85 protein-coding genes and 1 tRNA gene (1 of these 86 cut by a window edge) are annotated in these 90,214 nt (G+C 65.7%); 12 read left to right on the top strand and 74 right to left on the bottom strand.

What is annotated here, in order from left to right; genetic code table 11:
• The 3 genes from J2W23_RS22620 to J2W23_RS22610 all read right to left on the bottom strand — a co-directional run.
• On the bottom strand, positions 1-482 hold a 482-nt coding region (locus J2W23_RS22620), incomplete at its 3' end, for an ABC transporter permease (RefSeq protein WP_307650336.1).
• Between the two features lie 5 nt (positions 483-487).
• Positions 488-1,744 carry a lactonase family protein gene (locus J2W23_RS22615; RefSeq protein ID WP_307650326.1) on the bottom strand — a complete coding sequence of 419 codons (1,257 nt, stop codon included), beginning with the start codon at positions 1,742-1,744 and terminating at the stop codon, positions 488-490.
• A 15-nt stretch (positions 1,745-1,759) separates the two neighbouring features.
• Complete coding sequence (locus J2W23_RS22610) at positions 1,760-3,343, bottom strand: ABC transporter substrate-binding protein (protein WP_307650325.1); 1,584 nt, start codon at positions 3,341-3,343, stop codon at positions 1,760-1,762.
• A 192-nt stretch (positions 3,344-3,535) separates the two neighbouring features.
• On the opposite strand from J2W23_RS22610, the gene J2W23_RS22605 reads away from it, so the two are divergent.
• Positions 3,536-3,922 carry a RidA family protein gene (locus tag J2W23_RS22605; RefSeq protein ID WP_013539755.1) on the top strand — a complete coding sequence of 129 codons (387 nt, stop codon included), beginning with the start codon at positions 3,536-3,538 and terminating at the stop codon, positions 3,920-3,922.
• Positions 3,923-3,934: 12 nt separating this feature from the next.
• On the opposite strand, the gene J2W23_RS22600 is transcribed toward J2W23_RS22605, so the two are convergent.
• The gene (locus J2W23_RS22600) at positions 3,935-4,528 is read right to left on the bottom strand and encodes an ATP-dependent Clp protease proteolytic subunit (protein WP_307650335.1); all 594 of its coding nucleotides are present in this window, start codon (positions 4,526-4,528) and stop codon (positions 3,935-3,937) included.
• A gap of 87 nt (positions 4,529-4,615) precedes the next feature.
• Here J2W23_RS22600 and J2W23_RS22595 point away from each other — a divergent pair, with 87 nt between their 5' ends.
• Positions 4,616-5,380, top strand: coding sequence for a sigma-70 family RNA polymerase sigma factor (locus J2W23_RS22595; RefSeq protein ID WP_307650324.1), 765 nt, complete (start codon positions 4,616-4,618; stop codon positions 5,378-5,380).
• A gap of 39 nt (positions 5,381-5,419) precedes the next feature.
• Here the strand turns inward: J2W23_RS22595 and lolD are convergent, their stop codons facing one another.
• Positions 5,420-6,097 carry a lipoprotein-releasing ABC transporter ATP-binding protein LolD gene (lolD, locus tag J2W23_RS22590; protein WP_176660428.1) on the bottom strand — a complete coding sequence of 226 codons (678 nt, stop codon included), beginning with the start codon at positions 6,095-6,097 and terminating at the stop codon, positions 5,420-5,422.
• Positions 6,090-7,346: a lipoprotein-releasing ABC transporter permease subunit gene (locus J2W23_RS22585; RefSeq protein WP_176660427.1), complete on the bottom strand. Its 1,257-nt coding sequence runs from the start codon at positions 7,344-7,346 to the stop codon at positions 6,090-6,092. The genes lolD and J2W23_RS22585 overlap by 8 nt, the downstream gene beginning before the upstream one ends.
• A 169-nt stretch (positions 7,347-7,515) precedes the next feature.
• Between J2W23_RS22585 and J2W23_RS22580 the strand changes: the two genes are divergently transcribed.
• Positions 7,516-8,457, top strand: a complete 942-nt coding sequence (locus J2W23_RS22580) for a hypothetical protein (RefSeq protein WP_373423974.1) — start codon at positions 7,516-7,518, stop codon at positions 8,455-8,457.
• Positions 8,454-10,175 (top strand): single-stranded-DNA-specific exonuclease RecJ, encoded by a 1,722-nt coding sequence (gene recJ, locus J2W23_RS22575; protein WP_307650322.1) that lies wholly within the window; start codon positions 8,454-8,456, stop codon positions 10,173-10,175. Before J2W23_RS22580 ends, recJ begins: the two co-directional genes overlap by 4 nt.
• Before the next feature lie 880 nt (positions 10,176-11,055).
• On the opposite strand, the gene J2W23_RS22570 is transcribed toward recJ, so the two are convergent.
• The 8 genes from J2W23_RS22570 to J2W23_RS22535 form a co-directional block, all read right to left on the bottom strand.
• Entirely contained in the window at positions 11,056-12,513 is a 1,458-nt protein-coding gene (locus J2W23_RS22570) for a sensor histidine kinase (RefSeq protein WP_176660424.1), read from the bottom strand.
• Positions 12,500-13,144, bottom strand: coding sequence for a response regulator transcription factor (locus J2W23_RS22565; protein WP_176660423.1), 645 nt, complete (start codon positions 13,142-13,144; stop codon positions 12,500-12,502). The genes J2W23_RS22570 and J2W23_RS22565 overlap by 14 nt, the downstream gene beginning before the upstream one ends.
• A gap of 24 nt (positions 13,145-13,168) precedes the next feature.
• Complete coding sequence (locus J2W23_RS22560; protein WP_307650321.1) at positions 13,169-13,345, bottom strand: hypothetical protein; 177 nt, start codon at positions 13,343-13,345, stop codon at positions 13,169-13,171.
• Positions 13,346-13,750: 405 nt separating this feature from the next.
• Entirely contained in the window at positions 13,751-13,966 is a 216-nt protein-coding gene (locus J2W23_RS22555; RefSeq protein WP_307650320.1) for a hypothetical protein, read from the bottom strand.
• 92 nt (positions 13,967-14,058) lie between these two features.
• Entirely contained in the window at positions 14,059-15,363 is a 1,305-nt protein-coding gene (locus tag J2W23_RS22550; protein WP_307650319.1) for a radical SAM protein, read from the bottom strand.
• 20 nt (positions 15,364-15,383) lie between these two features.
• Positions 15,384-15,593 carry a hypothetical protein gene (locus tag J2W23_RS22545; protein ID WP_307599043.1) on the bottom strand — a complete coding sequence of 70 codons (210 nt, stop codon included), beginning with the start codon at positions 15,591-15,593 and terminating at the stop codon, positions 15,384-15,386.
• Between the two features lie 76 nt (positions 15,594-15,669).
• The gene (locus J2W23_RS22540; protein ID WP_307650318.1) at positions 15,670-17,916 is read right to left on the bottom strand and encodes a YcaO-like family protein; all 2,247 of its coding nucleotides are present in this window, start codon (positions 17,914-17,916) and stop codon (positions 15,670-15,672) included.
• 16 nt (positions 17,917-17,932) lie between these two features.
• On the bottom strand, positions 17,933-18,970 hold the full coding sequence (locus J2W23_RS22535; RefSeq protein ID WP_307650317.1) for a hypothetical protein: 1,038 nt from the start codon (positions 18,968-18,970) through the stop codon (positions 17,933-17,935).
• A gap of 287 nt (positions 18,971-19,257) precedes the next feature.
• Between J2W23_RS22535 and J2W23_RS22530 the strand changes: the two genes are divergently transcribed.
• Positions 19,258-34,536, top strand: coding sequence for a LysM peptidoglycan-binding domain-containing protein (locus tag J2W23_RS22530; protein ID WP_307650316.1), 15,279 nt, complete (start codon positions 19,258-19,260; stop codon positions 34,534-34,536).
• Positions 34,533-35,048 carry a hypothetical protein gene (locus J2W23_RS22525; protein ID WP_307650315.1) on the top strand — a complete coding sequence of 172 codons (516 nt, stop codon included), beginning with the start codon at positions 34,533-34,535 and terminating at the stop codon, positions 35,046-35,048. Before J2W23_RS22530 ends, J2W23_RS22525 begins: the two co-directional genes overlap by 4 nt.
• Positions 35,049-35,051: 3 nt before the next feature.
• Here J2W23_RS22525 and J2W23_RS22520 read toward each other — a convergent pair whose 3' ends face one another.
• A complete protein-coding gene (locus tag J2W23_RS22520; protein ID WP_307650314.1) occupies positions 35,052-36,170 on the bottom strand; it encodes a tetratricopeptide repeat protein in 1,119 nt (372 codons plus the stop codon).
• Here J2W23_RS22520 and J2W23_RS22515 point away from each other — a divergent pair.
• Together J2W23_RS22515 and J2W23_RS22510 are read left to right on the top strand one after the other, a co-directional pair.
• Positions 36,154-36,936, top strand: a complete 783-nt coding sequence (locus J2W23_RS22515; protein WP_307650313.1) for a hypothetical protein — start codon at positions 36,154-36,156, stop codon at positions 36,934-36,936. The genes J2W23_RS22520 and J2W23_RS22515 overlap by 17 nt on opposite strands.
• Positions 36,937-36,990: 54 nt before the next feature.
• A complete protein-coding gene (locus J2W23_RS22510) occupies positions 36,991-37,452 on the top strand; it encodes a hypothetical protein (RefSeq protein WP_307650312.1) in 462 nt (153 codons plus the stop codon).
• A 16-nt stretch (positions 37,453-37,468) separates the two neighbouring features.
• On the opposite strand, the gene J2W23_RS22505 is transcribed toward J2W23_RS22510, so the two are convergent.
• From J2W23_RS22505 to J2W23_RS22345, 33 genes are all read right to left on the bottom strand, one after another.
• Positions 37,469-38,710, bottom strand: coding sequence for a hypothetical protein (locus J2W23_RS22505; RefSeq protein ID WP_307650311.1), 1,242 nt, complete (start codon positions 38,708-38,710; stop codon positions 37,469-37,471).
• 43 nt (positions 38,711-38,753) lie between these two features.
• Positions 38,754-39,617: a sigma-70 family RNA polymerase sigma factor gene (locus J2W23_RS22500; protein WP_307650310.1), complete on the bottom strand. Its 864-nt coding sequence runs from the start codon at positions 39,615-39,617 to the stop codon at positions 38,754-38,756.
• Between the two features lie 34 nt (positions 39,618-39,651).
• Positions 39,652-40,629: a flagellar type III secretion system pore protein FliP gene (fliP, locus tag J2W23_RS22495; protein WP_307650309.1), complete on the bottom strand. Its 978-nt coding sequence runs from the start codon at positions 40,627-40,629 to the stop codon at positions 39,652-39,654.
• Positions 40,626-41,099, bottom strand: coding sequence for a flagellar biosynthetic protein FliO (locus J2W23_RS22490; protein WP_307650308.1), 474 nt, complete (start codon positions 41,097-41,099; stop codon positions 40,626-40,628). Before J2W23_RS22490 ends, fliP begins: the two co-directional genes overlap by 4 nt.
• A gap of 69 nt (positions 41,100-41,168) precedes the next feature.
• Positions 41,169-41,621, bottom strand: a complete 453-nt coding sequence (locus J2W23_RS22485; RefSeq protein WP_307650307.1) for a FliM/FliN family flagellar motor switch protein — start codon at positions 41,619-41,621, stop codon at positions 41,169-41,171.
• On the bottom strand, positions 41,618-42,577 hold the full coding sequence (locus J2W23_RS22480) for a FliM/FliN family flagellar motor C-terminal domain-containing protein (protein WP_307650306.1): 960 nt from the start codon (positions 42,575-42,577) through the stop codon (positions 41,618-41,620). Before J2W23_RS22480 ends, J2W23_RS22485 begins: the two co-directional genes overlap by 4 nt.
• Entirely contained in the window at positions 42,574-43,767 is a 1,194-nt protein-coding gene (locus J2W23_RS22475; RefSeq protein ID WP_307650305.1) for a flagellar hook protein FlgE, read from the bottom strand. The genes J2W23_RS22480 and J2W23_RS22475 overlap by 4 nt, the downstream gene beginning before the upstream one ends.
• A 42-nt stretch (positions 43,768-43,809) precedes the next feature.
• A complete protein-coding gene (locus J2W23_RS22470) occupies positions 43,810-44,211 on the bottom strand; it encodes a flagellar hook capping FlgD N-terminal domain-containing protein (protein ID WP_307650303.1) in 402 nt (133 codons plus the stop codon).
• Positions 44,211-45,074 (bottom strand): hypothetical protein, encoded by an 864-nt coding sequence (locus J2W23_RS22465; protein ID WP_307650302.1) that lies wholly within the window; start codon positions 45,072-45,074, stop codon positions 44,211-44,213. The genes J2W23_RS22470 and J2W23_RS22465 overlap by 1 nt, the downstream gene beginning before the upstream one ends.
• A complete protein-coding gene (locus J2W23_RS22460; RefSeq protein ID WP_307650301.1) occupies positions 45,071-45,586 on the bottom strand; it encodes a hypothetical protein in 516 nt (171 codons plus the stop codon). The genes J2W23_RS22465 and J2W23_RS22460 overlap by 4 nt, the downstream gene beginning before the upstream one ends.
• Positions 45,583-47,007 carry a FliI/YscN family ATPase gene (locus J2W23_RS22455; protein WP_307650300.1) on the bottom strand — a complete coding sequence of 475 codons (1,425 nt, stop codon included), beginning with the start codon at positions 47,005-47,007 and terminating at the stop codon, positions 45,583-45,585. Before J2W23_RS22455 ends, J2W23_RS22460 begins: the two co-directional genes overlap by 4 nt.
• Before the next feature lies 1 nt (position 47,008).
• Positions 47,009-47,920, bottom strand: coding sequence for a FliH/SctL family protein (locus J2W23_RS22450; RefSeq protein WP_307650299.1), 912 nt, complete (start codon positions 47,918-47,920; stop codon positions 47,009-47,011).
• On the bottom strand, positions 47,917-48,576 hold the full coding sequence (locus J2W23_RS22445; RefSeq protein WP_307650298.1) for a hypothetical protein: 660 nt from the start codon (positions 48,574-48,576) through the stop codon (positions 47,917-47,919). The genes J2W23_RS22450 and J2W23_RS22445 overlap by 4 nt, the downstream gene beginning before the upstream one ends.
• Positions 48,573-50,054 (bottom strand): flagellar basal-body MS-ring/collar protein FliF, encoded by a 1,482-nt coding sequence (gene fliF / locus J2W23_RS22440; RefSeq protein ID WP_307650297.1) that lies wholly within the window; start codon positions 50,052-50,054, stop codon positions 48,573-48,575. Before fliF ends, J2W23_RS22445 begins: the two co-directional genes overlap by 4 nt.
• The gene (gene fliE, locus J2W23_RS22435; protein WP_307650296.1) at positions 50,051-50,407 is read right to left on the bottom strand and encodes a flagellar hook-basal body complex protein FliE; all 357 of its coding nucleotides are present in this window, start codon (positions 50,405-50,407) and stop codon (positions 50,051-50,053) included. The genes fliF and fliE overlap by 4 nt, the downstream gene beginning before the upstream one ends.
• Complete coding sequence (flgC, locus tag J2W23_RS22430) at positions 50,404-50,880, bottom strand: flagellar basal body rod protein FlgC (protein ID WP_307650295.1); 477 nt, start codon at positions 50,878-50,880, stop codon at positions 50,404-50,406. The genes fliE and flgC overlap by 4 nt, the downstream gene beginning before the upstream one ends.
• A gap of 3 nt (positions 50,881-50,883) precedes the next feature.
• Positions 50,884-51,267 carry a flagellar basal body rod protein FlgB gene (locus J2W23_RS22425; RefSeq protein WP_307650294.1) on the bottom strand — a complete coding sequence of 128 codons (384 nt, stop codon included), beginning with the start codon at positions 51,265-51,267 and terminating at the stop codon, positions 50,884-50,886.
• 67 nt (positions 51,268-51,334) lie between these two features.
• Positions 51,335-52,471, bottom strand: coding sequence for a flagellar basal body P-ring protein FlgI (locus tag J2W23_RS22420; protein ID WP_307650293.1), 1,137 nt, complete (start codon positions 52,469-52,471; stop codon positions 51,335-51,337).
• Positions 52,471-53,076 (bottom strand): flagellar basal body L-ring protein FlgH, encoded by a 606-nt coding sequence (locus J2W23_RS22415; RefSeq protein WP_307650292.1) that lies wholly within the window; start codon positions 53,074-53,076, stop codon positions 52,471-52,473. Before J2W23_RS22415 ends, J2W23_RS22420 begins: the two co-directional genes overlap by 1 nt.
• Complete coding sequence (gene flgA, locus J2W23_RS22410; RefSeq protein ID WP_307650291.1) at positions 53,073-54,146, bottom strand: flagellar basal body P-ring formation chaperone FlgA; 1,074 nt, start codon at positions 54,144-54,146, stop codon at positions 53,073-53,075. The genes J2W23_RS22415 and flgA overlap by 4 nt, the downstream gene beginning before the upstream one ends.
• Positions 54,130-54,918, bottom strand: a complete 789-nt coding sequence (gene flgG, locus J2W23_RS22405; protein WP_307650290.1) for a flagellar basal-body rod protein FlgG — start codon at positions 54,916-54,918, stop codon at positions 54,130-54,132. Before flgG ends, flgA begins: the two co-directional genes overlap by 17 nt.
• Positions 54,919-54,968: 50 nt before the next feature.
• Positions 54,969-55,745: a flagellar hook-basal body protein gene (locus J2W23_RS22400; protein ID WP_307650289.1), complete on the bottom strand. Its 777-nt coding sequence runs from the start codon at positions 55,743-55,745 to the stop codon at positions 54,969-54,971.
• 16 nt (positions 55,746-55,761) lie between these two features.
• Positions 55,762-57,858 carry a flagellar biosynthesis protein FlhA gene (gene flhA / locus J2W23_RS22395; protein WP_307650288.1) on the bottom strand — a complete coding sequence of 699 codons (2,097 nt, stop codon included), beginning with the start codon at positions 57,856-57,858 and terminating at the stop codon, positions 55,762-55,764.
• Positions 57,855-58,955, bottom strand: coding sequence for an EscU/YscU/HrcU family type III secretion system export apparatus switch protein (locus J2W23_RS22390; RefSeq protein WP_307650287.1), 1,101 nt, complete (start codon positions 58,953-58,955; stop codon positions 57,855-57,857). Before J2W23_RS22390 ends, flhA begins: the two co-directional genes overlap by 4 nt.
• Positions 58,955-59,752, bottom strand: coding sequence for a flagellar biosynthetic protein FliR (locus J2W23_RS22385; RefSeq protein ID WP_307650286.1), 798 nt, complete (start codon positions 59,750-59,752; stop codon positions 58,955-58,957). The genes J2W23_RS22390 and J2W23_RS22385 overlap by 1 nt, the downstream gene beginning before the upstream one ends.
• 13 nt (positions 59,753-59,765) lie before the next feature.
• Positions 59,766-60,032, bottom strand: coding sequence for a flagellar biosynthetic protein FliQ (locus tag J2W23_RS22380; protein ID WP_307599007.1), 267 nt, complete (start codon positions 60,030-60,032; stop codon positions 59,766-59,768).
• 237 nt (positions 60,033-60,269) lie between these two features.
• Positions 60,270-60,345: transfer RNA gene (locus tag J2W23_RS22375), tRNA-Thr, on the bottom strand.
• Positions 60,346-60,390: 45 nt separating this feature from the next.
• The gene (locus J2W23_RS22370) at positions 60,391-60,957 is read right to left on the bottom strand and encodes a ClpXP protease specificity-enhancing factor (protein ID WP_307650285.1); all 567 of its coding nucleotides are present in this window, start codon (positions 60,955-60,957) and stop codon (positions 60,391-60,393) included.
• 141 nt (positions 60,958-61,098) lie between these two features.
• Positions 61,099-61,710, bottom strand: a complete 612-nt coding sequence (locus tag J2W23_RS22365; RefSeq protein ID WP_013539743.1) for a glutathione S-transferase N-terminal domain-containing protein — start codon at positions 61,708-61,710, stop codon at positions 61,099-61,101.
• 97 nt (positions 61,711-61,807) lie between these two features.
• Positions 61,808-62,593 (bottom strand): cytochrome c1, encoded by a 786-nt coding sequence (locus J2W23_RS22360; protein ID WP_307650284.1) that lies wholly within the window; start codon positions 62,591-62,593, stop codon positions 61,808-61,810.
• Between the two features lie 39 nt (positions 62,594-62,632).
• The gene (locus J2W23_RS22355; protein ID WP_176660418.1) at positions 62,633-64,069 is read right to left on the bottom strand and encodes a cytochrome b; all 1,437 of its coding nucleotides are present in this window, start codon (positions 64,067-64,069) and stop codon (positions 62,633-62,635) included.
• 14 nt (positions 64,070-64,083) lie between these two features.
• Positions 64,084-64,701 (bottom strand): ubiquinol-cytochrome c reductase iron-sulfur subunit, encoded by a 618-nt coding sequence (gene petA / locus J2W23_RS22350; protein WP_042579116.1) that lies wholly within the window; start codon positions 64,699-64,701, stop codon positions 64,084-64,086.
• A gap of 180 nt (positions 64,702-64,881) precedes the next feature.
• Complete coding sequence (locus tag J2W23_RS22345; RefSeq protein WP_307650283.1) at positions 64,882-65,598, bottom strand: response regulator transcription factor; 717 nt, start codon at positions 65,596-65,598, stop codon at positions 64,882-64,884.
• A 599-nt stretch (positions 65,599-66,197) separates the two neighbouring features.
• Here J2W23_RS22345 and mscL point away from each other — a divergent pair.
• On the top strand, positions 66,198-66,629 hold the full coding sequence (mscL, locus tag J2W23_RS22340; RefSeq protein WP_176660417.1) for a large conductance mechanosensitive channel protein MscL: 432 nt from the start codon (positions 66,198-66,200) through the stop codon (positions 66,627-66,629).
• Here the strand turns inward: mscL and pdxA are convergent.
• The 3 genes from pdxA to J2W23_RS22325 form a co-directional block, all read right to left on the bottom strand.
• The gene (gene pdxA, locus J2W23_RS22335) at positions 66,626-67,666 is read right to left on the bottom strand and encodes a 4-hydroxythreonine-4-phosphate dehydrogenase PdxA (protein ID WP_307650282.1); all 1,041 of its coding nucleotides are present in this window, start codon (positions 67,664-67,666) and stop codon (positions 66,626-66,628) included. The genes mscL and pdxA overlap by 4 nt on opposite strands.
• Positions 67,667-67,727: 61 nt before the next feature.
• Positions 67,728-68,501 (bottom strand): Nif3-like dinuclear metal center hexameric protein, encoded by a 774-nt coding sequence (locus tag J2W23_RS22330; RefSeq protein WP_307650281.1) that lies wholly within the window; start codon positions 68,499-68,501, stop codon positions 67,728-67,730.
• Positions 68,498-69,850, bottom strand: coding sequence for an MFS transporter (locus J2W23_RS22325; protein ID WP_307650280.1), 1,353 nt, complete (start codon positions 69,848-69,850; stop codon positions 68,498-68,500). Before J2W23_RS22325 ends, J2W23_RS22330 begins: the two co-directional genes overlap by 4 nt.
• 294 nt (positions 69,851-70,144) lie before the next feature.
• Here J2W23_RS22325 and J2W23_RS22320 point away from each other — a divergent pair, with 294 nt between their 5' ends.
• The gene (locus J2W23_RS22320; RefSeq protein WP_176660413.1) at positions 70,145-71,305 is read left to right on the top strand and encodes a S1C family serine protease; all 1,161 of its coding nucleotides are present in this window, start codon (positions 70,145-70,147) and stop codon (positions 71,303-71,305) included.
• 139 nt (positions 71,306-71,444) lie between these two features.
• Here the strand turns inward: J2W23_RS22320 and tatC are convergent, their stop codons facing one another.
• The 9 genes from tatC to J2W23_RS22275 form a co-directional block, all read right to left on the bottom strand.
• Positions 71,445-72,257: a twin-arginine translocase subunit TatC gene (gene tatC, locus J2W23_RS22315; protein ID WP_176660412.1), complete on the bottom strand. Its 813-nt coding sequence runs from the start codon at positions 72,255-72,257 to the stop codon at positions 71,445-71,447.
• 75 nt (positions 72,258-72,332) lie between these two features.
• Positions 72,333-72,791: a Sec-independent protein translocase protein TatB gene (tatB, locus tag J2W23_RS22310; protein WP_176660411.1), complete on the bottom strand. Its 459-nt coding sequence runs from the start codon at positions 72,789-72,791 to the stop codon at positions 72,333-72,335.
• 13 nt (positions 72,792-72,804) lie between these two features.
• Positions 72,805-73,059 carry a Sec-independent protein translocase subunit TatA gene (gene tatA / locus J2W23_RS22305; RefSeq protein WP_176660410.1) on the bottom strand — a complete coding sequence of 85 codons (255 nt, stop codon included), beginning with the start codon at positions 73,057-73,059 and terminating at the stop codon, positions 72,805-72,807.
• A gap of 65 nt (positions 73,060-73,124) precedes the next feature.
• On the bottom strand, positions 73,125-73,484 hold the full coding sequence (locus J2W23_RS22300) for a histidine triad nucleotide-binding protein (protein WP_176660409.1): 360 nt from the start codon (positions 73,482-73,484) through the stop codon (positions 73,125-73,127).
• Positions 73,474-73,863, bottom strand: a complete 390-nt coding sequence (locus J2W23_RS22295) for a DUF4870 family protein (protein WP_176660408.1) — start codon at positions 73,861-73,863, stop codon at positions 73,474-73,476. Before J2W23_RS22295 ends, J2W23_RS22300 begins: the two co-directional genes overlap by 11 nt.
• An 11-nt stretch (positions 73,864-73,874) precedes the next feature.
• The gene (locus tag J2W23_RS22290) at positions 73,875-74,255 is read right to left on the bottom strand and encodes a phosphoribosyl-ATP diphosphatase (protein WP_176660566.1); all 381 of its coding nucleotides are present in this window, start codon (positions 74,253-74,255) and stop codon (positions 73,875-73,877) included.
• An 8-nt stretch (positions 74,256-74,263) separates the two neighbouring features.
• Positions 74,264-74,662, bottom strand: a complete 399-nt coding sequence (hisI, locus tag J2W23_RS22285; RefSeq protein ID WP_176660567.1) for a phosphoribosyl-AMP cyclohydrolase — start codon at positions 74,660-74,662, stop codon at positions 74,264-74,266.
• 36 nt (positions 74,663-74,698) lie between these two features.
• Positions 74,699-75,484, bottom strand: coding sequence for an imidazole glycerol phosphate synthase subunit HisF (gene hisF / locus J2W23_RS22280; RefSeq protein ID WP_176660407.1), 786 nt, complete (start codon positions 75,482-75,484; stop codon positions 74,699-74,701).
• A 22-nt stretch (positions 75,485-75,506) separates the two neighbouring features.
• Positions 75,507-76,343: a D-hexose-6-phosphate mutarotase gene (locus J2W23_RS22275; RefSeq protein WP_307650279.1), complete on the bottom strand. Its 837-nt coding sequence runs from the start codon at positions 76,341-76,343 to the stop codon at positions 75,507-75,509.
• Positions 76,344-76,512: 169 nt separating this feature from the next.
• Here J2W23_RS22275 and J2W23_RS22270 point away from each other — a divergent pair, with 169 nt between their 5' ends.
• The gene (locus J2W23_RS22270) at positions 76,513-77,820 is read left to right on the top strand and encodes a dicarboxylate/amino acid:cation symporter (RefSeq protein ID WP_307650278.1); all 1,308 of its coding nucleotides are present in this window, start codon (positions 76,513-76,515) and stop codon (positions 77,818-77,820) included.
• Positions 77,821-77,828: 8 nt separating this feature from the next.
• A complete protein-coding gene (locus J2W23_RS22265) occupies positions 77,829-78,734 on the top strand; it encodes an amino acid ABC transporter substrate-binding protein (RefSeq protein ID WP_176660404.1) in 906 nt (301 codons plus the stop codon).
• 15 nt (positions 78,735-78,749) lie between these two features.
• On the opposite strand, the gene J2W23_RS22260 is transcribed toward J2W23_RS22265, so the two are convergent.
• The 14 genes from J2W23_RS22260 to J2W23_RS22195 all read right to left on the bottom strand — a co-directional run.
• A complete protein-coding gene (locus J2W23_RS22260) occupies positions 78,750-79,922 on the bottom strand; it encodes an AAA family ATPase (protein ID WP_307650277.1) in 1,173 nt (390 codons plus the stop codon).
• A 28-nt stretch (positions 79,923-79,950) separates the two neighbouring features.
• Positions 79,951-80,694 carry a 1-(5-phosphoribosyl)-5-[(5-phosphoribosylamino)methylideneamino]imidazole-4-carboxamide isomerase gene (gene hisA, locus J2W23_RS22255; RefSeq protein ID WP_125947523.1) on the bottom strand — a complete coding sequence of 248 codons (744 nt, stop codon included), beginning with the start codon at positions 80,692-80,694 and terminating at the stop codon, positions 79,951-79,953.
• 63 nt (positions 80,695-80,757) lie between these two features.
• Complete coding sequence (gene hisH / locus J2W23_RS22250; protein WP_307650276.1) at positions 80,758-81,417, bottom strand: imidazole glycerol phosphate synthase subunit HisH; 660 nt, start codon at positions 81,415-81,417, stop codon at positions 80,758-80,760.
• A gap of 19 nt (positions 81,418-81,436) precedes the next feature.
• Positions 81,437-82,045 (bottom strand): imidazoleglycerol-phosphate dehydratase HisB, encoded by a 609-nt coding sequence (hisB, locus tag J2W23_RS22245; RefSeq protein WP_176660401.1) that lies wholly within the window; start codon positions 82,043-82,045, stop codon positions 81,437-81,439.
• Entirely contained in the window at positions 82,042-83,124 is a 1,083-nt protein-coding gene (gene hisC, locus J2W23_RS22240; RefSeq protein WP_307650275.1) for a histidinol-phosphate transaminase, read from the bottom strand. The genes hisB and hisC overlap by 4 nt, the downstream gene beginning before the upstream one ends.
• On the bottom strand, positions 83,117-83,788 hold the full coding sequence (locus tag J2W23_RS22235; protein ID WP_176660399.1) for a suppressor of fused domain protein: 672 nt from the start codon (positions 83,786-83,788) through the stop codon (positions 83,117-83,119). The genes hisC and J2W23_RS22235 overlap by 8 nt, the downstream gene beginning before the upstream one ends.
• A 7-nt stretch (positions 83,789-83,795) precedes the next feature.
• Positions 83,796-84,155, bottom strand: coding sequence for a Rap1a/Tai family immunity protein (locus J2W23_RS22230; RefSeq protein WP_176660398.1), 360 nt, complete (start codon positions 84,153-84,155; stop codon positions 83,796-83,798).
• Positions 84,156-84,164: 9 nt separating this feature from the next.
• Positions 84,165-84,995, bottom strand: a complete 831-nt coding sequence (locus J2W23_RS22225) for a hypothetical protein (RefSeq protein ID WP_307650274.1) — start codon at positions 84,993-84,995, stop codon at positions 84,165-84,167.
• Positions 84,996-85,032: 37 nt separating this feature from the next.
• The gene (hisD, locus tag J2W23_RS22220) at positions 85,033-86,403 is read right to left on the bottom strand and encodes a histidinol dehydrogenase (RefSeq protein WP_307650273.1); all 1,371 of its coding nucleotides are present in this window, start codon (positions 86,401-86,403) and stop codon (positions 85,033-85,035) included.
• A complete protein-coding gene (gene hisG, locus J2W23_RS22215) occupies positions 86,400-87,044 on the bottom strand; it encodes an ATP phosphoribosyltransferase (protein WP_176660395.1) in 645 nt (214 codons plus the stop codon). The genes hisD and hisG overlap by 4 nt, the downstream gene beginning before the upstream one ends.
• Positions 87,041-88,336 (bottom strand): UDP-N-acetylglucosamine 1-carboxyvinyltransferase, encoded by a 1,296-nt coding sequence (murA, locus tag J2W23_RS22210; protein WP_176660394.1) that lies wholly within the window; start codon positions 88,334-88,336, stop codon positions 87,041-87,043. Before murA ends, hisG begins: the two co-directional genes overlap by 4 nt.
• Positions 88,337-88,375: 39 nt before the next feature.
• On the bottom strand, positions 88,376-88,618 hold the full coding sequence (locus J2W23_RS22205; protein WP_013539709.1) for a BolA family protein: 243 nt from the start codon (positions 88,616-88,618) through the stop codon (positions 88,376-88,378).
• 19 nt (positions 88,619-88,637) lie between these two features.
• Positions 88,638-89,393, bottom strand: coding sequence for an ABC transporter permease (locus tag J2W23_RS22200; RefSeq protein ID WP_307650334.1), 756 nt, complete (start codon positions 89,391-89,393; stop codon positions 88,638-88,640).
• A 91-nt stretch (positions 89,394-89,484) separates the two neighbouring features.
• Positions 89,485-90,214, bottom strand: partial view of an ABC transporter ATP-binding protein gene (locus J2W23_RS22195; protein ID WP_307650272.1) — the 3' portion only. Its footprint extends 218 nt past the window's final position; 730 of the gene's 948 nt are visible here — the last part of the coding sequence; its start codon lies off the right edge, out of view — the gene reads right to left on this strand; its stop codon occupies positions 89,485-89,487.

Raw genomic sequence — 90,214 nt, 5'->3', positions numbered from 1 at the left:
ACCGCGAAGATCTGGATCAGCACGATCCCGAGCCAGAAGCTCGGGATGCTTGCGCCGAGCATCGCGATGCCGGTGAAGAGCTGGTCGACCATGCGCCCGCGGAACACGGCCGAGACGATGCCGCAGGGCACGCCGATCAAGGCCGCGATGGCTACCGCCAGGAGCGCGAGCAAGGTGGTGGGCTCGGCGCGCTCCCACAGCGCCTGCGTCACCGGGCGCTGCAGGAAGATGGAGGTGCCCAGGTTGCCCTGCAGCACTTCGCGCAGCCAGTAGCCGAACTGCACGGGCAGGGGTTTATCGAGGCCGTATTCCTTCTGCACGCGGGCGATGTCCGCGGCCGTGGCCTGGTCGCCCAGCAGCACCGAGACCGGGTCGCCCGAGGCGGCACGCGTGAGCACGAAGACCAGCACCGCCACGATGGCCAGCACGATGAGCATCCCGCCTGCGCGGGAGGCGATGTAGCGAAGCGAAGCACTTTTCATCTTCATCACGACGAGAACTCGATGGCGGCTGCGCTGCCCACTGCCACGTACTGGCCGGTGAACTGGATGTCGCCCTTCTTCACGCGGAAGACCGTGACGTTGTCGCCCTGCTTGTTGTGGCACACATAGAGAAAACGGCCGCTCGGATCGAGCGTGCAGCTGCGCGGGTAGTTGCCGCGCGTCCACTCCTCGCGCACGAGCGTGGGGGCGCCGGTGCGGGCGTCGATCTTGAAGAGCGAGATCGAATCGTGCAGGCGGTTCAGCGACACGAAGTGCTGGCCGTCCGGCAGCATGCGGATGCCCGAGGCGTAGCTGGTGCCCTTGAAGCCTTGCGGCAGCGCCGAGGTTTCGCTCACCAGCGTGAGCACGCCGGTGGCGCTGTCGTAGCGCATGAAGGCGATGGTCGAGGCCTCTTCGTTCACGAGGTAGAGCCACTTGCCGTTCGGGTGAAAGACGAAGTGGCGCGCGCCCGAGCTTTCCGAAACCGCGACGGTGCTGGGCTGGCTCAGCACGCCGGTCTTGCGGTCGAAGCGGTACGAGATCACGCGGTCGAGGCCAAGGTCGGCAACCAGCACGAAGTTGCCCGTCGGGTCGCTGTGCACCATGTGCGCGTGCGGGCCGTCGTGGTCGCTCGTGGCAAAGCCTTCGTGCGAGCGGGCCGCTGCCGGCACCACGTCGGCGCCCGGCTTGCAGGGCGTGGCGCCGCAGGCTGCTGCGTCCTTGTAGACGACGGCTGCGACATCCGAATCGAAGCCGCCGTCGGTGCGCAGCGCGATCACGCTCACGTCGCCGCTCGCGTAGTTCGCGGTGAAGAGAAAGCGGCCATCCGGATGCACGCTGACGTACGCCGGGTCCTTGCCGCCGCAGGCCATCTCGGCCACGAACGACAGCGCGCCGTTCGCGCCGATGCGAAAGGCCGAGACGGAGCCCGCCTCGAACTCATTGGCCGCATAGAGCATCGGCAGCTTCGGGTGCCGCGCGAGCGATGCGGGGTTGCGCAGCTTGGCGTCGCTGCCCGTGCTTGCAACGGCTTGCGGCGCACCGGGGATGGGCTTGAGCGCGCCGGTCGCGCTGTCCATCACGAACTGGTGGACGCCGAGGCCGCGCCCGCCGCGCCACGGCTTGCCGCCGTCGCTGTAGGTGCCGACGTAGGCGTAGACAGGGCCGGAGGTTGCGGCCTGTGCGGTGGAGGCCGTGAGGCCCAGGGCTCCGAGACCGGAGGCCAATGCGCTGGCTTGCAGAAGTTGGCGACGCGATGGCATGGCTGCGGCTCCTGCTTACTTGATCTTCGCGTTCCAGAAGAACGGCCAGGTCGCGGGCGTGTAGTTGTCCAGCGCCGGGCTCTTGGCCGAGAGGCCGTTGAACTTGCCGACGTTGATGTACGGCACCTCGTCGTAGACGACCTGCTGCACCTTGCCCCACAGCGCGCCGCGCTTGGCCGGATCGCTCTCGACATTGAAGGCCTGCAGCGCCGACTTCTTGGCGGGCGTGTCCCACCAGCCGGGCGCGCCGTCGCCCAGTTGCGGCGGCGAGAGCATCGGCTCGGGGAACTGGCCCGAGTGGGTCACGTAGATGTCCCAGAGCTTCGAATCGTTGCGGCGCTGCACCAGCGTGGCCCAGTCGACCACGTTCAGGTCGACCTTGAAGCCCGCGCGCTTGAGTTGCTCGGCCATGAGCAGCGACATGTTGTAGTGGAAGTCGTACTGGCGGCTGGTGAGCACGCGGATCGGATCGCCCTTGTAGCCGGCCTTGGCCGCGAGCTCCTTGGCCTTGGCCGCGTTGCGCTGGTTGTACTGGTCGCCGCCGGCGGTCGAATAGAACGGCGAGCCCTTGGGGAAGTGGTTGGCCTCAGCCACGAAGAAGCGCGTGTCGCCGAAACCGGCGGCGAGCATCTCGCCTTCGCCGAGCGCGGTCTGGATGGCCTGGCGCACCGGCTGGCTGGCGGCCACGCCTTCCTTGGTGTTGAGCACGAGGTAGGGGAAGCCGAACGACGGCGTCATGATCGGCACGGTCTTGCCGCCCGACTTCTCCAGGCGCGGCAGCGCTTCCACCGGCAGCAGGTCGGCGAAGTCGTACTGGCCCGCGAGCGCGCCCTCGACACGCGTGCTGGCGTTGGGCACGGGCACGAAGCGCAGCTCCTCGATCGCCGCCTCGCGCTTGCCGCCGTAGCCGCTCGCGGGCTCCTTGCGCGCCGCGTACTTGTCGAAGCGGGTGAGCAGCACGAACTGGTCGGGGCGGCGCTCCTTGAACTTGTAGGGGCCGGTGCCCACGAACTCCTTCAGCGGCGAGGCGATGGAATCCTTGGCCATGATCGCGGCCATGCCGCTGGGCAGCGCGAGCTGCGAGAGCAGCGGCGCATACGGCGCCTTCAGCACGATCTCCACGGCGAGCGGGCCCTTGGCCTTCAGGCTCTCGATTTCCTTGCCCACGGCCTTGCCGCGCGGCGACTGGTCCATCCAGCGCTGCAGGCTGGCCACCACATCATCGGCGTTGAGCTCGCGGCCGTTGTGCAGCATCACGCCCTTGCGCAGGGTGATCGCGTAGGTCTTGCCGTCGGCGGAGATCTTCGGCATGGTCTCGGCCAGCATGGGCACCACGTTCCACTTGGCATCGAAGGTGTAGAGCGTCTCGTACACGTGCTGCATGATCGTTCCGACCAGGTCGGCGGTCGATGCCATCGGGTCGAGCGTCTGCGGCTCGGCCACCATCGCGAGCGTGGCGAAGTTGCGCGGCCCCTGGGCATGCGCCTCGTGATGCGGCAGCGCCGCGCACAGCATCGCGAGGAGAGACGCACCCAGCAGGCTGCGCTTCGACAGCTTGGGCAGGCGCTGGACAAGACCGGCGGGGGCGGCATGGGGCATGGAGAACTCCTTCGTGGGGTCGGGCAGGGTTTTTGAAAGAAATTTTCTTTTCGGCCCGGACTTTGAAGCAGTATTCATGCCAAATCATCCGTGTTAACCCTTGTTCAAGGGTTATTCTGAAATAGATTTTCAGATTGGATCGATACTTGCGATCCCATTTCCTTTCATTCCACTCATTTCAGGAGTTCTCCCATGCCTCTCGAATACCTCGGCGCCCCGCCCGTCGCCTCGGACCGCCAGGCCCGCCCTTTCTCCCCGGCCGTGCGCGCGGGCGACTTCATCTATGTGTCGGGCCAGGTGCCCGCCAATGCCGACGGCGAGATCGTGGTGGGCGGCATCGAGGCGCAGACGCGCCAGGTGATGGAAAACCTGAAGAAAGTGCTCGCGCTGGCCGGCGCCACGCTCGACGACGTGTGCAAGAGCACCGTCTGGCTGCACGACGCGCGCGACTTTGGTGCCTTCAACCGCATCTACATGAGCTACTTCGGCGAGAACAAGCCGGCCCGCTCGACCACCGAGGCGCGGCTGATGGTCGATGCGAAGGTCGAGATCGACGTGGTGGCCTACAAGCCGAAGTAACCTGCCGATCGGCTACTTCAGCTCGGTCTTGCGCTGGATGATCCGCGAGACCAGCCCGTACTCCACCGCCTCCTCGGCCGAGAGCCAGCGGTCGCGCTCGATGTCGGCCAGCACCACGTCGATGGGCTTGCCGGTCTCGCGTGCGATCTCGTGGGCGATGCGCTGGCGGGCCTTGATGATTTCCTGCGCCTGGATCGCGATGTCGGTCGCCTGCCCGCCCGCGCCGCCGCTGGGCTGGTGGATCAAAAAGCGCGTGTTCGGCAGGCACACGCGCCGCTCGCGCGGGGCCGCGAGAAACAGGTGCGTGGCGGCGCTGCCGACCCAGCCGGTGCCGATCATGTTCACCGGCGCGCTGATGAAACGCACGATGTCGTGGATCGCATCGCCCGACTCCAGGTGTCCGCCGGGCGAGCTCACGAGGATGTCGATGGGTTTCTCGGCGTTGTCGGCGTCCAGCGCAATGAGCCGGCGGGTCACGTCGGCGGCCACCGAGTCGGTGATGCTGCCGAAGATCAAGAGCGTGCGCGATTTGAACGCCTTTTCCTCCAGGTAGGAGTTGCGCGGCTCGGCCGTGGCCGCGGGCTGGGTGTCGTCGTCGGTTTCCATGATCAAGAAAAACTCCTGTGGTTGAACTGTCTTGACGAACAAGTCCACAGTTTCGTGACATTGCAGGGGCTGTGGCAAGCTGCGCCGATGCTCGATGAACGCTATCTCTCGCAATTGCCGGCAATGCGAAGCCGGCTGGTTCGCGCAGCGGCCCGCATGCTGGGCGAAAAGGCCGAAGCCGAAGACGTGGTGCAGGACACCTACCTGCGCGCGCTCGAGGAAGGCGATCGGCCCACCCTCGATGCAGCCCAAGCCTGGCTGACGACCGTCATGCAGAACCTCGCCATCGACCGGTTGCGGCGGCGCAACTGGATGCGGCAGTGGCTTTCCGATGCGAAGGCATCGGCAGCGCCTCCCGAAACCGCCTCGACCGAAGACCGCGCCGCCATGGCTCAAGAGATCGATCGCGCCCTGCGGCTACTGGCCATGCGATTGAGCCCGGCCGATGGCGCCGCGGTGCTGCTGCGCGAAGTGTTCGAAGCCAGCTTCAAGGAAATCGCACAGGCCAGTGGCAAGACCGAGGCGGCTTGCCGGCAGCAACTGCATCGTGCGTTGCTGCGGCTGCGGCAGGACGACCGGGACGTGGAAGAACGCAGCGCTGAAGCGGTCTTCCATGTGTACCGGCAGGCGCTGCACGACTGCGATGCGCGAACGCTGTTCGCGATGCTGCGGCAGCCGCCGGCGCGTGCGCTCGCCATGTCGGCTTCGACGGCACCCGGGTCCGATGCACCGCGCGTGGTGTGCCAGGTGATGCAGATCGGCGGACAGCTCGGCCTCGTGCTGACCCTGGGTGGCAAGGTGCTGTGCGTGTTGCCGCTGGATGCGCGGGAAACCGAAGAGTCCCTGCACTGACTCCCTCCCCCCGAAAGGGAAGGAAGGGAGAAAACCGGATCAGCCCGCGAGCCGCCCCGCCACCAGCTGCAGCACGCGGTCGCAGCGCTTGGCCAGCTCCTGGTCGTGCGTGACCATCACGAAAGCCGTGCCGTGCCGATGCGCGAGGTCGAGCATCAGGTCGAACACCGTGTCGGCGGTGCTGCGGTCGAGGTTGCCGGTGGGCTCGTCAGCCAGCACGCATGCGGGCTGCGTGACCAGTGCACGCGCAATGGCCACGCGCTGGCGCTCGCCGCCCGAGAGCTCGGCCGGACGATGGTGAAGACGCTCACCCAGGCCGACGCTCGCAAGGATCTTCGCGGCCGCCTGCGCCGCCTGCGACGACTCGACGCGGCGGATCTTCAGCGGCATCGCCACGTTGTCCAGCGCGCTGAATTCCGGCAGCAAGTGGTGGAACTGGTAGACGAACCCGAGGTGCTGGTTGCGCAGGCGCCCCTGCTCCGCGGCGTCGGCATGCGCGATGTCCTTGCCGAGCAACTCGACCTTGCCCGAGGTCGGCGAATCGAGACCGCCCATCAGGTGCAGCAGCGTGCTTTTGCCGGAACCGGATGCGCCGACGATGGCCAGCGTTTCGCCGGCATGCACGTCCAGGTCCACGCCATGCAGCACGGTGAGGTCGATGCGGCCCTCGTGAAAACGCTTGGTGAGGCCACGGGCCTTCAATACCACTTCACTCATAGCGCAGCGCCTCCGCGGGGTTGACGCGACTGGCGCGCCAGCTCGGGTACAGCGTTGCAAGGAAGGCCAGGATGAGGGAGATGATCGCGATGGGCATGATGTCGCTCTGCTGCGGGTCGCTCGGCATCTTGCTGATCAGGTAGATGTCCTTGGGCAAAAAGCTCGCGTGGAAGAGCTGTTCGAGGAAAGGCACGATCACGTCGATGTTGTAGGCGATGCCCAGGCCCAACAGCAGGCCGGCCACGGTGCCGATCACGCCCACCATCGCGCCCTGCACCACGAAGATGCCCATGATGCTGCGCGGCGAGCTGCCCAGCGTGCGCAGGATGGCGATGTCGGCGCGCTTGTCGGTCACCGTCATCACGAGCGTGGAAACCAGGTTGAACGCGGCCACCGCCACGATCAGCGTGAGGATGATGAACATCATGCGTTTCTCGACCTGCACGGCCGCGAACCACGTCTTGTTCTGCCGCGTCCAGTCGCGGATCAGGAATTCGCCCGGCAGGCTCACGGCCAGCTGGTCGGCCACGTCGCGGGCCTCGTTCAGGTCCTTGAGCTTCAGGCGAATGCCGGTCGGGCCTTCGAGGCGGAACACCTTGGCTGCGTCCTGCTCGTGGACCATCGCGAGCGCCGAGTCGTACTCGTAGTGACCCGAATCGAAGGTGCCCACCACGGTGAACTGCTTCAGGCGCGGCACCACGCCGGCCGGCGTGACCTGCCCGCCGGGCGCGACCAGCGTGACCTTGTCGCCCGGCTGCACGAACATCGAACGCGCGAGCTCGATGCCCAGCACGATGCCGAATTCGCCCGGCACCAGCTTGTCGAACGTGCCCTTGCTCGCGATGCCGCCGGTGTCGGTCACTTCGGGTTCGAGCTTGGGGTCGATGCCGCGGACGATCGCGCCCTTCATGTCCTCGCCGCGCGCGATCAGCGCCTGCGTGTTGATGAAAGGCGCCGCGCCGATGACCTCGGGGTTCTTGCGCGCGGCGGCCATGATTTCTTCCAGGCTCTGCAGCGCCTGCCCGTCGCGCGAGAAGATCTCGATGTGCGACACCACGCCGAGCATGCGGTCGCGCACCTCTTTCTGGAAGCCGTTCATCACACTGAGCACAATGATCAGCGCCGCCACGCCCAGGGCGATGCCGAGCATCGAGACACCGGAGATGAAGGAGATGAAGCCGTTGCGCCGCGTTGCCCGTCCTGCGCGCGTGTAGCGCCAGCCGAGCTGCAATTCATAAGGGAGTCGCATCAAATTTCCTGCCGAGCCGCCTCAAGGGAAATTTGCCCGCCCTTGGGGGGCGGCGAATACACGAAGCGAGGAGCGAGGGGGTAGGTCATATACGGCGGAATTGTGGCATCCCGAAACGTTTGGGGGCTTCCGGGACAATAGAGGGATGGCCGAACACCCCCCACGTCACTTGTTGATCCCCTTCGCCGGCCGCGGTTCCCCGGCGTGCCGCGCGGCATTGTCGGCGCTCAAGCTCCCGAACCTCGAATCCCTGCTCTCCCGCCTCTCCCTCGCAGACACCGACACCCAGGACGAAAGCACGCGCTCGCCTCCGCACGAGCGGGCGCTTGCCAAGGCGCTGGGCATTTCCGCCACCGACGGCTGCATTCCGTGGGCCGCGCTGGAGGCCCGGCACACCGGCCTGGCCGCGTCCGGCGATACCGAAGGCTGGGGCGTCGTCACGCTGTGCAACTGGCAGGTCGGCATCGACGACGTGGCGCTGGGCGATCCGGCCGCCATCGAAATCGATGCCAACGAATCGGCCGCGCTGCTGGAGGTCGCCCGGCCGTTCTTCGAGGAAGACGGCATCGCGCTGCACGCCTCGCCCACGCCGGGCCGCTGGCTCGCCCGCGCGCGCATCTTCGACGGCCTCGCCACCGCCTCCATCGACCGGGCGGTGGGCTGGCCGATTTCGCAGTGGTCGCCGCTGGGCGATTCGGCGCGGTCGCTGCGCCGCCTGCAGAACGAGATGCAGATGCTGCTCTATACGCAGCGCGTGAACGATGACCGCGCCGCGCGCGGCGTGCCGCCGATCAACTCTTTCTGGCTCAGCGGCACCGGCGCCTTGAAAGGCGTCGTCACACCGGCAGCGCCCGCGCCAACCGTGAGCGACGCGCTGCGCGTGGCCGCCCTGCGCGACGACGGCGTGGGCTGGGCCGAGGCCTGGCAAGCGCTCGATGCGGGCGAGATCGCCTCGCTGCTGGCCGACTACACGCGCGGCGCCGATGTGGCGCTCACGCTCTGCGGCGACCGCGCTGCGCAGCGCTACACCGTGCAGCAGCGCGGCCTCGCACGCTGGGCAAAGAGCCTGTTCGACCGCACACGCGCCGCCGCGGTGCTGGAGTCGCTGTGAAGATCATCGCCCGCGACATTCCCCCGCGCACCGTCTGGGCCCTGGAGCAGGCCGGCGTGCATCCGCTGCTCGCGCGCCTCTTTGCCGCGCGCGGCGTGATGGCCAAGGACGAACTCGACGACGGCCTCGCGCGCCTGCTGCTTCCCGCCACCCTGCGCGGCACGCGCGAAGCCGCCGTGCTGCTGGCCGACGCCATGGCCGAGGACAAGCGCCTGTGCATCGTGGCCGACTACGACTGCGACGGCGCCACCGCCTGCGCGGTCGGCGTGCGCGGCCTGCGCCTCCTGGGCGCCAAGCACGTGAGCTACCTCGTGCCCGACCGCGTGGTCGACGGCTACGGCCTCACGCCGCCGATTGCCGAGCGCGTGGCCGACAGCGGCGCCGACATGCTGATCACCGTGGACAACGGCATCGCCAGCGTCGAAGGCGTGGCTGCCGCGAAGGCGCGCGGCCTGCAGGTGCTGGTGACCGACCACCACCTGCCCGGCCCCGAACTGCCCGCCGCCGACGTGCTGGTGAATCCGAACCAGCCCGGCTGCGACTTCGAGAGCAAGAGCATCGCCGGCGTCGGCGTCATGTTCTACGTGCTGCTCGCACTGCGCTCCGAGTTGCGCACGCGCGGCGTGTTCGACGTGGCGACGCAGCCCAAGCTCGACGCGCTCTTGCCGCTGGTGGCGCTGGGCACCGTCGCCGACGTGGTGAAGCTCGACGCCAACAACCGCCGCCTCGTCGCACAGGGCCTGCGCCGCATCCGCGCGGGCGCGATGCCCGCGGGCGTGGCCGCGCTCTTCAAGGCCGCGGGCCGCACCGCTTCGGCTGCCACCACCTTCGACTTCGGCTTCGCCCTCGGCCCGCGCATCAATGCTGCGGGCCGGCTCGCCGACATGACGCTCGGCATCGAGTGCCTGCTGACCGACGATGCCGGCCGCGCCGACGAACTCGCGCGCATGCTCGACGGCATCAACCGCGAGCGGCGCGACATCGAAGGCGGCATGCGCGACCAGGCGCTGCTGCTGGCCGAATCGCTCTTCGCCACCGACGGCGAAGGCATCGAGGCGCCGCCGCCGGCCATCAGCGTGTTCGATGCGAACTTCCATGAAGGCGTGGTCGGCATCGTGGCCTCGCGCATCAAGGACCGTTTCCATCGCCCGACCTTCGTGTTCGCCGCGAGCGGCGCGCCGGGCAAGGAAGAGGAGCTCAAGGGCTCGGGCCGGTCGATTCCGGGCTTTCATCTGCGCGATGCGCTCGATCTGGTGGCCAAGCGCCATCCGGGCGTGCTGCTGCGCTTCGGCGGGCATGCGATGGCGGCGGGCTGCACCGTGGCGCGCGAGCATTTCAAGACCTTCGAGCAGGCGCTCGCGCAGGTGGCCGGCGAATGGCTGGCGGCATCGGCGCTCACGCGGCAGATCGAGACCGACGGGCCGATCGCGCGCGAATACATGCGCATCGACCTCGTGGACACGCTGCACCGCGAGGTGTGGGGCCAGGGCTTTGCACCGCCGACCTTCAGCGAAGAGGTGGAGGTGGTGTCGCAGCGCCTCGTGGGCGAGAAGCACCTGGCGCTCAAGCTCCGGCACCAGGGTCAGCCGATCGATGCGATCTGGTTCAGCCACACCGAACCGTTGCCGCCGAAGGTGAAGCTCGCGTTCCGGCTCGATGCGGACGAGTGGCAGGGCGTGCGGCGCCTGCGCTTCCTGGTCGAGGGGGCGGAGTTCTAGAAAAAGAAAAAACCAGGGTTACCTGGTTGGAGGGGGGAGACTGCGTTTCGCCGCGCCGATTGCCTTGCTGCAGGCACGCACAAGCCGGCAGATGCAAGCGGTCGAATGCTCGTCGGAGCACCGTTCGACGGGTTGCACCCGCGCTCCCCCGGAGTCATCGCACGTACAAAGGCACCGACACGACCAACGCCCAGCTGTAGACCACGACCACGCACATCCCCATGAGGAAACCCTCCGCCCTGCGGCTGGCTTCCGTCGCAAGGGAATGCGCGATCAGCGTCTCCGAATTCCGGAGCAGCAACCCGTCGATGTCCACAGCGTCAACCCCCCTCCTCGCAGCACCTCCCTGACTCACAAGCCGGCCCCATCGAAGCAATCGCTCCTCCGTCCGTGGACAGAAAAAGTCGTCACGCTCCCTCCCAGGATCTGCGCCCGATGCGGCCTGCATTGCGTTCTCTCCCGCGCCATTCGATGAAGCGCTCGCCTTGGACTCTAGAGAAAACTGAATTTCAAACAACTAATGACTAATACCAGTCGGGCCACGGCTGGTGCAATTGACCGAGAGGAAAGCACGGTCTGCGATTGGAAATAAAACTTCCGTCTACGCGACATTGCGCAACACCAGTGAATTCTGCGTATTCCCACCGGCGGGCCGCGGTGGTGCGGTGTCCGAGTTCTTCTGGCCACGGGCATCGACGCCGAACTCGGCGCGTTGCGGCATGCCATGGATGAAGCTGGTCGGCTGTCACCAGCCTGAGTCGATGCATTGCGCATCGAATTGGGAAATCAGCGCGGAATTTTCCGAAATATCGGCGGCAATTGATCAACCAATCATCAATTGCAAAAATTACGCCCACTCGCGGACATCGATCAATTCAATTTATCGAGAATTCTCGATCGTATTCGGCCCTATCACGAATTCCCGGGGAATGAGAATTCTGAAAAGCGTCCCCCGCCCCATCACCGATTTGACTTCAATACGGTAATTGAGGCGCGTGGCAAATCGCTTCACGATGGCCAAACCCAATCCCACGCCCTTGGTACGGCCTTGATCGCCAGCCTCTTCCTGATGGAAGGCATCGAAAATCCGTTGCCGCGCTTCGGGTTTGATGCCAGGCCCCTGGTCCCAGATCTCAATGGATACGCCCCTCGATGTTCTGCGGGCACATACCAGCACACCGTTCTTGGTGTATTTGAGTGCATTGGAAACAAGGTTTTCGAGCATCCGCAGCAGCATGGAAGCATCGGTGCCCACGGTGATTCGCGCAATGCGAAACCGCAATTGCACGCCATCGCGTTCGGCTATTTTTTCGAAATGCAAATCGAGTTTCTGAAACAGCGACTGAATTTCCGTGGCCCGGATCTTTACTCCGGCGTCGAGTGCTTCGATTCGCGCGAATTCGAGAATGTTGTTGATATAGATCTGAAGCGCATCGACTTCCTGTCCCAGGCGGTCCAGCGTCGATTCCGCAGATTGATGTGTCTTGGTGGCCGCCATGGCGGACAGCACCCACAATTTCGCGGCATGCAGGCGCTGCTGGAAATCGTGGCTCGCTCCCGCGAAGAATTCCGAACGGGTGTCGAGCGTCTTGTATGCGGTGTCCTTCAGTCTTTCGAGTTTGTCGTTGGCGATTTCGAGCTGGTTCACCAATTGACTGGCTTCATGGGTGCGCGCGAGCAAATCGTTGAGCTGGCGAATGGCAATGAAAATATTGAGCCACAACACGGCCAGCACACCCATGTCGAGCGCCACGATGACCGACAGGCTCGCCACGCCATTCGAATACAGGTTGACGGACAAGGCGCCCCACAGCAAGCCGTTGTAGAGGACCACGGCAATGGGCGTCACCGGCCACATGCCGGTCATCGACACGCTGATGCTGAGAAGGCCAATGCACATGATCAATACGCGCACCGTCAGCACCGGCCCGACGAACAAATGGATGGTCCATATCCAGTACAGGCAGGCAATGACGATGATCACGAGCGGGATCAGCTTCAGCCCGAGGGATTTCTTGACGACGGCCGGCGGCAATTGCGTGAGCGGCCAGAAAAGCCCGACGCGAATCAGCCAGGTCACCACCGAGACCGCGAGCCAGGTCCACATCGACGCCGAATCCAGAATCGGCGCGCTCGCCTCCGCGACCAGGAGCCCGAAGATCGTGATCCAGTAGGCGACCTGCTGCACAAAGAATTGGCGCTCCGCCAGATGACGGTGCGCCAGCGTCGCGTGGATCAGGGAGCGGGAGAGCCGCCCCTGCTTTTCCATCAGTGATTCGTCGAGCGGCTCGCTCTTGTTGGTGATGAAGCCCCGGCGAAGCTCCTCAAGCATTCCCATCGCTGCTCCTCGTGGCGAAACCTGCCAGGAGCCCGAGTTGCAGTGCCTTCTGAACGGCGTGTGCGCGCGATTTCACGCCCAGCGCTTCCATGGCGGAATCGATGTGGTAATTGACCGTTCCCGGGTGCAATGACAGCAGTCGCGCGATTTCCTTGGTGGAGCGCCCCGCGCCGACGAATTCGAGGCACTGGCACTGGCGGTTGGTCAGCCGGATTGCATTCGGATTCGCGCCCAGGTCGGGCAATTCGGGAAACACCTTCTCCCCCGCAATCGCCTTGTCCAGGCTCGCCTCGAGCTCCTTGATTTCGATGGCCTTCAGGATGTAGCCCTGGAATCCGCTGGCCTTGGCCTGGGCGATGTAGTCGGTCCGGTGCGTGCCGGTCAGGATGCAGGTGAGCCCTTCCTTGCCCAGCTTCTTGATTTCCATGGCCAGCGAAAGACCGACCGCGCCGGGCACGTCCAGGTCGAGCAGGATCAAGCCCCATCGGTCGGGCGTTGCCTTCAATGCAAGCAGCGCCTTTTCGGCGCTGTTGCAGACCTCGATATTGGCGACGAGCGGACTTCGCGCAATCTTTTCTGCCGTCGCCTCCGACACCAGAGGTTGGTCTTCTATGAACAGGACGTTGATCATTGGTAGTTTTCTGCCGAATGGAGGTCAGGTATTGCAATGCTTGAGGGTCGGCAGCGGGACCAGCGCGGCAATTCGCCGGGCCAAGGGCAGATGGAGAATCGGGCCCCTTTCGATCTTCAAGCGCTCTCGCCGGTTGCAGGCGCTTTGCTCGCCCAGAGAGGCGTTGGAGCCCGTGGCAATCAGTTGGAAGAGGTGGCTCATGGGGATGGCGTCGAGCCGTATTTTGGGGCGACCTCGCAGGGGCGACCCGCGTCGTCGATGACATCGTGAAGCGCTGCGCGGCGTGCTTCGAACAGTTCATCCATGCCCGCTACTTTACTAAAAGCAAACAAAGTCAACTGGGCAGAGTAACTGTGAACTTTGCACCTTGACGATGAGATTCTGCAGATGAGATTGACTACTTTTGTCTAACTCTTCAACCGGCATTTTCCATGCCGCGAATCGCCTCTTCCGCTCTGCTGGCAGCGAGCACACGACATGACACGTGCAGATTCGGGACGCATTCCTTCGCGCGTCAGGCCGCAGGGTTTTAGGGTGATTCTTCGAATGCAGGCAGCGAGCAGTCCAGCCCCGAAAGCATCAGGGGCGCGGCGCGCTTCGTTTCGTTCAACTTTCCAAGGAGACCGATCTGTCGGTGAGTTGCCTCATGCCCGGCGTGACCGACATCCACTTCTTTGCGCGCGCCGACATGCTGGACACGCGCGTCGGCCGGCAAAGTGACAAGGCCGGCTTCGACGCGATGATGAAGGGCGAGAGCGAGGTGATCGCGGGATGGCGCAACAGGATGCAGGTGGCGCTGTCGCGGGCGATGCCGGGGCCCAAGCTGGCGGAGCCGGGGAGCGGAAACGAGCAAGCCCTTCGTTTGAGGGCGGGGAGAGAAATCGCCGCGAAGGCCTGCTCTCGCCCTGTCGCAATCAGGCGTGAGCCACGATGGAGATCACCTTGCGCCGAGCGGGGCGGCGAACATCGCCCTCGATGCGATCGAGCTTCAGCCCCAGGGCGCGTCGGAGCGTGCCGTCGAGGACGCCAAGCCCGAACTGGTATTCGTTTTCGCACGACTGCGCAAACTGGTCGCCTTCCAGGTACATGCACGACCCGCCGCAAAGCTGAAGCACCGGGCAATGGCTGCAGCACTCGCGAAACGCCCAATGGGTCGAAGTGTCCAGCCGGATGTCTTCCATCTTCAGCGCGGAGCCCAGCCCGTGCTGTGCATTGGCTCCGGTGTTGTGGCAGGTCAATACGTTCGAGTGCAGGTCGACGGCCACGTGGTCGCTGCGGTCCATGCCGCATTTCTGCCCCGTTGAACTCGAGGGCGTCCCCTTCACGATGGATTGCAGGAAGCTCTTGGCCTTCTCCCGCAGCGCGGGAATCCGCAGCGCCTCGCCGGTCTCGAACGACGAAGCCACCGACTCCTTGAGCGATCGATACTGCTCCTCGGTCCAGACCCCCGGCCCCGCGAGCGCCTTGTCGTCGTGCGTCGCGACCACGCCTTCCAGCGAAGTGACGACCGATTCGTCACCCAGTTTGTCGACGAACCAGCGGCGCAGCAGCGCGGGATCGCTGTTGTCCGGCGTCAGCACGGAGCTGAACTGCATCCGCTCGCCTGTTTTTCGTTCGTTCCAGAGCGCCTTGAGCAATGCGGCACGCCTTGGATCGTCGAAAGGATCTTCTCCGCGCCGGTATTGCCCCGGGCCATCGTGGGACACGGTGATGCAGATGTCGTAGCGGGCGATGAAATCCAGAATCTCGGGGGTCAGCAAGCTTCCGTTGGTGACCATGCAGAACTCTGCATCCGGGAATCTCTTGTCGAGTTCGGGCACCAGGATTTCGAGCTTCCTGATGTACAGCAGCGGCTCGCCACCCCAGAACTCGATTCGGGTAGGCGTTCCCTTGAGCCATGTGTCCAGGTCGCGCAGGAAATCATGCGCGTCCGACGTCTTCGTCATGGCCATCGAATCGACCTGGCTCGACTGGTTGCAGTACGAGCATGTGTAGTTGCAGCCCAGCCCCAGTTGGATCTTCAGTACCTCGGGGTTCGCGAGCTTGCGCCCGGGGTGCTGCGGACTGATGCGCTCGGCGTCTTCCCAGATGCGGGAAGACGCAGACGCCTGGCCCTTGAGGACAGGCGTTCCGTCCATGTTGGTGAGCGCACTTTCGTGCGGCGCATACCGCAGACTTACGGACTTTCCGTCTGCATCCGAGCAGTGAAGGGTAAACATGCGAAAAGTCCGTGGCCTGCTCAGCGCTCGTCCGATGCCTGGCTGCGGCGCTTGTTCTTCTTCTCTTGCGGCAGCGGCGAGATCGCGCTGCAATCGCTCGACGAACCGGCAACGAAAACCGATCCCTCGTTGAGGAAGTCGATGCTCGAAGGCTCCACGACGACATTGCAGTGAAGCTGTTGGGTGGCCGCCGGGTGGATGGCCGAGGCGTTGGCAGAGTTCTTCTTCATATAAGTTCCTTCGTTGATGATGATGCGTTGGGGAAAAATTCAGAACGGAAATACTCGATAGGGGCGCCCTCCCGATTCAAGTGCAGGGATGAAGCGGCAAGGGATGTCCGGGCCGGCCAGCCGGCTCGACATTCACCCCCAGTCGCTCGCAGAGTCCCAATGGTTCAACACCGTGGCCGAACCAGATGGGAACCAGCCCCGATACGAAAACACGGGCCACGTGCAGTGGCACCCGCCCTTGATGGATCGAGGCGCCGGGTGGCGTCAGGTCGCAGACGTACACCTCGAAATTCGAATCGATGAAGTGATCGAGCAACGCAGAGCCATTTGGCGGAAAGGCCAGGCTCCCGTGCATCGAGACACGCTCCCGTGCCGAGGCAAACCAGTCCGCGGTCCTGAACCCCGCCCTGGTCCTGAAATAGTCGCCATGGTGAGTGGCAAGCACAACCTCTTCGGCCGCCATGGGTGGATGCGGTGCCGTGCCATGTTGCTGCTGCACCCTGCTCTCGGCCTCCGAGAGCGCGGACTCCAGTGCCTCTTCCCAAGCGAATCCCGCGGCCGTCGTGATGGATGCGAAGGTCGACCGGACATCCTGGACAAAGACCGCGACGGCCGGCAGGTGCCCGGATGGCAGCGCGTGCACAGAGGCGGTGTAGCCCGCATGCCGCAACCGCGAGAGCCTGTGCCGTACCGCGCCGGACATGCCCTCTTCTTCGATCGCCGGCGGTGCCAGGCGGCCGAGCCAGGCGCGCGCGAAGGCGTCGCGCTCGACAAGTTCGACCAGCGCCCGGTATTGGGCGGTTTCCACGTCCGTGTAGGCCGCGACGCCCGAGGTGCTGGCATTGGTGAAAGGCCTGCTGGCGTCATTCGGATGCAGCGAGCTCAAGGCATGGACGCAATGGGCCATGAGATGCACTTCGGCGCCATCGTCGGCTCGCAGGCCCTTGACCCATGGGTAGCTTCGGCGTGCAGAAAGCGGTGAATAGGGAAATCCCCGGCTGTCGTATTGCGCCCGGCTGTAGTGCACCAGGCTGCGCGGATCGACTGCGCCATCCAGTTCGCCTGGACGCGCCCGCTCCATCGCGGCAGACGGGGTGGACCAGCCAATGCGCTCCCACGCTTCCGCCTCGGCCTTGACGGCCGCAAGACGGGCATCCTCGGAACGCCCGGCAGCCCACAACGCCCATGTGCCGGCCGGGCCTCCGATCTGAATCGGGCCGGCCACCGCAATGCGAGTGGCCAGCGGCAACTGCTGGGAGTGGTTGGGAATGGAGCGCACCAGCGCAGCCTGCCCGGCCTTCGAGGCCGCCTTTTCCTGTGCTTGCGAAGGCTTGGCCCCCACGACCATGGAAGGCAATGGATAGAACAAGCCTGCGAGACCGAGGAGCGAAAGAACTTCCATCTCGACCGTGTCGCCACGCACGATCGTGGCCGCATCTTCGAACTGGGCCGCAAGCGCCCCGTTCTGCAAGGCATGCCCGGCCTCGATCATGGCGAGAGTGAGCGATCGGTTTCCGTACTTCTCGCTGATGAACCGAAGATTGGCGACGGGGTAGACGACCGCGTGCGCAAAGCTCAGGACCGACGGGGTCAGCAAGGTGCTCCACGCGTTCATGGCGTCGCCCGCCAGCCGATGCATCGAGACCTCGCCCACGTTCTCGCCGTCGGCGTGATGCCTGACTTCGTAGATGCCGCAGGAGTAGCCATCCATCGGGCGCAGCAGCGCAAGAAACCAGCGCAGGCCATAAAGTGCCCCGCCCGACGGCACCGTCCGGTGGATGCGCTCTTCGCCTTGATGCGACACGCCGTACATCGACCACAGGATGTTCACGACCGATTGCAACGACAGCGCACGGTCGTCGAATGTCCGTGCACTGCCGCGATCCCGCAACAGATCCATCAGCGGCGTCTGCCCGGGGCGCAGTTTCACGACGCCCGGGAGGGGTTCGACCAGGCGGCGCTCGGCGGCTCGCCTCAGTTCGTAAAGCGACTCAGGGTCGTTCAGCGGCGCGGCGAGCGGCTGCGGCGTCCAGCCGATCTGCGCCTGCAACGCGAGCAGATGACCCGCATCCACCAGCGCTCCCTGTTCCAGCAGGGTGGACAGGCAGGCATCGACCTCGTTGGCCGGCCAGCGCGCGATCAGTTCGTTCCTGACCTCGTCCCACGTCGCCCTGCCATCGCAACTGCTTTCGACGGCCCGCAGGAATTCCGACGGTGCCGAGACGCGCAGCCTCTTCAGCGGGAGGCGACAAAGCATGCCTCCTCTTCGGAATGTCCATTTGCCCACCGCGACGGGTCGCGGCGTTGTCAGGGCTTCGGGCATCGGCATCATGTGTGCGCTACGCGACGTCGAGCACCGGGGGCCGGGCCGGAACACCGGCCGGCTGTTCGTCTTCGAACAGCGTGGCCAGGATCAAGGGATATCCGGTAGGCGGCAGGATCGGGTTCGAGTTGGCTTCGAGCCACCAGACCCGGTCGTTCGCGTCCAGCACCCCGTCCAGGGCGAAAAGCACGGGAACGCCGTGCGATTTCACGAGTTCATCGTGCAGGCTGCGACCGGCCTTGTTCACCTGATCGCGCGCCGCCTCCGAGAGCTCGTGGAGCATGTTGTCCGAATGCGTCTGAATCGGGTCGGGCGCGTGCCGGCGGCCGTAGCGGTATTCGATCCAGATCTCCTCGCCCTCGGGAGCGATGTCCGAAAGCGTCCATCCCTGGTAGGCCAGCGAAGAAACGATCCAGGCCTTGTCGGCGTCCTCGGGGAGCGTGCCGTCCGCCCGCTCCATTCGCCTGGCGATCAGCGCATCGATCCTGGACACCCCGTCGCCCCGGACCGTGGGATATGCGTGCAGATGCAGGTGGAAGGGAACGCCCCCCCAGAACCATGCCTTCACGTTGCGGCCGACGATGAACTGCTCGGCAAAGATCCGCTCGCGCGACGGATGCTGGTGCTCGGGCATGGACAGCGCGTCAGTACCAGCCCGATAAGGTCCGAAGACAGCCTGGCCGAACGAGCCCGCGGGCAGCTTGAGCACATGGTCTTCGCCGATGGGCTCTTCCCGGCTCCATCGCCGGGGCGCCAGCAAGCCGTTGCCCTCGAGAAAGTCCTTGAAAGCCAGCTTGTCGTTCGACAGCGGCCACTGGATCGCACGGTAGGGAAGCCAGCCGATGAAACCGGTGGCACCTGGGGTCAGCATGGGCGAGTAGCTCAGCGTGCCTCCCGTGGTATTCAGGAATTGAGGGTGCAGGTTGAACCGCGCCCGGCCGTGCTGGACCTCCACCTTGAACGTCTTCATGTCCAGGCGCACATCCGCCTGGCGGCTGGCTGCCCATTCTTGAAGAGCCCGGAAGTGATTCAGTGTGACCGCGATGTAGGACATAGGAAGAACAACTGCTCAGGATGGCCGACATGGCCTTCCCGACAACATATCCACGCCGCGGGAAGTTTGTTTAGCGCGGCGTGCGTTTACCGGAAAAAAGAGCTCGCCAGCTAAACAAATTCCCGCTCGACCGGACATATTGCCCAGAACCGCACGTCAATCTCGACCACGAGCGAGGTTGACGGCCACCAGGGACGGCCCTGGGCTTTCAGTCCCACCTGGTGCAGGCGGGACAAAAGCAGGCTCAACGACGGCGGTTCGTTTCAACACAAGAGACGGGCACAAAAATGGTAGCGATCGTCAGCGGCAACAGTCTGGGTCTGAGTTTGACTTCATTGGCCACGCTCGGGCAGCGCGGCACATTGGGCGCCGCCGGCCAGGGCAGGAACGGCGAACAGGCGTTCGTCAATATCGCCACCGGCAACCTGGTGCTGCAGGACTTCGACGACCGGCTCGAGGGCCGCGGCCTGGATATCAGTGCCGTGCGCACCTACAACAGCCAGGGCCTGCTGAACGACGACAACGGCGACAACTGGCGCGTCGGCGCATTCGGCCAACAGATCCAGCTGACCGGCACCGTGGCCACGGCCGGCAGCACCCTGACGCGCATCGACCGCGACGGCGCGCAATCCATCTACACCTGGGACAGCACACGCGGCCTCTATGTCAGCACGGCCGGTTCGGGTGCCTTCGACACCATCGCTCACGACGCAGCCGCCGGCCGCTTCGTCTGGACGGACGGCGCCACCGGGCTGGTGGAGCGCTACGAGTCGGCCGGACAGGGCCATCTGATTTCGGTTTCGGACCCGCGCGGCAACAGCGTCAGCTATGCCTACAACGCCAACGGCACGGTCCAGAGCCTGACCAATGCCAATGGCGAGGTCACCTACTTCGACTACACCGGCACCAACCTCACGCAGATCCGCACCGTTGCCGCCAACGGCGCGACGCTCACGCGCGTGCACTACGCGTACGACACGCCCAACCGGCTCGCGACTGTCACGGTCGACCTGAGCCCCGAAGACAACTCGATCGCGGACAGCGTCAAGTACGTCACCAGCTACACCTACGACGGTGCGAGCAAGCGCATCGCCTCGGTCACCCAGACCGACGGCACCAGCCTGCAGTTCACCTACGTGCAGGTCGGCGCGGACTACAAGGTCGCGAGCGTCAAGGACGGTGCGGGCAACATCACCAACTACAGCTACGACACCGCCAACCGCCGGACCTCGGTGGTCGATCCGCAGGGCCGGGTCAGCGTCTACAGCTATGACGCAAGCGGCCAATTGCTGCAGATCAAGGGCCCTGCGGCCAATGGCATTTCGCAGACGACCGACTTTGCCTACAACGCCAACGGCGACGTGATCCGGATCGTCGATGGCGAGGGCCACGCCGTCGACATGCAGTACGACGCCAGCGGCAACCAGGTGCTTCAGCGCGACGCCGCCGGGAACACCATCACGCGCACCTACGACGTGCGCAACCAGTTGTTGACCGAGACCGCCTATGCCGCGCCGGACCTGGACGGTGCGGGCGTCATGCAGCCCCAACAGCCGCTGACCACGCGCTACGTCTACGAAGGCACGGGCCGGAACCTGCTTCGTTTCGTGCTGAGCCCGAAGGGGCGCGTCACGGAGTACCGCTACGACAGCTACGGCCAGCGCACCAGCACCTTCGAATATGCCGGTGGCGGCTACGACACCACGGCACTCGGCACGACCGCGACGCCCACGGAAACCCAGATGGTCAATTGGGTCGGCGGCCAGGACCGCACGCTGTCCAGCCGCTCCGACTTCGTCTACGACGCACGCGGCCAGGTCCAGCAGCTCACCGTCTTCGGCAAGGTCGATGTCAGCGGCAACGGCGTGGCCGACGGCAGCCAGTCGGTCACGCACTATGTCTATGACCGCGCCGGGCAGCTGATCAGCACCGTCAGCGCGATCGACGGCGCCACGCAGTACACCTACGACGGCCTCGGGCGCCGCCTCTCGGCGCAGGACGCGCTGAACAACACCACCGTCACGAGCTACGACGATGCGGGCAACAAAACCACGGTGACGATGGCCAATGGCCTCGTCACCACCAGCGCCTACGACCACAACGGCCGGCTGGTAAGCGTGCGGCAGGGCAGCACGGCCGCGCCGCTGCTCGGACAGACGACCTACGTCTACTACGCCGACGAAAGCAAGCCCTACCTGAAGATCGATCCCACCGGGGTTGCGACCGGAATGCTCTACGACCACGAGGGCCGCCTGAGCGTGGAGGTGTCGGCCTCGGGGCAGATGGTCGAGTACATCTACAACAAGAACAGCCAGGTCACGCAGACGATCGTTCATGCCAACCTCGCGGTGGGCCTCATCGAGGCGCTCCAGGAATTCGCCACGAACGGCACGCCCATGGAGCTGGACGACTTCCGTCCCGCCGCCAGCGCGATGGACCAGCGCTCGTGGCGCATCTATGACAACGCGGGCCGCGTGGTCCGCACGATCGATGCGGCAGGTGCCGTCACCGACACGCAGTACGACGGCGCCTCGCGGGTCACGGCCACCATCCGGTACAGCCAGCCGATCTCCATCGCTTCGCTGGGCACCGCGCCGACGCTCGCGGCCACCGCGCCCACGACCAACGCCGCGAACGACCGCGTCACGCGCAGCTTCTACAACGACGACGGCATGCTGCGCGGCACGCTCGACGCCGAAGGCTACCTGAGCGAATTGCGCTACGACACCGCTGGCCGGCTGGTCAGCCAGACCACCTATGCCACGGCCACCAATCCGGCCCTGCGTGCCAGCGGAACGCTGGCGCAGCTGGTACCGGCGGCCAGCGCCAATGACCAGAACTCGTTCTGGCTGCACGATGCGCAGGGCCGCACCGTCGCCGAGGTCGACGCCGAGGGCTATCTCACCGAACGCGTCTTGGATGCCAACGGCAACGTCACGCAAACGGTGCGCTACGCCACGCGCGTCAACGCCGCGCAGCTCGCGCAGATCTCCGTCGGCACCACGGTGGCCGATCTGCGTCCCTCCTCGACACCCGAGGACCGCACGAACACCATCGTCTACGACAAGCTCAACCGCATCTCGCAGCAGACCAACTACGAAGGCACCGTCACGCAGTACGCGTACGACAACGCCGGCAACCTGGTCGGCACCACCTCTGCCGCCGGTACGTCGGAAGTGCGGACGCTCAACGCCCGCTACGACATTCAGGGCCGGCTGATCGGCGAGTTGAGCGGCGTGGGCAGCGCGCTGCTCACCGGCGGACAGACCCAGGCGCAGATCGATGCGATCTGGGCGCAATACGGCCTCGCGCACAGCTACGACGCCGCGGGACGGCGCACCAGCACCACCGATGCCTACGGCAACAAGACACTGTTCTTCTACGACACCTCCGGGCACCTGACGCACACCGTCAATGCACTGGGCGAAGTGACCGAGCAGCAATACAACACGCTCGGCCAGCTCTCGGCCACCATCCAGTACGGCACCCGCATCGGCCTGGCCGGGTTGTCCGGCGGCCTCGCCGGCTCCGCGCTCACCAACGCGATCAACGCCGTCAAGAACAGCGCGCGGGACAGCAAGCAGACCTTCACCTACGCCGCAACCGGCGCGCTCGCGACCAGCACGGACGCGCTGGGCAACACGACGCAGCGCACCTACAACGCCTTCGGCGAGGAAATCGCCCGCGACCAGGCGCTCGGCGATGGCCGGCACCTGGTGCAGACGCAGACCGTGGACCGCCGCGGCCTGGTCACCGGCACCGTGGCCGATGTCTCCGGCGTCAACGCAATCACCAGTGCCGTCTACGACGCTTTCGGCCGTGCAACGCGCACCGTCGACGCCAACGGCAATGTCCGCACGCAGAGCTACGACCGGCTCGGCCGCGCCGTGGTTGCCGTCGATCCGCTCAATGCACAGCGCTCGTCCAGCTACGACGCCTTCGGCCGCGTGCTCACGCAGACCGACGCGCTGGGCAACACCACCACCTACACCTACAACAAGGCGCTGCGCAGCGTCTCGGTGACCACGCCCGAGAACATCACCGTCACCACGGTGCACACGCGCCAGGGCCAGACGCAGCAAGTGGTGGACGGCAACGGCAACACCACCAGCTTCAGCTACGACAAGAACGGCAACCTGTTGTCGACCACCACGCCGCTGACCACCACCAGCAGCACCTACGACCGCTCCAACCGCCTCGTCCAGACGACGGACGCCAACGGCAACGTGGTCGCCTACACCTACGACGCGGCCAACCGGCTGCTCAAGCGAATCGTCGATCCGAACGGCCTGAACCTGGTGACGGAGTACGCGTACGACGCCAAGGGTCAGCAGATCACCGTGACCGATGCCAATGGCTCGATCACGCAGATGGTGTATGACCTCAAGGGTCAGTTGCTCCGGCAGGTGATCGACCCGACCGGGCTCAACCTGGTCACCGAATACACCTACGACGCACGCGGCAAGACGCTCTCGGTGCTCAGCCCCGGCGGCACGCTGATCCGCTATGCCTACGACACCCTCGGCCGCCGCGCCGAGGAGCGCGTCGACCCCAACGGGTTGAACATCACGCGCACCTATGCCTACGACGCGAACGGCAACGTCGTGCGCGACACCGACGGCAACGGCAACGTGCGCCGCTATGCCTACGACGCGAACGACCGCCTGGTCTTCACTGTCGACGCACTCGGCAACCTGAGCCGCAACACCTACGACGCGGAAGGCCGCGTCGTCAAGACGGAAGCCTTTGCGACGCCGATCAGCCTCACGGACCTGGGCACTGCACCGACGATCGCGCAGATCCAGTCGCGCATCGTTGCATCTCCGGGCCGGGACAGCACCCAGCATCGCGTACTGGACAAGGACGGCCGGCTCACCGCCACGGTCAACGGCCTGGGCGAGGTGGTCAAGTTCGTCTACGACGCCAACGGCAAGGTCGTGGAACGGGTCGCCTACGCGAACCGCATCGCGCTGGCCGGCTGGGCGCCGGGCACCGCGCCCAACCCGGTGGCCGACGCGACCCACGACCAGCGCGTGCGCTTCGTCTACGACCCGCTCGGCCGCGCGACCTACACGATCGACGGCACAGGTGCCGTGGTGCAGCAAAGCTACGACGGCAATGGCAATGTGGTGGACCGCATCGCCTATGCCACCACGATCCCGGTCTCGACGACCGCGACCACGGCAGCCATTGCAGCCGCGGTCGCCGGCATTGCCAATCCGGCACGCGACGCGCACGACCGCTTCGTCTACGACCACGCCAACCGCCTGAGTTGGCATGCCGATGGCGCCGGCGCCGTGACGAAGCAGGTCTACGACAACAACGGCAACCTGATCAAGCAGATCCAGTACGCCACGGCAGTGGGGAGTTCCGCATCGCCCGACACTGTGATCGCGAGCAGCGGCGACCGGATCACCGACCGCGTTTACGACAGGGCCAATCGCCAGGTCTTCGTGATCGACGGACTCGGTGGCCTCACCTGGACCGGTTACGACAAGAACGGCAACGTGACGACGCAATGGACGGCCGCCGTGCGCCTGGCGGCCCCCACGGCCACCAGCCGGCCGACGGAAGACCAGATCAATGCCAACGCGCCGGTCGACTACTTGGGCGCCGACCGCGTGGAAAGATTTGCTTTCGACGCTGCCAACCGCATGGCCATCCGCGTCGATTCAACCGGTGCCGTCACCGAGATGCAGTACGACGGCGCGGGCAACAACACGCGCACGACGCAGTACGCCAACCGCATCGATTTCAACGGGCTCAACGGCAACTGGGATGCGAGCTATGGAGACATCCGCCTGCTGTTCGGCACCGACGCCGCCGACCGCACCACGACGCGCACCTTCGACGCCGCGAACCGCGCCGTATTCAACGTGGACGCACAGGGCCACGTCAGCAAGAACAGCTACGACGGCCTGGGCCGCCTGACGCAGACCACCGCCTACGCGCTGTCGATTCCGGCGAGCGCGCTGGGCTCTTCGTCCACGATCGCCACGGCCCTCGTGCCCCATCCGGACGATCGCACCGACAGCTTCGTCTACGACGCCGCCGGTCGCCTCGGCAGCAGCACCGATGCTCTGGGCTTCAGCGAAAGCTACAGCTACAACGCCCTGGGCGAGAAGACCTCCTTCACCAACAAGAAGGGCTCGGTCTGGACCTATGACTACGACGCGGCCGGCCGCCTGACACAAGAGACCGCGCCCGCCGTCGAGATGACGGCCGTGACCACCGACGGCGCCGGCAACCTGGTCGTCGATGCAGCCCACAGCGGCAGCGCCAACCTCGTCACCCGGCTGGCCTACGACGCGCTGGGCAACCTCGTGGCGCGGACCGAGGCGCTGGGCCGTCCGGAGCAGCGCACCACGCGCTACGAGTACGACACGCTCGGCCACCAGGTCAAGGTCATCTATCCGGAGGTTGGGGTCTACAACCCTGCGGACAATCTCGCGGCCAACGGCGCGAGCGGCCTCGCCGGACGGTCCGAGGTGCTGAAGTCGCTCTTCACCGAAACCCGCTACGACGTCTTCGGCAATGCCGTGAGCAACCTCGATGTCGCGGGCAACCTGAGCTACAAGACTTACGACGTGCTCGGACGCGTGCGCTACGAGGTCGATGCGCTCGGCTTCGTTACCGGCTACCAGCACAACGTCTGGGGCCAGGTCACGCAGCTCTCGCGTTTTGCCAACGCCACGACGCTCGCGAGCGGAAACCCGGCGAGCCTCACCACGGCGCAGGTCGCGGCCGCGGTCAATGCCGCGGGCCTGGACCACGGCGCCGACCGCACGCTGACCACCGAGTACGACCGCGTGGGACGCATCGCGAAGGTCATCGAACCCCAAACCTTCGTCTACGACTCCAACTCCAACGACACCGTCAAGTACTTCACGGCCGGCAAGACGACCGCGAATGTCTACAACGCGTTCGGCGACCTGACGCAAGTCGCCGAACTCAAGAACGCACAGACGCAGGACTGGATCCGCACCAACAACTACTACGACAAGCGCGGCCAGCAGATCGCCTCCGTGGATGCCATGGGTTATCTCACTACCCAGGCCTACGACGGCGCCGGCAACATGGCCGTGCGCAAGGAATACGCCACGGCCATCGCCGGCTGGGCCGGCGGCACACCGAGCGCGGCCATTCCGGGAGCGCCGGGCAGCAGCGACGACCGGACCACGGTCTACACCTTCGACCGCGGTGGACGCAAGACGGCCGAGACGCGCCTCTCGGTCGAGTACAGCAGCAGCGCCAACGGCACCTCGGGCCGCGCCGACCTCGTCACCAGCTACGAATACGACGCGGTCGGAAACCTGACACGCACCATCGATGCCGCCGGCGGCAGCACGATCAGCCTGTACGACGCGCTGGGCCGCGTGACCTACACGGCGGCACCGTCGACCGGCAACGCGTTGCTCACGGCGGTTACCAGGTTCCAGCGCGATGCCTATGGCAATGTGGTGGTCAAGACGGACACCCACGTCTACAAGGTGTCGCCCGATGCCCTGACCGCACCGCGCACCGACATGACGCCGGGCCAGAGCCTGACGCCGGGGCAAAGCATCTACTCGCCAAACGGCCGCTACACCTTCGCCTTCCAGACCGATGGCAACCTGGTGGTGTACGACCGCGTGGACAACCTTCAGGCTGTCTGGAACTCCGCCACGAGCGGCAGCGGCGCAGACCGCTTCACTTTCCAGGCCGACGGCAACCTGGTGCTCTACAAGGGCTCCCAGGCGGTATGGAATTCGGGCACCTTCGGCCAGGGCGGCACGCACCTGGTGCTGCAGGACGACGGCAATCTCGCTCTCTACACGGCCGGCGGTACGGCACCGTGGTATGCCGGTCCGGACAACAACTGGCAGGAGATCGCCGACCGCTCCACGTACACGCTATACGACCGCCTGGGCCATGCAACGCAGAGCACCGACGCCAACCGCGTGAGCCGCTACAGCTCGTACGACGCGCAAGGCCACATTGCCAAGGAATGGCAGATGGTGACCAACGGCGATGGTGTCTCCAGCACCCTGTTCCGCGCCTACCAGTACGACAAGCTCGGCCAGCAGACGCACGTCATCGATCCGGCATCCACGAGCCAGGTGAGCGGCTCTTCGGTGGTCACCGTCGGCCAGGCACAAGCCGGCCTGGTCGACACCTCCGTCACCTACAACGCCTTCGGCGAGGTCACTCGCAAGAGCGTCAACGGCGTGGCCGGCGAATACTTCGACTACGACAACGCAGGCCGCGTCTGGCGCACCAACGCCGGCGACGGCGTGGACAAGGTCGCCTTCTACAACCTGCAAGACAAGCAGACCGCGCAGATCCTCAGCTACGGCTCGACCTACGAGAACGTCGACCTGAAGTCGTTCCAACGCGCGGACGAACTGGCGTGGCGCGACCTGCGCCGCACCGACACGGTTTACGACGCACTCGGCCATGTGGTCCGGACCGTCGGCGCCGAGCGCGAGGAATGGGACACGGGCCCGCGCAACAGCCGTCTCTACACGCATGCCACGCTGGGCAGTTCGAGCCAGAAGGTCTCGGACGAGTCGGGCAACGTCTCCTGGCAGGGCACGAACTCCGTGAACGTCTCCTGGGCCCCGCTGCACAACCTGGGCAGCGGCGACGTCAAGGTCGTCATGGAATACGCCACGCAGACCTGGACGGTCGGCGGCGGGACCGATGAATCCGGCAACCCCACGGGGACGCCAGTGACCGTGGCGGGCGGCGAGATCCGCTCGCGCACGCAGATCCTGACCAACACCGCGCAAGGCGTCGACAACGTGACGCTGACGTGGACCGACGACGCAAACGCCAACGGCGGCATCAGCAAGGTCACGCGCCTGACGATCTACAAGAAGGACCTGTACGGCAACTGGCAGCAGATCTCCGACCAGACATCGCTCGGGTACGGCGGCCAGGTGATCGACATCGACACGCCGGACGATCCGACCGCCACGGTGCAGCTGCAGTTGCGCCCCGCCGGCAGCAGTGGCGATTCGGGCTGGGCTTCGTTCGGCCTCACCAACTTCGGCGATGCGCAGCGCTTCAACGCGAGCGGCCTGCCGGCTGGCAACTACGAGTACCGCGCGCTGATGACGACGGCAGCAGGCGTGACCACGGTGATCGGCTCGGGCCGGATCGACCTGACCTCGCCTCCACTGGCATCGATCGGCACGCCCCTGGGCTTCTATCAGCCGGGCGTGACCGGGCTGGGCCTCTTCACCTGGCAGTCGCCGGGCAATGACGTGGAGCAGGTCTTCCGCATCCGTCCGGCCGGCAGCAACGGCGTATGGGACACGCGCACGGTCTCCGCGCGCGGCGAAGGCAAGGATGGCGTCGACGTCTCCATCATCGCCGCCGGCACCTACGAGTACGAGCTGCTCTGGATCCACGCCGGCGACGGCGTGCCGTATGCCCACGCCACGGGCCAGATCGTGAGCACAGGCTTCAAGCCGCCCTACTGGGTTCCGCCGGTGAACCTGCCGGTGATTCCGGGCGTGTCCATCGGGACGGTCACAGTCGGCGACATCACGGGCTACGACGAATCGGGCAACCCGATCTACAGCGGCCCCACCACGACCAAGCCGGTGATCCGCTGGCCCGCCGCGTCGCACACCGTGCCCGCCATTCCTTCGGGCGACACCACCTTCCGCTATCGCCTGCAGGGCAGCAGCGAGTGGCATACCCTGCCGATCGGCGGCAATGTCGGCACCGACGAGTCGGGCAACCCGACCGGCAACCATGAAGTGGACATCAGCGGCCTGCCGCCGGGGAACTACGAATACCAGGTGCTCGTCACCCAGACCGTCATGGGCGTGGCCGTGCCGGCAGCGCAGGCGACCGGCAACCTGGTCGTCAGCCCGACGGGCGAAGGACACAACGTCCCGACGCTGATGCCGTTCCCGGTCCCCGTCACCATCACGCCCGACGACCCGGCCAACCACATCATCGGCTGGACCGGCTCCGGCCCGACCTATGGTCCGCCGGTGGTGATCGGCACTGATTCGAACGGCCAGCCGATCTTCGGCCAGGGCTACGGGCGCGACATCATCGGCAACGACGAGTCGTCGGGTCCGATCTACGGCCCGGTGAAGGCCATCCCGTACTACACCTACCAGCTCCAGCAGGTCACGCAGACCGTGCCCGTGCAGGTGGCCGTGGGCCAGGACCCGGTGCCGGCACGCGACGAGTCGGGCAACATCATCACGACGCCCGTCTACGAAACCCGCACCGGCACGCAGACCGTCGCGGTGCAGGTGCAGGTGGGCAGCGATCCGATCTATGCCCGCGACGAAAGCGGCAACATCGTCTACGAGACCGTCTACGAGACGCAGTACCAGACGCGCACCGATCCGGTCTATGGATGGGTGCAGGTGCCGCGCACCGAGGCCTACCAGGTGGCGGTGCAAGGTCCGCCGCAGATGACCACCGACGAGTCGGGCAACCAGGTCGTCGTGCGGGATGCCTGGGGCAACATCCAGTACACGACGGTCTACGAGACGCGCTACAGGACCGTCTACGACAACGTGCTGGTGATCACCGGCTGGCAGAACGTGACCTACCCGGTACAGGTGCCGGTACAGCGTCCAGTGATCACGGGCTACCAGCCGCGCTACGAAACCCAGTACGTGCAGCAGCCCTACACCTACCAGGTGCAGGTCGGCACCACGCCGGTCTACCAGCGCGACGCCGCCGGGAACATCATCTACGAAACGCGCTACGAGACCCAATACCAGACCCAGACCAGCTGGGTGCAGGTGCCCACGCTCGTCACGCCGGCAGACCCGTCGCAATACATCGTGAGCTCGCATTCGGGCAGTCCGATCTACGGCCCGCCGGTCATGGTGGTCACGGGCCACGACGAGTCGGGCAACCCCATCACCGGCCTGGGCAAGGGCTACCAGATGGTGAACGGCGTGGTCACGGCAGTGCCGTACACCGAGATCCAGACCGAATGGCGCATGGTCGACGTGTGGGTGCCCGGCACCACGCCGGCCCCCACGGTGACGGACACCACTCCGCCCTACACCCCCGGCTACATCGTTCCGGCCATGCCGCCGCTCTTTGCATCGAGCACGACCACGGTCGAGGGCAGCTCCGCCGTGAGCGAGACCGGCACTTCCGGCGCGCCCGGCAGCCAAGCCATCTGGCTCCCGGGCAGCGGCGGCTCGCAGCGCCCGGTCGTCAACCAGAACACCGACCGCTGGGGCAACGTGCTGTCGATCAGCGACCCGCGCTCGGCGGGCTGGGTCACCACCTACCGCTACAACGCCAACAACCAGCTGGTCGAACAGAAGCAGCCTGACGCCGACGGCAACTCGAACAGCGCCGGCGCACCGGTCACCCAGCTGTTCTACGACACGCTGGGACGCCAGGTGGCCGTCAAGGACGCGAACGGCAACATCCAGGGCAAGGCCTACGACGCGGCCGGCAACCTGGTGCAGGAGCTCAACGCGGACGGCGGCACGGTCCGCCACGCCTACAACGTCTTCGGCGAGAAGGTGAGCACCATCGACGCGATGGACCGCGCCACCCGTTTCACCTACGACAACGTGGGCCGGCTGCTCACCACGACCCACGGCGTGGTCAACGTCTTCGGCGTCAACACCACGTTCAACGTGGCGCAGCTGGTGGACACCCGCGCCATCGTCGAGACCAACACCTGGGACCAGGCCGGGCGCAAGCTCAGCCAGACCAACGGCAACGGCGAGACCATCCGCTACGTGTACGACCTGCAGGGCCGCGTGGTCCAGACGATCCAGCCCATGGGCCAGTCCACCCGGGTGGCCTACGACGCGCGCGGCAACAAGACTGCGGAAGTCGACGGCAACGGCTACATCGCCACCTGGAGCTACGACTACTTCGGCAAGGTCCAGGCCCACACCGACTTCGGCGGCCGGGCCTACGCCTACACCTACGACAACGCGAAACAGCTCACCTTCGACAGCGGCACCAACCGCGAGTACCACTACAACAGCGAAGGCCTGCTGGAGCGCGTGTACGACCGCACCACCACGCAGGACGAGAAGTACGAGTACGACATGGCCGGCAACCGCGTGCGCGAATGGTTCGCCAAGGGCAACGTCGTCTACAAGGACAACCACATCGCCTACGACGCGCTCGGCCGCATGCGCTGGGTGGCCGACGGCCGCGCCTACGTCAACATCGCCTACGACAAGGTCGGCAACCGCACCAACATCCGCACGCACGTGCTGAACCAGGACACGAGCCTGGACAGCAACCTGTTCTTCCAGTACGACCAGATGAACCGCCAGACCGTGGCGAACGCGGCCGACGCCCAGGGCAACCTGGGCGCCGAGGGGCACCGCATCACGTATGACAAGAACGGCAACCGCCTGACCGACACCTGGAACGGCACGCGCGTGATGACGGTCGACGGCCAGAGCCAGATCATCGGCTTCGACGAGAACGGCTCGGCCATCTACAGCACCACGCCCACCAGCTACGTGGCCACGCTGGGCGAGACCACCGAGCAGTACCGGTATGACGAACTCAACCGCATGACCAGCGTGGTGCGCGACGGCGTGCAGACCGATGCGCGCCTGTACGACGGCGCGAGCCGCGTCATCCAGACCGGCCCCGCGGGCTCCCTGCCGCAGGCGTACATCAACGCACTGAACGGCACCAACTTGAGCGGCCAGACGCTGGCGGGCACCGGCAGCGAGACGCACATCAACCGCTACAACGCCAATGGCCAGATCGTGCGCCAGGACGTCTACAAGAGCGACAACGCGCTGAAGTACGCGGTCGTCTACGACGCCCTGCCCACACCGCTGAAGCCCGGCATGGGCACCGCGGGCGGCTACGACAGCGCGGGCAACCTGCTGGGCTACACCGTGTTCGACTGGGTCGGCGGCAACGTGACCAACTACGCCAACACCTACGGGCGCGCGGAGGGCTATCGCCAGCTCACCACCCTGGGCACCAGCACGGTGACCAACCCGGGCGGAACGGTCTGGGAGTACGGCAACGGCGGCGAACTGACGGCAGTGAACGACGTGACCAAGCCGCAGGACAACCGCAGCTTCGTGAGCGACATCAGCGGCACGATCGTCTATGCCGAACAGGCGGGCCAGGGCCAGCATCAGTTGGTGGTGAACGGCCAGGTGCTGGGACGCTACGGCTCGATTCGCGACGAGAACAACCCGACGCTGCCCAACGGCACGCCGTTCTTCCTGCCGAAGGCGGAGTTCAACTTCGGCTACCAGCCGATCAACGGCAACTACCCGTCGGCGAGCCCGGGCACGTATGCGGTGAGCGCCGGCGACACGCTGCAAGGCATTGCACGCGGCGCGTATGGCGACGAGAGCCTGTGGTACCTGATTGCGGACGCGAACGGATTGGGCAGCAATGCCGACCTGAAGGCCGGGCAGGTGCTGACGATCCCGACCAAGGTGGGATCGGCGAACAACGCGAACAGCTTCAAGCCGTATGACCCGAGCCGGACGATTGGGGATACCAATCCGAACATGCCGATGCCCGAGGCGGACAAGGGCGGTGGGTGTGGGGGGATCGGGCAGATCATCATGATCGTGGTGGCGGTGGTGGCCACGGTCTTTACCGCCGGCGCGGCTTCTCTCGCGATGGCTGGGACACTGGGCAGTGCCACCGCCGGGGGCATCATGACTGCGGGCGTTGGCGCGCTTGCAGGGGGCTCCATTGGTGCTGCCGTGATCGGTGGAGCGGTTGGCTCCATCGTGAGTCAGGGCGTGGGCATTGCCATCGGTGCGCAGGACAGTTTCAGCTGGAAGGGCGTCGCGCTGGGGGCGCTTGGCGCGGGAGTCACTGCCGGCGTCGGAAGTTATCTGGGCCCGGTTGGCAGCAGCGTGCAAGGGTTCGATCGAGTGCTCGCTTATGCCGGCAGAGCTGCACTCTCCAGTGCCGTTACCCAAGGTATTTCGGTTGTTACCGGTTTGCAGAGCAGCTTCAGCTGGAAGGGGGTCGCGGCCTCGGCAGTTGGCGCAGGCGTCGGCACAGCGGTCGCCGATGCAGTGAGCCCGGCCTTCGGCGACTCGCCGTTGGGTCAATTTGCCACGCGCGCGGTTAGTGGTTTCGCTGCAGGTGCGACCGTAGCCGCGATGCGAGGCGGCCGAGTCAACATCGCACAAGTCGCGACGGATGCCTTTGGCAATGCGTTGGGAGACAGCCTTGCGGATGCCATGGGACAGAGTTCGAACAGCCGCAGCGACGACCTGAATGCATTCCTTGCGCTGAACGACAACTTCAACGGCGTCGATGCCAATGGCGGCGTGCCCATGGCCAACGGATTAACCTTCTCGCAAGACGTAGCAGCACGCCGGGCAGCCAATAACCCATATGGGTTGCCGACTTCGGTAGGTAATGGTGACGCAGACAATCCTGCGTTTGCCTACGACTATCGCAACGGCAGCGATGTGATGGACGACACGACCGATGCGAGTGGTCGGCGTGCAATTACGATTGGGAAGAATCAAAGCCTCCTTGGAGCGATGAGCGCCAATGGCTTGAATGCTGCGCAACGACCTGGGGCTTATGGTCAATTGGTGCGCTATGGCCAACTCGATCCCTCAGGCTTTGATTCGAAAAACTCTCCAACAGTCCAGGAGGGCGATCAGTTTTATATCGATCTCAATGACGTGAGAAATGGTGACGTTCAATCGGGACGTCAGATGATCGCCAACGAGTCGGGTTCACGTACCGTGATCGCACGCGCTGCAGCGGCGCGTATCGCGCAGGCCGCGACCGATGCATATACCAGTGCTCCGACTGACTACCGAGATCCGCGTGACTTCCAAGGAAGCTTTAGCTATCAGTCGTTGGTTGCACGACAGCAGTCAGATGCGAGCATAGGTCCAGTTGAACCGGTACCTGCAAGTTCGAGCAAGTTCGGTGACGGGATGGAGTTGACGTACCGCCAGTTCATCGATAAACCCATCTTGCAGATGGGTGCACGAATTGAAAAATCCTGGGGCGTGGATTGGGGCACCCAAGCAAAGCTGGAGGACACCTCCAATACCATCGACAAATTGCTGAACAGGAGTTACGGCGAAAAGACGGAGCAAAGTCTTTCTTATAAAGCCGCCATGGGATTGAGCGTGGCTCCCGTGGGTATTCGCAATTACGATTCCACCAACATCACCTACCACGACTACCGTCTTGATGTGGAACTGTGCTACAGGCAAGAACCGTTCTGCACCATTCCGATCTTGTCACCTTTGGTGGATTACCGGTCCGCACCGATACAAAGCTGGAATGGTGGAATGGAGCGTGGGCGCCAAATTCTCTTGGGCAACTCCCCCATCATTCACTCCTCGGATTACGAAACAGGCAAATTCACAAATCGAACCATGTCGGAACATCCGTTTCATTCGGGAGTGGTGGAGAGCGACCTCTATTGGAATGGGGACGTGTTGCACCTGAGGACTGTGGGCTATGGTTACGGCTCTAGCATTCCGCATACTGCGGCCAACTATGCCGTCGGCGTGGGCTACTTTGGAGCATGGCAAGCGGGCGTAAAGTACAACGTCATGCAAATCCGTCAATCCCAGACCCAAAAACAATGAATACTGTCAAGTTCTCTCGCGTGAGCCGATGGATATCGGCTTACTTACTTATGGGGCTGGCGGCCTGCTCACCCCAGCCAGAAGGAAACTTGAACTCCATTCCCTCGACCTTTACAGGTGCGATAGATGTGCTGCCCCAAGGTCGACCCACCAAAGATTTGTATCTAGCTATAGTCAGCCTGGCCAAACGATATGGCATGGACCCTCGGGGTGACGGTGCCACCAATGGCCGAGAGTGGCAAATTCAGATTTATTGCGGTAATCAATATACGGGTGGCGGCACGACAGCGGGGGACGGGAGTGTTGTGATGTTCGATCTTGCCATTTATGGCTTCAAGGAAACGCAAGACTACGAACGTTTCAAGATCGAAATTCAGGAGCTGATGAAGCCATACGGGACAGTTCGCGCAGATCCAGAACGCCCGCACCTCAGCCAAGAGGAACTACTCAAACGGGGCAAACACACCGGGTTTGATGTCACTTCAAAATGTGCTCCTGGGCGTAACGGATAAATCTCAGCTCAGCCCTTCAATCACTTCTGCAAGGTCCAACGCCATCTCCGAATGGTGCACCAGAAGACACTCGGCATAGATCCCGGATCGGCTCTTGTTGTCAAGTCTTTTACACGCCAACAGACAGTCTCGTGCTTCAGATTCCCGCTGCTGCATGACCAGTGCCACAGCCAAACCGCCATGGCTTTCTGAATGTCGGTCATCCAACTTCACAGCCGACAGAAAACTCCCCTCTGTGGCGGCGGTCTCTCCCAAAAGTATTTGCGCCCAACCCAGCCCGCGCCAGGCCGGTGCGTAGTCCGGCGCCGTTGCAACTGCGCGCTCAAGATCGGACTTGGCGCCTTCACCATCCCCCATCCATAGCTTGACCAAGCCTCGTACAGCCCATGCGCGTCCGTCAGCAGGCCAACGCGCACAGGCCTGCTCGGCAAGCTTCATAGTTTCCGTTCGAGACGCCCGGTCCGCGATCAAAAGAAACACCGCCGCCACCAAACACTCCGCCGACGCAGCCTCACCCCGGCTCCGCCCCATGGCAACCCAGCGGCTGGCCAACACCACATCCCCCCGCTCCCAGGCAGCCAAGCTCGCAATACCCGCAACTACCGGATCGAGTTCGCCCGACGCATCGAGCTGCATCACCCACCGAAGCAGCCGATCGACCGCATTCGACCGGTGCAGCGCCCTCACCCACAACATCTGCGCAGCCAGGAATCCCGAAGGCGACGGCCTTGCCACACCATCGACCTCGAGCAAGGGAGACAACCAGGCCACGCACCCGGCATCGTCGCGCCGCATGAACGCGATCGAGGCGAGGTTGTGACGCACGGCCATCTGGAACAGGTCGTCGGACTGCGCCTCGGCCGACAACAATCCCTTGAGATGGCTCTCTGCATCGTCCCACCGCTGCTGCGCAAGGAACCAGTCGGCCCTGCGCAAGGCCCAGGCAGCGGCGTCCTCGTCCTCCCGTTCCGCCGCCGCCTGGAGGCACCGCTGCGCCTCGTTCCAATCGCTTCGCCGGAGCGCTGCGGCAAACGCCTCGCCCAAATCGTCGACCTCTGCCGAGGAGTCAGCGCCTTGCGACGAGGCAGCGTACGGGGGGTATGCGGTGCTGGTGGTGTTCATCAAGCAAGTCATCCAGCGTTCTGGCGATTTGTTTAGCGAGAGCGCCGATGACCCCTCGCAGGAGTCCGCCTCCTCGTTTCGAGCACCGCTCCGCGCGACAATGCCCTACGCGAGCGGCAGCGCCGTTTTTTCCTGGCACGCGATGCCTCAATCGCACCGGAGGATGTTTGTGATGAAAAGCCCCGATCCCACTTCGTTTGATGCCTTCATGTCCAGCGGCATGGCGGCGAGCCAGGCCAACGACGGCGCGCAAGCCATCGAATGGTTCCAGAAGGCCAGTGCGGCCGAACCCAGCGCGGGTCTGCCGCAGTTCCTGTTGGGCGCGGAGTTCGCTGCGCTCGGCGATATGAATGCCGCCGAGGCGGCCTTTGCCAACGCCACGCTGCTGGCACCGGGCTTTCCGATGGCGCGCTACCAGTTGGGGCTGCTGCAGTTCAGCTCCGGGCGTGCGGCGATCGCGCTGCTCACCTGGCAACCGCTGCTCGATCTGCCCGAGACCGACCCGCTGCCGCATTTCGTTCGCGGCTTCGCAGCCCTCGCGCAGGACAACTTCGACGAAGCGCTACAGCACTATCGGCAGGGCCTTCCGCTCAACACCACGAACAGTGCGCTGTCGGGCGACATCGAAAAGGTCATCGCGGGCATCAACGCCCTGACGAACAAGCAGGCAACCGCTGCCCAGGAAGAGGATGCAGACGCCGCCGCGGCCGAATCCAGCAACCACGTGCTGCTGGCCAACTACCAGCAGCAAGGCCGCTCGCACTGATGCTTTGGCCACAAGCTCTCGCGCTGCCCTCTCCCGCCGTTCACATGGTTCCTCATGATTGACACGTCGACGCAATTGGCCGCGATGATCCGCGCCCAGTTCGCAGCGCAGTTCCGGACGCAACAAGCCAAGGAACGTCCGGTGGCTGGCCGCGATGCGCATGCGGCGCGAGGCGAAGGCGGGTCCGCGTCGTCGCGCACCAGCGGCGAGGCAGTGCCGAACAACACGCCGGCAAACGAAGACGCGCAGATCCAGCAGATGGTGGCGCTGCGCGTGCGTGCCCTGTCACCGGACGACCCGCAGCGGCAGCGCAAGGCGTTCCGGCTCTTCCTGGAGTCGGTGCTGATGCAGGCGTTCGGCCGCGAACGGCTCGATGACCGCGGCTTCGACCAGATGGTCGATGCGGTGCTGCAACGCATGGAGGGCGATCCCGAACTCAGCGCGGCGCTGCGCGAAGCGGGCGACCTGCTGCTCGCCGATGCAGGCCCGGGTGCGCCTGCGTCGGTACCGCGCTAGCTAGGCAACCACCCCGTCAGCCGTTGCCGCTGTCGGGACCTGCTGCGCCATTGGCAGCCGCGTCCTGCGACGGGAACATGTCGCCCATGTCGCCTCCGAGCGGCCCCGCCCTTCCGCCGAGCAGGCGTCGCGCGAAACGCTGCACGTCCTTGGCGTCTTTCACTTCGCCGCTGAGCAGGGCCTGCGCATAGCGGCCCGAGAGGTTGCTCTTGTCCAGCCGCAATGCCAACTCGGCGTGTTCCTCGGCCTCCCGCCGCTGCGACTGCATGGCGAGGACGACCGCCAGGCCACCATGGCTTTCCGCAAAGTTCCGGTCGAGCGCCAGTGCGGTGTCGAAGCTGGCGCGGGCGCCGGGCAGGTCGCCTTGCAGGATCTGCGTCCATCCCATGCCATGCCAGGTACCGATGTGCTGCGACATGGCCGATAGCGCCTGCACGAAGGCGCTGTGAGCCGCAGGCAGGTCGCTGGCGAGGAGTGCCGCAAAGCCGCGCGTCGACCACGCGCGGCCGTCGCCTGGCTGGCGCTGCAACGCGGCATCGGCGAAGTGGATCGCGCGTGCGGCATCGCGGGCAGCCAGCGCGATCGAAGCCTGGGTCACGAGGCTCTCCACGGGATGGTCCGCGGGAGAACCTTCGCCAAGGCTCGCGGCCGACCAGCGCTGCGCGGCGGCGAAGTCGGCCGCATCGATGGCAATCAGGCTGGCGATGCCGGCGGCCTGCGCATCGAGGCTTTTCTGCTGCTCGGCCTGCAGGGCCCAGTCCATGGCCCGGGTGAGCTGGCCGTCGTGATGCAAGGCCCGCAGCCAGAGCTGCTGCAGGGCGCGGGTCGCGACCAGCGGATGTGCACCTTGTCCGGTCGCATCCGGCGATTCGAGCACCGGTGCCAGCCGGGCCACGCAGTCCGCATAGCGGCCACGCCTCAGTTCGATGAATGCCAGGTTGTGAAGCAGCACCTCGGTGAAACCGGGGGGCGGCTGCGGCGTGTCCGCCAGTGCCTGAAGCACTTCGAGCGCTTCGTCGTAGCGCTGCTGCGCCAACCAGAAATCGCCCTCGCGCAGGCGCCACGCCAGGGGCTCGGTGTGCAGCGTCTGGCCGTGCTGCAGATGGAAGCGCGCGCGCTCCCATTCGCCGCACGACAGCGCGGTTTCGAATGCATCGATCAGCAGCGCGTTGTTGGACGGGTCATCGCGCAGGAAGCCGTCGAGCCGGTCGAGGCGCTGGCGCGCGGCGGACAAGGGGGATGCGTTCGGATCGGTCATGGGAAGAAGGAATGTAGGTTGGTCCGGCCAGGAAAATGAAACGTCACAAGGAGACGTCGCAGCGCGCATCTTTCGCCAGCAATTCGCGCAGCCTCAACAGGCCCTGGCGGTGCAGCTGAGAGACGCGCCCGCGCGTGACGCCCATCAGCGTCGCGATGTCGTCGAATGGAACCTCCTGCAGATAGTGCTGGCGGATCACGCTTTTCTGCTGGTCGCTCAGTTGGTTCACCAGGTCGCGCAACACGGTGCGCAGCTGAAGGATCTCGGTCTTGCGGAAATAGCTTACCTCCGGCGACGGTGCATGGGCATTGGCGTCGAACGCCTCGCCGTCGACCATGCCGGTGTCTTCGAGCAGCACGCCCAGCGCCAGCCCGATGCCCACCTCGGCCAGGTACTTGAAGAGCTTGTCGGCGCTGCGCGGGGCGGCCGGCGCGGCGGCATGGCCATCGCCGGGCGCTTCCTCGGGCGCTGCTGCCGCGTCCTTGACGGCTTCGAGCCGTTCCTGTCGCAGGCGCATGGCAACGCTGATCTGCTGGTTCTTCTCGGTAAGGCGCGTGAGCCCGTTGAGCACGGAGCCTTGCACGCGCTTGGCCGCAAAGGTCTTGAACTGCGCCCCCTGGCCCGGCTCGAAGCGGTCCACGGCCTCCAGGAGGCCGACGCGGGCGAGCTGCAGGTAGTCCTCGAACTCCACGTCGTTGTGGGTGCGCCGGCCGTAGATCGTGGCAGCCACCATCTTGGCGTAGGGCAGGTAGTGGCAGATCAATTGCTCGCGCGCCGCTTCGTCTTTTTCCTTCCGCCATCGAACCCAGAGTGCCACCGTCACGTCCGGCGCCTCGGAGGCCGCCACGTCGCCGAGCTTGCCCGGCTCCGCAACCGGATCGAAGAACGGCTGTGGAGATGGTTGCAACGCTGAGCTCAGGCGGGGCATGGTGTCCGGAGCGTCAATGGAAACTGCCGACCAGCGCCTTGAGTACCAGGCTCCAGCCGTCGACAAGAATGAACATGAGCACCTTGAGCGGCAGCGCAATGGTGGTGGGCGGCATCATCATCATGCCGAGCGCCATGAGAATGCTCGAGACGATCAGGTCGATCAGGAGGAACGGCAGGAAGATCACGAAGCCGATCTGGAATGCAGCACGCAGTTCCGACAGCATGAAAGACGGGATCAACTGCACGTTGCTGATGTCGTCCATCGACTTGGGCATGGGCGCCTTCGACAGCTCCACCATCAGCGCCAGGTCGGCCTCGCGCGTCTGCCGCACCATGAACTCGCGCAGCGGCGCCATGCCCTTGCCATAGCCGTCCTCCATCGACAGCTTGCCGGCCATGAAGGGCTCGAACGCGTCGTGGTTGACCTTCTGCAGCACCGGCGACATGGTGAACAACGTGAGGAAGAGCGCCAGGCCGATGAGCACCGTGTTGGGCGGCGTCTCGTTCATGCCGATCGCGTGGCGCAGCATGGAGAGCACCACGATGATCCGCAGGAAGCTGGTGAGACAGACGAGCAGCGCCGGAAGAATCGCAAGCACCGTGAGGCCAAGCACGACGCGCAGGGCCTGCGCGGTTTCGGTCGCCGGGGTCGCCGAGGGCGCTGGCGTTACAGCCGCGGCTGGCGCCGCCTTGGGGCGAACGGGGCTGGCAGCGGCCGTCGGTGCGGCCTTGGATTCGGGCGCGGAGACCGGAGGCGCAGCTGCCGAAGGCGCTGCCACCAGTGGCGCCGGCTCCGGCGTGGCGACCGCGGGAGCCGCCGGCGGTGTCGCGACAGGCGCCGCAGGCGGTGCCTCCAGCGTCGGGCTGCCGGGTACCACCGCCGACGCGGCGTCGTCCAGCGACTGCGCGTGCGCGCCGTCCACCGGCAGGCCGAACAATGCGAAGGCCAGCAACATGAGTGCCAGGACCGTGTGCCAGGACCGCCTCATCGCGTCTCCCTCGGCACGACCGGGGCCGGCTCCACCGGCTCGGCGGCTGCGGTTTCGGCCAACAGCTGGATGGACTGTTCCGTGCATCCCAGCAACAAGCGCCGGCCATTCCACACCACGACGTGCAGGCTGTGGCGTGGCGACAGCGGCATGCTCGACACCCTCTGGATCTCGTGCGAAGGCACCGTGTCCAACAAGCCGCCGAATCGCGTCCACCACGCGCCCGAGGCCTTGGGTTGTCCCGCCCGCCGGCGGGCGATGACGAACGCGAGCGCCAGGAGACCGCCCGCCATGACGACCCCGATCCACCACCGATCGCTCGAGGGACCGGTCGTCTCGCCGGGCTGTTCCCGCTTCACCGGGATGCTGTCGGGCAGACTGGTCGCCGGCTGCGATTCGGCACCGGCAGCGCGCGCCTTCTGCGCCTCCTGTGCTTCACCGGGCAACGCCAGCAGCAGCCCTGCCGTCATGGCAAGCCCCATCAGGCCCCGTCGAACAGCGGTCCCGGTCCGCATCCACCGCAACACAGCATGCATCCGTCAGGATCCCGAGGCCAGGCCCAAGGCAACGGGCAGTTCGGTGATGCGAACTGCAAAGTGTCCGTCGACCGCCACCAATTGGCCGCGCGCCACGACCTTGCCTTCGATGGTGAGGTCGACCGGCTGGTCGAACCCGCGGTCCAGGCGCAGCACCTGGTGCTCTTTGGCGCCCAGCAGCTCGCCGACGGAAATGGTGGCTTCGCCAACGCACACCTGCAGCTTCGCCTTGATCTGGTGCAGCGGGTTCCAGTCTTTCAGGATCGGCGCATCGGCCGCGTGGTTCGCGGCACCGCCGTCGGCGTCGGCATGCAGGTCGGGCAAGGCGATGATCTGCGCGGTGGGCAGGCCGCTGGCCTGCTGGGGACGTGCACGAAGCTCGCCGCGTCCCTCGGCCGCGGTATTGGCTGCGCCGGAGCGGTTGTCGGCAACGATTCCTTCCAGGGCTTTCGTCATGGTGTTTTTTCCTTCGATGGATGGGTGTTCGGGTTGGGGGTTGCGGGCACGGCCAGTTCGATGGCGATGCGGCCGTCGCTTTGCCCCAGCCAGCCGCGGCACACGGGCGTGCCGTCCGTGCCGATGACCAGCGCGGGTGAATCGAGCAGGTGCTCCAGCGGGATCACGTCGTCCAGGCGCAGCTCCTGGAGCTGGCCCAGGTTCAGTTCGGCGCCCTCGAGCATGACGCGCAGCGCCACGCGTTCTCCGGCCAGGGCTTGATCGAGACGCGCCTTCGGCAGCTTCTGCGCAGGTGCAGCGGGGACCGTTTTTTTCGTCGCCTGGCTGCCCAGCAGGGCCGCCACCACAGCATGCGGCAAACCGAGGCTCCAGACGCCGCCGCACCAGTTCCAGCGCACGCAGAGAACGCCGGACCAGGGGTCCGAAGGAACGCTCGTTCCCGGCGTTCCTTTCGCCGGCTGCGGCTCGAGCGCGAAGCCCCCGAGCAACTTGCCCAGGCGCTGCAGCCAATCGGTCCATGCGGCACGAACCATCGCGGGTGCGACCGCCGGTGCGACGGGCGCCGTGGCGGAGGTGGCGAGGTCGAACGCGAACATGCGGTCCGCCAGTGCCTGCAGGGCCGCCTGCGATGAATCTCTGGGCGCACGCGGCAGGGACTCCGCAGCCGGTGCGCCGGCACGCCGCGGCGCTTCGGCAAACGACCAGCAGGCGATATCGTCCCCCGCCAGCACCAAGGTGCCTTCGGGCTCGGCAACCTCGACCTCGACCTGTGCCGATACGCCTTCGCGCACAGGAAGCCACTCGGCACCCCAGTCGCGATGCAGCGCGACGAAAAATACGCGCACGGCCTCTTTCTGCGCAGCTTCCCAGCTGCGCAGGGGGCGTGCCCTGAGCACCGATTCGGAAGGGTCGAGCAGCATGGAGGCCGCTGCACCGCGGGGAGACAAGGCGTTCATTTGCTCTTCATCGAGAACAGTTCCTGCAGCATGTCGTTGGCGGTGGAGATCACCTGCGAGCTGGCCTGGTAGCCGCGCTGCATGATCACCAGGTCGCTGAACTCCTGCGACAGGTCGACATTGGAAATTTCGATCTGGCCCGCGCGCACGGTGCCGAATGCGCCTTCACCGGCCGAGCCGAAGTGCCAGGCGTTCTTGTTCAGAATTTCGAACTGGTTGTTGCCCACCGAGCCCACGGCATCGGGTGAGTCGAAACGCGCGAGTGCCAGGCGTGCGCCCTTGGTGGTCTGGCTGTTCGAATAGGTCATGCGGAGCACGCCGTTGCCGTCGAAGGCTGTGCCGCTGAGCGTGCCGGGCCCCACGCCGTCCTGGGATTTCATCGTGACGGTCGTGATGCCGGCAAGGCGCTTCACGTCGGTGCTGAAATCCAAGGTCAGCGCCATGGGCGGCTGGCCGGCAGGTACATAGGTCATGTTCACCAAACTTGTTTCCGGCGTCGGCGAGCCATTGAGGAAGACCATCTGCCCAGTTCCCGCGACAGTGGTGCCGTCCATCAATTCGACCTTCACCGTGGCCCCCTCGGTGGTCGTCGCGCTGATGACAGTGAACCTTACGTTCAACGTATGCGTCACCCCTCCCGCATCGACAACCTGAACATTTCCCACGGCAGGAATGACGCTCTCCGTATTCGACAGGAGGCCCTCGAACTTGATCTTCGTTGTCGGTTTACCCTGGTTCTGCAACTGCCCTGCCAGGGTGATCTCGACCAAGTTTCCATTGGCATCCATCCCCATGACCTTCTCGCCGCCACTGCGGCTCACCAGCACGCCGTTGTCGTCGAACTTGAACTGGCCGGCGCGGGTGTAGGTGGTCTTGCCTTCCGCGTCCTGCAGCACGAAGAGGCCCTGCCCGTCGACCGCCATGTCGAGGTCGTTGCCGGTCTGGCGCAGTTCGCCCTGCTTGAACGACATCGCGGTGCCGGTGGTGTTGAGGCCGAACCCGACCTGGTCGTAGTTCTGGCTGGCGTTGCCGCCGCTCAGGTTGCCGCCTGTATAGAACATGTCCGCGAACTGCAGGCTCGAACTCTTGAAGCCCGGCGTGTTGATGTTGGCGGTGTTGTTGGCAATCACGCGCAGGCCGCGCGAGTAGCCGAGCAACCCGGTCATGCCGACGTAGATGGACTCAAGCATGGGACATCCTTTCTTGCGGATTCAGGGGAGGCCGCGCGGCAGTCATCGCACCGACACCAGCTGGCTGAGCGAAATGTTGGTGAGCGTGGCGCCCGCCGACGTGCGAACCGTGAGGAGCGGCGAATCGCCCGAGAGCGAAAGCGCGCTCACGGTGCCGCTCGCGGTGCCGCTCGCGGTCGTGATATCGACGGTTTTTCCGATCAGGCCCACCGACTGCAGCGCGGCCTGGTTGGTGATCAGCGTCGCGATCTTGTTGTTGAGCTGCTGGGTCTGCTCCAGGCTTGTGAACTGGGCCATCTGCGCCATGAACTGCTGGTTGTCCATGGGTTTGAGCGGGTCCTGGTAGGTCAGCTGTGTCAGAAGGATCTTGAGGAAGTCCTCCATGCCCAGGCTGTTGGCCTGCAGGTTGGTAGTGCCTGCGGCACCTATTGCATCGATTGCCATCACGCCCCCTTTGAATGAAATGAATCGACCGTGGTCGGGCGGCTCTCGCTACCCGGAATGGATGTGTCGCCAGTCGCCATTGCCTCGGCACCGTCGCGCCACACAAGGCGTCCGTTGCACACGACCTGATGGAGGCGCTGGCCGCGGTCCTGCATGCCGCGTTGAAGGTCCGCCACGATGCGGGGCAGCATGGCCGCTAGCGCATCGTCGTCCGCGCGCATCGCGATCCACACGGCCTGACCTTCGGGCATGGACTCTTCATGCAGGCGCACGGGCGCCTGCACATCGGGTGCGGACGACATTTGTGTTCGGGGTTCGGCGACCGCGTCGGCCTCGGCGTCCGCAGCGCTGTTGTCCGCGGGCTCGCCGACGGCCGGAAGCAAGCTTGCGCCGCGGTGCAGTTGCACATCCGGCGGTGCCTTGGTTTCCCGAGGTGCTTCCGCGGCGACGGCGGGACGCATCTCCGCGAAGAACCGCACGGCCGCACGCGGCGCCTGTGCAGCACTGCCGAAGATATCGGTCGCACCGATTGGCAGGCCCGCCACCGCGCGCGGCTCCATGGGCATGCCCAATGGAGGCGTGACGGCAACCGGATTGGCGCCGCCGATCACACGCGGAGCCTGCGCGACAGCATTCGTCCTGCCGCGAGCCGGTGCTTCGGGCGCACTGGCCGGCGCCGCCGCGGTGCCGTCCTTGCCGGCGGCAACGGGGGGCTTGAACCAGCTTGCCATCTGCGCCCGCTCCATCTCGCGCTGCCAGGCCACTTGCTGCTGCGCGGTATCGCCCTGCCCTGCGGGCGAGCCCTGCCGCGCGGGCACGGCGGCTGCATGGCGCGCGGCGGCCGAGGTATGGTTCGTGCTCATTGCGACGGCTCCACGTTGCGGCCGCGCGCGCCGGCCGAGCGCGCGAGCCAGTCGCGGTCCTGCTCATTGCTGTTGCGCTGGCGGACTTCGTCGGCGTATTGCGTCAAGGCATCCTCCTTGTGCTGGGTCATTCCGTCGAGGCGCAGCTGCAATGCCATGCAGTCCTTGCGCAGTTGGTCTCTTTTGGCCAGTTGCTCCTTGCGCTTCGCATCAAGGTCCCGCCATTGATCGCGCAGATGCGTCAGGAAACCGAGCGCGGCCCTGTGGGCGCCGGGATCCATGCGCTGCACGAGCGCCTGCCCGGCCTTGCTGGCCTGTTCGTCGTGCATCGCCTGCACCTCGGCCATGCGGGCTTCGGTTTCGGCGAGTGCCTGCTGCGCGCGCGCGAGCGACGCCATGAGCTTGTCCATGCGCCACTGCTGCCGCTGGCGCACCGGCTCGAGTGCGTAGACGAAGCCGCGCACATCGACGTCGCGCGCGGGCGCAACGTCTCTGGTCGAGGTGGTGTTCATGGCTTGCGTCCGGTGGGTGCGCCAGCAGACGCGGGTGCCGGCGCGAGCACGTCGCGCAGCCCTTGAATGGCCTCTGCGCGGGAGACGCCACCCGTGCTCTGCCGGAGCCACGCCTGCAGTCCGGGCTCGAGTTCGATCGCCCGGTCCAGTTCGGGACTGGAGCCCTTTTCGTACGCACCGATGTCGATCATCTGCCGGTTGCGCTCCAGTACGGCCAGCTGCTGCACCGCCGACACCGCCAGCGCCCGCTGTTCCTTGTCGGCGAGCTCGGGCATCAGCCGGCTCACGCTCTTGAGCACGTCGATGGCTGGGTAGTGCCCCCGGTGCGCAAGATGCCGCGACAGCACGACGTGGCCGTCGAGGATGGCGCGCAGCGCATCCGACACGGGCTCGTTGAGGTCGTCACCCTCGACGAGCACGGTAAGCAGCGCGGTGATCGAGCCGCCGCCCGGCGCGGTACCGCAGCGCTCGCAAAGCTCCGGCAGTTCGGCAAAGACCGAGGGCGTATAGCCGCGCGCCGTCGGCGGCTCACCGGCGGAGAGCCCGACCTCACGCCGCGCCATTGCGAAGCGGGTGATCGAGTCCATGGTGAGCAGCACGTTGTGACCCCCGTCGCGAAAGAACTCCGCGATGGCGAGCGCAGCATAGGCCGCGCGCAAGCGGGCCAGCGCGGGCTGGTCGGAGGTGGCGACCACCACGACCGAGCGTGCCAGTCCCTCGGGTCCGAGTTGCTTCTCGATGAACTCGCGCACCTCGCGGCCCCGCTCGCCGATGAGCGCGATCACGTTGATGTTGGCCTGCGCGGCGCCGGTGGCGGCGTTGGCATGCGTCTTGACGTGACGCGCCAGCAAGCCGAGCAAAGTGCTCTTTCCGACACCGCTGCCCGCGAAGATGCCGATGCGCTGGCCCTGCCCGAGCGTGAGCAGGCCGTCGATGGCGCGGATGCCGGTCTCCAATACACGGTCGATGGGCGGGCGCTGCATCGGGTTGATGGGCGCGGCCTTCAACGGCCTGCGTACCTCGGTCAACGGCCGGGGCTTGCCGTCCAGCGGATCACCGAATCCATCGACCACGCGGCCCAGCAGGCTGTTGCCCACGCCGATCTGCGACTCCGCCCCAAGTGCACGCACCTCGCAGCCGACGGCGATGCCTTCGACCGACCCGTAGGGCATCAGGGTGACGCGGCCGGGCTTGAGGCCCACCACTTCGGCAAGCACCCCGGGCTGGCTCTTCATGTCGCCATCCTTGGCCACGCCGTCGAAACGATCCTGCGTCCTGACCATGATCCGGCAGAGTTCGCCCACGGCGGCGTCGGGGCCGAGCGCGTCGATGGCGAGGCCCTGCATTTCCTTCACCCAGCCGATGCGGCGGTGCAGCTCGGCACCCTTCACGGCTTCGCGGTAGACGTCGAGCGTGCTCAACTCAAGCCTCCGCGGTGCGGGCCGCAACCCGGGTTTGCAGCAGCAATTCGCGCAGCGCGGCCAGCTGGGTTTCGAAGCGGGCGTCGAGTCCGCCTTCGGCCGATTGCAGGATGCAGCCACCCAGCGCCACTTCAGCGCTGGCGACCCATTGCACGTCGTTGCCGCCCATGAGGGCCTGCGACGGGTCCTGGCCCTTCTGGAGCATCGCCAAGTCGTCGGGGTGCATGTGGATCGCCACCAGCTTGCGGCTGCGCAGGCTGTCCATCGCCCGCGCCAGCTGCGCGCGCAATGCCTCGGGCTGCGCGGCGCTGTTGCCCAGCGTACGGCAGACAACCTCGAAGCACAGTGCGAGCATGTCGTCTTCCGCCGCAGCCAATCGCGCTTCGATCTTTGGCGGCAGCGCTGCAATCAGGCCATCCAACACCTGGACGCGTGCCTGGTAGCCGGCCTGGGCCTGCTGCTTGAGCTCGCGCGCCATGCGTTCAGCGTGATCCTCGATTTCGCGGGCCGCCTTTTCGGCGGACTGCGCGGCGAGCTGCCTGGCCTCTTCGTCGCCACGTGCACGACCTTCGATGTTGCCTTTGGCAAAACCTTCTTCGTAGCCTCGCTGGCGGGCTTCTTCCTCCACCCGGGCCAGGTCGGCCCAGGCATCGGGTGCGCCGCCAGTGGAACCGGTCGGTACAGACGCTTCCGCGCCCTGCACCGGCGCACCGGGCTTCGTATTGCGGCTGGATGGCACCGATACCAGTCCGGGCGAGGAAGGCTGCACCGGCGCCTGCTGGCCGTCGCGCCCACGCGGACGCGCCAGCGCCACCTGCCCCTGCATGACGACATCGCGCAGCACGACCGCCTGCGCGCGCGCCTCGGCGTCTGGCGCCGAAGCATCGCCCTGGCGTGGCAATCCGGGATTCATCGGCGCCAGCTCCTGCGCGACGATGCGCCGCGAAAGACTTGCCTGAACGAATGCGTCAGTCTGTGCCACGGCGCTGCCGCGGGCGCTTCGGCCGCGGGCTGCTGCTCCCGCAACCGTGCCGCCACCGCAGCGATCAACGCCGCGCGCAGGCCGGGCGGCGTCTCGAACCCGGGCGCCTTAGCGGACAGGCTGGCCTCGATGCGCCTCCGCTGGCCAAGCTCCAGCGCGGAAAGAAAGTCTTCGTGCCATGGCCAGTCCGCCAGCCGCAGCCACTCGGCGATCAAGCCCACCGGCTCCGTACGCAGGCACGCGACGAGTTCACGCACCTGGCTGCCGTCGATCGCACGGAGCATGGCTTCGTCCGACAGGGGATGCGGGGCTACGGCCGCAGAGTCCTGCTCCGGCATCACAGCGGCGGACGCACCGGAGGTCGCGTCGTCGATCAACGTGGGATCTCTTTCGATGCCCAGGGCCTCCAGCTCCGCCAGGAGCGGCACCAAGCCCGCGCGCTCCGCCGCCGGCAGCGACTCGAGCATCCATGAACGGTCCTGCGGAGACATCGCGTGCAGCAGCAATGCCGCGTGGCGCGCGCCGCGCGACTCGGGCACGCCTGCACCGGCGCTCGCTGCAGCAAAAGGACGGGGTACCTGCATCATCCGTTGCGCCCTCTCGCGCCCACGGGTCCGGTGCCGGGTTCGCGCATCCAGTCGCGCACCCTTTGCAGGGCGGCTGCGCGCTCTGCTTCCGAGAGCGACGCCCGGCCGGAATCCTTGCCGCCCGGCGGCGTGCCGCGACGGCCGGCCTTGACAAGCAGCACGGCCAGGACGGCGATCAGGAGTCCGCCGACCAGCAGTTGCAGCAGGGAAGGAAGGCCCTTGTCGGACAGCGCTGCACCCACGGGGTTGGTGGCAACGCTCTCCTCGGCCGTTGCGGCCTCGGCATTGCCCACGGCACCAGCCGATGCATCGGGTGCCTGGATCGCACCACCCACCAGCGACTGCACGACCACCGCATCGCCGCGGTCGATCGAGGCCCCCACCGCTGCGGCGATGACCTTGCGCAGTTGCTCCTCTTGCGCAGCGTCCAGTGCCTTGCGCACCACCGCCACCACCTGGATGCGGCGGATCGAGCCGGGTTGGCTCACCACTTGTTCGACGCGGCGCCCGACGGCGTATTCGACGTCGCGCTGCGCGCTGCCGTTGCGCGAACCACCGGCATCGCTCACCTTGGTGTCGAGCGACGAGCCGCTGTCGCGCAGAACTTCGCGTTCGCGCACCACCACGCCCGTGGCCTGCAAGCCCGAGCGCGATGCGGCGGGCAACACGTCTTCGGTGGTGGTGCGGATCTGGTCCATGTTCAGCGTCACATCGACGCTGGCCAGGGCCTGGCCGGCGCCGAAGCTGCGGTCCAGAACTGCGGCGACCTTGCGCGCGAGGTAGGCCTCGGTATCGCGCTTGAGTTCGAGCCGCGCGCCGTTCACTTCCGCTTCGCCGTTGCCGCCCTCCGGACGCGTGAGCGCCACGCCGTGGCCGTCGACGATCGTGACGTCCTGCGTCGCCATGCCGGGCACGGCGGCGGCCACCAGGCGCTGGACGCCGACCACCTGCTCCGCGCGCAGGGCCTGGCCCTGGCGCATGGTGAGGGTGATCGATGCTTTCGCCTTCGAGGTGGCCTGCTTGAACAGCCCTTGCTCGGGCAGCGCCAGCAGCACACGGACTTCGCGCACTTCCGACAGCGACTGGATCGTGCGGGTGAGCTCACCCTGCAGCGCGCGCTGGTAGTTGATCTTCTGCGCGAACTCGGTCATGCCGAAGTCGGTGTTGTTGAACAGCTCGAGCCCGACCGCGCCTTGCAGCGGCAGTTCCTTGCCCATCAGCTTGATGCGAGTGGCGTGCACCGTTGCCTTGTCGACCAGAATCGCGGTGCCGCTGTCGCCCAAGCGGTATGGAATCTTCAGCCGCTCGAGTTCCGCCGTCATGGCCTGCGCATCCTGCGGCTTCAGGTCGGTGAAAAGCGCCTGGTACTCGGTGTGAAATGCCCACCATGCAACGCCGGCAGTCGCCAGCAAGATGAGCAGCGCCCCGCCGATGAGTCCGGCGCGCGCGCGCTGCGTGAGTCCTTGCCAGAAATTCATATCGGCATCTTCATGATGTCTTGGTAGGCCTCAAGCAGGCGGTTGCGCACCTGCATCATCAGCTGGAAGGAAACGCGGCTTTCCTCCATGTTGATCATGATCTGGTGCAGGTTCTGCGCCTCGCCCATCGCGAGCTTCTGCAGGTCGACCTGGCTGCCGATCAACTGGCCGTTGACCTGGGAGAGGCCGTTGGACACCAGTTGGCCGAACGAGCCGGCGACCGGCGCGGCCGAAGCATCCGGAGCCATGGCCATCGCAGGGCCTTGCAGCGCCTCGGTATTGACCGCCGCCACCATGGACTGCGCCTGCTGCGAGAGCGCGGAAAGCGCCTCCACGGGAAGAAAGGAACTCATGCGCCGCTCCCGATATCCAGTGCCCTGAGGGCCAAGGTGCGCGCCGTGTTCATGGCCGACACGTTTGCCTCGTAGGCGCGGGTGGCGCTCATCATGCTGACCATCTCGGTTGCGGTATCGACGGCCGCATAGGCCACGAAGCCGTGCTCGTTGGCCAGGGGATGGCCAGGCTCGTACACCAGCCGGGGCGCGACGTTCGCAGGAACAATGCGCGCCGTGGGTGCGGCCAGCGACGCGACGTCGCCACCTTCCAGCCCTTGGCTCACCAATGCGCCAAAGCCGCCGGTATCGGTGCCTGCCAGTGCGCCTGCGGATGTCTGGGCTTCCGCGAGCACGCGAAGCGGCTGGTAGCTGCTTCCGCCCACGCCCTGCACCGTGTTGGCATTGGCCAGGTTGAGCGCCGCGACATCGACGCGCATGCGCTCGACATTCATGCCGGCCGCGCTGATGGCAAAGGATTGCATGTAGTCCATGGCTTATTTCCTGCCGTCGCCGGCAGCCATTGAAAGAATTGAGAGATGGCGCGAAAGGCCTTTGACGAGCGCCTGGTACTGCACGGCGTTGCGGGCCATGTCGGCCGCCTCCATGTCCAACTGCACCTGCGCGGGGATGCCCTGGCTGTCCACGATGGCCTCCATGCGCGGGCGGACGTCGCCCAGAGCGAATGCATCGACGCGTCCCGTCTGTTCCATGCTGCGCCGCGCGTCCACGAGCTGGTCTTCGAAGCTCACGCGCTGCGGCACATAGCCGACCGCGTTGGCGTTGGCGATGTTGGCCGAGATTGCCTGCTGCCGCAGGCTCGCCGCGTCGAGCGCCAGCGCCACCACCGATCGGGTTACGGCTTCGATTCCATCTGTCATGTCTGTCTCCGGAGGCTTCCTGGGGTGGTGGGTTTTGAATCGTCTGGTGCAGGGCAATGCGACAGGGTCACTGGACCACCAGTTCGCCGTGCAGTGCACCCGCGGCCTTGACGGCGCGAAGGATCGAGATCACGTCGCGCGTGCTGGTCTTGAGCCGCGCGAGCGACTGCACCAGGTCGGACACGGTGTTGGACCCGGTCACGAAGCCGGTGCCGCCCTGCTCGTCGACATCGATGCGGGTGTTGGTCACGATCGCGGTGCGGATGTCCGGGCCGCCGTTCCAGATGTTGAACGGCTGCGAGGCGGTGTTCTGACTGGAGATCGCGATCTTGATGTCGCCGTGCGAGATGGCCACCTTCGAGATGCGCACATCGCCACCCGACACCACCGTGCCGGTGCGTTCGTTGATGACCACCTTGGCGCGCCGGTCAGGCTCGACCATCACGTTCTCGATGCGGGTGAAGAGGCTCACCAGCTCGCCGCGTTGCGCCGGAGGCACGGCGATCTCGATGCCGGAGGCGTCTTTTGCCTTCGCCATGCCGCCGCCCAGTTGGCTGTTGATGGCGGTCGCGACCCGGCTGGCCGTGGTGTAGTCGGGCTCGGAGAGCACGAAGGTCACGCTCTGCTGCTCGTCGAGCATGGACGCGTTGACGCCCACTTCGACCGTTGCGCCGTTCGGCACCGACCCGGACGTCGGGTGGTTCTTCTGGACCACGTTGCCGTTCGCGTCGTAGCGGTAGCCGCCGACCGACAGGCCGCCCTGGGCCAGCGCATAGACCCGGCCGTTCGCGCCCTTCAGCGGCGTGATCAGCAGTGTGCCGCCGACCAGGCTGCGCGCATCGCCGGCCGAGCTCACGGTCACGTCGAGCGTGTCGCCTTCGCGCGCGAAGGTCGGCAGGCTCGCGCTGACCATCACGACGGCGACGTTGCGGCTCTGCACCGCCTCCGGCGCGATCGTCAGGTTGAACTGCGACAGCACGTTGGCGAGCGACTGGCGCGTGGTGCGGTTCGCCGGCGAGTCGCCGGTGCCGGCGAGGCCGGTGACGATGCCCGTGCCGAAGAGCGCGTTGTCGCGCCAGCCCTTGAGCTTGCCCAGGTCCTTGACGCGGATGGCATCTGCCGCATGCGCGACGGAGAGGCCCACGCACAACAGGGCGACGGCAAGCGCACGGCGCAGCGACAGGTTTGAAGTGATCCGGCGCATCAGAATCCCAGCCAATCAAAAACTTTTCGCCATCCGCTGCGGCGCGAGCGGTCGGTCACGTCACCCTCGCCCACATAGGTGATGCGGGCATCGGCCATGCGGGTCGACAGGACCACATTGCCGTCGGAGATGTCCTGCGGACGCACGCGTCCTTCCAGGTTGACCTTCTGCAACTCCTCGTTGACCGTCAGCAGCTGCTCGCCGGCCACGCGCAGTTCGCCGCTGGCGAGCACTTCCTTCACCGTCACGGTCAGCGTGGCAAGCAGCTTGTTGGCTCGCTGGGTGCGGCCTCCGCCGTCGAACCCGCCCGCCACACCGATGCCGAGTTGCCCCACCACCCTGTTGCCGGTCTGCGTGACCGAACCGGAGATGTCGTTGTTGCGCCGCGTGCCGGTGTCGGCACTGGTCGATGCCGACGAGTTCTCGAAGACCTGGACGGTGAGGGAATCCCCAACGCGGAAGGCCTTGTTGTCTGCGGTGAGCGGACGAAAGCTGCCCTCTTGGTAAAGGCTCTCGGCCGTCGCTGGCAGGGATGCGGACAACCCCAGGGCGAGCGCCGCCAGGCAGAGGCCCACGCATCCTTTTTTCAGCAGTGAAACCCTCATGGCTGCACCTCGACTTGGCCAGGCCCGGTCACTCGCGCCAGCACTTCACCACTCGACCCAGGCACCTTGACGCGCACAACCTGGCCCTGGCGACCGTCCTGGAGCACCTCGACACGGCTTTCGACCGACACATCGCCGCTGCGCGCCAAGAGGTGCGCCCAGTTGCCGCGCAGCACCGCGGGCGTGGCCTCGAGGTGTGCGCTGGTCAGCACTTCGCCCGGACGCAGCGGGCGCCGCAGGCGCTCGCTGCCGTCCGCCAGTTCGCCGCCCGCCTTGGTGGCAACCGGCTTGCCCTGCCTGACCGTGGTCAGGTCGACCTCGCGCGTTTCCGTTGCACCGCGAAGCATGACCGCATCGACGGTCGCACCGCGACCGACGCCCGTGGCGGCCACGGTGACAGGCGCCCATGCGCCGACCTCGAAGGTCACGGCCGTCGTTCGCACGAAGCGGTCATCGACCCAGGCATCGACCCACACCAGCATTCGCCGCGTCGGCTGTGTCTGGTTGGCCAGGGGCCGCACCCGCAACGTCGTTGCACCGGGCGGCAGGAACAAGTCGCGGGCGGTGGACACGGGCTCGACCTCGGCGCGAACGCTGCGCTGGGAAAGCCAGTTCAGAAGTGCCGAACGCGCCGCATTCACCACCGTTTCGCCGGGCAGTTGCTGCGCGGCGCTTTCGATTTCGGTTTCGCTGGCACCGGTCCACTGAATGGCGGGCGACTGCACGCGCATGGCGCTGTCCACGGTCTGCAGGCCGCTGCGCGCCTCGACCCATCGCACGATGGTGTCGCGGTCCAGCGTGGCCGGCGAACCGGGCCTCGGCGCCGGGCCGAGCGGAAGCGCCATCAACCGGCGCAACGTCGGCAGGTCGCGTGCGGTCAGGTAGGCAATATCGCCCAGGCGGACGCTGGACTGATCGAGCTTGACCTGCGGACGCAGTTCGATCGAGATCGGGGACTCGACTGGCGATTGCCCGGCCGCGAACGCCGGCAGCGCCAGCGCGGCGACCGCCGGAACGGCTGTGCACACGGCCCGCAGCGCGGCCCGCGCGCTGCTATTTGCGCAGGCCATTGATCATTCCCAGCATCTCATCCGATGCCTGCATGACCTTCACGTTGGCCTCGTACACGCGTTGGGCCACCATGAGGCTCACCATTTCTTCGGTCAGCTTGACGTTCGATCCTTCCAGGAAGCCCTGGGCCAGATTGCCCATGCCGTCCTCGGCCGCCTTGCCTGAGATGGCCTCACCGGAATTGGAGCTTGAGCGATAGAGGTTGTCGCCCTGTGCCATCAGGCCCGCGGGACTCGTGAACCGCACCAGTTCCAGCTGGCCGATCTCGACCGGCGTGGCCTGGCCCGCGACCTGGATGCGCACGCGCCCGTCGCTGTCGATCTGCATGTTCTGCGCGTTGTCCGGAATGGCGAGGTTGGGCTTGAGCGGAAAACCGCCCGACGTCGCCAGCAAGCCGTCGCGATTGATCTTGAAGGTGCCGCCGCGCGTGTAAGCGCTGGAACCGTCGGGCATCGTCACCTCGAGCAAGCCCTCGCCCTGGATGGCAATGTCGAAGGCCGACTCGGTCTTCTTGAGATCACCCATGTCGAACAACTTGGAGGTCGAGGCGATGCCCACGCCGGCACCCAGGCGACTCCCACCACCGAGGATGCCCGCCTCTTCCAGCGAAGGGGCCGTGCGCCCGGCCTCGCGGACCATGAGGTCGGTGAAGCTGATCTTGCTTTTCTTGAATCCGGTCGTGTTGACGTTGGCCAGGTTGTTGGCAATGGTGTCGACATTCAGCTGCTGCGCCTGCATGCCGGTGGCGCTGATGTAGAGGGCATCGAACATGGTGTGTGTCCCTGTTGAAAAAAGTGTGGGGAGGCGGTGCGCGGCGTGGGCTATGAAAGGTCGCCGAGTTTGCGCACCGCGCCGCCGATCATTTCGTCGTAGCCGAGCGCGACCCGCTGCATCGATTCGAAGTGCCGCATCGACTGGATCAACTGCACCATTTCCTGCATCGAGCTCACGTTGGAGTTCTCGAGAAAGCCCTGGCGCAGTTGCACATCGCCGTCCGCGAGTTGGGTGGGTGCCTGTTCGGTACTGAGGAGGCCGTCGCCGACGCGCCTGAAGTCCTTGGCGTTGTCGAACTGCACGACCTTCAACTGCGCAACGGGTGTGGCTTCGGCACCTCCGCCGGGCTTGGACTCGAACACCTGCCCCGCGGCGTCGATCACGGGGTTGGGACGCGTGAGCACGATCTCGCCGCCCTGCCCCATCACCGGATTGCCTTGCGCAGTGACCAGGCGGCCACGCGCGTCCAGCTGCCAGCTGCCCTGGCGCGTGTAGGCAAGGCCGGCCTCGGTGGAGATTTCGAAGAAGCCCGGCATGGTCAACGCGACGTCCAGGTTCTGGCCGGTCGACTTGAGGGTGCCGGGGCGGGCGTCCGTCTGGATCAGCAGCGTCCCGGCTGCCGCGGTGCTGCCCGACACATCGCCCCGGGCGGCACCGACGCTGCGCATCGCGTCGGCGAAAGTGCCCGTGTTCATCGGCAACGACGAGGCGACCTCCCGCTTGTAGCCGGGGGTGGTGGCATTCGCCATGTTCATGCTGATGCGTTCGAGGCGCGCCATGTCCTGCTGCATGCTCTGCAGGCTGATGGCAAGTACGTCGGTCATGGGGGTTCCTGGGATTTCAGAGCTGGACGACGCTGAAGGATTTCAGCTCGATGGTGTGCGGCACTTCGGACATGGACAGCACGCGCAGGTGAGGCATCACCCGCTCGGACAGCGAACGCACATGGCGCCGCAGCTCGGGGGCGCAGAGCAGCACCGGCAAGAGATTGCTTTTCATCATGCGTTCGGCCTGCTGCACCAGGCGCTTCATTAGCTGCTCGGTCAGGCGCGGATCGAGCACGAAGGGCTGCGCCCCTCCAGCTTCGGTGGCCACATGAACGCTTTGCAGGAACTGGCTTTCGATCGCGGGATCGAGCGTGAGCACCTGCAACGAAGTCGCCTCGCCGAGAAGGCCCTGGCAGATGGCGTGTCCCAGCCGCTGGCGAACGATCTCGGTCAGTTGGTTGGCATCGCGGGTCGTGCGTCCCGCATCGGCCAACGTTTCGAGAATCGCTTCGACGTGGCGGATCGAGACCTTCTCCCGCAGCAGGTTCTGCAGGACCTTCTGCACATCGCTGGACGAGAGCACCGTGGGTATCAGTTCCTCGACCAGTCCCGGCTGGCTCTGACGAACGCGGGAAAGCAAACGGTCGACCTCGGCGCGCGTGAGCAGCGTCGCGGACTCGCGCCGGAGCATCTCCGTGAGATGCGTCATGAAGACCGTGGGCGCGTCGACCAGCGTGTACTTCGCCTGGCTGGCAGCTTCGCGCTGGCTCTCTTCGATCCAGAGCGCGGGCAGGCCGTAGGTCGGGTCGCGGGTCGGCTCGCCCGGAACGGACTTGGTGTCGCCGGCCGGATGGATCGCAAGCAATCTGTCGGCACGCGCCTCGCCCTTGCCGACCAGCACACCGTCGAGGTGAATCTCGTAGCGGTCCGCCGACAGCCGCGCCGAATCCTTGAAACGTACACGCGGCAGCACGAGGCCGAACTCCTGCGCATGTTGCTTGCGGAACGTGGAGATCCGCTCCATGAAGACGCTGCCCGGCTGGTTGATCACCGGCACCCAGTTGGTTCCGAGATGGACCTCGATGGGCTCCACCTGCAGCAGTGAGTAGGGGTCGTCGCTCTGCGAAGCCGGCGAGCCGTCGGCCGCCGGGGCCATGTCACCGGTTGCGGCCGCGCCAGCGGTCGCGGGTGCACCGGCATCGTTCGCCTTGGCCTTGGCCGCGCGATAAAGCAAGGTTGCAATCACCAGGAAGCAGACGGTGAGCGCCAGCGTCGGCAAGGCTGGAATACCGGGCAGAAACAACAGGCCGCCAAGCGCCATTGCCACCAGCAGCAGCGTCTTCGGAAACGAGCCCACCTGGCGCAATGCCTCTCGGCTCAGGTTGGCATCGGAGGCGGACCGCGTCACGATGATGCCGGTGCCCACCGCAATAACGAGCGCCGGCACCTGCGTCACGATGCCATCGCCGATAGTCAGCAGCGTGTAGGTCTGCAGGGCCTGACCCCAGGGCATGCCATGCTGCATCACGCCGATCACCAGCCCGCCGATGATGTTGATCAGCAGGATGATGATGCCCGCGATCGCATCGCCCTTGACGAACTTGCTGGCGCCGTCCATGGCGCCGTAGAAACCGGCTTCCTTCTCGATGTTCTTGCGCCGGCGCTGGGCCTCGGCCTGGTCGATGAAGCCCATGTTGAGGTCGGCATCGATGCTCATCTGCTGGCCCGGCATGCTGTCGAGCGTGAAGCGCGCAGCCACCTCCGAGACGCGCTGCGCGCCGCTCGTCACCACCACGTACTGAACCACGATAAGGATCAGGAAGACGATCAGGCCGATGACGTAGTTGCCGCCCACCACGAAGGCACCGATGGCGCCAATCACCCGGCCCGCATCGCCATCCGAAAGAATCAGCCGCGTGGCCGCGACGTTGAGCGACAGGCGGAACAGCGTGGCGATCAGCAGCAGCGAAGGGAAGGTCGAGAACTCTACCGGCCTGGCCATGTAGAAGGTCAGGAGCAGGACCAGGAATGCAAAGCTGAAATTGCTCAGGATCAGGAAGTCGAGCAGGCCGCTGGGGATGGGTGCAAACAGCACCACCAGCACACCGAGCACGAGCAGCACCAGCGCGATGTCGCTGTGCTTGCCAAGAACACGCGCGAATGCGTTCAAGATGCGGCCCCTGTTGCGGTGCGGCCGCGTTGTTGCTGCTGCTCGCGCATGGCAAAGACCCAGACGATGATGCGCGCGACCTGCGCATAAAGTTCCGGCGGCACGGGATGATCCACCGGCAACTCCTTGTAGATGCGCCGTGCCAGTGCCGGGTTCTGGACCACGGGAATGCGATGGCGGGCCGCGATCTCGCGCATGGCAGCGGCCATGTGGCCGGCTCCCTTGGCCAGCAGTTGCGGCGACGCCATGCGACCGTGCTCGTACTTCAGCGCCACGGCGATGTGCGTCGGGTTGGTGATCACCACATCCGCATTGCGCGTCTGGCGCAGCGCCAGGCTTCGCTTGAGCATGTCGCGGCGCAGTTCACGCAACCGGGCGCGGATGCGAGGGTCGCCTTCGCGGTGCTTGGCTTCGTCCTTGAGTTCGCGCTGGCTCATTCGCATCTTCTTTGCGAATTCGCGCCGCGTGTACATGAGGTCGAGCAAGGCGATGAGACCGAGCACCAACGCCATCTTCAGGCCGATGCTTGCCAGGTCGTCGAGCAGGATATGCAGATAGCCGACAGCCGACAGGGAGGCCAGCGCATAGAACTGGCTGGTCAACGCCTTGAGGCCGAGAACGGCAACCAGGGTCAGCAGCGTCAGCTTGATCAACGCTCGTGCGGTATCGAAGAGCACGCGCATCGAGAACAGCTTCTTCAGGCCATTGACCGGGTTGATACGGTCGAAATCCATCTTCACGGGTTCGAAGGAAAGGATCGGGCCGGTCTGCATCATGTTGCCGATGACCGCTGCCAGCATGACGGTGGCGAAGAAGGGAGCGGACAGCATGAGCGCAGCGCGCAATGCGCGGTCGATCATCGGCCAGAGGCCCACACCGGAAACATCCATCCGGCCGGCATGGATCAGCAAGGCCTGGTCGAAGCGGAACTGGTTCGACACGGCACCAAACCCGCGCCAGTTCAGATAGACGACGGCGACTGCGAATACGACAGCCGCCACGACATCCGTGCTCTTTGCCGTCTGCCCGCGCTCGCGCGCCTTCTGCAGCTTGTACGGCGTGGCCGCTTCGTTGCGATCGAGATCCTGCTCGGCCATCAGCGTCCCAGTCCTTGCGGTGCCGGCGCGGCAACGAAGATGCCTTCCCACGTGGTGGCAATGCTTGCGTAGGTTCTCGTCATGACGCCGCCAATGCCCATGAACCAGAGCGAAAGCGCCACGAGGCCGACGAGAATCTTCACGGGAATGCCCATCGTGAACATGTTCATCTGCGGCAGGTTGCGGCCGACGACGCCCAATGCGAACTCGACCAGCAGGATGCAGAACACCACCGGCGCAGCCAGTGCGAACCCAAGACTGAAGAGGCCGGCCGTCTGCTTCAGGATCGGAGCCGCAGCGCCTGCCACCGACCACGGCGCACCGACTGGAAATCGCTCCAGGCTATAGCCGATGCCTCGCAGCAGCGCGTGATGTCCGTTGACAAGAAAGAACATCAGGACTGCGAGGTAACCGAAGGCGGAAGTAAGAATCGGGACCGGCCGCTTCGTGACCGGATCGACCACCTGCGCGATGCCGAATCCCAGTTGGACATCGAGCAATTGCCCGGCAACAGCAAACGCGCCGAAGGCCAGCAGGATGCCGAGGCCCAACACGGCTCCAAGGGCGAGTTCGGACATTGCGGCGAAAAGCAGGGCATCCCAGCTCATCAACGGTCCTGCAACAACCGGCAGACCCGCCGCCAATGCGACGGAGATACTGACGATCACCAGCATCCGGACAGAAGCGGGCAATGGCACGGCATAAAAAACCGGGGTCATCAGCAAGGTTGCGGCCACGCGCAAGGCAAGCAGTCCTACGAGAGACAGCCACGACGAGTTCAACTGGAAGGCATTCACTTCAGGCACCGGTTCAGAACATCGACGGAATGCTGCTCCAGAGCTGAACGGTGAACTGGGTGAGCTTGCGAAGCATCCAGGGGCCGGCCAGGATCATGACGGCGCCTGCGGTGAAGAGCTTGGGAACGAATGTCAGCGACATTTCCTGAACCTGGGTGACCACCTGCAGAACACTGATCACCACACCCACCAGCATGGTCAACCCGAGCAAAGGAAGACACACCAGCAATCCTGTCCAAAACAGGTCTGACATCATCTTCAATGCTAGGTCCGCATGCATGCTCCCTCCCTCCCTCTTTCTCACTTTGACCCATTCTTCTCGTGAAATGGAAGAAATGAAACTGGGCCAATAACCAGTTGAAGTAATTCTAACGTAATGGTAACTAATTAAATTGAATTCCAGTTCACTAGAACCAATTCATTACTCCCAATAAGACCCCTCAGGAAAAGGAAATAAAAAAACCCCCTGGACGAGTCCTCATCCAGGGGGTTTAACTGATTACTTTGTATTTAATATTGGTGCCGCTTGTCGGAATCGAACTGACGACCTTCCGCTTACAAGGCGGGTGCTCTACCAATTGAGCTAAAGCGGCTGAATTTCTTCGAAGTGCGTGATTCTAGTAGGCCGTTGCAAGCGCCTACTTGACGCGCTTGAGCGACGGCCGCGAACCGCCACCGGCCGGCGGGCGCGGCGGCTCGTCGACGGGGTCCGTGGTCGTGCCGGCAGAGTCGGCATCGAGCACTTCGCCGCCTTCCTCGCCCGTCACCAGATGGACGATCTTGCCGGCATCGCCTTCGGTGCCACGCGAAGCGTCACGCAAAGGCATGCGCGCAGGCCCCGTGGGCGAAGCCGGCACATCGCCGCCGCTGTCGACCGCGGGCGCCGGTGCGGGAAACGCCATGCCCTGCCCGTTCTCGCGCGCGTAGATCGCGATCACGCGCCCCACCGGCACGCTGATTTCTCGCGCGCTGCCCGCAAAGCGGGCCTTGAACTCGATGAAATCGTTGCCCAGCTTGAGCGAGCTGGTCGCATCGAAGCTGATGTTGAGCACGATCTCGCCGTTCTTCACGTACTCACGCGGAACCTGGACGGTGTCGTCGACCTGCACCGCGACATAGGGCGTGAACCCGTTGTCGGTGCACCATTCGTACAGCGCCCGGATGAGGTACGGGCGGGTGGAAGACGACTCGAGCGCGTTGATCATGAAAATTTTCTACCGTGCAATCGCAAACTTCTGACTTTTCGCGGAACACCGCGGAACCGGCTTTGCCGGGCCGCTGGTGTTGCCCCCGGAAGGGGGTTGGCGAAGCGACACGAAGTGCGCGAAGCCTGGGGGAGAGCCTATTTACTTGCGCATGACCTTTTCGGAGGGCGTGAGCGCTTCGATGTAGGCCGGGCGCGAGAAGATGCGCTCAGCGTACTTCAGGAGCGGCGCCGCGTTCTTGCTGAGATCGATGCCGTAGTAGTCCAGGCGCCAGAGCAGCGGCGCGATGGCCACGTCGAGCATGGAGAAGTTGTCGCCCAGCATGTACTTGTTCTTGAGGAACACGGGCGCCAGCTGCGTCAGGCGGTCGCGGATGTGCGAACGAGCCTTTTCGATGGTCTTCTCGTTGCCCTTGGTGGTGCGGTTCTCCAGCGTGGACACGTGCACGAACAATTCCTTCTCGAAGTTGAGCAGGAACAGGCGCACGCGGGCGCGGTCGACCGGGTCGCCGGGCATCAGTTGCGGATGCGGGAAGCGCTCGTCGATGTACTCGTTGATGATGTTCGACTCGTACAGGATCAGGTCGCGCTCGACCAGGATCGGCACCTGGCCATACGGATTCATCACGCTGATGTCTTCGGGCTTGTTGTAGAGATCGACGTCGCGGATCTCGAAGTCCATGCCCTTTTCGAACAGAACGAAGCGGCAGCGGTGGGAAAAGGGGCAGGTCGTTCCTGAATACAAGACCATCATGGCGAGAGACTCCTAAAAATCAAAAAGAGTGGGTCGCGTTGGCAACCCACTCTGTGGGACCGGATGCACGAGGCATGGCCGGTCGGCGTGGACGGAACTACTTGACGTCTTTCCAGTACGAGGCGTTCAGTCGCCACACGAAAACCACCGACATGGCCAGGAACAGCAGGACCCAGACGCCGATACGGATGCGGGTGTTCTGCGCGGGCTCGGCCATCCACTGAAGGTAGCTCACCAGGTCGCCGACGGCATTGTCGTACTGCACCGGCGTCAGGGTGCCGGGAGTGACCTGTTCCCACTTGCCGGTGAAGACTTCGGTTGCGTGGCCATGCTGCTCGACCTTGGTGTAGACCGGCCGGCGCTCGCCCTGCAGTTCCCACAGGGGGTTGGGCATGGCGACGCTCGGGAACACGAGGTTGTTCCAGCCGGTGGCCTTGGTGTCGTCGCGGTAGAAGGTGCGAAGGAAGGTGTAGAGGTAATCGGCGCCGGTGCCGCCGTGGCCGGCACGCGAACGCGCGACCAGCGTGAGGTCGGGCGGCGTGGTGCCGAACCAGTCCTTGGCCTGGCGCGCATCGATGTTGGCCTTCATGGTTTCGCCGACCTTGTCGGTCGTGAACAGAAGGTTGTCCTTGATCTGCTGCTCGGTGATGCCGATGTCCTGCAGGCGGTTGTAGCGCATGAAGGCGGCCGAGTGGCAGTTGAGGCAGTAGTTGACGAACAGCTTGGCGCCGTTCTGCAGGGCCTGCACATCGGTCGTCTTGTTGGGCGCCTTGTCCCACGCCAGGCCGCCCGATTCGGCCGATGCGGGGGCGGAGAAGGTCAGCCCCAGCGCCAGACCCAAGGTAGCCATGACCGCGAGCCAGCCGGAAATTCTTTTCTTCATCGTGTTTCTCTCAAGCTCTTGCACTTCTCGTGTCTCGTCTCAATGCGCGGCGAAGACCACGCGCTCGGGCACGGGCTTGAATTCGCCCTTGCGGCTCCACCAGGGCATCAGGAGGAAGAAGCCGAAGTAGAAGAGCGTGCCGATCTGCGAGATGGTCTGGGCGATGTCGAGGGCGAAGGAGCCGATGACCAGGTTGCCCCAGACGCCGGGCGGCTGGATGCCGAGATAGCCCAGGATCAGGAAGAAGAAGACGAAGAAGCCGTACACATACTTGTGCCAGTCGGGGCGATAGCGGATCGACTTGACTTCGCTGTGGTCCAGCCATGGCAGGAAGAACAGGATGATGACCGAGCCGCCCATCACGACCACGCCCCAGAACTTGGCGTCGAAGGCCTTGAGCAGGAAGATGGCCACGGCCGCCACGACGACGATCGCGATCTTCAGCGCCGTGCCCGACTTGCCCTTGACGAAGTTCAGGATGGCGGCCAGGCCGATGATGATGGCGAACACGTTGACCATGTCGTCGGTGGTCGCACGCAGCATCGAATAGAACGGCGTGAAGTACCAGACCGGAGCGATGTGGTTCGGCGTCTTCAGCGAATCGGCCGGGATGAAGTTGTTGTACTCGAGGAAGTACCCACCGGCTTCGGGCGCGAAGAAGATCACCGCCGAGAAGATCGTGAGGAAAACCACCACGCCGAAGATGTCGTGCACCGTGTAGTACGGATGCGACGGAATACCGTCGACCGGGTGGCCGTCGGGACCGCGATTGGCCTTGATCTCGATGCCGTCGGGGTTGTTGGAACCCACTTCGTGCAGCGCGATCAGGTGGGCCACCACGAGGCCGAGCAGCACCAGCGGCACGGCGATCACGTGGAAGCTGAAGAAGCGGTTGAGCGTGGCGTCGCTCACCACGTAGTCGCCACGAATCAGCAGGGCCAGGTCAGGACCGATGAACGGGATGGCGGCGAACAGGTTCACGATCACCTGGGCGCCCCAGTAGGACATCTGGCCCCACGGCAGCAGGTAGCCCATGAAGGCTTCGGCCATGAGGCACAGGAAGATCGCGCAGCCGAACACCCAGATCAGCTCGCGGGGCTTGCGGTAGCTGCCGTACATGAGGCCGCGGAACATGTGCAGGTACACCACGATGAAGAACGCCGAGGCGCCCGTCGAGTGGATGTAGCGGATGAGCCAGCCCCAGGGCACGTCGCGCATGATGTACTCGACCGATGCGAACGCCTGGTTCGCGTCGGGCTTGTAGTGCATGACGAGGAAGATGCCGGTGACGATCTGGATCACGAGGACCAGCATCGCCAGCGAGCCGAAGATGTACCAGAAGTTGAAGTTCTTCGGCGCGTAGTACTTGCCCCACTGGTCGTTCCAGAGCTTGGTCAGCGGGAAGCGGTTGTCGACCCAGTTGAGCAGCTTCGCGCCGGCGGGCGCGTTGGGGGAAATTTCGTGGAATTCAGCCATGTTCTTCTTCTGCCTCAGGCCTTCTTGGAGTCTTCACCGATCAGGAGCTTGGTATCCGACAGGTACATGTGCGGGGGCACAGGCAGGTTGTCGGGTGCGGGCTTGTTCTTGAAGACGCGGCCGGCCAGGTCGAATGTCGAACCGTGGCAAGGGCAGAGGAAGCCGCCTTCCCAGTCGGCTGGCAGCGAAGGCTGGGGGCCGGCCTGCAGGCGGTCCACGGGCGAGCAGCCCAGGTGGGTGCAGATGCCAACCACGACCAGCACTTCCGGCTTGATCGAGCGATGCTCGTTCTGGGCGTACTTGGGAGTGAATTCGTCAGGGTGACGCTTGGAGAGCGGATCGGCCAGCTGGCCGTCCAGCTTGGGGAGCTCCGCGACCTGCTCGGGCGAGCGCTTGAGGATCCAGACCGGCTTGCCGCGCCATTCGACGGTCATTTTCTCGCCGACCTTCAGCGCCGAGATGTCGACTTCGACAGCGGCACCGGCGGCCTTGGCCTTCTCCGACGGCTGGAAGGTGCTCACAAATGGAACTACGGTGGCCACGCCACCCGCTACGCCGGCACAGCTGGATGCGATCAACCACGTCCGCTTGCTTGTGTCGATCCGGGGCGAGCCGGAGGTCATGTCACTCATGGGGATCCTCTTGTCTTCTTCGCTGGAGCAGGGGTCAACCCGCGATTGTAGCGGGGCGCCGAAGGGATATTCAATGGCTGCCATGCGCGTGGCGGGCAACCGACGACGGGCGCGATGCGCCGCGGGATCGCGCGCCATGCGGCGGCGAGGGCTGCGCGAGAGGCGCCGCCCGGGCGGGCTTCAGTTCAGAAGACCGTGCTGCATTGCCTCGTGGACCGCCTGGGTCCGGGACTTGACCGCGAGCTTGCGGTAGATGCTCTTGGCGTGGAATTCGATCGTGTTGACCGACAGGTAGACCGCCTCCGCGATCTGCCGGTTGCTCCATCCCTGCGCAATCAACCGCAGCACCTTGAGCTCGCGCGGCGAGAGCAGCGCCGGTGCCGACGAAGGTTCGGCGCGGAGCTCGGCGCGCGGCGCGGTCCGGATGGGCTCGATCGTCCGCGTCTTCGCCGATGCGGCGATCAGCCCGAGGATGCGCCGTGCGACCCGAGAGTCCATCGGCGCACCGCCGCGCTCGATCGAGCGCAGCAGGAAAGAGAGTTCCGCGTCGTCCGCTTCCGTCAGCAGGTAGCCGACGGCACCCGCGGAGATCGCGGCGTTCACCAGCTCGTGATCGTCTGTGGGCGACATGGCGACGGTCTCGATGTGCCGGTAGGTCTCGCGCACATGCCGGATCAGCGCGACACCGTCGCGGCGCGGCAGGCGCATGCCGACCAGCACGAGGTCGTAGGGCAGCGAGGCCAGCAGGTTGCACGCCTCGGCGCGCGTGGAAGCCACCACCACGCGGCGGCCCGGCGCAAGCTTGCCCAGGATGCAGCGCATGCGATCGGCCACCGAAGGATCGTCTTCGACGATGAGCGCGCCGTGGAAGGTGCTCAGGTAAGACAGTTGCGGCACCGACGACACCGGTGCTGTTCTCAAAGGCTGGCAAGAAAAATTGATGGCCACGCGACGCCCCTATTTGCTACCCCGAGGCAGCTTCCAGATGTTGACTTTCGTTTCAGGTGTCGCAGGAACAATGCCCACGAGAAAGCCCGGCGACCGGAACAGGGACGTCACGGCGGGCAGCACCTTGATTTCATTGGGAAATTCGCCCGGGACACGGCCTTCGGCACCGGCCGGGCGCGGTCGCCCAGGGGCTGTTTTCAAGCCGCTGTTACGTGCTTGTGACTGCGTGTGTTACGTAGCACCGGGCCACCTGGAGCGCATCGAAAACGGCGTCCCGGCCTCGCCTTCCGCATTGGAGGCAATGCCGCCACCGGCCGACAAGCCCGGGGCATCCAGCCCTTGCCGATGCCGGCGCGCGCCGTGGCTACTTCGAAATGCCGCGTTGCGTGCGACTGCTGGACCACGGCTTCAGGCAGATCGCCGCACGCAGTCGTGAAAAGGTTGCCGCCGGAGCACATCGGCGTTGCGCCGCAGCCTCTGGAGAAGCGGGCAACCGCGGGCATACTCGGCACTCCTTCAACAGCAGAGCTCCAGCAGCCTTTTGAATCATGAGCATCCTCAGTGAATTCAAGGAATTTGCCGTCAAGGGCAATGTCATCGACCTCGCGGTCGGCGTGATCATCGGCGCGGCGTTCGGCAAGATCGTCGACTCGCTGGTTGCGGACATCATCATGCCGCTGGTGGGCGTGGTGTTCGGCAAGCTCGATTTCTCGAACCTCTACGTGGTGCTGGGCACGGCACCTGCGGGCGTGGCGAACACGCTGGCCGACCTGAAGAAAGCCGGCGTGCCGGTGCTGGCTTACGGCAGCTTCATCACCGTGGCGGTCAACTTCGTGATCCTGGCGTTCATCATCTTCATGATGGTCAAGCAGATCAACAAGCTGCGAAAGACCGAAGAGGCCGCACCTGCCGCGCCGGCCGCAACACCCGAAGACATCACCTTGCTGCGCGAAATTCGCGACAGCCTGAAGCGCCCTTAAGCACTGCCCAGCGTCCTCGCCATGCGAAGCGCCTCGACGAGGCTCGACGCATCGGCGAGACCGGTGCCCGCGATATCGAACGCGGTGCCGTGATCGGGGCTGGTGCGCACCAGCGGCAGCCCCAGCGTCACATTCACCCCCTTCTCCACGCCGAGGTACTTGACCGGGATCAGGCCCTGGTCGTGGTACATCGCGATCACCACATCGAACTCGCCGCTGTCGGGCACGCCATGTCTGGCGCGGGCCCGCATGAACACGGTGTCGGGCGCATGCGGCCCGTTGGCGTCGATGCCTTCGGCGCGTGCAGCGGCGATGGCCGGCGCAATGGTCTCTCGTTCCTCCGAGCCGAACAGCCCCCCCTCGCCCGCATGCGGATTGAGACCCGCGACACCGATGCGCGGCGCGCGGCCCAGCGCGTGGGACAGCGCACGGTGCGTGATGCGCAGCGTCTGCAGCACGCCCTCGAAATGCACCGCCTCGATGGCATCGCGCAGCGACATGTGGATGCTCACGAGCACGGTGCGCAACTCGTCGTTGGCCAGCATCATGCGCACCGGCATGTCGGCCACGCCGCGCCCCAGGTGCGCCGCCGCCTCGGCCTGCAGCAGCTCGGTGTGGCCGGGGTACGGGAAGCCCGCCGCGGCCAGCGCCTCCTTGTGCAGCGGCGCGGTCACGATGGCGGCGATTTCTCCACGCAGCGCCGCCCGCGCGGCCCAGACCACGCAATCGCCGGCCGCGCGGCCGGCCTCGGCGCTGATCTGGCCGAGAACGATGTTCGCAGGGGGGGCGATGACCTGCAGCACCGGGATGCACCCGGGCGGAACGCTGGCGGCTTCGGCCACGGTCTCGATCTCCGCCACGGGCCATGCCGGTTGGCCCGGTCCGGCCAGCGCCTGCGAAGCGCGCCGCATCGTGGCCACGTCGCCGGCCACGAAGGCGCCGCGGGTTGCATCGGGGGCGTTGCGGAAGGCCTTCGCGATGATCTCGGGGCCGATGCCCGCCGGATCCCCCAACGTGATGGCGATGGCGCCGCTCATTCGGAAACCTCCGCGCTCCGCGCTGCGGTGCGTGCTTGCTGGGGGCGGCCCGGCGCTGCGCTCATGCCGGGTTGTCGATGTCGATGAACTCGTGCTTCAGCCCGAGTTGCGCCGCCACATGCGCGGCCACGGCCTGTGCACCATAGCGCTCGGTCGCGTGATGCCCGCAGGCCAGGAAGGCCACGCCCATCTCGCGTGCGTAGTGGGCCTGGGGTTCCGAGATCTCGCCGGTGATGAAGGCGTCGGCGCCGGCCGCGATGGCAGCCTCGAAGTAGCCCTGGGCGCCACCGGTGCACCAGGCGATGTTCTTAATGGGGCGGTGGGCCGTATCGAGCAGGGTCACGGGGCGCTTGAGCACCTTTTCTGCGTGCGCGGCCAGCGCCTTGGCGCTGGCGAAGTGCTCGCCGTTCTCGCGCGCGCCGAGGAAGCCGAGTTCCTGCTCTCCGAAACGGCCGTTCGACCCCGTATGCGCCACGAGCCCCAGGTGCAGCCCCAACTGTGCGTTGTTGCCCAGCTCCGGGTGCGCATCGAGCGGCAGGTGGTAGGCGAAGAGATTGACATCGTCGCCAAGCAGCAGGCCCAGCCGCTGCTTCATCCAGCCGGTGACGCAGCCGTCCTGGCCGCGCCAGAACAGGCCGTGGTGGACGAAGATGGCATCGGCCTCGGCGTGGATCGCGGCTTCGATCAGCGCGCGGCTGGCGGTCACGCCCGAGACGATCTTGCGGACCACAGTGCGCCCTTCGACCTGCAGGCCGTTGGGTCCGTAGTCCTTGAAGCGCCCGGGGGCCAGCAGCAGGTCGAATGCGTGGAGCAGTTCGTGGCGTGTGGTGCTCATCGCGACATTGTCGCGCTGCCTGGGCCCCCGACGCCATCGCGCATGGCATGGCCGCGCGCGGCCAGTGGCCACAGGGCGAGCAGGAAGCCCAGCGCCGCGAGTGCCGCGACGTAGTGCGCCGGCGCCATCGTGTCGTGCTGCAGCCAGAGCGTGAGGATCACCGGCGTGAGCCCGCCGAAGACCGCGTACGACATGTTGTAGGCGAACGAAAGCCCGGTGAAACGCACCGGTGCCGGGAAGGCGCGCACGCCCGCGATCGGCACGGTAGCGATGGTGCCCACGAAGAGTCCCACCAGTCCGTAGTGCCAGAACAGCGTGGCCGGTGTGCCGGGCAGCCCCGTGTAGAACAGGTAGGCCGTGGCGAAGAGGCCGCCCCAGCCGACGAGCATCACGGCGCGTGTGCCGATGCGATCGCTCAGCCAGCCGACCAGCACGCAGCCGATGGTCAGGGTCAGTGTCGCGAGCGCGTTGGCTTCGAGCGCCACTGCGGCCGGAATGTGGTGCACCTTTTGCAGGTAGGTGGGCGTGTAGAGCACCACCACCACGATGGCGGCCGACAGCACCCAGGTCTGCAACCCGACATACACGCAAGCCAGGCGATGCTCGCGCAGCACGGTGCGCAGCGGCAGCTCGCGGGCGACCGACTTCAGGCCGGCCAGTTCCTTGAAAACCGGCGTCTCGTGCAGGAAGCGGCGCAGGTACACCGACACCAGCCCGAACACGCCACCCATGATGAAGGGAATGCGCCAGGCGAAATCGTTCACCTGCTCGGGCGAGTAATGACGGTTGATGGCCACCGCGACCAGCGAGCCCAGCAGAATGCCGCCGGTAATGCCCGAAGTCAGCGTGCCGATGCCGAAACCGTAGCGCTTCGCCGGCACGTGCTCGCCGACGAACACCCAGGCGCCAGGCATTTCGCCGCCGATGGCCGCACCCTGCAGCACGCGCATCGCCAGCAGCAGGAGAGGCGCCGCCACGCCGATGCTCGCGTAGGTGGGCAGGAGGCCGATCACCAGCGTGGGCGCGGCCATCAGGAAGATCGAGAGCGTGAACATGCGCTTGCGGCCCAGCAGGTCGCCGAAATGCGCGATGACGATGCCGCCCACGGGGCGGGCGAGGTATCCGGCCGCGAAGATGCCGAAGGTCTGCAGTTGCCGCAGCCAGTCGGGCATGTCGGCGGGGAAGAACAGCCCGCCCAGCACCGTCGCGAAGAAGACGTAGATGACGAAGTCGTAGAACTCCAGCGTTCCGCCGAGGGCCGAGAGGGCGAGGGTCTTGTAGTCGCGCGCGTCGAGCGTGCGTGCCGGAGCGGGCTTGGCGCCGTCCGCGAGGGTTGCTTCTGAAGTCATGGCTGGCAGGAAAATCGGGACCGCGCGCGCCGGGGCCGTGGAACCGGGTGGGAAACGGAAAATCGCGCGCCAAGAAAATGCCTGGCCGCATTCGCCGGGTGGGCAGTGCGGAGGCCTGAAAAGGTGGAAGCCGGGTGGGATCGCTTCGCGATGCTAGGGGTTATCCCGTATTTGCGCAGCCGGGGCCTGCCAATCTCGACCGCGCGGCGCGGTCTATCGTCAACCCCATTGAGGGACAATCCCACCCATCGCTGCCTTCCGCGGCGCCTTCGAACGTCTTTTCATCAAGTTTTCATGAAACGCACCTGGCTGCTCTTTGCCCAAGCCGTGACCGTCCTGCTGGCGGCCTATTTCGTCGTCGCGACGCTCAAGCCCGAGTGGATCAACAAGCGCTCGACCTCACTCGGCGGCGTGGTGTCGATCGTCGAGGCGCCGGCCGGCGCCCCGAGCGTGCCTGCTGTCGGCAGCCTGAGCGCGGCGGCCAAGAAGGCCTCGCCGGCGGTGGTGAGCATCAACACCAGCAAGGCGGCGCAACGCCATCCGCGCAGCAACGACCCCTGGTTCCGCTTCTTCTTCGGCGACCAGGCCGACCAGCCCCAGGTGGGCCTGGGCAGCGGCGTGATCGTGAGCACCGACGGCTACATCCTCACCAACAACCATGTGGTCGAGGGCGCCGACGAAATCGAAGTGACCCTGAACGACAGCCGCCACGCACGCGGCAAGGTGATCGGCACCGACCCCGACACCGACCTGGCGGTGCTGAAGATCGAGCTCGACAAGCTCCCGGTGATCGTTCTGGGCAACTCCGACGAGTTGCTGGTGGGCGACCAGGTGCTGGCCATCGGCAATCCCTTCGGCGTGGGCCAGACGGTGACGAGCGGCATCGTCTCGGCGCTCGGCCGCAACCAGCTGGGCATCAACAACTTCGAGAACTTCATCCAGACCGATGCGGCCATCAACCCCGGCAACTCGGGCGGTGCGCTGATCGACGTCAGCGGCAACCTGCAAGGCATCAACACCGCGATCTACTCGCGCTCGGGCGGCAGCATGGGCATCGGCTTCGCCATTCCGGTGTCGATGGCCAAGATCGTGCTCGAGGGCATCGTGAAGGAAGGCCAGGTGCGCCGTGGCTGGATCGGCGTCGAGCCGAACGACCTTTCGCCCGAGTTGGCCGAGACCTTCGGCGTGAAGGCCGATGCGGGCGTGATCATCACCGGCGTGCTGCAGAACGGCCCCGCAGCCAAGGCCGGCATCCGGCCGGGCGACGTGATCACCTCGGTGGGCGAGAAAAAGACCGACAACGTGCAGGCCCTGCTGACTGCGGTGGCGGGCCTCAAGCCCGGCGACACCGCGCGCTTTGCGCTGCAGCGCGGCAGCGACAAGATGGAACTGGATGTGACGCCGGGGCTCAGGCCGAAGAGCCCGGTCCGGCAAGTGCCCAATCAGCAAGAGTAGGACTCCTCCCCAAGAGGCTTCGCGCACTTCGTGTCGCTTTGCCTATCCCCTGCTGGGGACAACACCTGCGGCCCGGCAGAGCCGGTTCCGCGGTTGTTTACTTGAAGAAAAGACTGGGCTTGGCGCAAGCCCTTGAGTTTCAGCTGGAGGCCGAAGAGTCGGCTTTTTCCTCTTCCTCTGGCTTCTTGCCGCCCATCGCGAAATAACGCGCGCCGATGATGCCCACCTCGTACAGCAGGCACATCGGCACCGCCAGCGCGAGCTGCGACACCACGTCGGGCGGCGTCAGCACCGCGGCCACCACGAAGGCCACCACGATGAAATAGCCGCGGAAGGACTTCAGCTTCTCGATGGTCACCATCTCGAAGCGAACCAGCAGCATCACCACGATCGGTACCTGGAAGGCGACGCCGAACGCGATGTAGAGCGAGAGGATCGCCTCCACGTACGACGAGATGTCGGGCGTGGCCGCCACCGCGGCGGGCGTGAACTTCTGGATGAAGCTGAACATCTTGTCCAGCACGAAGAACTGCACGAAGGCGATGCCCGCATAGGCCAGCAGGCTGCCGAAGAAGATCAACGGCAGCGCAAAACGCTTCTCGTGGCTGTAGAGCCCCGGTGCAATGAACATCCAGGCCTGGTACATGAGCCACGGCAGCGCCAGCAGCACGGCCGTCATCATCAGCACCTTGAGCGGCACGAAGAACGGCGAGAACACGCCGATGGCGATGAGCTTGGCATCCGGCGGCATGTGCGCCCGGATCGGCATCGCGATCAGGTCGATGAGCCCGCCCGGTCCGGGCCAGATGGCCAGCAGGATGCCGGCGATCGCCAGGCCGTAGACGCAGTAGAGCAGGCGGTCGCGAAGCTCGACCAGGTGCTGCACGAATGGCTGCTCGGTGCCCGCCAGCTCGTCTTCTTTGTCTTTGTTCTTGTCGTCGGAATCGGCCATGGGGAAAGGAAAGAGCGTGGCTTCGGCCGGCGTGCGGCAAGCGAGAGACGCGGGGGTGTGCGGGGGGTTGGAGCGCTAGTTGATCTTGTGGGGACGGAAGCGGGCAACCCGCGCCGCACCCGACAACGCCTTGGTACGCACGCCGTTGCGCGCCTTGTACCAATTCGGCGTGGCGCCCTGCTTCAGGCGCCAGTTCTTGCGGGGGTGCTTGTACTCGGGCACCGGGACTTCGGGCTCGGCAAGGGCCGAGAGCGTTTCGCCGGAGCCGGAGAACTGCTTTTCGAACTCGCTCGCGCCGGTGTGGATGTTGTGCTCGACGTCGCGCGCCGCCTCCTCCACCGTGGTCTTCATCTTGCGGAGCTCGTCGAGCTCCATCGAGCGGTTGACTTCGGCCTTGACGTCGTTCACGTAGCGCTGCGCCTTGCCGAGCAAGGTGCCGACCGTGCGGGCCACGCGCGGCAGCTTCTCCGGCCCGATGACGATCAGCGCCACGACGCCGATCAGCGCCAGCTTCTCAATGCCGAGGTCCAACACGTGCGGTCCGCGCTCAGGACTTCTGACGCGCTTCGACGTCGATCGTCTTGTCGCTGTTGGCCGGCTGGCCAGTCACTTGCGCCGCGGGAGCCGACGAAGCGGCGGAAGCGTCGCTGGCGGGATTGCCGTTGGCATCCTTCATGCCGTCCTTGAAGCCCTTGACGGCGCCACCAAGGTCCGAACCCATGTTCCGCAGCTTCTTGGTGCCGAAGATCATGACCACGACGAGCAGCACGATCAGCCAGTGCCAGATAGAAAAAGAACCCATGGAAGACTCCTAAGAATGTGTCCGATTTTAGTCGGGGTGAATGTGACAGTTTGGCTTAATGAAGTTCAGCCGCGAAGCCATGGCCGGGGACCGCCCATGACGTGCACATGGAGATGGTGAACCTCCTGCCCGCCCTCGGTGCCGGTGTTGACGACGACGCGAAAGCCGCCGTCCGGATAGGGCCTGCAGCCCTGCTCCAGCGCCAGCTTGGGCGCCAGGGTCATGATCTTGCCCATCAGGGCGGCGTCGTCGGGCGTGAGCTGCGCCATCGAGGCGATGTGCTTCTTGGGCACCAGCATGAAATGCACCGGCGCCCAGGGCGCGATGTCATGGAAACCGAACAGGTCCTCGTCTTCGTAGACCTTGCGCGAAGGGATCTTGCCTTCGACGATCTTGCAGAAAATGCAGTTCGGATCAGATGACATCTTTGGGTTCCATCGGGCGGTTGTCGTTCATGCGGATCATGCCTTTCACGATCCGGTACAGGAACCACAGCGAAATCAGGCTCCAGGCGATCCAGCCCGGAACGAAGAACAGCAGCCAGAGCCACGAGGTGACGATGTACAGCAGGCCCGCCCAGAGCACCGAGCGGATGCGCCAGCTGAAGTGCGAGGCCTGCCAGGTGCCGGCCGCGTCGTCGCGCTTCACGAAATCGATCACCAGGGCCACCAACAGGATGACGATGGAGGCCTGCGCGCCCGGCAGGACCGCGCCGATGGCCACGATCAGGTGCAGGATGTAGCTCACCCAGCCCCAGGTCTTGAGCGATTCGTCGGGTTCCACGTTCACGATGTCGTTGGCCATGGGATGTCCTTTCAATCGTTGGATGCCTCGCGGGCCTGTACCTTGCGCAGGGCCTTTTCCTCGATGCCGCTGGTGCCTTCGCGGCGCTCCAGCTCCGCGACGACTTCGGCCGGCGAGAAACCATAGTGCGCCAGCGCCACCATGGTGTGGAACCACAGGTCGGCCACTTCGTTCACTATTTTCGAGCGGTCGCCGCCGTGGTCGGCGTCCTTGGCGGCCATCACGACCTCGGTGGCTTCCTCGCCGATCTTCTTCAGGAAGGCGTCGGGGCCCTTGTGCAGGAGGCGCGCGACATAGCTCTTCTCGGGGTCGCCGCCGTTCGCCGGCAGGCGGGTCTCGATGACTGCGGCCAGGCGTGCGAGGCCATCGGAAGTGTTGGAGGTGTTGTTCACGGTGCCGGTCATTTGTAGATCGATTCCGGGTCTTTCAAGACCGGCTCGACCACGGTCCACTGGCCTTTTTCGTACTTGCTGAAGAAGCAGCTGTGGCGGCCGGTGTGGCAGGCGATGCCGGGCTCGTGACCCAGCTGGGTGATCTTGAGCAGCACCACGTCGTTGTCGCAATCCAGGCGGATCTCGTGCACGGTCTGCACGTGGCCTGACTCTTCGCCCTTGAACCACAGCTTGTTGCGCGAGCGGCTGAAATACACCGCGCGGCCCAGCTCGGCGGTCTTCTCGAGCGCCTCGCGGTTCATCCAGGCGAACATCAGCACGTCGTTGCTGCCTTGTTCCTGCGCGATCACGGGTACGAGCCCGTTCGCGTCCCACTTCACTTCATCGAGCCAATTCATGGGCGGTATTGTCGGGGATGGGGCAAAGACCCCTTGATCGTCAATTCAGCGGTCGATTCGCACCGGGATGCCCCGTGCGGCCATGCGGGCTTTCGCCTCGCCCACGGTGTGCTCGCCGTAGTGAAAGATGCTGGCGGCCAGCACCGCGTCGGCGCCGCCGGTCTGGATGCCGTCGGCCAGGTCGTCCAGGTTGCCGACGCCGCCCGAGGCGATCACCGGCACACTGACCGCATCGCTCACCGCACGGGTCAGCGCGAGATCGAAGCCGCTCTTGGTGCCGTCGCGGTCCATGCTCGTGAGCAGGATCTCGCCCGCGCCGCGGCGCGCCATCTCGGTGGCCCATTGCACGGCGTCGAGGCCGGTGTTCTTGCGCCCGCCATGGCTGTACACATCCCAGCCCGGGCCACGCGCGGCCGCTTCTTCGGGCGTGCGGCGCTTGGCATCGATGGCCACCACGATGCACTGAGAGCCGTACTTCTGCGAAGCGTCGTTGATCACCTGCGGATCGGCGATGGCCGCCGAGTTGAAGCTGGTCTTGTCCGCGCCCGCATTGAGGAGCCGGCGCACATCGGCCACCGTGCGCACGCCGCCGCCGACGGTGAGCGGAATGAAGACTTGCGAAGCCACCGCCTCGATGATCGGCAGGATCAGGTCGCGCCCGTCGCTGGTGGCGGTGATGTCCAGGAAGGTGAGTTCGTCGGCGCCCTGCGCGTTGTAGCGCGCCGCGATCTCGACCGGATCGCCGGCATCGCGCAGTTCGAGGAAGTTGACGCCCTTGACGACGCGGCCGCCGGTGACGTCGAGGCAGGGAATGATGCGTTTGGCAAGCATGGGAAATTGAACCGGAAGGAAATCAGAGAACGGAGAGCTGTTGCCAGCCCTGCCATTGGGCGCCAGGCGCCAGCGTCACTTGTTCGTCGATGCGGGCTGCCTCGACGCAGAGCATGTGGCGGTAGCCGTCGGCGGGCATGTCGGGCAGCTTGGCGCAGAGTTCGGCGCCCGGGTTCCACACCACGGTTTCGGTGCAGCTCGCGCTTTGCGAAATTTCGAGCGTGCCGCCCGGCTGCACCAGGCGCAGCGGTTGGGCGGGGGCGGCGTAGACGCTGTCGAACTCGGCATCGAACCGCAATGCGGCAGCCGTCTCCACATGGCGGTCGTCGCGCAGCGAATCCCAGCGGTTGGCGCCCGTGAGGCCTTCGAGCCGCACCTGTGCGATGTCCTCGACGTGAAGGTAGGAGTGCAGCGCCGCGGCAAAGGCCCAGGGCGCGGGATCGGTGTTGGTCAGCGTGAGCGCGATGCGCAACTGGCCAGGAGCCAGCGTCACGTCCAGGCGCGCCTCGAAAGCGTGCGGCCAGAGCCCGCGGGTGGCTTCGCTGTCGCGCAGCCGGAATGCCAGGGTGTCGCCCGGTGTGCCGGAGCCCTGCGGCTCCCAAGGCAAATTGCGCATGAAACCATGTTTGGGCAGCATGCCGCGCATGTTGAACTGCGGGCAACATACGGGCACGCCACCGCGGATCGCGGTCTTGCCGTCGAACACGGCGCGGGGGCTGACATAGAACCTTTCCCCTCCGTCGGCCGTGGTCCACGAGAGCACTTGCGCACCATGCAGGGCCACGGTCAACGTGCTGCCATCTGCGCCAAGGGCTCGGATCGCGGGCTGGCCGCGAAACTCGATCGGGGTGATTTCCATGCGAGGAATTGTAGGCAGCGCCCGTGTCATGGCACGGAATTGGCATTGGGAGCCATTGCGTGCCCGGGTCCTCTTTGGATACCCTGTGCCTGCTTGCACGAGGGGACAAGGTGCAGGTCGGTCCCGAGCCCTCGACAAAAACCACTCTCACACGACAAAGGGGTTACGCATGAAGAAAAAATTGCCGATGGCGGCATGGATCCTGATCGCCATGGTGCTCGGCATCATCGTGGGCTACATGATCTTCTCGAGCTTTCCGGACAAGAAGGCTGCCAAGGAAATCGCGGACTACGTCTCCATCGTCTCGGACGTGTTCCTGCGCCTCATCAAGATGCTGATCGGCCCCCTGGTGTTCTCCACGCTGGTGGTGGGCATCGCGCACATGGGCGATGCAAAGTCGGTCGGCCGCGTGTTCGGCAAGGCCATCGGCTGGTTCCTCACCGCGTCGCTCATTTCGCTGGTCATCGGCCTGGTCATGGCTAACCTGCTCAAGCCCGGCGAGAACCTGGGCTTGCCGCTGCCCGACATCGGCGCCTCGGCCAACCTGGCGACCAGCAAGTTCACCTTCAAGGACTTCGTGAGCCACACGGTGCCCAAGTCTTTCGTGGAGGCGATGGCCAACAACGAGATCCTTCAGATCGTGGTGTTCTCGATGTTCTTCGGCGTGGCGCTGGCCTCGCTCGGCGACAAGGCCAAGACGCTGGTGGCGGCCATCGAGGAGCTCTCGCACGCAATGCTCAAGATCACGGGCTACGTCATGAAGCTCGCGCCGCTGGCGGTGCTGGCCGCCATGGCTGCCACAGTCGCCGTGAACGGGCTGGGCATTCTCATCAAGTTCGCCGTGTTCATGCGCGACTTCTACCTGGGCCTGTTCGTGCTGTGGGGCGTGCTCATCCTGGCCGGCCTGCTGTTCCTCGGACCGCGCGTGTTCAAGCTGCTGGTGCTCATCAAGGAGGCGTTCCTGCTCTCTTTCGCCACCGCGAGTTCCGAGGCGGCTTACCCCAAGATCCTGCAGGCGCTCGACCGTTTCGGCGTGAAGCGCAAGATCTCCAGCTTCGTGATGCCGATGGGCTACTCGTTCAACCTGGACGGCTCGATGATGTACTGCACCTTCGCCGTGCTCTTCATCGCGCAGGCCTACGACATCCACATGCCGATCAGCACGCAGATCACCATGCTGCTGATCCTCATGCTCACCTCCAAGGGCATGGCCGGCGTGCCGCGCGCCTCGCTGGTGGTGATTGCCGCCACGCTGAACCACTTCGATATTCCCGAGGCCGGCCTGCTGCTGATCCTGGGCGTGGACACCTTCCTGGACATGGGCCGCTCGGCCACCAACGCGGTGGGCAATTCCATCGCCACCGCGGTGGTCGCCAAGTGGGAGGGCGAGCTGCTTTCCGAGAGCGATGCCGAGGTCAACGCCAAGGCGCTCGACGAGGAAGCCAACGCCACCCTCGCCCACCCGGCCCACGCGTGAGGCGCGCCATGAAGCTCAAGGCCACGCTGTCGGTTCTCCTCGCCGGACTGCTGGCGGTTGCCTCGCTGGCCACGGCACCGGCGCACGCGCAGGAACAGCTCACCGGCACCCTTGCGAAGGCGCGCGAGACGGGCGCCATCACCATCGGCTACCGCGAGTCGTCGGTGCCCTTCTCGTACCTCAATGCGCGCAAGGAGCCGATCGGCTACTCGATCGAGCTGTGCCGCGCGCTGGTCACGGCCATCGAGGACACGGTGAACAAGAGCCTCGCGATCAAGTGGGTGCCCGTCACCTCCGACTCGCGCATCGATGCGGTCGCCAGCGGCAAGGTCGACCTGGAGTGCGGCTCCACCACCAGCAACCTCGAGCGCCAGAAGCGGGTGAGCTTCTCGCCGACGATTTTCGTTTCGGGCACCAAGGTGCTGGTGAAGAAAGGCGCGCCGATCAAGTCGTTCCGCGACCTGGCCGGCAAGAAAGTGGCGGTGACCGCCGGCACCACCAACGAGAAGACGCTGCGCGACCTGTCGGACAAATTCAAGCTCGGCATCAACCTGCAGGTGGCGCGCGACCACGCGGAATCGTTCGGGCTCGTGAAGAGCGGCCAGGCCGACGCCTTCGCCACCGACGACGTGCTGCTCTACGGCCTCATCGCGCAGGACGCCGCCAAGTCCGACTACGAGGTGGTGGGCGACTTCCTCTCCTACGACCCCTACGGGATCATGTACAGGAAGGGCGATACGCAACTGGCCAAGGTGATCAACGACACCTTCCAGGTGCTTGCGGAAGACGGCGAGATCCACCGCCAGTACAAGCGCTGGTTCCTGCGCAAGCTGCCCTCGGGGGAGAGCATCAACCTGCCGATGAGCGCGCAGCTGGAGACGATCATCCAGACGATGTCGGTGAAGGCCGAGTAGGCCTTCCGCGCGCCACTAGCGAGCGGGCCACTCCCAACGCGGGATCTCGCTCATGTCGAGATTGGCGATGCGGGTCTCGCCGAACTGCTTTTCGAGCACCACGTGCTGCACGCCTTCGCTGTCGTCCAGGGCGGCGATCAGGCGCGCCGCGTGCGACACCACGATCACCTGCGACTGCCGCGCCGCCTGCGCGATGAGGCGGCCAAGCGCGGGCAGCAGGTCGGGATGCAGGCTGGTTTCGGGCTCGTTGAGCACCAGCAGCGCGGGCGGACGAGGCGTCAGGAGCGCCGCAATCCACAACAGGTAGCGCAGGGTGCCGTCCGAGAGTTCGGCGGCCGTCAGGGGCCGCAAAAGGCCGTGCTGGTGCATCAGCGTCTGGAAGCGGTCGCCTTCGGCCTCGACTTCGACGCGGGCACCTGGAAAAGCATCGTCCACGGCGCGGTCGAGCGCCTCGCCATCACCGATCTCGCGGATGGTCTGCAGCGCGGCGGCCAGGTCGGCGCCGTCGTTGGCGAGCACGGGCGTGTAGGTGCCCAGTTGCGGCTGACGGGCCGGCGCATCGGCGTCGGAGCGGAAGTGGTCGTAGAAGCGCCAGGAGCGCATCTGCTCGCGCAACGTGAGCATCTCGGGCGCATCGCGCGGATCGGCGTGCTCGGTCATCATGCTGGCGAAGGCCGGGATCGGCCGGCCGATGGCCTGCCAGCCCTTGCCTTCGCGCAGGCGCAGTGCCGCGCCCTTGCGGTCGACCAGTTGGGTCGAAGGGCGCAGCAACGGGCCGCTCCAGATGGCCTCGTGCTTGATCTGCGGGTCGCGCGAGAAGGCTGTCGATGGAATCGGCGGCGGCAGGCCGATGTCGATGGCGTAGCCGAAGTCCTCCGATTCAGCGCCGGCAAACCCCAGCTTCAGCGCGACGGGTTCGCTGCGCGAGGTGCCCTGCACCGGCACGTCGCCGCGCAGCATGGCGGCCGAGAAGCGCTCGGGCCCGGCCCACAGCGTGGAAGACAGCCCGCCCTCGCGCACCAGCGAGCGGATCACGCCGCCATTGGCGATGTCGGCCAGGAGCCGCATCGCGCGATACACGCTCGACTTGCCGCTGCCGTTGGCGCCCGTCACCACCGTGAGGCGGCCGAGCGGCACCGTCAACTGGCGCAGCGACCGGTAGTTGGCAATGGCGAGCGCGGAGAGCACGCGCTACAGGACGTAGAGGAGGAAGGCGTCAGGCGCCGGCCAGTTCGTCCGCGCGCGCCTGGGCGGCGGCGAAGTCGAGGTCGCCCGAGTAGATGGCACGTCCGCAGATCACGCCCTCGACGCCGTCGGACTCGACCGCGCAGAGCTGGTCGATGTCGGCCATGTTCGAGAGGCCGCCCGAAGCGATCACCGGAATGGTCAGCGCCTGCGCGAGCTTGACGGTGGCTTCGATGTTGATGCCCGAGAGCATCCCGTCGCGGCCGATGTCGGTGTAGATGATCGATTCGACGCCGTAGTCCTCGAACTTCTTGCCGAGGTCGGCCACCTCGTGGCCCGTGAGCTTGCTCCAGCCGTCGGTGGCGACCTTGCCGTCCTTGGCATCCAGGCCCACGATGATGTGGCCGCCGAAGGCGCTGCAGGCGTCTTTCAGGAACCCCGGGTTCTTGACCGCGGCGGTGCCGATGATCACGTAGCGCAGGCCGTCGTCGATGTAGCGCTCGATGGTGTCCAGGTCGCGGATGCCGCCGCCCAGCTGCACCGGGATGTCGTCTCCGACCTCCTTCAGGATCGCCTTGATCGCCGCGTGGTTCTGCGGCTTGCCGGCGAAGGCGCCATTCAGATCGACCAGGTGCAGCCGCCGTGCGCCGGCCTCGACCCACTTGCGGGCCATGGCGGCGGGGTCTTCGCTGAAGATGGTGGACTGGTCCATGTCGCCCTGTTTGAGGCGAACGCAGTGGCCGTCTTTGAGATCAATGGCGGGAATGAGGAGCATGGAAGTGACGCGAGTGAGCGAAAGCCGGGCTGTGGAAGGTTCGGCCCGGCCGGAAAAAATGGTTCAGGGTTTCCAGTGGAGGAAGTTGCGATAGAGCTGCAGCCCGTGGTCCGCACTCTTCTCCGGGTGGAACTGGGTGGCAAAAATGTTATCGCGTGCGATGGCTGCGGTAAAGCTCGCGCCGTAATCGGCCTCGCCCACGCTGTGTCGGGCGTCGGCCGGCCGCGCGTAGAAGCTGTGCACGAAGTAGAAATAGCTTTGGTCCGGAATGCCCGCCCACACCGCGTGCGGCTGGGCCTGGCGCACCTGGTTCCAGCCCATCTGCGGCACCTTGAAGCGGCTGCCGTCGGCCTGCAGGCGGCCCGCCAGCTCGAACTTGATGACCTCACCCGGTATGAGGCCAAGGCCATCGGTCGGGCCTTCGTCGCTGCGCGACAGCAGCATCTGCATGCCGACGCACACGCCGAAGAGCGGCTTGCTGGCCGCCGCTTCGAGCACCGACTCCTGAAGACCGGAATCGCGCAGCTCGCGCATGCAGTCGGGCATCGCGCCCTGACCCGGCAGCACCACGCGGGTAGCCTTGCGCACCACGTCCGGGTCGGAGGTGACGAACACCTCCACGCCCACCTGGTCGGCCGCATGGCGCACGGCCTGCGACACGGAGTGCAGGTTGCCCATGCCGTAGTCGACAACGGCGACGGAATTCGTTGCTACAGATTTCATAGCTGTTCGCCGATGGATTTCAGAGCGAACCTTTGGTCGAGGGAATGACACCGACGGAACGCGGATCGAGCTCCAGCGCACCGCGCATCGCACGGGCGAAGGCCTTGAACACGGTCTCGCACTGGTGGTGCGCGTTCACGCCCTTCAGGTTGTCGATGTGCAGCGTGACGAAGGCGTGGTTCACGAAGCCCTGGAAGAACTCGTAGGTGAGCTGGCTGTCGAAGGTGCCGATCATCCCGCTGGTGAAAGGCACGTGCATCACGAGGCCGGGGCGGCCCGAGAAGTCGATGACCACGCGGCTGAGCGCTTCGTCCAGCGGTACGTAGGCATGGCCGTAGCGGCGGATGCCTTTCTTGTCGCCGATGGCCTTGGCCACCGCCTGCCCCAGCGTGATGCCGACGTCTTCCACCGTGTGGTGGCCGTCGATGTGCAGGTCGCCCTGGCAGTCGATATCGAGGTCGATCAGCCCGTGGCGGGCGATCTGGTCGAGCATGTGGTCGAAGAAGCCGATGCCGGTGGCGAGCTTCGCCTTGCCGGTGCCATCGAGGTTCACGCTGACGGTGATCTTCGTCTCGGCGGTGTTGCGGGTGACCGACGCGATGCGGTCGGTGCTCTGTGGGGTGGTCATAGTGAGGCTTCGAGTGCCGCCAGCATCCGCGCATTCTCGTCGGCCGTTCCGACGGTCAGGCGCAGGCAATTTGCCAGCAGTTCGTGCATTTTAGAAACGTTCTTCACCAGGACCCCCTGGGCCTTCATGCCCTCGAAAGTCCTGGTGGCATCGGGCACGCGCAAAAGCACCATGTTGGCGTCGCTCGGCCAGGTCTTCACGCCGGGCAGCCGGCCCAGGCCCGTCATCAGGCGCTCCCGCTCCTCGCGGATCTGCCGGGCCTGCGCCTCGAACACCTCGGCGTGCTCCAGCGCGAACAGCGCGCACTCGCAGTTGAGCACGCTGATGTTGTAGGGCGGGCGCACCTTGTCGATCTCGGCAACCAGCGCGGCCGGCCCCATGAGGTAGCCCAGGCGGATACCGGCCAGGCCGAACTTGCTGAGCGTGCGCATCAGGAGCACGTGACGGTGCTTTGCCAGCCGGTCGATGTAGCTGCGGGCGGCGAAAGGCTGGTAGGCCTCGTCGATCACCACCAGCCCGCCCTGCGCGCCCTGGGCTTCGACGATCTTCTCGATGACGGCGTCGTCCCAGAGGTTCGCGGTCGGGTTGTTCGGGTAGGCCAGGTAGACGATGGCCGGCTTCTCGCGCGCGATGGCGGCCAGCATGGCGGCCTCGTTGAGCTCGAAGTCGGCCGTGAGCGGCACGCCCACGAAGCGCAGGCCCTGCAGCTGGGCACTCATCGCGTACATCACGAAGCCGGGCACGGGCGCGAGCACGGTGGCCCCGGGCTGGTCGCAGGCGATGGCCAGCAGCGAGATCAGTTCGTCCGAGCCGTTGCCCAGCATCAGGCTGAAACCTTCGGGCATCTGCGCATGCGCGGCGAGCGCGCGCTGCAGGTCGGCACCACGGTCGCCCGGATAGCGGTTGAGCGCCAGCGCGCCGAGCCGGGCGCCGAGCTCGGCCTGCAGCGCGGGCGGCAGGCCGAAGGGGTTTTCCATCGCGTCGAGCTTGATGAAGCCGCGTGCGTCCTGCACGGCGTAGGCATGCATGGCGCGCACGTCGGCGCGGATGCGCTGGAGCGCGGGGAGGGAGTCAGACATAGGAGATTCGCTGGGGGTCGAAGACCATCGGGTGGTCGTTGGCGTCGAACAGGTCGAGCAGTTCGCCGAGACCGTCCTCGCGCTTGACCAGCGCGTATTCGGCTTCGGAGATGAGGTTGACGGTCAGCGTGGCGATGGCCTCGCCTTCATCGACCGTGACACCCGAGAGCATGCGCGCGTCGGGGCCGTAGATCGGCGTGAGAAAAAAGAAAGTCTGGAACCCGCAGAACGACAGCGGCGGTTCGGGCATCGGCACGCGATGGCCGCTGGCCAGGAAAAAGCGGTCGAAGGCTGGCAGCTTGGCGAGCCAGCGCAGGTTCGAGATGTATTCGGGGTTCAGGTCGCGCACGTACCAGACCAGTTCGGCTGCGCGCGTCATGTCCTCGGGCACGCCACCGGGCGGCGCGGGCATGAGGCGGTCGCTCATGCCGTTGGTGACGAGCACGTAACCTTCGTCGTCGCGTGCATCGGCGTCGCAGTCTTCGACGAAGTTGCGGCCGAAGGCGTGGATGTCGACGCGGTGCTCGGCGTCTGCGCTGTCGAGAAAGGTCTGCTCGGGCTCGTCTTCCAGTGCGTCGAGCATGGCCTGCAGGCGCAACTGGGCGCGCGAGGGTGTCGCATCGGCGGCGCTACCCATCAGGGCCTTTTTCAGTTTCGCGAACATGGGAATGTCAGGACGTGCACCGAAAGCTGTTCTGCAACGCGCTCGACAGCACCAGCTGGACCGGCATGTCGGCCTCGTAGAGCTCTGCGTTGCGCTTGAGCTCGGCCTGGAAGAGCGATCGCGCCATCGAGGGCTCGAGCCGGCGGCCGTCGACGCAGAACAGCGGCTTCTGGCCCGTGCGCCGCGCCGTGTCGCTGGCCTCGCGCAGGCCTTCGAGCACGCCCACGAGGTAGTAGCTCGCGTAGGCCTTGCCCTCTTTCTTTTCCTTGGCCTCGAGCGTGTGGAACTCGCGGATGGTCATGGCCTGCGCACCGGCGCCGGCCGCGAGCGCGAACACCAGCATCAGCAGACGAGCGGTGCGCTTCATGGCCCTGGCTTACTTGCGGTAGCGCGGCGGCGGCGCATAGGCGCCGTCGGCCGGGAAGGCGCTGGGCTGCGGCGGCGTGGCATCGCGGCGCGGACGGCGAGGTGCCTGGGGCTGCTCGAGTTCGAACAGCGCGGCGCCGATCACGCCGATGTTGCGCACGTCGCCGGCCTCGGTGTTCGCCGCATAGGCACGGCCCGGGGTGGCGAAGCGGAAGGCCGCGACCTCGCTCTGGCTCTTGCGGAAGCCCTCGATGTTCAGTGTCTCCTGCGGGCGCAGCACGTAGCCGCCGTTGCGCAGGCTCCCGGGCTTGCCGCTCAGCACGTCGAGGCCATCGACGGTGGCGATCACCTCGTAGCTGCGGTCGCTCAGGTTGCGAAAGCGTAGCGTGTAGCGCGCGCCTTCGACGCCGGCGAGGCGAAAGATGTCGTCGCTGCCGCTCCGGCGGGCGCGCTGCAGCGGCAGCGGGCGATTGCTCTCGTCGAGCACAGACCATTCGACATCGCCCTGGGCCAGTTGCAGGTTGAGCCGGCGCTCGGGGTTGTTGCCCACGTCGCGGCGCACGGCGGAGGCTTCGTTGTAGCCGATGGAAGCCACTTCGTCGGGCTGCTCGGACAGCCGCTTGGTCACGACGGTGCGGGTCTTCGACTCGATGCCCTCGCCCCACTGCGTGCCGAGCTGGGCCGGCGCGGGCGCCGGGGTCGCGGCGCTGGGCGTCGCGCTCACCGCGGCCGACTCGGCGCGGTTCTGCGGCATCTGCGTGCAGGCGGCCAGCAAGGCGGCGCCCGCCACGAGGCCGGTGGCGAACCGGAAAAATCGCGAACGATAGAGGCGTTGAATCATCAGGCGAGCTCCTCCCTCAAGCGGGGTTGTTGGAGCCTCAGATCTTACGCAGGCGCATGCGGGCGGCTTCGGCGTGCGCCTGCAGGCCCTCGCCTTCGGCCAGCGTGACGGCGATGGGGCCGAGCACCTGCGCACCGGCTTCGCTCACCTCGATGAGGCTGGAGCGCTTCTGGAAGTCGTACACGCCCAGCGGGCTCGAGAAACGCGCCGTGCCGCTCGTGGGCAGCACGTGGTTCGGGCCGGCGCAGTAGTCACCCAGGCTCTCGCTGGTGAAGGCGCCCAGGAAGATCGCGCCCGCGTGGCGCAGCAGCGGCTCCCAGCGGTTGGGTTCGCTGCTGCTGACTTCGAGGTGCTCGGGCGCGATGCGGTTGCTGATCTCGCAGGCCTCTTCCATGCTCTTCGTGTGGATCAGCGCGCCGCGGCCGTTGAGCGAGGCGGCGATGATTTCCGCGCGCGGCATGGTGGGCAGCAGGCGGTCGATCTCGGCCTGCACGCGGTCGATGTAGGCGGCGTCGGGGCACAGCAGGATGCTCTGCGCCAACTCGTCGTGCTCGGCCTGGCTGAACAGGTCCATCGCCACCCAGTCGGGCGGCGTGGTGCCGTCGGCCAGCACGAGGATCTCGCTCGGGCCCGCGATCATGTCGATGCCCACGGTGCCGAACACGCGGCGCTTGGCGGCGGCCACGTAGGCGTTGCCGGGGCCGGTGATCTTGTCGACCGCGGGGATGGTGGCGGTGCCATAGGCGAGCGCCGCCACGGCCTGCGCGCCGCCGATGGTGAAGGCGCGCGTGACGCCGGCCACGTAGGCCGCGGCAAGCACGAGCACGTTGCGCTCGCCCTTCGTCGACGACTGCCCGCCTGCGCCGCCCGTCGCGACGCTGCCCTTCACGGGCGTCGGCACGACCATGATGATTTCGCCGACACCGGCCACATGCGCTGGAATCGCATTCATCAGCAGGCTGGACGGATAGGCCGCCTTGCCGCCGGGTACATAGATGCCGACACGGTCGAGCGGCGTGACTTTCTGGCCGAGCAGCGTGCCGTCGGCATCGCGGTAGCTCCAGCTTTCACCGCTGGCCTTCTTCTGGGCCTCGTGATAGCTGCGCACACGTTGGGCCGCGGCTTGCAGCGCATCGCGCTGGTCTTGGGGCAGCGAGTCGAAAGCTTCCTTGAAATCGGCTTGCGTCAATTCGAGTTCGGAAACGGCGGCAGCGCCCAGGCCGTCGAAGCGGCGCGTGTACTCCAGCACCGCCTCGTCGCCACGCGTCTGCACATCGGCGAGGATGTCGGCCACCACCTTCTCGATGGCCGCGTCCGCATCCGCGGACCAATGCAGCCGCACCTTGAATTCAGCATCGAAGCTGGCTGAAGTCGTGGAGAGACGGGCGGGGGCTGCTTTCAGAGTCATTTGGCGGGAGGAATGGCTGACGCGAACGCGTCGATGATGCGGCGAATGGGTTCGCGCTTGAGTTTGAGCGCGGCCTGGTTCACGACCAGCCGGGCGCTGATGTCCATGATGCGTTCCACCTCGACGAGGTGGTTGGCCTTGAGCGTGTTGCCGGTCGAGACCAGGTCGACGATGGCGTCGGCCAGGCCCGTGAGCGGCGCGAGCTCCATGCTGCCGTAGAGCTTGATCAGGTCCACGTGCACGCCCTTGCTCGCGAAGAACTCGCGCGAGAGGCCCACGTACTTGGTCGCCACGCGCAGGCGCGAGCCCTGGCGCACGGCCGAGGCGTAGTCGTAGTCGGCGCGCACGGCCACGCTCAGGCGGCAGGCCGCGATGCGCAGGTCCAGCGGCTGGTACATGCCCTGATTGCCGTTTTCCAGCAGCACATCGAGGCCGGTCACGCCGAGGTCGGCGCCGCCGTACTGCACGTAAGTGGGCACGTCGGAGGCGCGCACCAACACCACGCGCACGTCGGGGCGGGTGGTTTCCAGGATCAGCTTGCGCGATTTCTCGGGGTCTTCGGTGACCTCGATGCCGGCGGCGGCCAGCAGGGGCATCGTCTCTTCGAAGATGCGGCCTTTGGAGAGAGCGAGCGTGATCATGCGGCGGCTCCGGTCACGCGTTCGATGTCGGCACCGAGGCCGCGCAGCTTGGCTTCCATGCGGTCGTACCCACGGTCCAGGTGATAGATGCGATCGACCAGCGTCTCGCCCTCGGCCACGAGGCCGGCGATCACGAGGCTGGCGGAGGCGCGCAGGTCGGTGGCCATCACGGTCGCCCCCGACAGCTGCTGCACGCCTTCGACCATCGCCACCTTGCCCTCGACATGGATGGTCGCGCCCAGGCGCACCATCTCGTTCACGTGCATGAAGCGGTTCTCGAAGATCGTCTCGGTGACCATCGAGGCGCCGCGCGCGATCACGTTCAGCGCCATGAACTGCGCCTGCATGTCGGTCGGGAAACCCGGGTATTCGGTGGTGCTGAAGCTCTGCGCCTTGAGTTGCGCCGCGCCCTGCGAGGCGATGCGGATGCCGTCCTTCTCGCATCCCACTTCACAGCCCGCGTCGCGCAGCTTGTCGATCACCGCGTCGAGGTGGTCGCCGCGCGCGTGGCGCAGGAACGCCTCGCCGCCCGTGGCCGCGACGGCGCAGAGGAACGTGCCGGCCTCGATGCGATCGGCCACCACGGCGTGCTCGCAGCCGTGCAGCTTTTCGACGCCCTGGATGCGGATGTGGCTGGTGCCATGGCCTTCGATCTTCGCGCCCATGCGGATCAGCATTTCGGCCAGATCGACGATCTCGGGCTCCTGCGCGGCGTTTTCGAGCAGCGTCTCGCCCTCGGCCAGCGCGGCGGCCATGAGGAAATTCTCGGTGCCGGTGACGGTGACCATGTCGGTCAGGATGCGCGCGCCCTTCAGGCGAGTGCGTCCCGCCGGGAGGCTCGCGACCATATAGCCGTGCTCGACCACGATTTCCGCGCCCATCGCCTGCAGGCCCTTGATGTGCTGGTCGACGGGGCGCGAGCCGATGGCGCAGCCGCCCGGGAGCGACACCTTGGCGTGGCCGAAGCGCGCGAGCAGCGGGCCGAGGGCCAGCACGGAGGCGCGCATGGTCTTCACCAGCTCGTAGGGGGCCTCGGGATTGGTGAGGTCGCTGGCGTTCAGCTGCACGGTGCCGCTGTCCTTCCCGGTCTGGTCGCGCTCGGCCGTCACGCCCATGTTGCGCACCAGCTTGAGCATGGTCGACACGTCCTGCAGGCGGGGCACGTTGTGCAGCGTCACGGGCTGGTCGGTCAGGAGGGCCGCGCACAGCTCGGGCAGCGCGGCGTTCTTGGCGCCGGAAATGAGTACCTCGCCGCGGAGCTGGCGCCCGCCGCGAATCAGAAGTTTGTCCATCGAGGATCCAGCGAAATGGGGTGGCCCGGGGGCCGGAATTTACTTTTCCACCGCCGCCCATTCGGCCGGCGTGTAGGTTTTCATCGAGAGCGCATGCACTTCGTCGGTGTGCATTTTCGCACCGAGGGTGGCGTAGACCCGCTGATGGCGCTGGATGGCGCGCTTGCCCTCGAATTCGGCCGAGACGATGGTCGCGTACCAATGTCGGCCGTCGCCCTCCAGCGAGATGTGCTCGCACGGGAGATGGGACTGGATCAGGGCCTGGAGTTGTTCGGCGGTCATGGGGTCTGGAAAGAGGCTTTCAGCCTCGGATTTTGTAGCCGATACGAAGGAGATGGACAGCAATTGCGCTCACCACCAGCCAGGCGGTGCCGACGATGCCCAGGCTGAGCCAGGGCGAGGCGTCGCTCACGCCGAAGAAGCCATAGCGGAAGCCATCGATCATGTAGAAGAACGGGTTCAGGTGGCTCACGCTCTGCCAGAAGGGCGGCAGCGAGCCGATCGAATAGAAAACGCCCGAGAGAAACGTCATGGGCATGATCAGGAAGTTCTGGAACACGGCCATCTGGTCGAATTTCTCGGCCCAGAGGCCGGCAATGAGACCCAAGGTGCCCAGCATCGCCGAACCCAGCAGCGCGAACACCAGGATCCACAGCGGCGCGACAAAAGTCGGCTGCGCAAAGAACACGGTCACCACGAACACGCCGAGCCCCACGGCCAGCCCGCGGATGATCGACGAGCCCACGTAGGCGAAGAACCAGCCCCAGTGCGACAGCGGCGTGAGCAGCACGAACACGAGGTTGCCCATGATCTTGCTCTGGATGATCGAGGACGAGCTGTTCGCAAAGGCGTTCTGCAGCACGCTCATCATCACGAGGCCGGGCACCAGGAAGGCCGTGTAGCCAACCGAGCCGTAGACCTTCACATGGTCTTCGAGCACGTGGCCGAACACCATCAGATACAGCAGCGCGGTGAGCACCGGCGCGCCGACCGTCTGGAAGCCGACCTTCCAGAAGCGCAGAGTCTCCTTGTAGAGCAGTGCGCGCCAACCAGTCACAGCCATCATGGTGCCCCCTTGCTCGGCACTGCGTGTCCTCGCCTCCCCCCGAGGGGGAGCTTCGCTTGCTTGGGGCGGCCCGGCGCGGCGCTCATCGCGACACCTCCAGCGGCGTCTGCTCGCCCGCCATCAGGTCGATGAACACGTCTTCCAGATCGGCCTTGCGCATTTCCACGTCTTCCACCGCGACGCCGGCTTCGCGGATCGCGGCCAGCAGTTGTTCGACTTCATGCGCGTTCTGCGCCGGCAGCTGCACGATGCGCCCGGTGATGCGCGCGTGCTGGGCAATGGCCCAGGGCAGCATCGCGTCGGTCTTGAAGCGCAGCACGTTGCTCGCTGCAGACTTCAGCAGTTCGCTGGTGCGGTCCAGGGCGATCACGCGGCCCAGCTTGAGCATCGCGATGCGGCTGCACAGCGCTTCGGCCTCTTCGAGGTAATGGGTCGTGAGCAGCACGGTGCTGCCCTGCTTGTTGAGCTTGGCGACGAATTGCCAGAGGGTCTGTCGCAGCTCGACGTCGACGCCGGCCGTGGGCTCGTCGAGCACGATGACGGGCGGCTTGTGCACCAGCGCCTGCGCCACCAGCACCCGGCGCTTCATGCCGCCCGACAGCTGCCGCATGTTGGCTGTGGCCTTGTCGGCGAGACCGAGGCTGTGGAGCAGCTCGTCGATCCAGTCGTCGTTGTTCTTGATGCCGAAGTAGCCAGACTGGATGCGCAGCGACTCGCGCACGTTGAAGAAGGGATCGAACACCAGCTCCTGCGGCACGATGCCCAGCTGGCGGCGCGCCTCGGCGTAATCGCGCTGCACGTCGAAACCATGC

The organism is Variovorax boronicumulans (genome assembly GCF_030812215.1).
Taxonomy (GTDB): Bacteria; Pseudomonadota; Gammaproteobacteria; order Burkholderiales; family Burkholderiaceae_C; genus Variovorax; species Variovorax boronicumulans_C.
This window is presented reverse-complemented; position numbering and strand designations above follow the sequence as displayed.

Bases quoted from the DNA above. Each gene is read 5' to 3' on its own strand.
- J2W23_RS22615 (WP_307650326.1), bottom strand. From the start codon at position 1,744: ATGCCATCGCGTCGCCAACTTCTGCAAGCCAGCGCATTGGCCTCCGGT.
- J2W23_RS22610 (WP_307650325.1), bottom strand. From the start codon at position 3,343: ATGCCCCATGCCGCCCCCGCCGGTCTTGTCCAGCGCCTGCCCAAGCTG.
- J2W23_RS22605 (WP_013539755.1), top strand. From the start codon at position 3,536: ATGCCTCTCGAATACCTCGGCGCCCCGCCCGTCGCCTCGGACCGCCAG.
- J2W23_RS22600 (WP_307650335.1), bottom strand. From the start codon at position 4,528: ATGGAAACCGACGACGACACCCAGCCCGCGGCCACGGCCGAGCCGCGC.
- J2W23_RS22595 (WP_307650324.1), top strand. From the start codon at position 4,616: ATGCTCGATGAACGCTATCTCTCGCAATTGCCGGCAATGCGAAGCCGG.
- lolD (WP_176660428.1), bottom strand. From the start codon at position 6,097: ATGAGTGAAGTGGTATTGAAGGCCCGTGGCCTCACCAAGCGTTTTCAC.
- J2W23_RS22585 (WP_176660427.1), bottom strand. From the start codon at position 7,346: ATGCGACTCCCTTATGAATTGCAGCTCGGCTGGCGCTACACGCGCGCA.
- J2W23_RS22570 (WP_176660424.1), bottom strand. From the start codon at position 12,513: ATGGGAATGCTTGAGGAGCTTCGCCGGGGCTTCATCACCAACAAGAGC.
- J2W23_RS22565 (WP_176660423.1), bottom strand. From the start codon at position 13,144: ATGATCAACGTCCTGTTCATAGAAGACCAACCTCTGGTGTCGGAGGCG.
- J2W23_RS22560 (WP_307650321.1), bottom strand. From the start codon at position 13,345: ATGAGCCACCTCTTCCAACTGATTGCCACGGGCTCCAACGCCTCTCTG.
- J2W23_RS22550 (WP_307650319.1), bottom strand. From the start codon at position 15,363: ATGTTTACCCTTCACTGCTCGGATGCAGACGGAAAGTCCGTAAGTCTG.
- J2W23_RS22545 (WP_307599043.1), bottom strand. From the start codon at position 15,593: ATGAAGAAGAACTCTGCCAACGCCTCGGCCATCCACCCGGCGGCCACC.
- J2W23_RS22540 (WP_307650318.1), bottom strand. From the start codon at position 17,916: ATGCCCGAAGCCCTGACAACGCCGCGACCCGTCGCGGTGGGCAAATGG.
- J2W23_RS22535 (WP_307650317.1), bottom strand. From the start codon at position 18,970: ATGTCCTACATCGCGGTCACACTGAATCACTTCCGGGCTCTTCAAGAA.
- J2W23_RS22530 (WP_307650316.1), top strand. From the start codon at position 19,258: ATGGTAGCGATCGTCAGCGGCAACAGTCTGGGTCTGAGTTTGACTTCA.
- J2W23_RS22525 (WP_307650315.1), top strand. From the start codon at position 34,533: ATGAATACTGTCAAGTTCTCTCGCGTGAGCCGATGGATATCGGCTTAC.
- J2W23_RS22520 (WP_307650314.1), bottom strand. From the start codon at position 36,170: ATGAACACCACCAGCACCGCATACCCCCCGTACGCTGCCTCGTCGCAA.
- J2W23_RS22510 (WP_307650312.1), top strand. From the start codon at position 36,991: ATGATTGACACGTCGACGCAATTGGCCGCGATGATCCGCGCCCAGTTC.
- J2W23_RS22505 (WP_307650311.1), bottom strand. From the start codon at position 38,710: ATGACCGATCCGAACGCATCCCCCTTGTCCGCCGCGCGCCAGCGCCTC.
- fliP (WP_307650309.1), bottom strand. From the start codon at position 40,629: ATGAGGCGGTCCTGGCACACGGTCCTGGCACTCATGTTGCTGGCCTTC.
- J2W23_RS22490 (WP_307650308.1), bottom strand. From the start codon at position 41,099: ATGACGGCAGGGCTGCTGCTGGCGTTGCCCGGTGAAGCACAGGAGGCG.
- J2W23_RS22485 (WP_307650307.1), bottom strand. From the start codon at position 41,621: ATGACGAAAGCCCTGGAAGGAATCGTTGCCGACAACCGCTCCGGCGCA.
- J2W23_RS22480 (WP_307650306.1), bottom strand. From the start codon at position 42,577: ATGAACGCCTTGTCTCCCCGCGGTGCAGCGGCCTCCATGCTGCTCGAC.
- J2W23_RS22475 (WP_307650305.1), bottom strand. From the start codon at position 43,767: ATGCTTGAGTCCATCTACGTCGGCATGACCGGGTTGCTCGGCTACTCG.
- J2W23_RS22470 (WP_307650303.1), bottom strand. From the start codon at position 44,211: ATGGCAATCGATGCAATAGGTGCCGCAGGCACTACCAACCTGCAGGCC.
- J2W23_RS22465 (WP_307650302.1), bottom strand. From the start codon at position 45,074: ATGAGCACGAACCATACCTCGGCCGCCGCGCGCCATGCAGCCGCCGTG.
- J2W23_RS22460 (WP_307650301.1), bottom strand. From the start codon at position 45,586: ATGAACACCACCTCGACCAGAGACGTTGCGCCCGCGCGCGACGTCGAT.
- J2W23_RS22450 (WP_307650299.1), bottom strand. From the start codon at position 47,920: ATGAATCCCGGATTGCCACGCCAGGGCGATGCTTCGGCGCCAGACGCC.
- J2W23_RS22445 (WP_307650298.1), bottom strand. From the start codon at position 48,576: ATGATGCAGGTACCCCGTCCTTTTGCTGCAGCGAGCGCCGGTGCAGGC.
- fliF (WP_307650297.1), bottom strand. From the start codon at position 50,054: ATGAATTTCTGGCAAGGACTCACGCAGCGCGCGCGCGCCGGACTCATC.
- fliE (WP_307650296.1), bottom strand. From the start codon at position 50,407: ATGAGTTCCTTTCTTCCCGTGGAGGCGCTTTCCGCGCTCTCGCAGCAG.
- flgC (WP_307650295.1), bottom strand. From the start codon at position 50,880: ATGGACTACATGCAATCCTTTGCCATCAGCGCGGCCGGCATGAATGTC.
- J2W23_RS22425 (WP_307650294.1), bottom strand. From the start codon at position 51,267: ATGACAGATGGAATCGAAGCCGTAACCCGATCGGTGGTGGCGCTGGCG.
- J2W23_RS22420 (WP_307650293.1), bottom strand. From the start codon at position 52,471: ATGCGCCGGATCACTTCAAACCTGTCGCTGCGCCGTGCGCTTGCCGTC.
- J2W23_RS22415 (WP_307650292.1), bottom strand. From the start codon at position 53,076: ATGAGGGTTTCACTGCTGAAAAAAGGATGCGTGGGCCTCTGCCTGGCG.
- flgA (WP_307650291.1), bottom strand. From the start codon at position 54,146: ATGGCCTGCGCAAATAGCAGCGCGCGGGCCGCGCTGCGGGCCGTGTGC.
- flgG (WP_307650290.1), bottom strand. From the start codon at position 54,918: ATGTTCGATGCCCTCTACATCAGCGCCACCGGCATGCAGGCGCAGCAG.
- J2W23_RS22400 (WP_307650289.1), bottom strand. From the start codon at position 55,745: ATGACCGACGTACTTGCCATCAGCCTGCAGAGCATGCAGCAGGACATG.
- J2W23_RS22390 (WP_307650287.1), bottom strand. From the start codon at position 58,955: ATGGCCGAGCAGGATCTCGATCGCAACGAAGCGGCCACGCCGTACAAG.
- J2W23_RS22380 (WP_307599007.1), bottom strand. From the start codon at position 60,032: ATGCATGCGGACCTAGCATTGAAGATGATGTCAGACCTGTTTTGGACA.
- J2W23_RS22370 (WP_307650285.1), bottom strand. From the start codon at position 60,957: ATGATCAACGCGCTCGAGTCGTCTTCCACCCGCCCGTACCTCATCCGG.
- J2W23_RS22365 (WP_013539743.1), bottom strand. From the start codon at position 61,710: ATGATGGTCTTGTATTCAGGAACGACCTGCCCCTTTTCCCACCGCTGC.
- J2W23_RS22360 (WP_307650284.1), bottom strand. From the start codon at position 62,593: ATGAAGAAAAGAATTTCCGGCTGGCTCGCGGTCATGGCTACCTTGGGT.
- J2W23_RS22355 (WP_176660418.1), bottom strand. From the start codon at position 64,069: ATGGCTGAATTCCACGAAATTTCCCCCAACGCGCCCGCCGGCGCGAAG.
- petA (WP_042579116.1), bottom strand. From the start codon at position 64,701: ATGAGTGACATGACCTCCGGCTCGCCCCGGATCGACACAAGCAAGCGG.
- mscL (WP_176660417.1), top strand. From the start codon at position 66,198: ATGAGCATCCTCAGTGAATTCAAGGAATTTGCCGTCAAGGGCAATGTC.
- pdxA (WP_307650282.1), bottom strand. From the start codon at position 67,666: ATGAGCGGCGCCATCGCCATCACGTTGGGGGATCCGGCGGGCATCGGC.
- J2W23_RS22330 (WP_307650281.1), bottom strand. From the start codon at position 68,501: ATGAGCACCACACGCCACGAACTGCTCCACGCATTCGACCTGCTGCTG.
- J2W23_RS22325 (WP_307650280.1), bottom strand. From the start codon at position 69,850: ATGACTTCAGAAGCAACCCTCGCGGACGGCGCCAAGCCCGCTCCGGCA.
- J2W23_RS22320 (WP_176660413.1), top strand. From the start codon at position 70,145: ATGAAACGCACCTGGCTGCTCTTTGCCCAAGCCGTGACCGTCCTGCTG.
- tatC (WP_176660412.1), bottom strand. From the start codon at position 72,257: ATGGCCGATTCCGACGACAAGAACAAAGACAAAGAAGACGAGCTGGCG.
- tatA (WP_176660410.1), bottom strand. From the start codon at position 73,059: ATGGGTTCTTTTTCTATCTGGCACTGGCTGATCGTGCTGCTCGTCGTG.
- J2W23_RS22300 (WP_176660409.1), bottom strand. From the start codon at position 73,484: ATGTCATCTGATCCGAACTGCATTTTCTGCAAGATCGTCGAAGGCAAG.
- J2W23_RS22295 (WP_176660408.1), bottom strand. From the start codon at position 73,863: ATGGCCAACGACATCGTGAACGTGGAACCCGACGAATCGCTCAAGACC.
- hisF (WP_176660407.1), bottom strand. From the start codon at position 75,484: ATGCTTGCCAAACGCATCATTCCCTGCCTCGACGTCACCGGCGGCCGC.
- J2W23_RS22275 (WP_307650279.1), bottom strand. From the start codon at position 76,343: ATGGAAATCACCCCGATCGAGTTTCGCGGCCAGCCCGCGATCCGAGCC.
- J2W23_RS22270 (WP_307650278.1), top strand. From the start codon at position 76,513: ATGAAGAAAAAATTGCCGATGGCGGCATGGATCCTGATCGCCATGGTG.
- J2W23_RS22265 (WP_176660404.1), top strand. From the start codon at position 77,829: ATGAAGCTCAAGGCCACGCTGTCGGTTCTCCTCGCCGGACTGCTGGCG.
- hisA (WP_125947523.1), bottom strand. From the start codon at position 80,694: ATGCTCCTCATTCCCGCCATTGATCTCAAAGACGGCCACTGCGTTCGC.
- hisH (WP_307650276.1), bottom strand. From the start codon at position 81,417: ATGAAATCTGTAGCAACGAATTCCGTCGCCGTTGTCGACTACGGCATG.
- hisB (WP_176660401.1), bottom strand. From the start codon at position 82,045: ATGACCACCCCACAGAGCACCGACCGCATCGCGTCGGTCACCCGCAAC.
- hisC (WP_307650275.1), bottom strand. From the start codon at position 83,124: ATGTCTGACTCCCTCCCCGCGCTCCAGCGCATCCGCGCCGACGTGCGC.
- J2W23_RS22235 (WP_176660399.1), bottom strand. From the start codon at position 83,788: ATGTTCGCGAAACTGAAAAAGGCCCTGATGGGTAGCGCCGCCGATGCG.
- J2W23_RS22230 (WP_176660398.1), bottom strand. From the start codon at position 84,155: ATGAAGCGCACCGCTCGTCTGCTGATGCTGGTGTTCGCGCTCGCGGCC.
- J2W23_RS22225 (WP_307650274.1), bottom strand. From the start codon at position 84,995: ATGATTCAACGCCTCTATCGTTCGCGATTTTTCCGGTTCGCCACCGGC.
- hisD (WP_307650273.1), bottom strand. From the start codon at position 86,403: ATGACTCTGAAAGCAGCCCCCGCCCGTCTCTCCACGACTTCAGCCAGC.
- hisG (WP_176660395.1), bottom strand. From the start codon at position 87,044: ATGATCACGCTCGCTCTCTCCAAAGGCCGCATCTTCGAAGAGACGATG.
- murA (WP_176660394.1), bottom strand. From the start codon at position 88,336: ATGGACAAACTTCTGATTCGCGGCGGGCGCCAGCTCCGCGGCGAGGTA.
- J2W23_RS22205 (WP_013539709.1), bottom strand. From the start codon at position 88,618: ATGACCGCCGAACAACTCCAGGCCCTGATCCAGTCCCATCTCCCGTGC.